The 114,001-nt window shown below is 34.7% G+C and carries 110 protein-coding genes, 1 other RNA gene and 2 other annotated features; of the genes, 24 read left to right on the top strand and 87 right to left on the bottom strand.

Annotated features, from left to right (window positions below; all coding sequences use genetic code 11):
- Positions 1–183: 183 nt before the first annotated feature.
- From ACWG42_RS04025 to ACWG42_RS03975, 11 genes are all read right to left on the bottom strand, one after another.
- Positions 184–1,191 (bottom strand): aldose epimerase family protein, encoded by a 1,008-nt coding sequence (locus ACWG42_RS04025; RefSeq protein WP_455790228.1) that lies wholly within the window; start codon positions 1,189–1,191, stop codon positions 184–186.
- Positions 1,192–1,295: 104 nt separating this feature from the next.
- Positions 1,296–1,988, bottom strand: a complete 693-nt coding sequence (locus ACWG42_RS04020) for a D-lyxose/D-mannose family sugar isomerase (RefSeq protein ID WP_455790227.1) — start codon at positions 1,986–1,988, stop codon at positions 1,296–1,298.
- A gap of 30 nt (positions 1,989–2,018) precedes the next feature.
- Positions 2,019–3,503: a xylulokinase gene (gene xylB / locus ACWG42_RS04015; RefSeq protein WP_455790226.1), complete on the bottom strand. Its 1,485-nt coding sequence runs from the start codon at positions 3,501–3,503 to the stop codon at positions 2,019–2,021.
- A 2-nt stretch (positions 3,504–3,505) separates the two neighbouring features.
- On the bottom strand, positions 3,506–4,990 hold the full coding sequence (locus ACWG42_RS04010) for an L-fucose/L-arabinose isomerase family protein (protein WP_455790225.1): 1,485 nt from the start codon (positions 4,988–4,990) through the stop codon (positions 3,506–3,508).
- Between the two features lie 25 nt (positions 4,991–5,015).
- On the bottom strand, positions 5,016–5,792 hold the full coding sequence (locus ACWG42_RS04005; protein ID WP_455790224.1) for an SDR family NAD(P)-dependent oxidoreductase: 777 nt from the start codon (positions 5,790–5,792) through the stop codon (positions 5,016–5,018).
- Positions 5,793–5,927: 135 nt separating this feature from the next.
- Complete coding sequence (locus ACWG42_RS04000) at positions 5,928–6,794, bottom strand: ketose-bisphosphate aldolase (protein ID WP_455790223.1); 867 nt, start codon at positions 6,792–6,794, stop codon at positions 5,928–5,930.
- 4 nt (positions 6,795–6,798) lie between these two features.
- Entirely contained in the window at positions 6,799–7,845 is a 1,047-nt protein-coding gene (locus ACWG42_RS03995; protein ID WP_455790222.1) for a zinc-dependent alcohol dehydrogenase, read from the bottom strand.
- Between the two features lie 28 nt (positions 7,846–7,873).
- The gene (locus ACWG42_RS03990; protein ID WP_455790221.1) at positions 7,874–8,704 is read right to left on the bottom strand and encodes a PTS system mannose/fructose/sorbose family transporter subunit IID; all 831 of its coding nucleotides are present in this window, start codon (positions 8,702–8,704) and stop codon (positions 7,874–7,876) included.
- Position 8,705: 1 nt separating this feature from the next.
- Positions 8,706–9,458: a PTS mannose/fructose/sorbose/N-acetylgalactosamine transporter subunit IIC gene (locus ACWG42_RS03985; RefSeq protein ID WP_455790220.1), complete on the bottom strand. Its 753-nt coding sequence runs from the start codon at positions 9,456–9,458 to the stop codon at positions 8,706–8,708.
- A gap of 13 nt (positions 9,459–9,471) precedes the next feature.
- Positions 9,472–9,948 carry a PTS sugar transporter subunit IIB gene (locus tag ACWG42_RS03980; protein WP_455790219.1) on the bottom strand — a complete coding sequence of 159 codons (477 nt, stop codon included), beginning with the start codon at positions 9,946–9,948 and terminating at the stop codon, positions 9,472–9,474.
- A 15-nt stretch (positions 9,949–9,963) separates the two neighbouring features.
- A complete protein-coding gene (locus ACWG42_RS03975) occupies positions 9,964–10,377 on the bottom strand; it encodes a PTS sugar transporter subunit IIA (protein ID WP_455790218.1) in 414 nt (137 codons plus the stop codon).
- 388 nt (positions 10,378–10,765) lie between these two features.
- On the opposite strand from ACWG42_RS03975, the gene ACWG42_RS03970 reads away from it, so the two are divergent.
- On the top strand, positions 10,766–11,923 hold the full coding sequence (locus ACWG42_RS03970; RefSeq protein WP_455790217.1) for an ROK family protein: 1,158 nt from the start codon (positions 10,766–10,768) through the stop codon (positions 11,921–11,923).
- A 34-nt stretch (positions 11,924–11,957) separates the two neighbouring features.
- On the opposite strand, the gene ACWG42_RS03965 is transcribed toward ACWG42_RS03970, so the two are convergent.
- The gene (locus ACWG42_RS03965) at positions 11,958–14,270 is read right to left on the bottom strand and encodes an ABC transporter ATP-binding protein/permease (protein ID WP_455790216.1); all 2,313 of its coding nucleotides are present in this window, start codon (positions 14,268–14,270) and stop codon (positions 11,958–11,960) included.
- Positions 14,271–14,451: 181 nt separating this feature from the next.
- Between ACWG42_RS03965 and ACWG42_RS03960 the strand changes: the two genes are divergently transcribed.
- Positions 14,452–15,225: an EFR1 family ferrodoxin gene (locus tag ACWG42_RS03960; protein WP_455790215.1), complete on the top strand. Its 774-nt coding sequence runs from the start codon at positions 14,452–14,454 to the stop codon at positions 15,223–15,225.
- 36 nt (positions 15,226–15,261) lie between these two features.
- Positions 15,262–15,505: a binding site (T-box leader), on the top strand.
- A 162-nt stretch (positions 15,506–15,667) separates the two neighbouring features.
- Positions 15,668–16,954 (top strand): O-acetylhomoserine aminocarboxypropyltransferase/cysteine synthase family protein, encoded by a 1,287-nt coding sequence (locus ACWG42_RS03955; RefSeq protein WP_455790214.1) that lies wholly within the window; start codon positions 15,668–15,670, stop codon positions 16,952–16,954.
- Positions 16,955–16,994: 40 nt separating this feature from the next.
- Here ACWG42_RS03955 and ACWG42_RS03950 read toward each other — a convergent pair whose 3' ends face one another.
- The 10 genes from ACWG42_RS03950 to ACWG42_RS03905 all read right to left on the bottom strand — a co-directional run bounded on the left by ACWG42_RS03950 (position 16,995) and on the right by ACWG42_RS03905 (position 27,476).
- The gene (locus tag ACWG42_RS03950) at positions 16,995–17,768 is read right to left on the bottom strand and encodes an ABC transporter permease (protein WP_455790213.1); all 774 of its coding nucleotides are present in this window, start codon (positions 17,766–17,768) and stop codon (positions 16,995–16,997) included.
- Position 17,769: 1 nt separating this feature from the next.
- Positions 17,770–18,702 (bottom strand): ATP-binding cassette domain-containing protein, encoded by a 933-nt coding sequence (locus ACWG42_RS03945; RefSeq protein ID WP_455790212.1) that lies wholly within the window; start codon positions 18,700–18,702, stop codon positions 17,770–17,772.
- A 65-nt stretch (positions 18,703–18,767) separates the two neighbouring features.
- Complete coding sequence (locus ACWG42_RS03940) at positions 18,768–19,415, bottom strand: TetR/AcrR family transcriptional regulator (RefSeq protein WP_455790211.1); 648 nt, start codon at positions 19,413–19,415, stop codon at positions 18,768–18,770.
- Positions 19,416–19,516: 101 nt separating this feature from the next.
- Positions 19,517–21,157: an alpha,alpha-phosphotrehalase gene (gene treC / locus ACWG42_RS03935; protein WP_455790210.1), complete on the bottom strand. Its 1,641-nt coding sequence runs from the start codon at positions 21,155–21,157 to the stop codon at positions 19,517–19,519.
- Positions 21,158–21,173: 16 nt separating this feature from the next.
- Positions 21,174–23,081, bottom strand: a complete 1,908-nt coding sequence (treP, locus tag ACWG42_RS03930) for a PTS system trehalose-specific EIIBC component (protein WP_455790209.1) — start codon at positions 23,079–23,081, stop codon at positions 21,174–21,176.
- A gap of 138 nt (positions 23,082–23,219) precedes the next feature.
- A complete protein-coding gene (locus ACWG42_RS03925) occupies positions 23,220–24,173 on the bottom strand; it encodes an Rpn family recombination-promoting nuclease/putative transposase (RefSeq protein WP_455790208.1) in 954 nt (317 codons plus the stop codon).
- A 124-nt stretch (positions 24,174–24,297) separates the two neighbouring features.
- Positions 24,298–25,008: a trehalose operon repressor gene (treR, locus tag ACWG42_RS03920; RefSeq protein ID WP_455790207.1), complete on the bottom strand. Its 711-nt coding sequence runs from the start codon at positions 25,006–25,008 to the stop codon at positions 24,298–24,300.
- A complete protein-coding gene (locus tag ACWG42_RS03915) occupies positions 24,998–25,996 on the bottom strand; it encodes an alpha/beta hydrolase (protein WP_455790206.1) in 999 nt (332 codons plus the stop codon). Before ACWG42_RS03915 ends, treR begins: the two co-directional genes overlap by 11 nt.
- A gap of 110 nt (positions 25,997–26,106) precedes the next feature.
- Positions 26,107–26,310 carry a DUF378 domain-containing protein gene (locus tag ACWG42_RS03910; protein ID WP_455790205.1) on the bottom strand — a complete coding sequence of 68 codons (204 nt, stop codon included), beginning with the start codon at positions 26,308–26,310 and terminating at the stop codon, positions 26,107–26,109.
- Between the two features lie 53 nt (positions 26,311–26,363).
- Positions 26,364–27,476 carry a helix-turn-helix transcriptional regulator gene (locus ACWG42_RS03905; protein WP_455790204.1) on the bottom strand — a complete coding sequence of 371 codons (1,113 nt, stop codon included), beginning with the start codon at positions 27,474–27,476 and terminating at the stop codon, positions 26,364–26,366.
- A gap of 189 nt (positions 27,477–27,665) precedes the next feature.
- Here ACWG42_RS03905 and ACWG42_RS03900 point away from each other — a divergent pair, with 189 nt between their 5' ends.
- Positions 27,666–28,088: a DUF3788 domain-containing protein gene (locus tag ACWG42_RS03900; protein WP_455790203.1), complete on the top strand. Its 423-nt coding sequence runs from the start codon at positions 27,666–27,668 to the stop codon at positions 28,086–28,088.
- Between the two features lie 95 nt (positions 28,089–28,183).
- Here ACWG42_RS03900 and ACWG42_RS03895 read toward each other — a convergent pair whose 3' ends face one another.
- From ACWG42_RS03895 to ACWG42_RS03825, 15 genes are all read right to left on the bottom strand, one after another.
- A complete protein-coding gene (locus ACWG42_RS03895; RefSeq protein ID WP_455790202.1) occupies positions 28,184–30,574 on the bottom strand; it encodes a YhgE/Pip family protein in 2,391 nt (796 codons plus the stop codon).
- A gap of 123 nt (positions 30,575–30,697) precedes the next feature.
- Positions 30,698–31,102: an arsenate reductase ArsC gene (locus tag ACWG42_RS03890; protein ID WP_455790201.1), complete on the bottom strand. Its 405-nt coding sequence runs from the start codon at positions 31,100–31,102 to the stop codon at positions 30,698–30,700.
- Entirely contained in the window at positions 31,103–31,435 is a 333-nt protein-coding gene (locus ACWG42_RS03885; protein WP_455790200.1) for a thioredoxin family protein, read from the bottom strand. It abuts the gene before it with no gap.
- 18 nt (positions 31,436–31,453) lie between these two features.
- Positions 31,454–32,416: a permease gene (locus ACWG42_RS03880; protein WP_455790233.1), complete on the bottom strand. Its 963-nt coding sequence runs from the start codon at positions 32,414–32,416 to the stop codon at positions 31,454–31,456.
- Between the two features lie 122 nt (positions 32,417–32,538).
- Entirely contained in the window at positions 32,539–32,847 is a 309-nt protein-coding gene (locus tag ACWG42_RS03875) for an ArsR/SmtB family transcription factor (protein WP_455790199.1), read from the bottom strand.
- A 60-nt stretch (positions 32,848–32,907) separates the two neighbouring features.
- Positions 32,908–35,376 carry an excinuclease ABC subunit UvrA gene (uvrA, locus tag ACWG42_RS03870; protein ID WP_455790198.1) on the bottom strand — a complete coding sequence of 823 codons (2,469 nt, stop codon included), beginning with the start codon at positions 35,374–35,376 and terminating at the stop codon, positions 32,908–32,910.
- A 36-nt stretch (positions 35,377–35,412) separates the two neighbouring features.
- Entirely contained in the window at positions 35,413–35,802 is a 390-nt protein-coding gene (locus ACWG42_RS03865) for a nuclear transport factor 2 family protein (protein WP_455790197.1), read from the bottom strand.
- A 92-nt stretch (positions 35,803–35,894) separates the two neighbouring features.
- Positions 35,895–36,491 (bottom strand): SAP domain-containing protein, encoded by a 597-nt coding sequence (locus ACWG42_RS03860; RefSeq protein ID WP_455790196.1) that lies wholly within the window; start codon positions 36,489–36,491, stop codon positions 35,895–35,897.
- An 88-nt stretch (positions 36,492–36,579) separates the two neighbouring features.
- Entirely contained in the window at positions 36,580–36,771 is a 192-nt protein-coding gene (locus ACWG42_RS03855; RefSeq protein WP_455790195.1) for a hypothetical protein, read from the bottom strand.
- Positions 36,764–36,955 carry a hypothetical protein gene (locus ACWG42_RS03850; RefSeq protein ID WP_455790194.1) on the bottom strand — a complete coding sequence of 64 codons (192 nt, stop codon included), beginning with the start codon at positions 36,953–36,955 and terminating at the stop codon, positions 36,764–36,766. Before ACWG42_RS03850 ends, ACWG42_RS03855 begins: the two co-directional genes overlap by 8 nt.
- An 8-nt stretch (positions 36,956–36,963) precedes the next feature.
- Entirely contained in the window at positions 36,964–37,422 is a 459-nt protein-coding gene (locus ACWG42_RS03845) for a hypothetical protein (protein ID WP_455790193.1), read from the bottom strand.
- Between the two features lie 2 nt (positions 37,423–37,424).
- Positions 37,425–37,634: a helix-turn-helix transcriptional regulator gene (locus tag ACWG42_RS03840; protein ID WP_455790192.1), complete on the bottom strand. Its 210-nt coding sequence runs from the start codon at positions 37,632–37,634 to the stop codon at positions 37,425–37,427.
- Positions 37,635–37,741: 107 nt separating this feature from the next.
- On the bottom strand, positions 37,742–38,371 hold the full coding sequence (locus tag ACWG42_RS03835) for a sugar O-acetyltransferase (RefSeq protein WP_455790191.1): 630 nt from the start codon (positions 38,369–38,371) through the stop codon (positions 37,742–37,744).
- Entirely contained in the window at positions 38,368–40,563 is a 2,196-nt protein-coding gene (locus ACWG42_RS03830) for an alpha-galactosidase (RefSeq protein WP_455790190.1), read from the bottom strand. Before ACWG42_RS03830 ends, ACWG42_RS03835 begins: the two co-directional genes overlap by 4 nt.
- A gap of 10 nt (positions 40,564–40,573) precedes the next feature.
- Positions 40,574–43,555 (bottom strand): glycoside hydrolase family 2 TIM barrel-domain containing protein, encoded by a 2,982-nt coding sequence (locus tag ACWG42_RS03825; protein ID WP_455790189.1) that lies wholly within the window; start codon positions 43,553–43,555, stop codon positions 40,574–40,576.
- A 280-nt stretch (positions 43,556–43,835) separates the two neighbouring features.
- Here ACWG42_RS03825 and ACWG42_RS03820 point away from each other — a divergent pair, with 280 nt between their 5' ends.
- The 4 genes from ACWG42_RS03820 (at position 43,836) to ACWG42_RS03805 (ending at position 48,164) form a co-directional block, all read left to right on the top strand.
- Complete coding sequence (locus ACWG42_RS03820; protein ID WP_455790188.1) at positions 43,836–44,948, top strand: ABC transporter ATP-binding protein; 1,113 nt, start codon at positions 43,836–43,838, stop codon at positions 44,946–44,948.
- 95 nt (positions 44,949–45,043) lie between these two features.
- On the top strand, positions 45,044–46,336 hold the full coding sequence (locus tag ACWG42_RS03815) for an ABC transporter substrate-binding protein (protein ID WP_455790187.1): 1,293 nt from the start codon (positions 45,044–45,046) through the stop codon (positions 46,334–46,336).
- A gap of 81 nt (positions 46,337–46,417) precedes the next feature.
- A complete protein-coding gene (locus ACWG42_RS03810) occupies positions 46,418–47,335 on the top strand; it encodes a carbohydrate ABC transporter permease (RefSeq protein WP_455790186.1) in 918 nt (305 codons plus the stop codon).
- Complete coding sequence (locus tag ACWG42_RS03805) at positions 47,325–48,164, top strand: carbohydrate ABC transporter permease (RefSeq protein ID WP_455790185.1); 840 nt, start codon at positions 47,325–47,327, stop codon at positions 48,162–48,164. Before ACWG42_RS03810 ends, ACWG42_RS03805 begins: the two co-directional genes overlap by 11 nt.
- Before the next feature lie 57 nt (positions 48,165–48,221).
- Here ACWG42_RS03805 and ACWG42_RS03800 read toward each other — a convergent pair whose 3' ends face one another.
- The 6 genes from ACWG42_RS03800 to ACWG42_RS03775 form a co-directional block, all read right to left on the bottom strand.
- On the bottom strand, positions 48,222–50,033 hold the full coding sequence (locus ACWG42_RS03800) for a cache domain-containing sensor histidine kinase (protein ID WP_455790184.1): 1,812 nt from the start codon (positions 50,031–50,033) through the stop codon (positions 48,222–48,224).
- Positions 50,014–51,516: a response regulator transcription factor gene (locus tag ACWG42_RS03795; RefSeq protein ID WP_455790183.1), complete on the bottom strand. Its 1,503-nt coding sequence runs from the start codon at positions 51,514–51,516 to the stop codon at positions 50,014–50,016. Before ACWG42_RS03795 ends, ACWG42_RS03800 begins: the two co-directional genes overlap by 20 nt.
- Before the next feature lie 142 nt (positions 51,517–51,658).
- Positions 51,659–52,465 (bottom strand): GNAT family N-acetyltransferase, encoded by an 807-nt coding sequence (locus tag ACWG42_RS03790; protein ID WP_455790182.1) that lies wholly within the window; start codon positions 52,463–52,465, stop codon positions 51,659–51,661.
- Positions 52,466–52,576: 111 nt separating this feature from the next.
- A complete protein-coding gene (locus ACWG42_RS03785) occupies positions 52,577–53,674 on the bottom strand; it encodes a DUF4825 domain-containing protein (protein ID WP_455790181.1) in 1,098 nt (365 codons plus the stop codon).
- A complete protein-coding gene (locus tag ACWG42_RS03780; RefSeq protein ID WP_455790180.1) occupies positions 53,649–54,131 on the bottom strand; it encodes an RNA polymerase sigma factor in 483 nt (160 codons plus the stop codon). The genes ACWG42_RS03785 and ACWG42_RS03780 overlap by 26 nt, the downstream gene beginning before the upstream one ends.
- A 257-nt stretch (positions 54,132–54,388) precedes the next feature.
- Positions 54,389–55,435 (bottom strand): hypothetical protein, encoded by a 1,047-nt coding sequence (locus ACWG42_RS03775; protein ID WP_455790179.1) that lies wholly within the window; start codon positions 55,433–55,435, stop codon positions 54,389–54,391.
- A gap of 372 nt (positions 55,436–55,807) precedes the next feature.
- Between ACWG42_RS03775 and ACWG42_RS03770 the strand changes: the two genes are divergently transcribed.
- Positions 55,808–56,707: a metallophosphoesterase gene (locus ACWG42_RS03770; protein WP_455790178.1), complete on the top strand. Its 900-nt coding sequence runs from the start codon at positions 55,808–55,810 to the stop codon at positions 56,705–56,707.
- A 15-nt stretch (positions 56,708–56,722) separates the two neighbouring features.
- On the opposite strand, the gene ACWG42_RS03765 is transcribed toward ACWG42_RS03770, so the two are convergent.
- From ACWG42_RS03765 to gap, 22 genes are all read right to left on the bottom strand, one after another.
- The gene (locus tag ACWG42_RS03765) at positions 56,723–57,907 is read right to left on the bottom strand and encodes a hypothetical protein (protein WP_455790177.1); all 1,185 of its coding nucleotides are present in this window, start codon (positions 57,905–57,907) and stop codon (positions 56,723–56,725) included.
- Between the two features lie 228 nt (positions 57,908–58,135).
- Positions 58,136–59,728 carry a diguanylate cyclase gene (locus tag ACWG42_RS03760; RefSeq protein WP_455790176.1) on the bottom strand — a complete coding sequence of 531 codons (1,593 nt, stop codon included), beginning with the start codon at positions 59,726–59,728 and terminating at the stop codon, positions 58,136–58,138.
- 13 nt (positions 59,729–59,741) lie between these two features.
- Positions 59,742–61,313, bottom strand: coding sequence for a tetratricopeptide repeat-containing diguanylate cyclase (locus ACWG42_RS03755; RefSeq protein WP_455790175.1), 1,572 nt, complete (start codon positions 61,311–61,313; stop codon positions 59,742–59,744).
- A 417-nt stretch (positions 61,314–61,730) separates the two neighbouring features.
- A complete protein-coding gene (locus ACWG42_RS03750) occupies positions 61,731–62,630 on the bottom strand; it encodes an NAD-dependent epimerase/dehydratase family protein (protein WP_455790174.1) in 900 nt (299 codons plus the stop codon).
- A 305-nt stretch (positions 62,631–62,935) separates the two neighbouring features.
- Positions 62,936–63,317: a transfer-messenger RNA gene (gene ssrA, locus ACWG42_RS03745) on the bottom strand.
- Between the two features lie 53 nt (positions 63,318–63,370).
- Complete coding sequence (gene smpB / locus ACWG42_RS03740; RefSeq protein ID WP_455790173.1) at positions 63,371–63,826, bottom strand: SsrA-binding protein SmpB; 456 nt, start codon at positions 63,824–63,826, stop codon at positions 63,371–63,373.
- 14 nt (positions 63,827–63,840) lie between these two features.
- Complete coding sequence (locus tag ACWG42_RS03735; protein ID WP_455790172.1) at positions 63,841–64,992, bottom strand: CapA family protein; 1,152 nt, start codon at positions 64,990–64,992, stop codon at positions 63,841–63,843.
- Between the two features lie 16 nt (positions 64,993–65,008).
- Positions 65,009–67,126: a ribonuclease R gene (gene rnr / locus ACWG42_RS03730; RefSeq protein ID WP_455790171.1), complete on the bottom strand. Its 2,118-nt coding sequence runs from the start codon at positions 67,124–67,126 to the stop codon at positions 65,009–65,011.
- Positions 67,127–67,196: 70 nt separating this feature from the next.
- On the bottom strand, positions 67,197–67,424 hold the full coding sequence (gene secG / locus ACWG42_RS03725) for a preprotein translocase subunit SecG (protein WP_455790170.1): 228 nt from the start codon (positions 67,422–67,424) through the stop codon (positions 67,197–67,199).
- Between the two features lie 86 nt (positions 67,425–67,510).
- Positions 67,511–68,881 carry an MATE family efflux transporter gene (locus tag ACWG42_RS03720; RefSeq protein WP_455790169.1) on the bottom strand — a complete coding sequence of 457 codons (1,371 nt, stop codon included), beginning with the start codon at positions 68,879–68,881 and terminating at the stop codon, positions 67,511–67,513.
- Positions 68,882–69,049: 168 nt separating this feature from the next.
- A complete protein-coding gene (eno, locus tag ACWG42_RS03715; RefSeq protein ID WP_455790168.1) occupies positions 69,050–70,348 on the bottom strand; it encodes a phosphopyruvate hydratase in 1,299 nt (432 codons plus the stop codon).
- 102 nt (positions 70,349–70,450) lie between these two features.
- On the bottom strand, positions 70,451–71,209 hold the full coding sequence (locus ACWG42_RS03710; RefSeq protein ID WP_455790167.1) for an HAD-IIA family hydrolase: 759 nt from the start codon (positions 71,207–71,209) through the stop codon (positions 70,451–70,453).
- Positions 71,210–71,271: 62 nt separating this feature from the next.
- Positions 71,272–71,457 carry a hypothetical protein gene (locus ACWG42_RS03705; protein ID WP_455790166.1) on the bottom strand — a complete coding sequence of 62 codons (186 nt, stop codon included), beginning with the start codon at positions 71,455–71,457 and terminating at the stop codon, positions 71,272–71,274.
- A 91-nt stretch (positions 71,458–71,548) separates the two neighbouring features.
- A complete protein-coding gene (nusG, locus tag ACWG42_RS03700; protein ID WP_455790165.1) occupies positions 71,549–72,100 on the bottom strand; it encodes a transcription termination/antitermination protein NusG in 552 nt (183 codons plus the stop codon).
- Positions 72,101–72,110: 10 nt separating this feature from the next.
- Positions 72,111–72,287 carry a preprotein translocase subunit SecE gene (gene secE, locus ACWG42_RS03695; RefSeq protein WP_455790164.1) on the bottom strand — a complete coding sequence of 59 codons (177 nt, stop codon included), beginning with the start codon at positions 72,285–72,287 and terminating at the stop codon, positions 72,111–72,113.
- A gap of 12 nt (positions 72,288–72,299) precedes the next feature.
- Positions 72,300–72,449, bottom strand: a complete 150-nt coding sequence (rpmG, locus tag ACWG42_RS03690) for a 50S ribosomal protein L33 (RefSeq protein ID WP_455790163.1) — start codon at positions 72,447–72,449, stop codon at positions 72,300–72,302.
- A 64-nt stretch (positions 72,450–72,513) separates the two neighbouring features.
- The gene (locus tag ACWG42_RS03685) at positions 72,514–73,089 is read right to left on the bottom strand and encodes a sigma-70 family RNA polymerase sigma factor (RefSeq protein WP_455790162.1); all 576 of its coding nucleotides are present in this window, start codon (positions 73,087–73,089) and stop codon (positions 72,514–72,516) included.
- Between the two features lie 27 nt (positions 73,090–73,116).
- Complete coding sequence (rlmB, locus tag ACWG42_RS03680; RefSeq protein WP_455790161.1) at positions 73,117–73,842, bottom strand: 23S rRNA (guanosine(2251)-2'-O)-methyltransferase RlmB; 726 nt, start codon at positions 73,840–73,842, stop codon at positions 73,117–73,119.
- Positions 73,839–74,225: a Mini-ribonuclease 3 gene (locus ACWG42_RS03675; RefSeq protein ID WP_455790160.1), complete on the bottom strand. Its 387-nt coding sequence runs from the start codon at positions 74,223–74,225 to the stop codon at positions 73,839–73,841. The genes rlmB and ACWG42_RS03675 overlap by 4 nt, the downstream gene beginning before the upstream one ends.
- A complete protein-coding gene (cysS, locus tag ACWG42_RS03670; RefSeq protein ID WP_455790159.1) occupies positions 74,225–75,559 on the bottom strand; it encodes a cysteine--tRNA ligase in 1,335 nt (444 codons plus the stop codon). Before cysS ends, ACWG42_RS03675 begins: the two co-directional genes overlap by 1 nt.
- 34 nt (positions 75,560–75,593) lie before the next feature.
- Positions 75,594–75,798: a binding site (T-box leader), on the bottom strand.
- A gap of 48 nt (positions 75,799–75,846) precedes the next feature.
- Positions 75,847–76,023, bottom strand: a complete 177-nt coding sequence (locus tag ACWG42_RS03665; protein ID WP_455790158.1) for a hypothetical protein — start codon at positions 76,021–76,023, stop codon at positions 75,847–75,849.
- Between the two features lie 104 nt (positions 76,024–76,127).
- A complete protein-coding gene (gene gap, locus ACWG42_RS03660) occupies positions 76,128–77,141 on the bottom strand; it encodes a type I glyceraldehyde-3-phosphate dehydrogenase (protein ID WP_455790231.1) in 1,014 nt (337 codons plus the stop codon).
- Positions 77,142–77,403: 262 nt separating this feature from the next.
- On the opposite strand from gap, the gene ACWG42_RS03655 reads away from it, so the two are divergent.
- The 4 genes from ACWG42_RS03655 (at position 77,404) to ACWG42_RS03640 (ending at position 79,612) form a co-directional block, all read left to right on the top strand.
- Complete coding sequence (locus ACWG42_RS03655; protein WP_455790157.1) at positions 77,404–77,973, top strand: ATP-dependent Clp protease proteolytic subunit; 570 nt, start codon at positions 77,404–77,406, stop codon at positions 77,971–77,973.
- Between the two features lie 84 nt (positions 77,974–78,057).
- On the top strand, positions 78,058–78,966 hold the full coding sequence (locus ACWG42_RS03650) for a helix-turn-helix transcriptional regulator (RefSeq protein ID WP_455790156.1): 909 nt from the start codon (positions 78,058–78,060) through the stop codon (positions 78,964–78,966).
- 52 nt (positions 78,967–79,018) lie between these two features.
- Positions 79,019–79,276, top strand: coding sequence for a DUF3795 domain-containing protein (locus ACWG42_RS03645; protein ID WP_455790155.1), 258 nt, complete (start codon positions 79,019–79,021; stop codon positions 79,274–79,276).
- A gap of 12 nt (positions 79,277–79,288) precedes the next feature.
- The gene (locus ACWG42_RS03640; protein ID WP_455790154.1) at positions 79,289–79,612 is read left to right on the top strand and encodes a TfoX/Sxy family protein; all 324 of its coding nucleotides are present in this window, start codon (positions 79,289–79,291) and stop codon (positions 79,610–79,612) included.
- A 103-nt stretch (positions 79,613–79,715) separates the two neighbouring features.
- On the opposite strand, the gene ACWG42_RS03635 is transcribed toward ACWG42_RS03640, so the two are convergent.
- The 4 genes from ACWG42_RS03635 to agaV all read right to left on the bottom strand — a co-directional run bounded on the left by ACWG42_RS03635 (position 79,716) and on the right by agaV (position 82,832).
- The gene (locus tag ACWG42_RS03635; protein WP_455790153.1) at positions 79,716–80,390 is read right to left on the bottom strand and encodes a hypothetical protein; all 675 of its coding nucleotides are present in this window, start codon (positions 80,388–80,390) and stop codon (positions 79,716–79,718) included.
- Positions 80,391–80,499: 109 nt separating this feature from the next.
- Entirely contained in the window at positions 80,500–81,501 is a 1,002-nt protein-coding gene (locus tag ACWG42_RS03630; protein WP_455790152.1) for a PTS system mannose/fructose/sorbose family transporter subunit IID, read from the bottom strand.
- Complete coding sequence (locus ACWG42_RS03625) at positions 81,491–82,312, bottom strand: PTS mannose/fructose/sorbose/N-acetylgalactosamine transporter subunit IIC (protein WP_455790151.1); 822 nt, start codon at positions 82,310–82,312, stop codon at positions 81,491–81,493. Before ACWG42_RS03625 ends, ACWG42_RS03630 begins: the two co-directional genes overlap by 11 nt.
- Positions 82,313–82,355: 43 nt before the next feature.
- Entirely contained in the window at positions 82,356–82,832 is a 477-nt protein-coding gene (agaV, locus tag ACWG42_RS03620; RefSeq protein WP_455790150.1) for a PTS N-acetylgalactosamine transporter subunit IIB, read from the bottom strand.
- Between the two features lie 413 nt (positions 82,833–83,245).
- Between agaV and ACWG42_RS03615 the strand changes: the two genes are divergently transcribed.
- The gene (locus ACWG42_RS03615; protein ID WP_455790149.1) at positions 83,246–84,418 is read left to right on the top strand and encodes an AraC family transcriptional regulator; all 1,173 of its coding nucleotides are present in this window, start codon (positions 83,246–83,248) and stop codon (positions 84,416–84,418) included.
- Between the two features lie 35 nt (positions 84,419–84,453).
- On the opposite strand, the gene agaF is transcribed toward ACWG42_RS03615, so the two are convergent.
- Both agaF and ACWG42_RS03605 read right to left on the bottom strand, forming a co-directional pair.
- Positions 84,454–84,882, bottom strand: coding sequence for a PTS galactosamine/N-acetylgalactosamine transporter subunit IIA (gene agaF, locus ACWG42_RS03610; protein WP_455790148.1), 429 nt, complete (start codon positions 84,880–84,882; stop codon positions 84,454–84,456).
- Positions 84,883–84,898: 16 nt separating this feature from the next.
- Complete coding sequence (locus ACWG42_RS03605) at positions 84,899–86,077, bottom strand: SIS domain-containing protein (RefSeq protein ID WP_455790147.1); 1,179 nt, start codon at positions 86,075–86,077, stop codon at positions 84,899–84,901.
- A gap of 194 nt (positions 86,078–86,271) precedes the next feature.
- On the opposite strand from ACWG42_RS03605, the gene ACWG42_RS03600 reads away from it, so the two are divergent.
- Positions 86,272–86,847 (top strand): hypothetical protein, encoded by a 576-nt coding sequence (locus ACWG42_RS03600; RefSeq protein WP_455790146.1) that lies wholly within the window; start codon positions 86,272–86,274, stop codon positions 86,845–86,847.
- A 132-nt stretch (positions 86,848–86,979) separates the two neighbouring features.
- Here ACWG42_RS03600 and ACWG42_RS03595 read toward each other — a convergent pair whose 3' ends face one another.
- The 12 genes from ACWG42_RS03595 to uvrA (ACWG42_RS03540) form a co-directional block, all read right to left on the bottom strand.
- The gene (locus ACWG42_RS03595) at positions 86,980–88,557 is read right to left on the bottom strand and encodes a tetratricopeptide repeat-containing diguanylate cyclase (protein WP_455790145.1); all 1,578 of its coding nucleotides are present in this window, start codon (positions 88,555–88,557) and stop codon (positions 86,980–86,982) included.
- 165 nt (positions 88,558–88,722) lie between these two features.
- Positions 88,723–89,637: a GNAT family N-acetyltransferase gene (locus tag ACWG42_RS03590; protein ID WP_455790144.1), complete on the bottom strand. Its 915-nt coding sequence runs from the start codon at positions 89,635–89,637 to the stop codon at positions 88,723–88,725.
- Positions 89,638–89,641: 4 nt separating this feature from the next.
- Positions 89,642–89,968, bottom strand: a complete 327-nt coding sequence (locus ACWG42_RS03585) for a DUF2101 family protein (protein WP_455790229.1) — start codon at positions 89,966–89,968, stop codon at positions 89,642–89,644.
- A gap of 21 nt (positions 89,969–89,989) precedes the next feature.
- Complete coding sequence (locus ACWG42_RS03580) at positions 89,990–90,277, bottom strand: helix-turn-helix domain-containing protein (RefSeq protein ID WP_455790143.1); 288 nt, start codon at positions 90,275–90,277, stop codon at positions 89,990–89,992.
- 51 nt (positions 90,278–90,328) lie between these two features.
- Positions 90,329–90,865, bottom strand: coding sequence for a thermonuclease (locus ACWG42_RS03575; RefSeq protein ID WP_455790142.1), 537 nt, complete (start codon positions 90,863–90,865; stop codon positions 90,329–90,331).
- Between the two features lie 38 nt (positions 90,866–90,903).
- Positions 90,904–91,842 carry a DNA-binding protein WhiA gene (gene whiA, locus ACWG42_RS03570; RefSeq protein ID WP_455790141.1) on the bottom strand — a complete coding sequence of 313 codons (939 nt, stop codon included), beginning with the start codon at positions 91,840–91,842 and terminating at the stop codon, positions 90,904–90,906.
- Between the two features lie 15 nt (positions 91,843–91,857).
- Positions 91,858–92,793: a gluconeogenesis factor YvcK family protein gene (locus ACWG42_RS03565; RefSeq protein ID WP_455790140.1), complete on the bottom strand. Its 936-nt coding sequence runs from the start codon at positions 92,791–92,793 to the stop codon at positions 91,858–91,860.
- Between the two features lie 7 nt (positions 92,794–92,800).
- Positions 92,801–93,655, bottom strand: coding sequence for an RNase adapter RapZ (gene rapZ, locus ACWG42_RS03560; protein WP_455790139.1), 855 nt, complete (start codon positions 93,653–93,655; stop codon positions 92,801–92,803).
- 231 nt (positions 93,656–93,886) lie between these two features.
- Positions 93,887–94,810, bottom strand: coding sequence for a thioredoxin-disulfide reductase (gene trxB, locus ACWG42_RS03555; RefSeq protein ID WP_455790138.1), 924 nt, complete (start codon positions 94,808–94,810; stop codon positions 93,887–93,889).
- Positions 94,789–96,261, bottom strand: coding sequence for a prolipoprotein diacylglyceryl transferase (gene lgt, locus ACWG42_RS03550; protein ID WP_455790137.1), 1,473 nt, complete (start codon positions 96,259–96,261; stop codon positions 94,789–94,791). Before lgt ends, trxB begins: the two co-directional genes overlap by 22 nt.
- A gap of 15 nt (positions 96,262–96,276) precedes the next feature.
- Positions 96,277–97,218: an HPr(Ser) kinase/phosphatase gene (hprK, locus tag ACWG42_RS03545; RefSeq protein WP_455790136.1), complete on the bottom strand. Its 942-nt coding sequence runs from the start codon at positions 97,216–97,218 to the stop codon at positions 96,277–96,279.
- 4 nt (positions 97,219–97,222) lie between these two features.
- A complete protein-coding gene (gene uvrA / locus ACWG42_RS03540) occupies positions 97,223–100,045 on the bottom strand; it encodes an excinuclease ABC subunit UvrA (protein WP_455790135.1) in 2,823 nt (940 codons plus the stop codon).
- 218 nt (positions 100,046–100,263) lie between these two features.
- On the opposite strand from uvrA (ACWG42_RS03540), the gene ACWG42_RS03535 reads away from it, so the two are divergent.
- The 9 genes from ACWG42_RS03535 (at position 100,264) to ACWG42_RS03495 (ending at position 108,391) form a co-directional block, all read left to right on the top strand.
- Entirely contained in the window at positions 100,264–100,767 is a 504-nt protein-coding gene (locus ACWG42_RS03535; protein ID WP_455790134.1) for a PTS sugar transporter subunit IIB, read from the top strand.
- Between the two features lie 91 nt (positions 100,768–100,858).
- On the top strand, positions 100,859–103,585 hold the full coding sequence (locus ACWG42_RS03530) for a sigma 54-interacting transcriptional regulator (RefSeq protein ID WP_455790133.1): 2,727 nt from the start codon (positions 100,859–100,861) through the stop codon (positions 103,583–103,585).
- Positions 103,586–103,602: 17 nt separating this feature from the next.
- Complete coding sequence (gene agaB / locus ACWG42_RS03525) at positions 103,603–104,127, top strand: PTS galactosamine transporter subunit IIB (protein WP_455790132.1); 525 nt, start codon at positions 103,603–103,605, stop codon at positions 104,125–104,127.
- Positions 104,128–104,149: 22 nt separating this feature from the next.
- On the top strand, positions 104,150–104,953 hold the full coding sequence (gene agaC / locus ACWG42_RS03520; RefSeq protein ID WP_455790131.1) for a PTS galactosamine transporter subunit IIC: 804 nt from the start codon (positions 104,150–104,152) through the stop codon (positions 104,951–104,953).
- Positions 104,940–105,737, top strand: coding sequence for a PTS galactosamine transporter subunit IID (gene agaD / locus ACWG42_RS03515; protein WP_455790130.1), 798 nt, complete (start codon positions 104,940–104,942; stop codon positions 105,735–105,737). Before agaC ends, agaD begins: the two co-directional genes overlap by 14 nt.
- 100 nt (positions 105,738–105,837) lie before the next feature.
- Complete coding sequence (locus ACWG42_RS03510; protein WP_455790129.1) at positions 105,838–106,542, top strand: 6-phosphogluconolactonase; 705 nt, start codon at positions 105,838–105,840, stop codon at positions 106,540–106,542.
- A 95-nt stretch (positions 106,543–106,637) separates the two neighbouring features.
- Positions 106,638–107,075, top strand: a complete 438-nt coding sequence (locus ACWG42_RS03505) for a hypothetical protein (RefSeq protein ID WP_455790128.1) — start codon at positions 106,638–106,640, stop codon at positions 107,073–107,075.
- Positions 107,076–107,136: 61 nt separating this feature from the next.
- The gene (locus tag ACWG42_RS03500) at positions 107,137–107,628 is read left to right on the top strand and encodes a sigma-70 family RNA polymerase sigma factor (RefSeq protein ID WP_455790127.1); all 492 of its coding nucleotides are present in this window, start codon (positions 107,137–107,139) and stop codon (positions 107,626–107,628) included.
- Positions 107,621–108,391, top strand: a complete 771-nt coding sequence (locus ACWG42_RS03495) for an anti-sigma-I factor RsgI family protein (RefSeq protein ID WP_455790126.1) — start codon at positions 107,621–107,623, stop codon at positions 108,389–108,391. The genes ACWG42_RS03500 and ACWG42_RS03495 overlap by 8 nt, the downstream gene beginning before the upstream one ends.
- 79 nt (positions 108,392–108,470) lie before the next feature.
- Here the strand turns inward: ACWG42_RS03495 and ACWG42_RS03490 are convergent, their stop codons facing one another.
- The 4 genes from ACWG42_RS03490 to ACWG42_RS03475 form a co-directional block, all read right to left on the bottom strand.
- The gene (locus ACWG42_RS03490) at positions 108,471–109,325 is read right to left on the bottom strand and encodes a DegV family protein (RefSeq protein WP_455790125.1); all 855 of its coding nucleotides are present in this window, start codon (positions 109,323–109,325) and stop codon (positions 108,471–108,473) included.
- Between the two features lie 77 nt (positions 109,326–109,402).
- Positions 109,403–110,260: a DegV family protein gene (locus tag ACWG42_RS03485; protein ID WP_455790124.1), complete on the bottom strand. Its 858-nt coding sequence runs from the start codon at positions 110,258–110,260 to the stop codon at positions 109,403–109,405.
- 159 nt (positions 110,261–110,419) lie between these two features.
- Positions 110,420–112,537, bottom strand: coding sequence for a type I pullulanase (gene pulA / locus ACWG42_RS03480; RefSeq protein WP_455790123.1), 2,118 nt, complete (start codon positions 112,535–112,537; stop codon positions 110,420–110,422).
- Between the two features lie 242 nt (positions 112,538–112,779).
- Positions 112,780–113,526, bottom strand: coding sequence for a helix-turn-helix domain-containing protein (locus ACWG42_RS03475; RefSeq protein ID WP_455790122.1), 747 nt, complete (start codon positions 113,524–113,526; stop codon positions 112,780–112,782).
- Between the last annotated feature and the right edge of the window lie 475 nt (positions 113,527–114,001).

Raw genomic sequence — 114,001 nt, 5'->3', positions numbered from 1 at the left:
GCCTAGGGCTTCCTCCGGTATCTTCCTCACGGCTAGACCCTTGCCTTTAGCTAGTGGTTGGCAACTACAGACCTCCACAGTGGACTTTCACCACCTAGAAATATGCCATGCGTGGCACACATACAAAAGCAATCCTATTTATTTCCATAGGATTGCTTTATTTATGTTTTTTGAAAGGGTTTATTATAAAAAGCGGTATGTTGTTTTTGTTTCGAATAATTGATCTTTTCTCAAAATCGTCTCAGGATTTTCCTGTAAGTTAATCGCATCAGGTAGAAATGTTGTTTCTAAACAAACAGCACAATGTCCTTCGTATATATTACCACCTTTACCTAATTGACCTGGTTGATAGTTTGGAACGTAGAAATGAAAACCTGGTAAATCAGACTCAACTATCAATTGGTGTCCACTCAGTTGATCTAGTAATGCTACGGCCTTCTTATCATTGCTTCCAAAACGCATATAATGATCATAACCACCAATCATTTTAATTTGTTCATTTTGCATATTGTTGATATCTTGTCCTATCACTCTACCATTTCTAAAATCGAATGGTGTTCCTTCTACATCAGACAATTTCCCAGTAGCAAGACAATAACAATCACTCTCTCCATATAAAGAAGCTTCACTCTTTATAATTTGATGCTCGACAGATCCTTTTCCCGCTCCTTGTAACGCAAAATAGGAATGATTAGTAAAGTTAATAATTGTATCTGCATCACTGATTGCTTCATATTCAATTTCTAAATCATTCTCTATCAAACGCATGCTTACACGTAAATTCAACTTACCCGGAAATCCCTCTTCCATATCTTTACTTGTGTAATAAAAATGTATTGTCTCATCATCAATTTCAGCTTTAAACACACGAGTATGGAATCCTGTAGGTCCTCCATGTAAGGAATTCATATTATCATTCACATTCAAGTTATAGTCGTTACCATTTAATGAAAACTTTCCATTTCGAATACGATTTGCACATCTTCCAATCATAGCACCAAAGAAATTCTTGTCCTTTTGATATTCTTCCAATGTATCGTAACCTAATACTACATCTTCTTTGGTATCATTATAAATTACTGAAGTAATGATACACCCTAAATTCAACACACGAACAGTTAATTGTTCACTTTGGAGAGTATATTCATATACCTCCGTATTATCTTTATCAAATTGTCTACTCGTAATCATACATTCACCTCTTGTTCTGTCCATTATATGTAATAGGACCTTACCTTATTTATTGGAATTATAACTGTAGATATATTACATGAATACTCTATTCCTTCGAAGGACTACTCCCAATTCACATGGTTTTTGTAATCTGCAAAAATTAAATAGCTAGCTTCACAATCTTCTTCTACACTTGGTATGCGATCTTTTGCTTCATAAAAACGATTATCTACCATGTCATCATTAGTAGTAGATACCTCAAATAGCATAACATCTCCTGTACCAGGAACACCTTGCCATTGATGATATTGTCCTGGAAAAAGCGTCACGCTCTGCCCTGGTTTTAAAACAACTTTTCCACCAGCTTCCACCTTTATCGTTTTCGCATCTACACTAACAAGTACATCTGTATCATCAAAAGAACCATCTTCTTTTGAATTGTACATTGTGATTTCCAAATCTCCTCCACCTCGATTGATAATATCTTCTATCTTTTTAAAGTGAAAATGAAATGGTAGAAACTGCCCATCTCTTACAAAAAGCAATTTTTCACAATAAGGTTTTGGATAGGTCTTATGGTCATGAAAATTTCCATTGCGAAAGGTAAATATGGTTAAACCAATATGATCGAAGTCATTACTACCAAAATCCGTGATATCCCACCCCAACATATTATCTACAATTTCTTTTTCTTCTTCTGTTACATTCTTCCAATCCTCAATCCCATAGGTCGCAAAAGGAGGAAGTGGCATATTAAACTTTTTTGTTGCGTCTAGTGTATATTGTATAATTTCATTCATTTCTGATCTTTTCATATCGTTCTCCTCGTTCTAACTGCTTATATTTTATTCAACAGAGCATTGCTGTTGAAGAGTTTGAAATACTACCTTTAATGCTGGATACATTTCTTTGAAATTTTGATAACGTTTTTCATAAATCTCTGCACGTTGATCTGGTTCTATAACACCCTTGATTTTAATAAGCTTTTTACAAGCCTCTTCCACATCCTTAAAGCATCCACATCCTACAGCTGCTAAGATTGCTGCACCATACCCTGGCCCCTCTTCTACTACAAGCTCTTCAATTTGAATATTTAATACATTAGCAACGATTGTTTTCCAAAGTAAGCTCTTTGCCCCACCACCGCATATCTTAGAACCATCTATTTGAATGTTGAGTTTCTTAGCCACTTCAAATGAATCTCTTATCGCAAATGCAACTCCTTCAAAAACAGCTTGGGTCATTTCTTCTCTTGTTGTATCCATAGAAAGATTGATAAACGCACCACGTGCTGATGCATCATTATGAGGAGAACGTTCTCCCATTAAGTATGGTAAGAAGTATACATGATTGTTTCCATCTTCCTTAAAATTTTCTTGTTCTTTTTCAAAGTCAGTCGTTTTCAAAATATCTTCCATCCACCATTTATTACAAGATGCAGCTGAAAGCATACATCCCATCAAATGATAATATCCATTTGCATGTGCAAAAGAATGTAGAGCGTTATGCTCGTCCACTCTATATGAATTTGAAGAAATGAAGATAGTCCCGCTTGTTCCAAGGGATATGTTACAAGACCCCTCACCTATGGTCCCTGTCCCAATTGCTGCAGCAGCATTATCCCCAGCCCCTGCAATAACTTTTACGTCTTCACTAAGCCCAAGTTCCTTAGCAACAGCTGGAAGAATAGTTCCCGTAACTTCATAGCTTTCATAAATATCAGGGAGTTGTCCAATATGCAAATCACAAACATCCATCATTTCTTTTGACCAACATTTATGTTCTACATCGAAAAACAAAGTTCCACTTGCATCAGATACATCTGTACTGAATACGCCTGTAAAACGATACGCTATATAATCCTTTGGCAACATGATTTTTGAAATCCTTCTAAATAATTCTGGTTCGTGTTTTTTCATCCATAAAAGTTTCGGTGCAGTGAAGCCAGCAAAAGCAATATTACCACAGTATTTGGATAGTTTTTCTTTTCCAATCACTTCATTAAGATACTTGCTTTCCTCTTCACTGCGTCCATCATTCCAAAGGATTGCTGGACGAAGGATATTATCATCCTCGTCCAATGTTACTAATCCATGCATTTGTCCTCCAAAACTGATCCCATATACCTTTGTTTTATCGACTTTTTCTAAAATTTCTTTACATCCATCAATAACTGCATTCCACCAATCTTGTGGTTCCTGCTGTGACCAACCTGGTTGTGGAAAGTATAAAGGATACTCACGTGAAGTACTTGCTACAATGGCTCCTAATTCATCCATGCATACAAGTTTCACGCTTGATGTACCCAAATCAATACCAATATACAACATATTTATCGAAATGGATTTTCTGAAGGATATAGCATGCTAGCAGGTTGATTAAACGCAATTTCATCGGTATCTACACCAATATATTTAAACACTTCATAAAGTGCTTTTCCAAAATGACCAAATGCAACTGCACCATGATGAGGATAATTCTTTTCAATTAATACATGTCGATAGAATCTACCCATTTCAGGAATTGCAAATACACCAATAGAACCAAATGATCTGCTTGCTACAGGCAATACTTCTCCCTGTGCAATATAAGCACGTAATGTATTGTCAGCCGTACTTTGTAAACGATAGAATGTAATATCTCCTGGTACAATATCACCCTCTAGTGTTCCTTGTGTAACTTCAATTGGAAGTGCACGAGCCATAATCATTTGATAGTTAATGGAACAAGAAACTAGCTTGCTAGAGCAAGTGTTCCCACAATGAAATCCCATAAATGTATCACGATGTTGATATGCAAATTTATGCTCTATGCTTTCTTTAAACATATCCTCTGGTACAGAGTTATTAATATCCAACAATGTTACTGCATCTTGTGATACACAAGAGCCTATAAACTCACTCAATGCTCCATAGATATCAACTTCACAACTCACTGGAATACCACGTCCAGTAAGCCTAGAATTTATATAACAAGGCACGAATCCAAATTGCGTTTGAAAGGCCGGCCAGCATTTTCCAGCAATCGCTACATATTCACGATAACCTTTATGGTCTTCTATCCAATCTAATAATGTTACTTCATATTGTGCTAATTTAGGTAAGATGTTTTTCTTTGCACTGTTTACGCCTACTTCCTTTTCCATATCCGCGATAACTTCTGGAATGCGAGGGTCTCCTGCGTGTTTTTGGAAAGCTTCATACAAATCTAATTCAGAATTTTCTTCGATTTCAACGCCTAGATTATATAGTTGCTTAATAGGCGCATTGCATGCTAAGAAGTTTAAAGGACGAGGTCCGAAACTTATGATTTTTAATTTTGATAAACCTACAACTGCACGAGCAATCGGTAGAAAATCATGAATCATATTTGCACATTCCTTCGCACTACCCACTGGATACTCTGGAATGTATGCTCGCACATTGCGAAGTGCCAGATTATAGCTAGCATTCAACATACCACAATATGCATCTCCTCTACCTTCTTTTAAATTGTTCTGTGTTTCTTCTGCCGCAGCTACAAACATTTTTGGTCCATCAAAATGCTTTGCCAATAAAGTCTCAGAAATTTCTGGCCCGAAATTCCCTAAATATACACACAAAGCATTACAACCTGCCTGTTTTATATCTTCAAGTGCCTGTACCATGTGAATTTCACTTTCCACAATACATACTGGACACTCATATATTTCATGTTCGTTATACATCTCTTTATATGTTTTCACTAACGCTTCTCTACGTGTAATCGCTAATGATTCTGGAAAACAATCACGACTTACCGCAACGATTCCAATTTTTATTTCAGGCATATTTCCCATACCTAATATCCTCCTCTATAGTTTTTTAGTCCATCCACTCTCCACCAGACAATACAATGGATTGTCCAGTTAAATACGATGAACGATCAGACAACAAAAACAATGCCGCCTCTGTAATATCTTTCATATTAGATAAACGTCGCATTGGATTGCTACTTCTGAAATAATCCAGCACTTCATCTTCTCTAATATTTCTTTTTCTCGCATAACCTGCTGCAGTATCATTCCATATATCAGTATCCACTGCTCCAGGACAAATACAATTTAAACGGATTCCCTGATCCGCAAACTCTCTCGCAATCGATTGAGTTAAACCCTGTACACCAAATTTACTGGCACAGTACACACTCTGCCAAGCACTTGCTTTCTTTCCAGACAAGGAAGAAATGTTGATGATATTTCCTTCTCTTCGTTTCATCATTTCTTCAATGGCAACTTGACAACAAATAAACGTTCCTTTTAAATTTGTATCTATAACCGCATCATAATCTTTTATGCTCATTTCTAAAAAAGGCATAATTATCGATATACCTGCAGAATTCACCCATGCATTAATATATCCAAACTTTTCTACTACCTCTTTTGTCGCTTTACGAACTTGGTTCTCATCGCATACATCCACTTTATAGAAAATAGCTTCTCCACCAACACTGCGAATCTCTTCTAGTGTTTGTTTGGCCTTTACTTCATCTCTACCAAATATTGCGATGCGTGCTTTCTTTGCTGCAAACTCTTTTGCAATAGCAGCTCCAATCCCTCTTGTACCACCTGTTACAACACAACATATCTTGTTTAATTCCATAATGTTTCCTTTCCCTTCTCAAGATGAAGAAAGGATAGAATGTTTACTTTCTATCCTTTTCATCAATATGGAAGTACCTGGAATAGTAAGTGAACTACATATTCAATGTTTTGTAACTCCATTCTTTATTTCATGTTAATATAAATCAGATTTTCCTGAAGAGTTAAATAAACGCATTTTATGACGTACTACTTTTTTTGCCTCTTCCATAGGTGTTTTAAACATTTTGAATGGCTCTAAAATTTCTGGATTATCGTTCATAACTTTACGAAGGTCATTTGCGAATACCACTTTCATATCAGATGAGATATTGATTTTACCAATTCCATGTTTTGTAGCCTCATGAATTTCTTCATCTGGATTGGATGAACCACCATGTAACACTAAAGGAATATTTGTCTTTGCTTTAATTTCTTTCAATAATTCAATTTTCAATTCAGGCTTGAAGTTTTTTGGATAGATACCATGAGAAGTACCAATCGCGATTGCTAAAGAATCTACTCCTGTATCTTTGATAAATTGTGCTGCTTGTTCAGGAGTCGTGTAAATAACTTCTGATACAGAACCAGCTTCGAAGCTTCCTTCGATTGCTCCAATTGTTCCGATTTCTGCTTCTACAGAAACACCTGCGTCATGAGCAACTGCAACAACTTCTTTTGTAACAGCCACATTTTCATCATAAGGATAATGTGAACCATCAATCATAACAGAAGTAAATCCACATTTAATCGCACGAATTACTTGATGGATATCTGCTCCATGATCTAAGTGAATAACAACAGGTACTTTCGCATTTTTTGCCATTTCGCGACAGTATACAACGAAATCATCTCCCAAGAAATCTAATTCATCAGGATGGATTTCTAAGATAACTGGTGATTTCTCCTCTTCTGCTGTTTCTAATACAAGACGTAGGATTTCTCCACTTCCAATATTGAAAGCTCCGATAGAAAATTTATTCTCATAAGCGACTGCTAGCAATTCTTTCATTGTCATTAACATATTGTTATTCCTCCTCTAATAGAACACTGACACGATATCGTCCAGGTTCACTTGCGTGTGCAAATGCTTCATCAATTTTTGATAATGGATATGTACATTCCACTAAAGCTTGTGTATCAATCAAACCAAATTCTAATAATTGTGCTGCTAGATAGAAGTTATCGATATACGCTTCAAAGGCACCAATTAATTTCAATCTACGATAATGAATATCATTTCCATTCACTGTTAATTCAGGAGCAGGATATCCTGCAGAGAAGAACATAATTTCTCCGTCTTTTTCTTTCACAAGATCGAAGGCCTGTTCTGCAGCTGCTTTTGCACCAACACCAAGGATTACAGTATCAACACGATCCACACCGATGATACTTTCTATTTGTGGCTTAATATCTCCTTTAGAAGGATTGACGACATCAAATCCTAAAGATTTAGCCTTTGCAATTTTATTCTCCATCAATTCTGAAATAATGACCTTCGCTCCATGTAGACGAGCTACTTGAGCATTGATAACACCCATTGTACCAGCACCAATAATCAGCACTGTTTTTCCTAATCGATGTTCTACTCGTTCATGAGCACTTAATACTGTTGCAAGAGGTTCGATGAATCCAGCAGCAGATGGATCTAAGTTTTTGCCTGTTTTTACTAGAAATTTTGCTTTTCGAATGGCATGTGTTGCAAATCCAAAATCACCTTTGACGCCAGGTATTACTTGGAAGGTATTACGTTCCACACAAAGATCCGTACGTCCAATTTTGCAATACTTACAATCTCCACAATATGCATAACAATAGCTAACACGATCTCCAACTTTGAATTCTTTTACATCATCTGCAACAGCTTCAACGATACCACTGCTCTCGTGACCACCAGCCATAGGATACCCTTGATGCTCACGAAGTCCCAACCATTGTTGATAATCTGTTGTACAGATATTACATGCTTGTTGTTTAACGAGCACTTCTCCGCTTTCTAGTTCCCTTAATTGCATTTCTCTTACTTCTGCATGGTGTGCTTTTGTAAGCACACCATATTTTACTGTTTTATTCATTTCCCTAATTTCCTTTCTTAGATATATTTTAGAATAAACCTATGAATGAACCACCAATTGAAATAATCAAAATGATAATTGTGATGATAGCAAAGTTCTGATTCTTTCTATTCAACCACCAATAGATGCCAAATACAGCTACAAGTGGAAGTAACCCCGGAATAATGCTATCTAATACATTCTGTAACACGAATGGATCTGTCTGTGAACTGATGACAAATTTCACTGGCGTAGATAATTTTACATAAGAAGATGATAATGCTCCCATCATAAATAATCCGATTGTACTTGCGGCCATAATCAGTTCGTTGATTCTTCCTGATTTCAAGATAGAACGGATTGATTCTTTCCCTGCTTTGTAACCAAAGACAGATAATTTACATCCTACAATGATTTGAATAATAGGTAATAACAATAATACGAAGCATCCAATTGGACTACCACTTACAGATAATGTAGCAGCTAATCCAAAGATAATTGGTTTTAAAGTAGCCCAGTCAATAGAGTCTCCAATACCAGCCATAGGTCCCATTAAGCCAGTTTTCATACCAGTAATTGCATCGTCACTAATATCTTCACCATTTGCTCGTTGTTGTTCCATTGCAATTGTAATACCGTTAATTACACTTCCATATACTGCTTCTGTATTAAAGAATACAAGATGTCTTTGCAATGCTTCTGCTAAGTCGTCTTTATCTGGATATAATTTCTTTAAGATTGGAATCATCGCTGTACAGAACCCTAAAGATTGTAAACGTTCGTAGGAAATCCCCATTTCTGCAATGATATAATACGTTAACCATTCTCTGCGAACTTCCTTTTCAGTTATGACTACTTCATTTTTTACAATTTCACTCATATTAGACACCTCCATTTTCTTTTTTATTTCTAGATGTATAGTATGTAATCAATAAGACAGCGCAAATTCCGAATACTGCTGCCCCAAACACTGGAATCTTACCGAATTGAACCATAAAGTAACCAATGAAGAACCAAGGTAATAATTGTTTCTTACCAATAACGAAGATGGTAAGCGCAAATCCTAATGCTGGAAGGATTCCTCCGGCTACTGCGAAACCATTTGTCAACCAAGCTGGAATCATTGCCATAAATTCATTTACTGCGTCTGCACCATACATGATTGCTAAGAATGGTATAGGGAAACGCATGAAGAAACTTAATATTGTTGGATAAACAACTGCAGCAAGTTTAATTTTCTTTGTATCTCCTGCTTCTGCATATCGATCTGCCATATGTACAAATACAACATTGACTGTTTTACGCAACTGATCTACGAATACTCCCATAATTCCTACTGGAACTGCAATTGCGATTGCAAGTTCTGAACTTAAACCTGTTTGTACCGCAATTGGAATTGCAATTAAACCAGCTAAGCAGTCATCTGCAGGTAAATTAGAACCTGCTGCAACTAACCCAATATATAGCAACTGAATAGCAGCCCCAATTTTAATAGCTGCAGTGACATCTCCCAACATTAAACCGATAGGTAACGCGACGAATAAAGGCTGACGAATTGCATGTGTAATTGCATATCCAATATCTGTTTTCATAATCCACCAGTATAAACCGGCAAATATAGCTACTCCTGTCATTTTTCATTTCCTCCTATTTAAATTTGTCAAAACTTACTTTACTTTCTTCTGGTGTTACTTGGAAGTAGATGCTAATTCCTTGTTTTGTGATTTCTCTTAAATCATCCATTTCAGCATCACTTACCGTAATTCCAGTAACGATTTGTTTACGTCCTTTTCCTCCACCCAATCCACCGATTTGCACTTCTGGAAATTTAATTCCCTTTGTCATTAAATTCTTTAAAGTAGCAACCTTCTTTAACAATACAAGTATGTTCCCTGTTTCTAATGCTCCCTCTTCCATTTTTTGAATGAATTGATCCTCTGTATATACATGTACCTCTACTCCCGGAGGACTCGCCATCGTATATATATCAACCATGAAATCATCATTTACCAAGTCATCATCAATTATGATAATGTCAGTAGCACGAACGATGTTGTTCCACTTTGTAATTACTTGTCCATGAATCAAACGATAATCTAGTCTTACTAGTTTTACAGCGTTCATAAGAGATCTCCTTTCTTATCTTTTAGAAATTCTTTCATTTACATTAACAATACTGTCTTTACCAACTTGTGTTAGATATTCAACAACATGTTCCCAATTCTCGTTAGAGCGATACATTTCTGCTTCTAATAAAATTGGTAAATTCGTTCCTGTCAAAACGTGATATCCTCTTTTCGCAAATAATGCACTCACATTTGACGGTGTACCTCCAAAAAGATCTGTCAAAATCAGTGAACTTTTGGGAATGTCTTTTAATTCTTCAGCTACTACGCTAGCCAATTCTTCAGGTGATTCTTCTGGGAGTAATGAAATTGATCTCACATGTTTCATTTTTCCCATCAACATTTCCGCACTTTTCACCATTTCCTCTCCCATGTGTCCATGTGTGATCGTTACGATCCATGGTGTTCCACAGGATACATCCTGCATATAGTTCAACTCCTCTCTGCTGATTGTAATCTCTTTTAAAGATGTCTATGACATTTCTAACACCGTCGTGCTAGAGATCATCATAGCTGCTGTTGAATACAGCTGTAAATCAAAGTTACAAGGATCCAGATTCGGTCTACGTTTGTTCGTTTCCCGAACTAACTTATTACAATTCTAATTATAAGCAAATTTTAAGCGTTGTCAATAACTTTTTTGTAAACGATTACAATTTTTTTATTTTTCTGTTTTATGCACTATAATACATTGTAATTATCGCATTTTTGTAGCATTCTATAATTTTTGTGATATAATATAGAATATTGTGAAAGGCAAATAAAACTAGTTTGTTCGCGATTTGAACAAACATCACAAAGGGGGTATTTAATAAATGCCGATAAATAACACGTTAGTTCGACAGATGAATGAACATACGATACTTGAGTTAATTATCCAACATACAGAAATATCACGGGCAGATTTATCAAAGTTAAGTGGACTTACAAAATCTACAATTACAGAGATTACAAAAAGACTTTTAGAAAATGCTTTAATTGTAGAAACAAGGAGTGGTGATAGTTCTACGCTAGGTGGTCGTAAACCAATCTTTCTTAGGTTAAACCCCTATCACGCCGCAGTTATAAGTATTGATTTGGAATGTGAATCCTTATATGCAATTGCGACATTGTTAAATGGGACTATTATTAAGAGCTATAACAAATCTGTTACTATTTCAAAAGATAACGTACAAGAAGAAATACGAAAAGCAGTGGATACACTAACACAGCAAATTCCATTTACTGTAGAGGGTGTGTGCTCTATGACTATCGCAATTCATGGTATCGTAAGAACTGATCAAATTGTTTTTACACCAAACTATGATATCTTTGAAATCGATTTAATGAATTTAGTAGAAAATGAATATGATTTTCCAGTCTATTTTTCAAATGAAGCAAATCTTTCAGCCCTTGCGGAGTTCAGTCATTCTTTGAATTATGAACACAAAACATTAGCTAGTTTAAGTATTCATAAAGGCGTTGGTGCTGGTATCATATTTGATAATCAAATTTATGAAGGAACACATGGCTTTGGTGGTGAATTTGGACATAATATTCTATATCCTAATGGACTTCCCTGTTCTTGTGGAAATCGCGGGTGTATTGAAAAGTACTGTTCTGTAGATTCCTTGATTCATGAATATGAAATTGCTATTGATAAGCGTGGTCTTACCTTAAACGATCTTTCAAAAGCATATTATGCGAATGATAAACATGCGACCAAAGTTCTTACAAAGTATTGTGCAAATTTATCCATAGTTATTAACAACATTTATACATCCATTGATCCTGATGTAGTGATTTTAAATGGTCCTGTATTCTTTGAATTCCCTCATATCATACATATTATAAAAAGTAATCTATGTGAACGCATAGCGAACAGTATTGATATACAAATGTCAACATTAAAAGACCAATCGATTGTATTGGGTGGTGCAGTAAACAGCATTCTTAATTATTTGGATATCGCAAGCTTTCACCTATTATATTAAAAAGACAAAACCACATGGCTTTGTCTTTCTTTTTTTATTCTGTTCTAAGAGCTGTAACTGGATCTTTTTTCGATGCGATTTTAGAAGGTATAAATCCTCCAATCAAAGTCAATGTCATACTGATTAAAATCAAGACAACTCCATGCATTGGATTTAATTGTGCAACATTTGCTAACCCTGACATTTCTTCAATCACAATATTTGCAGGAATCGTTAACAATTGTGCAATCAAGATTCCTAATAGACCACTACACAATCCTACAATCAATGTTTCCGCATTAAACACTCGAGATATATCACGTTTTCTAGCACCCAAAGCACGTAATACACCAATTTCTTTAGTACGTTCTAATACAGATATATACGTAATAATACCAATCATAATACTAGATACAATCAAGGAAATTGCAGAGAATGCTACAAGAACAATCGTAATCGCGTTCATGATGTCCCCAGATAAAGAAGAAATCATTTCTGCCATGTCGGTATACAATACAGATTCATCTTTTGTTTTCCCTTCATTGTAATCATCTAAATAAGCTAAGATTTCATCTTTTGATGCAAAATCTTTAGGATAGATATACACAGCTGCTGGTACAGAATCTGCTCCTAAATAAGCCAATGTATTTTCTTTCGTATTGGTAGCCCCTTCTCCTGTTTCAAAAGGCTGCCCCGTTAACATATTATAATCTTTTTCTTCTTGCATTTTTACAATCTTAGAATCTTTATTCTTTTCAATTACCAGATTTGTTAATGCACTTGTATAACCGACACCACTTCCAGAAGTGATTAGTTCTTTATCTTCTTTTCCACGTAGGATTGCACTTACTTTTACAGTGATAGCATTCTCTTTCTTATACAACGATTCATAATCTTGATCAATGGTAAAGAATTGTCCTTTATCCACATAATAATCATCATTGGAAACAATCTTTAATTCTTTATTTAAGATATCTTCAAAACTGATGTTATCATCCACTTTAAAACCTAAAGAAGTTAATGTTTCTTCACTGATACGATTTTGAGAATCTACCATTAACACTAGACCTGGTTTTGTAGTATCTACTTTTCCTGCAAGTACATCATAATTTGCTAGGATGGTATTGTTATCTTCATTTCCATCTGGTAAAGACTGCCAAGCATGCATTCTATCTCTAGTATTTACAGTAGCATACGTTCCATCACTCTTCTGTGCCACGACATTAAAGCCTGTTGATTTCATATAAGAAATACCACCAACTAGTGTTTTATCAATCTTTTCCACATACTCAATATAATCCTTTGTAATATCGTTGGTATGTAACATCGCTGTTGACATATCTTCCATAGGAGTCACAACTTTTTTATCGGTATATTTAGGTAGATACTTTTCATTGTCTCCCATATGATATTGCATCATTGTTTCAGGGTCCATTTCCATAGATTGCTCAGAAACACTGATTGGCATTTGTGAGAGTGAATCTCGTTCAAATGTATCAATTTGCATTTGAAATCCATTTGATAATGACATGATCAACGCAATCCCAATAATCCCTATACTAGAGGCAAAAGCAGTTAATAAGGTTCTTCCCTTTTTTGTCTTAATATTATTAAAAGATAAACTTAAAGCAGTTATATAATTCATTGCTGTTTTCTTAATATGGATTTCATTCTCCACTTGTTTATCTTCAGTTAAGGGATTTGAATCGCTCATGATTTCCCCATCTTTTATCTCTACGATACGATTTGCATATTCTTTTGCTAAATCAGGATTATGCGTAACCATAATTACTAATTTTTCTGAAGCAATTTCTTTGATCAATTCCATAATAGAAACACTTGTTACAGAGTCCAATGCTCCTGTTGGTTCGTCCGCAAGAATAATTTCAGGATCATTTACTAATGCACGTGCTATTGCCACACGTTGCATTTGTCCTCCAGATAACTGGTTCGGTTTCTTATATGCTTGATCCTTTAGACCTACTCGATCCAAAGCTTCTAACGCTTTCTTTTTACGTTCTCCATGAGAATACCCACTTAACGTCATACTCATCTCTACGTTTGTTAAAACATTGATGTGTCCAATCAAATTATAGGATTGAAAAATAAACCCAACGCAATTGTTACGATAGGCATCCCAATCTTTATCCTTGTAATCCTTTGTTGATACATTATCGATAATTAGATTCCCACTTGTATAATGATCCAATCCACCAATAAGATTCAATAATGTAGTTTTTCCACATCCACTAGCACCAAGAATTGCGACAAATTCCTTCTTACGAAATTGAAGATTAATTCCTTTTAAAGCATCTACTTTTGTATTTCCTGCTATATATGTCTTCTTAATATCTACTAACTTCAACATGTTCTATTACCTCCATTGCTTTTTCAAACTATGCAAAAAAGTTATGCTCATCATACACCTGACCATAGGAAAAGTCTACCATTTACCCTAGTGATAACACGATTTAACATAATGTTAATATTTCCATATAGATTCTTATCATCCTATTTTAGTATAATAAAGATATAAGGATGGTACATATATGATAGGTATATATTTTAGTGGAACGGGTAATTCAAAATATTGTTTAGATAATTTTTTAAAAGTTTGTAATCCACAGTCCAATGCATACGCAATAGAAGAACCACAGTGTATAAACGAAATACAAAAGCATGAGGAAATAGTGTTTGCTTATCCTGTGCAATATAGTAATATACCAAAGATTGTAAAAGACTTCATTGTTGCGCATAAAGAACTTTGGAGTGGTAAAACAGTTTTTGTTATTGCGACTATGGGATTGTTCAGTGGAGATGGTGCAGGTATTTTGGCACGTCTTTTAAAATCCTATGGCGCGAATATTTCAGGGGGACTACATGTGTTGATGCCAGATAGCATCAGTGATGAAAAGGTATTAAAGCATTCCTATGCGAAAAACAAAGAACGTATTGCACAAGCACTTGTAAAGGTTGAAAAGGCTGCGCTACTATATAAAGAAGGAACCCCTACAAGAGAAGGATTACATATAGGTTCACATATAGCAGGACTATTGGGCCAACGTTTATACTTCTATCATAAAACAAAACATTATCGTTCAAATTTGAAAATAGATATAGAGTACTGTACAGGTTGTGGTACTTGCGTAAAGCTATGTCCAATGAAGAACCTCTCCTTATCACAGCATAAAGCACTTGCTAGTTCTTCATGTACCATGTGTTATCGTTGCATTAGTCAATGTCCCAATAAGGCAATCACATTACTAGGAAAGCGTGTAATTGAACAGTATCATATAAAGCATTACGTTGAAGAAAAGTGTTGACAATTTCCAAATATTTCTATATCATATAATCAATACAAAAATACTAGGAAAAGAAGAGTAAAAGAAAGAACGCTTTACGAGAGAGTCCATGTTGGTGAAATTGGATAAAGTTACTACCTCTTTGAACATGATCTTGGAGTAGCTTATGTGAGCCATTGGTTAGCATATGTCGTGATCGCACGTTACAGCGATAGAGTATGATTGTACTCGAAGAGGTTTATATCGTAAGATATAGATGAACCAAGGTGGTAACACGTAAGCTCAAGCTTTCGTCCTTATGGATGGAAGCTTTTTTTGTAAGAAAGAGAGGATTCGTATATGGGATATCATATTCGCAGTTTGTTAGATTATAGTATCGCACGGTGTATTGATCGAATGTGTATGTACCATAACGTAACATACAAACAAGATTTTATAGAAAAAGAAAGATGAGGAAAATCCAATGACAAAAGCAAATAAAAACTACAAATTTGAAACACTACAACTACATGTGGGACAAGAACAACCAGATCCAGCTACAGGAGCACGTGCTGTCCCTATTTATCAAACTGCTTCTTATGTATTTGACAATTGTGAACAAGCTGCACAACGCTTTGCGTTAAATGATGCGGGAAATATTTATGGGCGTTTAACAAATTCAACACAGGATGTATTTGAAAAACGTATTGCGGCTTTAGAAGGTGGTGCAGCTGCATTAGGAGTCGCTTCTGGTGCTGCGGCTATTACGTATACGTTTATGACACTAGCACACCAGGGGGATCATATCGTTTCTGCGAAAACAATTTATGGTGGTACGTATAATTTATTAGCTCATACCTTAAAAGATTTTGGTATTGAAACTACCTTTGTAGATCCAAATGTAGAAGGTTCCTTCGCACAAGCTATACAAGAAAATACCAAAGCAATCTTTCTTGAAACAATAGGAAATCCAAATGCAACTCTTATCGATATTGATGAAGTTGCTCGTATTGCACATGAAAACAACATTCCATTAATTGTCGATAACACATTTGCGACACCTTATCTATATCGTCCTATTGAACATGGTGCAGACATTGTCGTTCATTCTGCCACAAAATTTATTGGAGGTCATGGAACTGCATTAGGTGGTGTTATCATTGATAGTGGTAAATTCGATTGGAATGCGAGTGGTAAATTTGAAAAGCTTACGAAAGCAGACCCTAGCTATCATGGCGTACGTTTTGCTAGTGATTGTGCACCACTCGGTTTTATATTGAAAGCACGCGCTATCTTATTACGCGATACTGGGGCTTCCATAGCTCCTCTCCATGCATTTTTATTCCTTCAAGGATTAGAAACATTATCTTTACGAGTAGAGCGTCATGTGGAAAATGCATTAAAGGTAGTTGCATTCTTAGAGGCACATCCTCATGTGGAAAGTGTCAACCATCCATCTCTAAAACAACATCCACATCATGCTTTATATGAAACTCACTTCCCAAATGGTGGAGCTTCTATCTTTACCTTCAATATTAAAGGTGGTGCGAAAGAAGCACAAGCTTTCATTGATAAATTAGAAGTGTTCTCACTACTTGCGAATGTTGCGGATGTAAAATCCCTTGTGATTCATCCAGCAAGCACTACCCATGCACAATTAAACGAAGTGGAGCTACAAGAGCAAAACATACAACCAAATACTATACGTTTATCTATCGGTACAGAGCATATTGATGATATTCTAGAAGATTTAGCACAAGCATTAGCATAGAAATAAAGTCTCATTTCACAATTTAGAAATGAGACTTTTCTTATGCCATAATCTTTCTTTTAAACAAGCGAATGGATAGTATATAAAAGAATATCCCCAATACAATACACCAAACAATCGCCACTATAACCGTTTGTACATCCAATGCAGTCCCTAAGGATAAAGAGCGTATAGTATCGATGATAGGAGTCATTGGTTGATGTTCAGCAAATATACGTAATAGTTTAGGCATTGTATCCACTGGTACAAATCCTGAACTTATATACGGCAATACAATTGCAAATACAGCAAAGGCTCCTGCTCCTTCTGCACTTTTCGCTAAGATGCCAAAATAGATCGACAACCAAGAAATCATCACGATATACAATAATAGAACTACGAAGATCAATGCCCATCCCATAATATCTGCACTTGGACGAAATCCAACAACGAATGCGACAATGATAACCAATATTGTACTCATGGTACTACGTAAGATTGATTCTATTGCATGTCCCATTAATATGGAGGATTTACAAATAGGCATCGTACAGAAGCGATCCACAATTCCTTTATGCACATCATTGCTTACACTAATAGAAGTATTAGAAACGCCTTGTCCAATACACTGTATCAAGATACCTGGTACAATGTAGTTCACATAAGATCCATTCCCTACGTCCATTGCACCTCCAAACACATAAGAAAACAACAACATCATCAAAACTGGAATTAATACACTTGTTACGATAGTATCTGTGTTGCGAAATGAAATCCGTAAACATCGTATTGTCATTGTCTTTGTATCTTTATATAACTTTATCGCATTCTCCATATTAAGAAGCCTCTCTTTCATTAATGAGTGTTAAAAACACATCTTCCAAAGATGGTTTTTTCTGGATGAACTCTTGTATCACGATTCTATTTGCATCCATGATATTTAAAATCTTAGATAAATGTGAAATGGAGCCATCGCTAATAATCGTCATAGAAAGTTCATCATGATTACATGTACATGGGAAGTCCTCTAGTAAAGACATGCTTAGATCTAAATCTTGTACACTATGAAATCTAAATTCTATAACGCCCTGTGGAAGTAATTGTTTTAATTCATCTGGTGTTCCCTGCACTATAATACGGCCATCATGTAAAATCGCAATTCGATCTGCTAATAGTTCTGCTTCTTCTAAATATTGGGTGGTAAGGAAAATGGTTACTCCATTCGCATTTAACTCTCGAATGATTTCCCACATCGCATGGCGACTTTGTGGGTCAAGACCTGTTGTTGGTTCATCTAAGAAAATAATAGAGGGCTCGTTAATTAAACTCATTGCGATATCTAGTTTTCTTCTCATACCTCCAGAATAAGTAGCTACTAGACGATCTTTTGCTTTCACTAAATCAAAATACCTCAGTAGTTCATTTGCCCTATCCTTAGGATCTTTTATATGGTGTAATCGACCCATAATTATTAGATTCTCCATGCCCGTTAGAGATTCATCTACTGCCGCATACTGCCCTGTTAAACTAATCATGGAATGAATTTTATTAGGATGATGAAGAACATCTATTCCTTGCATGAATACACTCCCTGCATCTGCCTTTAAAAGTGTCGTTAATATCTTAATCGTCGTTGTCTTTCCTGCGCCATTAGAGCCTAACAAGGAGTAAATCATTCCTTTTTCAACTTCTATATTTACATCTTTGAGTACTTTAATATCTTTAAATGCTTTCTTTAAACCCTTTACAACAATTGCTTTGTTATTCATATGTTCTCCTTTCATACATTCAGTATGTATGTATATTTCTAAAAAAATAAAATTGCATCGCAATCTTATTCTTTATATATCTGCTCAACCATGTCTTTCATACGCGATAAAAGCTCATCGTCAAAAACAGGCGCTCCTAAGTGTTCCATTAGTTCTTTCACAAAATAGAATTTATTGAGAAACTCTTCTTGTGTACATGGATAAAGGAATGGCACAAACCACATGTTTGTAATAAACGTAAATAGTTCTGAGAGTTGTTTTGCATATGGACTCTTTTGAATAGAACCATCTTCCATACCTTCCCTAAAAAGTTCTTCAAACCATGGAGTAATCATCGTTTGATTTGTTTCTATAAAATTCGCTAGTATTTTAGGATTCTTTGCTATCGATTCCCCCATTAGGTTCACCTTGCTAAGATCTGAATTACTGTCTTGTAAGCTCAGTATTTTCTTAATCTTCTCAAGTCCGTTTAAATTCTTTTCTTTCTTCACAAGTTCAAATGGATTGTTTTCAAAAAACAGCTTATCACTAAGTGCATCCCAGACTTCTTCTTTGGATTTAAAATGATGATAAAAGGCTCCACGTGTTAACCCACCAAGTTGATCCACGATATCTAAAATAGATGTCTGTTCGTATCCTTTTTCCAAAAACAGTTTTAAAGAAGCATCTAGAATTCTTTGTACGGTTTCTTCTGGATATTTATTACGTGGCATACAACGCCTCCCATTACATACACTGTGTATGTAAATATAATATAACATGTGAATATAGTGTTGTCAATATAGAAAACCTGCATCAGACGACGCAGGTAGTATTATTTTTTATAGAATACGATGGATTCATAAGGGTTTAATATCATCGTACTTTGATATTCACGTTTTGGATAGTTGCTTAATAGACACGTATAGTTTCCTTCCGTTAGTTCTATCGTCGTATTTGTTCCATAGAAATTATTCACAACGATAAGTTCTTCATCTTTCCATATACGTTTATAAGCAAATACTTGCTCATGTTCTTCTAATAGTGGTTCAAAGCTTCCTTGTGAAATAATATCGTATTGTTTCCGTAATTGAATAAGCTTACGATAATGTTGTAGCACAGAATCCTCATCATTCTTGCTATTTTCCACATTGATGTCTTGATAATTATGAATAATTGAAATCCATGGTTCTTGTTGACTGAAACCAGCATTCCTACTCGCATTCCACTGCATAGGGGTACGGCTATTATCACGAGAACGCTCTTGAAGAATATGGTATATATCGTCTTCTTTCATACCTTCTTGTTTCAAAATACCGTAATAGTTAATAGATTCCACATCTTTATACTGTTTGATATCAGTAAAATATGCATTGCTCATTCCAATTTCTTCTCCTTGATAAATATAAGGAGTTCCTCTTAAACAATGAATGGTAGTCGCTAACATCTTAGCGGACTCTTTTGGATAGTTCTTATCATCTCCAAAACGAGACAGTGCTCTAGGTTGATCATGATTGCACCAGAATAATGCATTCCATGCTTGTTCCTTTTGCATTTCTAATTGCCATGTTTGGAACAAATCTTTTAATTCCTTAAAGTCAAAGGGTTTCAAAGCCCATTTTTGTTTATCTTTGTAATCCACTTTTAGATGATGAAAGTTAAACACCATGGAAAGTTCATGCGCTTTTTTTCCTGCGTATTTCACACAGTTTTCTAATGAAGTAGAAGACATTTCTCCTACCGTTATAATACGTTCATCTTTTCCAAAAGTTCGCTCATTGATTTCTTTTAAATATTCATGAACATGTGTTCCATCAGTATAAAAACGTCTTCCATCACCTTCATAATCATCTTGTAATACATCTGGTTTACTTATCAAATTGATAACATCAAAACGAAATCCATAGACCCCTTTTTCTGTCCAAAACTTTAAAATCTCACAAAGTTCATTACGTACTTCTGGATTATCCCAGTTTAAATCTGCTTGTGTTTTATCAAATAAATGAAGATAGTATTCATCGAAATCTTTCACATATTCCCAAGCATTTCCACCAAACTTACTTACCCAATTGGTTGGCGCATCTCCATTTTCTTTCCCTTTTCGAAAGATATAGTAATCTTTATATTTTTTTTCACCACGCATCGCTTTTTGAAACCAAACATGCTTTGTAGAAGTATGATTGAATACCATATCTAACATGATATCGATATGATGCTTCTTAGCTTCTTTGATTAGATTTTCAAATATTTCCATTGTCCCAAAGCGAGGATCAATGGCACGATAATCAGCCACATCATAGCCATTATCATTTTGTGGAGATACAAAGAAGGGAGTCATCCATATATAATCAACACCAAGATATTCCAAGTAATCTAGCTTTTCTATGATGCCTTGTAAATCTCCTAATCCATCTCCATCACTATCATAAAAGGATTTTGGATATATTTGATATACTACTTTATTTTCAAAGTTCATAATTTCTCTCCTACCCTTATATATTAAGGATTCCCGTTTCCTTTGCACGTACCTTTTGATTTGCCTTTTGTACTTCTACTTTTTCCCCGCTTGTAAATATCACAGGTGAAACAAGGGATTTTCCTTTTTCTTTGATAAACGTTATATCTACCTTTGCGATACAATCGCCTTGTCGTACACGATCACCTACTTGTACATAAGATTCAAAACCTTTGCCTTCTAATTCCACGGTATCCATTCCAATATGAAGTAAGATTTCTTTCCCATCATTTGTACGTAATCCATACGCATGTTTACTAGGAAAACAAAGGATAATTTCACCACTCATTGGTGCAACTATGTCTCCTTCTTCTAGTTCTATCGCAAATCCATCTCCCATTGCTCGTGAAGAAAATGCTTTATCTTCAACTTGATCTAATGTTAACAGTGTTCCACTCATTGGAGATATTAGTTCTTCATGTATTGCGTTTATTTCATCTGCATCTACAAGTTCAATTCCTGTAAGTTCTTCTTGTGATAATTTTTTCTTTCCAATCACATACGTAATAAGGAAAGGAATTACAATCGCTATACACATTGCTATCGCAAACATAAGCATATATTGCGTCTTGATAGAAAGTATTCCTGGAATTCCACCAACACCGATTGTTTCAGCCATAACACCCATACCAACGGAGAAGGTTGCCGCACATGCAGAACCAATCATACCTGCTATAAATGGAAACATATATTTTAAGTTTACCCCAAACATGGCTGGTTCTGTTACTCCTAGATAACAGGAAATACATGCCGGAATTGATATTTGTTGCGCTTTTTCATTTTTACGTTGTAATACGATCATTGCCAGAACCGCAGAACCTTGCGCAATATTGGATAATGCAATCATTGGCCATAAGATAGTTCCATTGAATTCACTCACCAACTGTAAATCGATTGCATTACTCATATGGTGAAGCCCAGTGATAACAAGTGGTGCATATAAGAAACCAAACAATGTCGCAAATAACCAACCAAATGCAGAAGTTAAGCCACCATAAACAACACTTGAAATTGCATTTCCTATTGTCCATCCAATAGGACCTACAATGGTATGTGCAATTAAAACTGCAGGAATCAGTGAACAAAATGGCACAACAATCATGGATATATAATCTGGGGATATTCTTCTGAAGAATTTTTCAAGATATACAAGTACAAAACCAGCCATCATTGCAGGGATTACTTGTGCTTGATATCCAATCATTTGTACACTCGCAAACCCAAAGTTCCATACAGGTATATCTGCAGTTGCTGTAGTTGCTACATAGTATGCATTTAATAATTGTGGAGACACCAACGTAATTCCAAGTATGATTCCAAGGATTTGTGTGGTACCCATTTTCTTAGTAATGGACCAAACAATCCCTACTGGTAAGAACTGGAATACAGCTTCTCCAATCAACCATAAGAAGGAGTCAACACCTGCCCAAAATTGTGATATCTCAACTAAAGTCTTTGACCCATCTTCAAACATTTTGATAGAATCAATAATATTTCGAAAGCCTAATATCAAACCTCCACAAATAAGAGCAGGAATCAATGGTGCGAAGATTTCGCCAAGGTTCCCCATAATTCTTTGCAAACGTGTTTGATTCGTTTTCGCTGCTTTCTTGATATCTTCTTTACTTACTCCAGACAAACCGCTTACCAGCATAAATTCATTGTAGAATTCTTGCACATCATTTCCTATAATAACTTGAAACTGTCCTGATTGCGTAAAGGTTCCCTTTGCAGACTTTAAAGATTCGATTTTCTTAACATCTGCTTTTGCTTCATCTACCAAAACAAATCGAACACGTGTGACACAGTGAGAAACTGCGTTAATGTTTTCTTTTCCACCAACGTATGTGAGTAATTCTTTTGCGTCATTTGTATATTTGCTCATATGACATCCTCCTAATTCATCTTGTACGTACAAGTTCTTTATGCCCTAATCATAAACCTGTACGTACATGTTGTCAACACTTATTTTATATGAATTTAAAAAAGGTATGAAATTGTAGTCTCACACCTTTGTTCTATATCACTCTTTACTCTTTAACTCTTTTAAGGTTTCACACAAAAACAATTCATCAATGATATGTTCTAGTTGTTCTTGTGTCATGGTTGAAAGCCATTCAGTTTCATCACTCCCAAACTTTTGTCTTATAAATTTTGAGATTATATGGAGACGTTCTTCCTCTTTGCCTTTACGAGAACCTATTTCAATTCCTTTTTCAATTCCCTTTTTCATACCCTGCTCTAGAGCTATTTGAGTTCTTTCTTCTAATTGGTTCTCCGCTCTCATTTCTCCCATTTCAATTGCCATTGCAATGGACCAAAGATCTTCATCATCCTGCATGTGTTGATATTTTTCCATGATTGCTCTCACCAACCTTTCCTCTGACTTCAGTATATCACGATTTCTATTATTTTTAAACAGATAGCAAAGCTGTTCAAATCCACTCATATGTAAGGCTCCCTTTTCTTTCGCGATACGATTGATTACTGGCAAATGAATGAAAATACTTTTTATGAGGGAATCTCCACCCATAGGATATCCACCTTTATTCATTAACTCATATTCATTAATTAAATCTTCATTACACGGGGCTATTGCATCTACAAATACGATTTGATATACATGTTTTAACTTTTTGTAATTATCCCCTTTCCTCAACTGGTTTGATAACATCCTAGTCAAATACAATTGAAATCGTTTATTATCTATCGATCCAATATAAGTTGTCTGCATTTCAATATCATATTCGTTATCTTGTTCATCCTTAACATGAACATCTAAAACAACTCCTTTTTTACCAATAATCTTCGCATCCAAAATAGGATTTGAAACTTTGCTTTCTTTGGGATGAATGCCTGTGAGTTCTTCGATGATAGAATGTCGAATGAATATTGAAGTCTCATCATCTGCGCTTAACGCATACTTAAAAAATACATCATTACAAAAATTTACTTCTTTGCTTCTTGTGATCATCATTATGATTCCTCCTTGGAAAGGGTATACCCCTTCCATAGGTATATACGAAATAAATTTCAAAAATCCTAAAATTTTTATGTATTTACATAATTAATTTAAAAATGCAGTCCGTAGACTACATTTACTAACTATCTCTTCTTGCGAAATCGATAAATTGAAACTTATCTGGTCTATGTCTAGATTCCGTATATTGAAATAACGTAGCATCTTCCAAATAGGTAAATGATTTTACTGATACAACCATTTCATACTGTTTCATATCCAATAACTCTTTATCTTTTTGTGTTGCATTCTGTACTGTAATTTCTTTTTTCGCAAAACTAATCTTCAAACCAAGGGTGTGCTCTATGTAATCGTAAAGTGAATCTTGTGCTATTTCTTTTGTTAATCCTGGGATAATTTGAGCATTTAAATGGTCAATATCACGAATGATGCGTTCACCATCAAATTTACGAATACGCTCAATCTTCCAAACTTTACCTTCTTCCATCATGAGTTCCCATTTCAAATCTTTATCTGCATCTACACTCTCAAACACAGATACAATGGTTTCAATAACTCCCCCCATACTTTGAGCAAGTTCTTTAAAACTAGTCACTCCAGACACTGGAAAACTAAAACGACTATTATCCAACACAACAGAGCCTTTCCCTTTTGCCTTAGAGATATAACCGTTTTGCGCCAAAAGGTTCAATGCTTTACGTATGGTATCACGTGATGCGTCGTGAATCTTCATCAATTCATTTTCACTTGGTAATAAATCCCCAGCTTTTACTTTCTGTTCTTCTATCATGGTTAAAAGTTTTCCATATATAGTATGATATTTACTCTCCATGTTTCTTTCCTCCTATATCATCTTTCCATTGATTTGCAAAGTACTTTAAACTGTGATCTGCTTGTGGAAATACTCCTAGCTTATCTAAAAATGCATGATTTACACCCGCATAACAAACCAACTCTATATCGTGTTTCTCTTTGAATTTTTGATAAAACTTTTCTTGGGATACACGTAGATAATCAAATTCTGCAACGCATAAACGAATGGGAGGCAATCCCTTTAGTGTTTCAAGCAATATGGGAGAAGCAAGTGTATTTGTGCTATCACTTCCTTGTAAGTAACATACTTGAAACATCTTCTCGCAATCTTTTAATGATGTAACGCAAGCATCAATATAAGGGTTACTCTTTTTTCCATAATAAGCAAACTCCCATGTATATTCTTTCTCTATGCGTTGATCTACGACCGGATAATACAGCATTAGAAATGATAGAATTGATGATTGTGCAGCATCCAACTGAGCAACTCCCAGTGCAATATTTGCCCCTGCACTATCCCCAGCTAACGCGATATGATTTTTATCTATGTTATATTGCTCAGCGTGTTCATAAAGATAGCGAGTTACTTCAAAACATTGATGAATTGCGTAAGGAAATGGATATTCTGGAGCCAACCCATAATCGAGGGATATTACACATGAGGAACTTAACTCTGCCAACCTTTTACATGGATGTTCTACAGCATCTAAACTTCCCGCACAAAACCCTCCGCCATGTAAATAACAAATACAAGGGAGTGCACCTTTTGCTCCTTTTGAACGATATATTCGAACATTCATTTCTAAAATCTGAATACTTTCAACATTCACATCCTTTGAGATATCTATATTGGGATATCCATTATTCACTCTTTGCGCACCAATATCATACCCCTGAACGTATGGACCCACATTTTCCTTTTTTTGAGATCGGTGATCTTGATATTTTTTTAATTCTTCTTCCACATGAACATCATCTAAAATATTCCCACAAACTATATAGCTCATCATGATCTCCTACCTTATATAACATGATTATAACCTGTACGTACAGAATTGTAAAGGTAAGCTAAAAAAAGAAAAGAGTACCTAAGTACCCTTAACTTAACAACATTCTCTTAATATTTCGTATCGTTCAATCTTGGAAAGAATGTGAGCATCCATAGACCACTGATACCAACCAATACATATACAATTCTTGTCAACATGGTATCTACACCAAATAGCATGGTCACAAGGTTAATATCGAATAAGCCAATGAGACCCCAGTTTAATGCTCCTACGATTCCTATAATCAACGCGATATAATTCAGAATTTTCATATTGATTCCTCCTTATAAAATAGTATGAGCAGACTTATAAACTTTATGCATTCCTATTTAAATAAGGTACCACTTTGTAAAATAGACCAAGATGCTTCTTCATTCTTTGTAGTAAACGTAATATTGAATATTGCTTGTGTACTATCAAATACGATACTTCCTGTACCGCTATTTCCATACCCATCATCCTTGAAATCAAATGTCATTGTATTAGCGTTGATGCTACCTTCAATACCATCCAAAGATGCCACATTTTCTGAATTAGATGGATCATAACTTTGTAGAGTAAATACTGCTTTGTTGTTGTCTACACTTTTGATGTGTAAGGTGGAATTGTTCCCACTCCATTGCCCTACTACGATATATGATGAAGCTTCATCCGTAGTATCAGAATCATCGCTACCCTCTTCTTCTTCATTAGGTCCTTCTTTACTATCACTTGTAATTGAGCCTCTTGTGAAGACATCACCTTTCTGAATGGAACAACCTATGGTTCCCTGTACTTTTAAGGAATTAGCACTCAGGACTTTAAATGTAATTACATCTGCAGAATGACTTGTCAGAGTCATTCTATTCTCATCCATAGTCCACGTTCCCTCTTTAGTAGAATCCGCACTGCAATCGTTATACTTCATTTGATAGGTTCCATCACTCTTCAAAAGAATACTTGAACTACTATCTTCGTAAATCTTTTCGCTTGTAAATGTACCTGCTATTTCATTCATAGTATAGCTGTTCTTTTTCACAAATGAATATTCATCTCCATATTGCCAATACAAATAGCCACCAGCACCAATCAATCCGACCAATAACAAAAGGATCACTAGAAGTGGCCAATTCCTTTTCTTTTCCACCGTCTTATGGTCTACATTCTTGGTTTTATATTTCGTTTTCTTTTTCGTCTTACGCTTTATTTTTCCCTTCTTTGAAGGAGTACTTTTTTCCTTTGTAGAAGATGATTTTTTATCATCCTCATATCCATTAGAAAGCTCATCCAATGAGATATCAAATAAAGAGGCAAGTTCACGAAGTTGTTGAGCGGAGGGTTCCTTAACCCCATTTTCCCAATTCAAAATTTCTTGTTCACTTACTTTCATAAACTTCGCAATACGCAAAGCACTAATATCATACTCTTCACGCAAAGTTCTTAAATTTATCTTATTCATAGGAATACCTCCTCCTAGATATCTTTTATCTTACACGCATATATCCTATTGTCTAGAGAACTCAAGAAATGTTTTGTTAATCTTAATGAAATCGTCACAAAGATGACAGATAAGACATAATTTTTAAATATGACATAGCGTTGTCATGTACTTTCCTATATACTTTATGTATAAGGATTGGTGATGTATATGGCACGTTGGGATAAGATGAATCGAATGGATGAGCCTTATGAAGAAGATATTAGAAATTTTGTAAGAAATGAAGTATGGGAAATCTTTTATAATTATATAACCCAAACTTATGCATATAAGCCTGTTTTTGAATACAGTAATTGTGTGTGGCCTGGATGGAATGTGAAATTTAAAAAGGGTGGAAAGAATTTATGCACTGTATATCCTTTTGAAGGTTATCTTTGGGTTCTTGTAGTAGTTGGTCAAAAGGAAAAGGAACGCTTTGAAAAAGAACTTCCTACCATGAGCAAATACCTTCAAAACTTATACCATGATACACAAGAAGGCATGGGACAGCGTTGGTTAAGAATTGAATTAGAAGATAAAGAGAGAATAGATGATATAAAGCAATGTATACGTATCAAAAGTGGACAGAAATAATACCTACAACAAACATAGCTTCTACTAAAAACGATCAAATACAAAGGTACTAGGTCGTTTTTATGTTTTGAATTATGGTTTATAAAATTGATATGTTAATGAAATTGTGCCAATTTTGTTTTTTCAAATGCTTCTTCACTTATAGATACTTTCCATTTATAGAATAAGATAGATAAAGAAGAGAACACAAGTATCATTCCAGTAAAGATGAGTATATCACTAGTAATACTTCCTCCTAATGCAAGGGTATGGCGTAAGGCATCTACACTATAGGTGAATGGCATAAATGGGTGAATCGTATGATAGAAACTACTAGATGTTTCTATCGGATACGTTCCTGCTGCACCACCTAATTGAAACACCATGAAAATCAATACGAGGAAAGCTCCAATTTTTCCACAGGTGATATTGAAGAATACAATCAATGACATAAACGCTGCGGATATCAAACATGAGACAAGAAATGTTTTACATGTTTGTAATGGAGATAATCCATTCATCAATACAAGTGCACTGACCATAAGGATTGCCATGATAGTAGATATCACATACATAACGGATGCTTTACTCAGCCACAACTTCCAACCTGATTTTGTTTGAACATTGTTTTTTAGTAAAGGATACATTAAAGTAAATGCCATACATGCAACATACAATCCGACAGACATCATATAAGGTGCCATTGCTTTTCCATTGGTTTCTACTTTAGAGATTTCTTCATGTTCTACTTCCACTGGTTGAGCGAGCATCTCTTTTGTTTGTTCACTGCTTGTGATATTACTTTTATCTGCGCCATCTTGTAAAGAAATACTTAACTGATTACTTCCATCTTTAACTTGTGTCAAACCTTGTGATAAAGATTGAGAACCATTTGCTAATTGGAATGCACCAGAAGCGATTTTACTAGATCCATCATACAATTGATTAGTTCCACTTGATAATGTTGGATTTGCTTTTATAAGAGATAGAGATCCTGTATATAAGGAGCTAGAACCATCCGCAAGTTGTTGTACACCTTGTACTAAGGTTGGCATTTGTTTATTCAGTTGTGCAGTTCCCTCTTCTAGTGATAATGCCCCACTTGATAAATTTGAAGAGTTAGCACTCAATGTATCTGCGCCTTGCGAAAGCTTTGTGACTCCTTGTGTATAATTTAAAACACTTTGTTTTAGTCCTGTGTTGGTATTCATACCTTGATCAAGTAAGGCTAAGCCTTGATCCAATTGTTTCATGCCTGATAACAAAGGAACAGAGATTGTCTGATGAACTTGTTGAAGTGCGTTAGATTGTAGTGTTAGGGTATCTTTATCTTTTGATAATAAAGCAGTATTCACCTGTAATAGTGCAATCATTTGTTTTTCTGTATCACTGGCTGTGCCATCAACCACCTTCTGATTTAAACTGGCAAGCATTGTATCATTCTTTGTTTTAATACCTTCATGACTTGTAAGTAATTGAGCAAATAACACTTTGTTTTCATCACTTAGTTGATACGCCAATGTATCCGATAAACCTTGCATACCATTCAGTAATTGTTCGCTACCTACTTTGCTTTGTGAAATACCTTTAGATACTTCGTTAACACCATTATTTAATGCAGTGCTATTAGAAGTTACTTGATGCAATCCTAGCGTTAATGCATCAACTCCTGTTGTATAAGTATCAACACCCTTACGCAAGGAACTACTTCCATCGTTTAACTTTGTAACACCTTGGCTTAATGGTACACTATTTCCTTTCAGTGTTTGTAGTCCTTCATCCAATTGTTTGCTTCCATCACTCAATTGTTCAACACCTTTCGTATAGATCTCAACGCCTTCCTTTAATGTTTTAGAACCATCTTCAAATTGCAAGGTGCTACTTGCAAGAGTTCTTAGATTTTCTTTGATTGTATCATTCCCTGCAATTGTTTGTGTAACACCTTCTTCTAGTTTTACAGAACCATTGCTTGCTTCTTGCAATCCGTTACTTAGCGTTTTAACCTGAGAAAATAACGTATCTGCGTATGTTTTTGTAATTGTTTTACTAATGTTTTCCTGAATGGTACGTATCGCTGTTTCATCCATCTTAGAAGCGATATAATTAGTACCAGGGTTAGTCGCATACTCCAGAACCATCTTTTCAGGATTTTGATTTAATAGAGTTGTTGCGTTATAGGAGAACTTCTCTGGAATGGTGATGACCATATAATAAGTACCATCCTCTAATCCCTTTTTGGCAACGCCTTCTTTTACAAATTGGAAATCCATTGAACGATTATCTTTTAGATTCTCACATAATGCTTTTCCTACATGAAGCTTTGAGCCATTATATTCCACTTCCTTGTCTTTATCGACGACGGCAACTGGCATTTGATCTGCGTTTCCATACGGATCCCACATAGAACCTAAGAATACTCCTGCGTACACCATTGGTATGATCGTGATTGCTATGAGTACAACCTTAATCCATGTGCTTTGAAGTATACTTTTCCACTCTTTCTTCATTTTAATCCTTCCTTTTCTTTATTGTTCTGCAAATATACACTCACAGAATACACAAATTATATTCAGAAAGGGTAGGCTGTCAACCCGAGTTTTATACACATGGGATAGATTGTCAAAAAAAAACTAGATTTTTTCTAGTTTCTTTTTTAAATACATTATCTTTTCTCTTATTTCTTTCATAACTATTTTGAATTCTTCATCGGACTTACCACTTGGATCTTCTAGTCCCCAATCTTCTCTATGGCTGCATGGAAGATTTGGACAATGTACATTGCATCCCATAGTAATGACGATATCAATAGTAGGTAAATCTTGAATTAACTTAGAATATTGTGTCTTTTCCATATCGATTTGGTAGATTTCTTTCATTAAACGTTGCGCATCTTGATTGATTTGTGGTTTCACTTCTGTTCCTGCTGAATAACTTTCAAACACATCAGAAGCGAGTTGTTTACCAAATGCTTCCGCAATTTGGCTACGACAAGAATTATGCACACATACAAATGCCACTTTTAACTTCTCTTGCATTTAATACCCTGCCTTCTTCAATAATTCTTTCGCTTCTTCTTTGGTAAGTACTTTTCCATAACTAACCACTTTTTTATTTAACACAAGTGCTGGAGTTGTCATAACGCCATAACGAGCAATCTCTGCGAAGTCCGTAATATGTTGAATAGGTATTGATAATCCCATTTCCTGGATAGCTTCTTGTACAGATTTTTCTAAAGCATTACATTTGGCACATCCAGAACCTAACACCAAAACACCTTCCTGTGTGACACTTTTCCCTTCTTGTTCGAAGTCACAATTTCCATTGCAACAACATGCTTTACTTTCTACTTTTTTATTGAATAATTTCATTCTTATTTCCTCCTTTATTTACACTAAGAATGTATGAAATACATTAAACAGATACCCGATGATGATAATACCAATCGTACAGATACTTACAAATAAGATAAGCAACTTAGGTTTTAATGCCTTCTTTAACATAATTATAGATGGTAAAGAAAGAGTTGTAACTGCCATCATAAACGCAAGGATTGTCCCAAGTTGTGCACCTTTAGCAAGCAATGCTTCTGCCACTGGTATGGTACCAAAGATATCCGCATACATTGGAACACCTGCAAGTGTCGCAAGTATCACTCCAAATGGATTATTTCCACCTAAGATACTCTCTATCCAATGTTGTGGTATCCAGTTATGAATAACTGCCCCAATGGCCACACCTACCAATATATATGGAAATACTTTTTTAAATGTTTCTATTACTTGTTGTTTTGCGTACTCTATACGTTCTCGATAGGACAAAGATAAATAATCCATTTCAACATGTTCTGCATTTCGAATAAACTCTTCTACTTCGTTCTCTAGATGCAGTTTTTCAATGAGGGTACCACCTACCACTGCCAAAATCAATCCAATAAGCACATAAGCAAAGGCAACCTTACCACCAAAAATACTCATTAACAATACAAGACTTCCCAAGTCTACCATAGGTGACGATATCAAGAAAGAAAACGTAACACCAAGAGGCAGTCCTGCACTTGTAAACCCAATAAATAAGGGAATGGAAGAACATGAACAAAAGGGAGTAACTGTCCCAAGGAGTGCGGATATAATATTTGCCCAAATCCCTTTGAATCGACCTAATATTTTCTTACTTCTTTCAGGTGGAAAGTAGCTTTGAATATAGGATATCATAAATATTAGAAAGCATAAAAGCACGGTAATTTTTATTACGTCATATAAGAAGAAATGCAAACTTCCGCCAAGGGGAGATGTCAAATCAAACCCTATTGCGGAAAGTATATTTCCAATTCCATCTTGTAACCACTTCATCCCAAGTATTTGTTCTTGAAAAAAGGTCACAACTTCTTGTACTACATTCACTACACTTCCTCCTTTATCATATCAACTTTTTTTGATGTGTTCTTGTTTTTAAAAGCCATCGAAAGGATGACTTATTTACAACATTGTTGTTTCATAATTGTATTTGGGGTCGTTCTCACAAGCAAACGCTCTTGCGCTAACTTGCGACCATCTTCACAAAGGCTATAGTGTGTCCACTTTCCTTCCTGACGAGGTTTTACGATACCAGATTCACAAAGTATTTTCATATGATAAGAAAGCGCGGATTGAGAAATATTCATATCTTCCATCAATACGCATGCACACTTCTCTCCACTTTTTAACAGCTCTAAAATTGCGAGTCTTTTTTCATCGCAAAAAGCTTTGAAGATTTTCACATCTTGTGCATAAGTTTCATTCATAAGAACACCTCACATCAAAATTATTTGATATGTATAGTATACGTATGAATTTGTTTTTTGTCAACGCATATCCTCCATCCATTGTTTCATAAACATCCCAGTATAAGAATGTTCACACTTCATAAGGTCTTGTACACTTCCTTGCGCAACAATCTCCCCTCCATGTATGCCCCCTTCTTTTCCTAAATCAATAATCCAGTCAGCTTGTGTAATCATTTGTAAATTATGTTCTACCACAATGACACTATTTCCCTCTTTCACAAGACGTACTAATACTTTCATAAAATGCTCGATATCCTTAGGATGTAATCCGGTTGTTGGCTCATCGATTAAATATAGGGTATGCTTCTTCTTTTTATTCAACAACTCTTTCGCAAGTTGTAATCGTTGTACTTCTCCACCAGAAAGTGTAGTCAAAGATTGACCCAATGTTAAATACCCCAAACCAACATCCATCAACAAATCTAGGATATGTGCAATTTTTTTATGTGCATTGAAATGCTGTAAGGCATCTTCAACAGACATCGTAAGGATATCGATGATATTTTTCTGTTTCAATTGTATAGATAACACCTGTGATTGAAAACGTTGTCCATGACAACTTGGACATTGTACTTCAATATCTTCAAAAAATAACATATTACTAATGACATAACCTAATCCCTCACAAGTCTCACAACGTCCTCCCTTGACATTAAAGGAAAAATCTTTTGCCTGTAAGTTCTTCTTTTTTGCTTCTTCACTAGTTCCATAAAGTTCACGAATATGTGTATATAATCCTGTATAAGTCGCAATATTACTACGCCTAGTTCGTAAGATTTCATTTTGATGAATCGATATCACTTCATCAATTGCCTCCTTCCCAATCAAAGCATCACACCCCGTTGGATATTGGAAAGAAGACGCTAGAACTTGAAGGATTAAGGAGGATTTTCCTGATCCAGAAACACCTGTTACACAAGTAAACACACCCAAAGGAATCTTTACATCGATGTTTTTTAAGTTATGTAAATATGCATTTTTTATTTCCAAATACCCTTTTGCTTTAAGAGGTTCCATCGTATAGGCAGGCTTTTGTTTTATATACTGCGTTAGACTTGAATGTTCACAATGCATAATCTCATCCCATGTCCCGCTAATAACGATTTCTCCACCATGAAGCCCCGCACCAGGTCCTAATTCTACTATATGATCTGCTTCTTTTATAATATCAATATCGTGTTCAATCACTAACAAAGTATTTCCTCGATCACGCAATTCCTTTAAAACTTGAAGAATTCCTTGTGTATCTTTTGTATGCAACCCTATTGTAGGTTCATCTAGGATATACAACATACCTGTCATTTCACTATCTAAACTTGCCGCAAGCTTCAAGCGTTGGGCCTCTCCCCCTGATAAAGTCATCGCCATACGATCAAGACAAAGATACTGTAAACCAATGCGAATTAATCGCTTTATTTTTGTTTGTATATCTTGGATATATGCTTCTACAATAAGGTACTTATCTTCTTCTAAGTGTTTCGTTAATTGTTGTATCCAATCCAATAGCTCTTCCAATGTTAGCTTTGTTAATTGTGGTAAGCGTGTATTCATAATAAGAACCGCACCACTTTCTTGTGCCAATCTTTCTCCATGACAAATAGGACATACATCATTAATAAAGTATGTCTTCATTTGTTCGCTCAATCCCTTGGTGGATACTCTTCGCATAAGTATAGGAACCACACCCTCAAATCTACCCTGTGCTACTTGTTTGGGAAGCTTACTTTGAGGAAACATTTCTACTACTTCCTTGCAATCTACACCATACAATAAAATTGTTTTCTGTTGAATCGTATATTCTTTTATAGGACAATGCGTTGGTTTAGGAAGCTTGAAATGATCCAATGCTTTATAGAATATTTCTATTTGATATTCCCCATAACGTTTTTCCCAATAGGTAATCGCACCTTCTTCCAAAGATTTATTTTCATCAATTACCACATCTTCACGAATTGATAAAGTAGTCCCCATTCCTTTACAACTTGGACATGCCCCTTCTCTTGTATTATATGAAAAGTGAGTACGTGTGAAAGCTGGTATTCGAGATTTACAATGAGGACAATATAGAAACACATCAAAATCAGTTCCATTCTTTACCACTTCTTCTTTACACTGAGAAGGATCAAAAAGTTCATCACATATAGGACAGTTCCTCTCTCCAAGCTTTTCATAAATCATCCTTAGATCAGTATAAATATTCGTAATTGTCCCTAAAGAAGATCTAGGATTTTTATGATATGTATTCTGCGTAATGATAATGGAGGGAGATACACATTTCATTGTTTCTACCTTTGGTTTATGAATTCCCTGAAAGTTCATCGCTTCTAAATATTGACGTTGACATTCATTATAAATAACATCTCTTGCTAATGTTGATTTCCCTGAACCAGATACTCCTGTAAATACAATGAGTTTATGTTTTGGTAGTTCTAGCGAAATATGTTTTAAATTTCCTTCATATGCATCAATCATTTTCATATTCAACATGCAAATCCCTCCTTATCTAAGATGAAAAAAGGACAATTATACGTCCTTAATCTTTGTTCCTATATGTTTATCCAGTCTCCATTTTGGAGGAATTCCATCTTCTCCCCAATATTCATCAATGGATTGAATGAGTCCATTATTGCTCATAATAAAGAAAGAGGTCACATGAAAAGACATTGTATTATCTTTTGTATAAACATGAGTAACCGTAATCACTTGACGTTCCAAACACTGCATACGCTCAATTTTGCCAGCCCATTTATTTGGATATTCACAATTAGCACAAATATATTCTTCCATTGTAAAATGCTCATTGGTATTATGCCAATTCACATAAGCATCATCTTCGAAATACAATCTCATAGATTCTCCATCTTGTGCAAGTGTATCTTTCCAGTAATTTTCAATCATTAGTTCATAATTCATATACGTATTCTCCCATTCTATATATGACTCTTCTCCAAGAAGCCTGTATAAATATCCTCTCTACAAGCTTACGCTTTTTGTAATTACATCGTCTAAATTTCTTTGTATTGTTTCATAAGCTCTGGGGTATATATCTTTTCTTGATCACTTTCTCTAACTTGTTTCCATACCTTAGCGGCAGTTTTTAACTTATTAGGAAGTGTTGCATTTTGGGGATCTTCACAAAATGCCTTAACAAACTTGTTCCATTGACAAGAAGAAGTATCATACCTGGCATAATTACTCTTTCCAGTGTAAACATCAATCAAATCTTGTACTGTAAACTCTACATTTTTTTCGGCACGCACCTTCTTTAACGCAGCTGCCATATCTGCCGTAAAACGAAAATTCTTAACCCCAAGAACTTCACCAAAGAATTCTCGATATTGAGTGCGCATCGCAAACCCACTTTCCAACAATCTTGTTTCCAGTGTTAATTCTACATCCTGCTTCTTCACAGCTGTTTTCTTCATTGGCTTTATGATGGTTCCCTTATAGTATTCTTCTATGCGATGATTCAAATCTATTTTTCCTCCAGATGTATCAATACCCTTTGTTTTACAAATATCTTTTAATTCACTTAAATACCAATAATACTTAATGAATTCTTCATAGGATTTGATTTCATCAAAAACGGGTCTTTTTCCCATACACTCACCTTCATATCAACTATCCTAAGTATAGCACAATTTAGTCCAGAAAAAAATGCAGATATGTGTTCTGCATTCTTCTTATATTTTATTTTTTCCAAGGCTTTACTTTTTGTAAATGGAAGCGACTTCTTAAAATACCCACCAGAATTAAAGAAAAGCCAGCCCCCATTAGAAAGCATTCTAGCCGTTCATCAAGATAGCCCTTTGATAACAATACAAGCAAATTCACTAGAAAACCTGTCGCCATTATTTTATCAAATTTAGATGTTTTATTCATGGTTTTTCATCACCTTTCTTGTGCGTCTTAAACACGCATACAAATAAGAAGTAATCACGATCAACACAAGTGTCGCAATACCCAATAATCGTGTTACTGTATCCCATTCAAAATACATAGAAGCAAATAACACGATCGCAAGAATTCCTACTATACAGGAACAAACATAGGAGTATTTCTTCATCTCGTCACCTACATTTTCTTAGAATAATAAACTCTAAATAAGGCAGATACAATCAACAACAGCATCACAACAGCAACCAGTGTATAGAATACAATAATGTTGAAGTATCCAGCGATGATTGCCATAAATATAAGAAACATTGCTATCGATTGAATCAGAGGGTATCCACATTTCGCATTGATCATTTGCATACGTTCATCATGCTCTTTATTGTATAACAAACGTATTTTACGTTCATCCTTCAATGTTCTCGTTAAGGAGAAAATATCTACTATAGATTTTACAAACATCACCAAAATCAAACCACTTTGAAACCCTAAGATAAAACCTTCATTGAAATGAGCATTGGGATCTTTATCTATTTTTATAAACATCATTACTTCAACTACAACTAGTACGGTTGCGATACATAACATTAAACATGCTACCCATCTTCTTCTCTCTAGTTTTCTTTTATAATCTTCCATGTTTAGTCCTCCTGTTCAATATCAGAAAAATCAAATACTTCTTCAATCGATAATTCAAAAAAATGTGCAATTTTATACGCCAATACCAAAGAAGCTGTATATTTCCCTACTTCAATAGATGTTATAGTTTGGCGTGTAGTTCCTACTTCTAAAGCCAAATCCTCTTGTGAGAGTTTGTGTTGCTTTCTAAGTTCTTTTATTTTCGTATTCATTTCATCACCTACACATACTGCAAAGTATGCTTTGCAAATAAAGTATAGTATACTTTGCATTTTATGTCAAGTTAGCTTTGCAAAAAAAATGATAGAAAGTTCTTCTATCATTTATATGCCCATTGTGGACTTGCGGCTACTTCTTTGTCTTTAAAATACATTTTATCATCTTGAGAAGTGATTGGACGAATCACTCTACATGGAGAACCATAAGCAACTACACCTTCTGGAATATCATGCGTGACTACACTACCTGCCCCTATGACACTTCCTTTTCCAATACGTACACCAGGTAAGATAACACTATTACTTCCTACCCAAACATCATCTTCGATATACACGGAAGAAGAAAACTGTATTCCTTTCTTACGTAAAGAAGGTGCGATTGGATGTCCTGTTGTAGTAATGCAAACATTAGGCGCAAACATTACATAATTTCCAATGTATACATCTACATCATCCACAATCACAAGATTAAAGTTGGAATAAAAATAATCCTTAATGTGAATACGATTTCCATACGCACATTTGAATGGAGGTTCTATCCAACAACCTTTCCCACTCTCTTTTAATAGTTTTCCCAACAGTTCTTTTCGTTGGGGAACTTCACTAGGTCGGGTCGCATTATAATCATACAACAATTCTTGACATTGTAGCCGTTGATCTTCTAAATGTTGTTTGCCATCTCCATAATCAGTATACAAATATCCTTGTTCCATGATATCTTCTATTTTCATGATCGTTCCACCTTCCTTAAGTGAATGATTTTACTATAGAAATCTAATGGTACATACGCTATGCTACTTCCGGCATACATCAATTGGTCTCCATAATACTGCTTCTTTGTATGAACATCTTCATATACTGCATCTTCTTCAAGACCGATCCAACGAACGATATCATATGCTGCGTTGGGTTTTGATAACATTTTAACATATAGCAGAAGTGCTTCTTTCCCATCTTCACTCACAACGTTCATTGCCATATACTCTTTTTCAAAAGGATTCGATATACGATATAAGTTTCCAAACTGTATACAATTACGAATTTCTTTATATTCTTCTACTTGTTTCTTTATGTCTTCAATTTCTGATGAAGATAATTTTAGTAAATCAAGTTCATATCCTAGATTACCAAACATCGCAACATTACCTCTTGTCGCCAATGGCGTCATTCGACCAACTTGTTCATTCGGAGATGCTGAGACATGAGATCCCATCGTAATTAGGGGATACATAAAGGATGTCGTATATTGAATATGGCTTCGACATATCGCATCCGTATTATCACTTGTCCACGTTTGAGGCATATAGTATAACATACCTGGATCAAAACGACCGCCACCACTTGAACAACTTTCAAATAGTATATTAGGATAGCGAGAAACCAAACGTTCCATCAAGTCATACAGACCTAAAATGTAACGATGTGCTAATTCTTTTTGTTGATTCACTGGCAATGCTTCACTATACCAATCACAAATATGTCGGTTCATATCCCATTTCACATAAGCGATATTCGCACTATCAAACACTTTACATAATGCATCAAATACATAATTACGTACATCTTCACGGCTCATATCCAAAACCAATTGATCACGACCAAATGTATGATTGCGACTTGGAGCTTGTATACAATACTTTGGATGACTTCGATAGAGATCACTATCAACACTTACCATTTCTGGTTCTACCCAGATACCAAACAACAAGCCCATATCATTAATTTCTTTTGCAAGCGCACCTAATCCATGTGGTATTTTCTTTTCATCACAAATCCAATCTCCTAATGAGGTTGTATCACTATTCCTATTTTTGAACCATCCATCATCTAGCACAAACAATTCAATGCCACAACTCGCTGCTTTCTTCGCAAGTGCCAACAAGCTCTTTTCATTAAAATCAAAATATGTCGCTTCCCAATTGTTTATTAAAATTGGACGTGGCTTATGTTTCAATGTACCACGGCACACATTATCCCGATACACCCTATGCAATATCTTAGAAATTCCATTCATTCCTTGATCACTATAGGCAAGTATCACCTCAGGTGTTTGAAAAGAATCTCCTGCAGTTAACAACCATGTAAAATCAAATGGATGTAACCCCATATTGACCCTTGTTGTATGCAAAACATCTTGCTCTATATTAATTTGAAAATTTCCACTATATACAAAATGCAAAGCGTAGATCTCGCCATGATGTTCATTCGCGTGTTCTTGGGCTAAGGCCACAAATGGCGCATGATGAGGAGAACTTGCTCCTCTTGTACTTTCTATGACTGTTCGATCATGAGAGAGCTTTCTACGTTCATAATTTCTCTCATTATTATGTGAACCATATAAACTAACCACCTCAAGATCATCTCTTCGTAAATCCACATTCATACTCAATGCTCGCAATAAAGAAATGGAATTGGTTCCTTTATTTATGAACTGTGTGCTTCTTGTAAATATATCTTTTTCTTCAAACACATGGTATTGTAACACCACTTCTAATTGAAGTACTGTATCATACATTATGATTTCTAATGTTTCTACTTCCCCTTTTTTATCTTCATATACATGAGGAAGTTGATGGAGAGGTTTTCTTCCTTGATAAATTTCATGACGCATATAGCGAAGATCACTCATACGACAACCATTTTCATCTTCTATTTGATATGCGCAACTACGGAAATCTCCATTTCCATATTGTGGATATTCTTGAGGTAGAGTGTCCAATGAAAATGCACGTTTTCCAAACGTTGGATTGGGAGAGAACCCACGATCTCTATGGAGTATCTCTTGACTATTTTCTTTAAAATGAGTTCGTTTTCCCCAATATACATGCGCTAGGTAACCATCTTCCTTGAGTTGCATACGATATGCGCTATGCTTAGTTAATAAATGAAATATCTTTTGATCTTCTTGATAATATATAGCCATAAGGTACCTCCTAAATGAGTTTTATAACGAATGAAAACTCATGATCCTCTTGCCCTGATATATGATATGGAGGTAACACAGGTGCTCCCCAACTATCATCTCCACCAACTCCCATTTGTGCTTTCATAATTTTCACATGTGTAGAAGTCATAGATGGTAATTCATTTGCGTGCATAGCATTTTCAATATCCATCGTTGTATATGGAAGTGCACTAAATTCAAAATCTGAATCGCTTTGAAATTGAACACCATGTCCTTCTTGATTTAAAACACGTAGCCATCTTACTTTGGTGTGATTCCCACACTCTTGTGGCAACAAATAAGGTGTCATGTGTTCTTGAACAGAACATGAATATACCCCAATTTTTGCGCCTTGGTTACGATCACAATAATTTTCTTGAGGTCCTGCACCATAATACTGTGTTTCCATCAGTTCCTTTTTCAAACGGAATCCCATACCATAAAGAGGCATATCTGGTAAACCTTCTTTTCCTTCGTAGCGATAACTTACATGAATACTCGCATCTTTTCTTACTTGATACGTTACATATACATTGGTTTTAGGTTCTGTTGGTAACTCATGAATATAGGTAAAGATGGCATGCTCCACATCAGCAGAAATCATTTGGCATTTAGAGAACATGTGTGCGCCTGCCCACATCGAAGATGTGAATGGTAATCCATTTCCACGATCATTATCACTCATAGCTCGCCAAAATATAGGTTTAACAAAACGATCAATGTGTTCACGTTGATTTTTACATAAAGATACCATTCCAATAGTCATAGAAAACATTACATACAAATCTTTACAGTATACGCCAATATTTCCATCTCCAACAACAACACGTCGCTCACTCTCTTCTTCCTCATACTGTTTTTCGATTGTATACGCTTGTTGAGCATAGGCAACTTCATATCCTTTTGTTTCCCAAAGGGTATCTTCACGCAATCGGATAGATACATTTCTTGTATAGTTTCCAGATTCTTCAACGTTATTGTAAGCATACTCTAAAGTCACACATTCCTGTGGTTCAACTTGTACTTGAATATGTTGTTCCTGTAGGATTTCATCTTCTTTCATCAAGGAAATGCATACTTCATAAGCATCTAAATTTTCAAACAAATTCTTATTTGTGATATGAATTTGATGATCCTCTATTTGAATATCAAAATTTTGATATAGATATTTTACTTCATATGCTTTTGGAGATATTTTGCGATTCGCAAATATAATGCCATCTCCACAAAACTCATAGTCACTTTGTCGATCATCAAAATCTCCACCATAAGCTAATGTATGATCTGGTTTGTACAGCGCTTGATCAATATAATCCCATATAAATCCACCTTGATACATCGGATATCGTTCCAATGCGGTGTATTCATCCATTCCACCTAAGGAATTCCCCATCGCATGCATATACTCACAACTGATGTATGGTTTTTTAGGATTTTTTAATAAGTATTCTTCAATTTCTTTTGCTTTGGCATACATTCTACTTTCCATATCACTAATATGATCAAAGGCACGATTGTGGAAAACACCTTCATAATGTACGAGTCGTGTCGGATCTTTACGACGGAAGTAATTTCCCATTTCTTCTATTACAGTTCCAGCATAGGATTCATTTCCACAAGACCAAATAAGAATAGATGGATGATTCTTATCACGCTGCAACATACTTCGAGCACGATCCAAACAAGCTTCTAACCATTCTTTATGATCTCCTGGTACATTCCAAGATGGTTCTACTTTTCCTAATTTTTGCCAAGATCCATGGCTTTCTAAATTCGTTTCATCCATTACATAAATTCCATACTCATCGCATAAAGAATACCATTCACTTTGATTTGGATAATGAGAAGTTCGTACTGCGTTTAAGTTGAACTGCTTCATAAATTTTATATCAAACAACATATCTTCATAAGATATGCATCTTCCTTTGTCCGCACTAAATTCGTGACGATTAACGCCTTTAAATATAATACGTTTCCCATTGATACACATGATTCCATTGATCAATTCAAAACGACGTATACCAACACGTTGTTTATTTACTTCAACCAATGTTCCATCCATTAAATAACACTCAATGATAAGATCATACAAATAAGGACACTCCGCACTCCATAGATGTGGCTTTGATACAGGAATGGAAATATGCATAATCGAATGCGCATCCATATTCTCACAATACAGTTCTTTCTTTTCCCCGTCTACTACAATGACACGAACATAGCCTTCTTGTTTGTTTACCATCTTCATTTCTATATTTATATCAGCGGCATCATAAGTATCATTTACATCTGTTTTGACAAAGATATCATCTACATGTAGCTTTGAAACCGCAATGAGTTCTACTTTACGAAAGATTCCTGAAAAACGCCAAAAATCTTGATCCTCTAACCAACTTGCACTACTTCTTTTATAAACTTCCACAGCTAATTTATTCCCTTGTTCTTTCACAACGTTGGTGATATCAAATTCAGAAGGTGTAAAGCTATCTTCACTATATCCAACAAATTCACCGTTCACCCAAACAAAGAAGGCACATTCTACACCATGAAAACAAAGACGTAAATCTTTTTCTTTGAACGATTCATCAATATCAAAAAATCGTACATAACTCCCTACCGGATTATACTCTTTTGAAACATGTGGCGGTCGTAAATCCTCTTGTCCATCCCATGGATAAATTGTATTTGTATAGTGTGGACGATCATACCCTTGTAATTGTATGTGGCCAGGAACTTCTATTGTTTTGAAATTTGTACAATCAACCTCTTCTTTATAAAAATCTTTTATGCGTTCCTCTGGACACTGTGCATAAGAAAATAACCATGTGCCATTTAAAGTTTGATGAAAACTAGATTCTTCTGTACGCATATCTTCATGATCTTTATAGCTTATATGATCACTGTGCGCAGGTAAGCGATGAAGCTGAAAAATCTCTGGATTTTCTAATACATCATATAGTTCTATATTCATATGTTCTCTCCTAGCCTTTGTCTATTTCCACAAAGTTCACTTGTACTACTTTGCTTCTATTCTACCATTTAAAGCAGATAGAGCGCTTGTATTATTTTAGGTATGACTAAGACAATTTTAAGATACTTTAGAATGGAATTGGTAAATTTTTAAGATTCTAAAAAGATTTAACTAGCATCCAGAAATTGCATTGACAGCGCTTTCAAGCATTGGTATTATCGCATTGTAAACAGCGGGCAATGTCCCATAAGACATGCCTACATGGAAAGGAGGATGGAAGATGGCAGGCATCGTATTATCCAATGTATCAAAAGTATATGACGGAAATGTCAAAGTCATTGAAAATCTGAATCTAGAAATTAAAGATAAGGAATTTATGGTTCTGGTTGGTCCTAGTGGTTGTGGAAAGAGTACCACTCTTCGTATGATAGCAGGATTGGAAAGCATCAGTGGAGGTGAATTAACCATTGGTGATAAAGTAATGAACAATGTCGCACCAAAAGATCGTGATATCGCAATGGTATTTCAAACCTATGCATTATATCCTCATATGAATGTATATAAAAACATGGCATTCGGTCTTCAACAAAGAAAGATTGATAAAGAGGTGATTGATCAAAAGGTAATGGAGGCCGCAAAGATTTTGGATTTGGAACCTTACCTAAAACGCAAACCAAAAGCTTTATCAGGAGGTCAACGTCAACGTGTTGCCTTAGGGCGTGCGATGGTAAGAGATCCAGAAGTATTCTTACTGGATGAGCCACTTAGCAACCTTGACGCAAAACTTAGAACAGAGATGCGTTCACAAATATCAAAGCTTCATCAACGATTACAAACTACCTTCGTATATGTAACACATGATCAAACAGAAGCAATGACTATGGCAGATCGTATTGTGGTTATGAAGGATGGTGTTATTCAACAAATCGATACACCTCAAAACCTTTACGCAAAACCAAACAATATGTTTGTCGCTAGTTTCATTGGTTCCCCTCAAATGAATATGTTTGAGTGCACTATAAAAAAAGAAAAAGATGAGTACTTAGTAAATTTTGAAGGAAGTCGATTTATAATCCCTTCTGGATTGATTACCATGAGCAACTTTGAACAATACGTTGGTAAGAAAGTCTACTTAGGTGTACGACCAGAAGACTTACATGTGGAAGAAACAATCAAAGAGACTTATCCAGATTCACAGTTTGAAATAGAAGTGGATTTAGTAGAAATGCTAGGTGCTGAAATGAACTTATATTTCAATAAATATAATCGAACCAATATCTTAAGAACCCCAGCAAGAGTAAAGATTAATACGGGTGATACCTTAAGTGTAGGAATTGATAAGAATAAGATTCATTTGTTTGATATGGACAGTGAAAAAGCTATTTTAAGATAAATAGTTTGATATAATAGGAAGGTGATATATAACAATACAAGGAATGAAGTAAGGGAATGAAAAACTCATAACAATACAATAGAAAGGAGATTTGTATGAGATTAAAAAAATTATGTGCTGGACTTCTATGTGCTGGTATGGCATTGACCATGACCGCTTGTGGTGGAAGTGATGAGCCAAAAGAAGCAAAGACTGACAAGATTACGATTTGGGCATGGGATGATACCTTCAACATCAAGGCAGCCAAAGACGCTGCAGATCTTTATAAGAAAGACAATGCGGATTTAGAAGTAGAAATCGTTACCATGGCACAAGATGACATTATTCAAAAATTGAATACGAGCTTATCTTCAGGAAAAACTGATGGTTTACCAAATATCGTTTTAATTGAAGACTATCGTATCCAAAACTATTTAACTGCATATCCAGAAGAATTCTCTGAATTAACAGACATCGTGAAAAAAGAGGATTTCATGGATTACAAATTTGCGGTAAATAGTATTGATGATAAGATTTATGGATTACCATTTGATAGTGGTGTAGCTGGTTTATTCTATCGTTTAGACTATATCGAACAAGCAGGATATACTGCAAAAGATATGGAAAACATCACTTGGGATGAATATATTGAAATAGGAAAAGCAGTGAAAGAAAAAACAGGTCATGCGATGTTAACTCTTGATCCAAGTGATTTAGGACAAATTCGTATGATGTTACAATCTGCAGGTTCATGGTATGTTAAAGAAGATGGTGAAACTGTTGATATCGAAAACAATGAAGCTTTAAAATCAGCAATTACAGTATACAAAAAATTAATCGATTCTGGTATCGTTGAACAAGTTGCGGATTGGGATTCTTTCGTAGGTGCTTTCCAAAAAGGAAATGTTGCGAGTGTTCCTACAGGATGCTGGATTGGTAGCTCAATTATGAAAACTGCAGATCAATCAGGTAAATGGGGTATTGCGCCTCTTCCAAGATTGGCTGATGTAAAATCCTCTGTTAACGCATCAAGCATCGGTGGTGGTGGATGGTATGTCTTAAAGAACGTTGCTGGTGCAGATACTGCAAAAGACTTCTTATCTAAGACATTCGCTACAAGCAAAGACTTAATGAACACATTAGCAAAAGACATCAACTTAGTAAGTACGTATATTCCTGCTGCTGAAACTGAAAACTATAAAGCAGAAAGTGAATTCTTCTCAAATCAGAAAATCTTTGAAAACTTCTCTGCATGGTCTGAAATGATTCCAAGTGTAAACTATGGACTTCACACATATGCAATTGAAGATATTCTAACAGAATCTGTACAAGCCGTAGTAAATGGTGCAGATATAGATTCTTCATTAAAAACTGCTCAGCAGAATGCTGAAGGCGCTATCGTTAAATAACAAAAGCTTTTAAGCAAATAGATGGTCGTTTTCCGCTAAAGTAGAAAGCGACCATTCATTTTGAAAGGAGAATGGGTTTATATGAAGCAAATGTTAATGAAAGTAGTGAGTAAATCCAATGCTCGTCTTAGTAGAAAAGAAAATCGAGTGGGATGGATGTTTGTGACATTATCTACCATTCTTATCTCAGTTCTTGTATTTCTACCAATGATACAAGCATTTATCACCTCACTACAATCAGGATTCTCCAACAATATGAAATTTGTTGGATTTGATAACTACCTAAGGCTTTTTAATGATACAACCTTTATAAAAGCCGCAACGAATACAGTATTATATTTGGTCATTCAGGTACCTATTATGATTTTATTTTCACTCGTCATTTCAGTTGCCTTAAATGATAAGAAATTAAAAGGCAAGGGGTTCTTTCGTACAGCGGTATTCCTACCATGTATCACTTCCCTTGTAGCCTACTCCATTATTATGAAAGGGATGTTCTCCGTAGATGGAAGTATCAATCAAATCTTGATGAATCTCCATCTTATACAAGAGCCTATCATGTGGCTAACGGATCCTTTCTGGGCAAAAGTACTTATTATTATTGCGATTACATGGAGATGGACAGGATACAATATGATCTTTTATTTATCAGGTCTACAAAATATCGACCCTTCTATTTATGAAGCTGCCGATATCGATGGAGCTAGTGCAGTTACCAAGTTCTTTAAAATCACAGTTCCTATGTTAAAACCAATCATTCTATTTACTACCATTACATCTACTATTGGTACCCTCCAGCTCTTTGATGAAGTTGTGAACATCACAGGTGGAGGACCAGCAAATGCAACCTTAACACTATCTCAGTATATCTATAACCTGAGTTTCAAATACTCACCAAACTTCGGATATGCTGCAGCTGTATCCTTTGTAATTGTAATCGCCATTGTAATCTTATCTATGATTCAGATGAAAGTAGGAGGCGACAAACATGAAAAATAAACTCCCTATAGGACGTATTGTAAAATATGTACTTCTAAGCTTGTTGTCTGCCATATCTTTATTCCCATTTTTATGGATGATTATTGGTATGACAAATTCTACATTAGACATCACAAGCGGTGTCATGAGTTTTGGTTCTGAATTTGTGAACAATATGAAAGCATTGTTCTCCTCTGATCTAGACTTTGGAAGAGCCTTCCTCAACTCTTCTATTATCGCCATTATCACCACACTTCTCGCCTTATTGATTTGTAGTGCGGCTGGTTATGGGTTTGAAATTTATCGAACCAAAGCAAGAGATCGTCTCTTCAACTTTCTTCTCTTATCTATGATGGTTCCCTTCGCAGCACTCATGATTCCACTGTTTAGAATGTTCTCTTCTCTCTCCTCTACTCCGTTTCAATTTATGGGAATCGACACATTCTTCTCAATTATCATACCCACTGTTTCTACTGCATTTTTGATTTTCTTCTTCCGACAGAATGTAAAATCCTTTCCAAAAGATATGGTAGAAGCAGCAAGAATCGATGGTGTTAGTGAAGTTGGTATTTTCTTTAAAATCTTTATGCCAACCATCAAGAACACGTATGCAGCGGCCGCAATCATTACCTTTATGAATAGTCTGAATAACTACTTATGGCCTTTGATTACCATTCAGACTCCAGAGAACAGAACACTCCCACTTGTTCTATCTGCGATGGGTGCATCTTACACCCCTAACTATGGTATGATTATGTGCGGTATTGTACTAGCAACGATTCCAACGGCAATCATATTCTTCGTGATGCAGAAACAATTCGTAGAAGGAATGATTGGTTCTGTTAAATAAACATAGTATCCAAAAAAGCTGTCAGATCGACAGCTTTTTTCATGAAGTAATAATCGTTCATATGTCTTGTGTTTGTTCCATTACAGGTAATGTAATCGTAACGATAGTACCCTTTTGCCAAGCACTCGATATGTTGACACCGTAATCTTTTCCATACAACAATTTAATACGAGCATCTACATTTTGAATCCCAATACCACTGAATCGGCGATCCTTATCTTTGACCTGTAGGAGTTCATCCACTTGGGTTACACCCATTCCACATCCATTATCAATGATCTCGATCACCAATTGATGGCGTAATATTTTCGCATATACATCAATAACACCACTTGTACTATCATCAAATGCATGAATGAAGGAGTTCTCAATAAATGGTTGAATCAACATCTTAGGTACATAGTACTGTTTCGCATCCACATCAATAAACAAGCGGTGCTTGATATGATCACCATATCGTGTTTGTTGAATTTTTATATAGTTCTCCACATTGTGAATCTCTTCTTCTAATGTAATACTTTCTTTTTGATTTCCTATGGTCATCCTCAACAACTGTATGAAGGCATCGATGGTTGCGGTTGCTTTTTCTTTATCGCCCTTCCACACAAGAAACTTGATAGAAGTAAGCGTGTTATAGATAAAATGAGGATTGATTTGCATCTGTAATGCATGGATATCACTCAAACGTTTTTCTTCTTCTATTCGCATGAGTTCATCGACATAACTATTCAATCCATCCAGCATATAGTTATAGGTCTCTTCTAACTCACGAACTTGCCCGCTTCCTTTCACATCAATGTGATTGGAAAAGTCGCCTTTTGTAATAAACTGCATCTTATCACTGATGAGATGAATCGGGTTCATTGCTTTCTTAATAAACAAGAACACCAGTATCACCATGATTGCGACAATGAATAAACACATATAAAATACAGTAGATATACGATTCACTTTGCCTACAAATTGTGATTCATTGATGACGCTTATGATACGCAATCCATTAAAATACATATCCTTTGCCAATAAGGTGTACTTCTCTTCGTTCTCTACATTACGAATCAAAGTTTCTTTATTTTCAATTAGTTTGTTTGCCTGGGCATGATAGTTCTTCAACTGTGTCCCGTTTTGTTTCGTTATATTGGATGAGAGCACCATATTTTGTTCATCTATGATATAAAGATTATTATTTGCTTCATCAATCAACGAATCATAAATACTAGAGAAATCACTTTGCTTAATCATAACATCTGCCATTCCAAGCACATTACGGTTATCATCATAAATTATTTTTATCACATGGATAACACCCGTATCTTTTAAATTACTAGTAAAGCCATCTTTATCATATTGATAGATTACTTCTTTTCCATATGCAATTGCATTCTTTACAAGTTCACTATTTAATATCGTTTCGTATGGATCCACCATACCCGCATTGTTTTGAAAATATGTTTTTCCATTCTTTCCAACCAACAATAAATTACTAGAAAGGTCCGTACCTATCATACTTGTATTTTTTAAGCTCTTCGTAAGACGATATACTACTTCCGCCTCACTTTGTGGAGTCATTGGCTCATCACTCATATAATTTTTTACATCCGTTGACGTTCCACATATGCCTAGTATTTCCATAACATCTTCATGTAGGAAATAATATTCATTACTAATTTGCGAAATGATTTTATTATTTGCATGGCTATATGTTTCCACATAAACCTCATCCGATATGTATACCAATATCATACTGATGGCAATACTTACCGTTACCATAGCTAGTACAACTATGGAAATAATCTTAAAAAACAGCGAGTTGTGGGAAATCCACTGTTTCAAACGATTCTTACAGCCTTTAGTGTTTTCGATATTCACTTGGTGTCATCCCTTTATATTTCTTAAAGACTTTACAGAAATAACTATGATCGGAATATCCCACTTTTATTCCAATATCAGATATTGGCAAGTCTTGTTCTTTTAAGAATGCTGCCGCATGATCAATACGAATTTCATTAAGGTATTCAATGAACGTCTTCTCCGTGCGATTACTAAAATAGCTAGATAAATACTGATAACTAAAATTAAACTTCTGTGCTAAATCATTTAGCGTCAAAGCTTCATCGTAATGATCGTATACATACTTCATCATACGATTGATCGTTGCTTGATTAGATTCCAGTTCATAATTTGTAATGATGATTTGAAAATCATCATAGATTTGCTTTAATTCCTTCTGAAAATCCTCCATATATGGTGCCGATTCTAGTTTACTTAAACAATCTAGTTTGAAATAACGAATACTCTTTTCATTGAAATCACGTTCTTCTAAAACAGATATGAAGTTGTATAATTTATTACATGCAAATGTTTTGATTTCAAATTCATCACTACGTGCTTGTAATGCGTTCATTACATAGGCATAAAAAATATCCATGGCTTCACTAAGGTGTAAAGAGGACAATAATCCAGCGAACGTTCGATTATCAAAACGCTCCAACTCCCCATCTTTCGCAATTTGCATATTTAAAGATACCAAATTTTGATTCTTCAAGTAAAAACGATTCTTTAATGCTGGAACAATTTGCTTATGATAAAGTTCACGGATGTCTTCTATGCAATAGAAAGGTTCACTTAAAAAACAAAGCTCTTTTCCACTCAATTCTTTGCGTATGTTTTGATGAAGAGAAGCAACTTCCTCTTGCGCATATGAATAAATACATAGTAAGACTTCTTCATTTACCAACATAGAACAAGCATGTGTATTTGGTATTTGTTCAAGTTGTACTTGGAAAAAATTTCGTATTTCTTTTTTATCGGGATGAAAGGCAATGTTGGTCGCCACAAGAATATAATTGTTATCGTGAAAAAAACTTTGGATATCTTCTTTAGGGAGTTCATCGACATATCCCAAAATATATTGGGTTAAGGGTCCATTAATTTGATCAAACTGTGCATTATGCAATACCATTCCATTAATTTGTGAGGCAGCATTCTTCAATGCTTGCAGAATACTTTCAGGGCTTAGGGTAGGCTTTAAAATATAATCCACAGCTCCATATTGGAATGTATTTCGTACATAATCAAACTCACTATAACTACTCAAAATAATCACGCGAATATCTGGATACTTTTCTCGTATAATTTTGGTTAACTCCATCCCATCCATCTTTGGCATCACGATATCACTTACCACGATATCTGGATGAAACTCTTCTATTTTTGTTAGAGCATCTTCTCCATTGGATGCTTCTGCGACAATTTTAAAGCCTTCGTTTTCCCAATTCATCATATAAGAAATTCCTTGGCGAATAATAAATTCATCATCTACAATCAGTACTTTACAAAATCTTTCTTCCATTCATTTGCCCTCTTCTATATGTTTCCTTGTAGTACATAAAGTAATGTTATATCTCCCAATATCATAGCATGCATAGTTCCCTATAAGCAAATATTTCCTCTGATTTTATAAAGAAAAAAAGCGATTTTCTCGCTTTCTAAAGTTATCTTTCAATAAGAGTTGATGTTCCTTTGGAAAGATCACCATTTAACCATTCCCATTCTTCTGATAACACGATTTTACCATTGCTATCTATTGTAGGTGTGCTGTGACAGCTTCCGATTCGCACTTCATTTTGTAGATTTACATGTTGATAATGGAAATCAATATGTCCTTCTTCATCGACCGTACCAACCATTGTACCATATTGTATATGACCACCTTGATACTCTGCCCAAAATAAAGTACCTTTTTGATGATATGTAAATATACTTTGTTCATCTACTTCTCCATTTTCAGCATTTGTAATAGGAACAAATACTTTCCCATCATAGTTAAATTTTAGAGTTGTCTGATGTAGATATTTCCGCATAATTTCATAGACAAGTATTTTCTCATTTGCTAGTTCATGAAAACAGTGTTCTAGACTTTGATATCCATTCTTTTCATATAGGAAACATGCAGGAAGAGAGGAGTCAAGGAAAGCTTCCTCATAATGTTGAGCAATCTGATGCTCCATTTCATTCATAATGAAAGTTCCATAACCATTGCGTTGATGATTAGATGCAATATATAATCGATGAATATGATTATCTTGGAATGTTCCTGTACCAATAAGTTCATCATTTACTTTTACATAATACACAGTTCCAGATTGGATATCTTTTTCGATATTCTTTCGAGAATGCAAATCAAGAAAAAAATCAACAACTTCCTTTGTATAGTATTTTGGATACGTGTTACGAATAGATTCTTGCGTTAGTTCAACAATTTCTTCTAATTCTGATAGACTGGCCTGTAATAACTCCATAAATCTCACCTCTTACAGAAAATTTTAGCATACTTTGCATTTGCTTTCTATAGAAAAAGGCTCTTATGTTTCACAGGAGCCTTACTTATCAATATGTTGATGTTCTAATCATTAAAGCCTTTCCTCGATAGCCTCTTTCTGCTCACTTAGAAGTTGAATCTTCTTTTTTAAATCTAATAGTTCTTTTTCACTCAGATCTTTGTTTTCAAGTTTCACGGTAAGGGAAGAAAGTTCTCTAAGTGTTATTTCGTATTCCTCAAGTATTGCTACGTGTTCTTTTTTTAGTAACGCTTCATAATCTACGAATTCTTTACCTACCTTATAATCAATGACCATCTTTTGTAATTCTTTTAAATTTTTAGGCTTCACTGAGTTCTCAATCGTAAATTTATTACTACCTACTATAATCGTCATTTTGTTACAATTATCAATACTTGCTAGTACTAGATTTGCTACACTTTTCATAGCCTCAAAATCATAATAGGAAGCTTCTTCATCAAATGTCAAAGTCATAGAATATGGTTCTTTATCGGTATCTAACTTTAATCCGTAACCAGTATTGATAATATCTGAATATGCAATAGATATTAGTTTTTGCACTCCTGAAACATCTCCGACATAAGGTACTCTATTTTTGAATAAATCATATACCATACGATTATAGACATTTCCATCTTTATCAAATACAAAATCTCCCAACAACAAATATCCTTCTATGTCATCGATATTTATTTCTATTGGCTGTACATCATTATTTTTATGAAAAACAGATGGTAAAACTTGTTGATAACTGACAAATTGTTCATCCCCTTCACTTACCAATTTCATATCAAAAATACGATCTTTCGTGGATATAGGATACACATAAGCAGTGATTGTCTTGTTCTTTAATTGGATATCAGATATGGTGAGATCCGTTGTTCTACTCCCAATCACAAACGATTTTACTAGAACTCCACATATACATAGTACAATTGTCAAAAATACTGCAAGAATAATTTTATTCGTATTGCGCTTCTTTATCTTCTTCAAAAATTTAATCTCCTCCTGTTGTTCATATGGCAAAGGTTTTTTCATTTCATTATAAAGTGCTTTACAAGATTCACAGCCTTCCAAATGCTCTTTTATACAAGCGTTACTTTCTTCACTTGTACAATTATCAATATAGTTTGGTAACAAATCTTTAATTATAGTACAAGGTATCTTCATCTTTCATTGCCTCCTTAATTTTTGTTTTTCCTCTATAGAACGTTACTCTTGCCCAATTCTCGTTCTTTTCTATGATTTCTCCGATTTGTGCAAATGATAAATTCGCACTCAATCTTAAATACATAACTTCTCGATAAGGCTCATCTAAATCATGTATAAATTTTAAAGTTCCTACTGCATCCCAATCAACTTGTGGCTGTTCGATATCTTCATTAAGTTCGAGATGTTGTTTCTGTTGAAAATGATTTAGCAATAGGCGATTTGCAATACCACACAGCCACGTATTGATTTTACAGGTGCCATCATATGCGTCTAATTTTGATAAAGCCACAAGAAAGGTGTCTTGTGTTAAATCTTCTGCGACTGATCTATCATGGCATTTCTTCAAGAGAAAACCATAAACGACCTTCACATATTGCTCATAAATCTGTGAGTAATCCTCTTTTGTATAGATCATGATTTCCTCCCTTCATCAATGTATATGAAATATTGCGCTTTCGTTACAAAACTTATTGTTTATTTAAAATTATTTTCTTAATTTTCTTTTCACTATCATATCACGTCTGTCATTCTCCTACAATTATGTGTTAAAAATACAACTAAATATGAAAAATAGTATCACAACTTATGTAATTGATCACTGTAACTTTATAAATCATAAAAACGACCAAGTTTCATTTTTCTTAGTCGTTTACTCTCATTTCAAAATATTTTTTAATTCTTTTTTAAATGCGTTAATTCAGTATCAAGCCAGGTTTTAACTTCATCTTTAATTTCCAATATCGAATCATCCAATGGAATGGTGATTCCTCTACATCCTCCATCACAGTGGCCAATAGGTCTTTTTCTTCCACAACCATATCCTCTTTCAATTTGCTCTTGTAACACCGGAGAAAACGTTTTTATTGTTTCCTCATATTCTTGTGTCTTTGTAGATTTTACATTTATATGATATCCATTATTAAGGGAAGCATTAATTCCCCATACATCCTTACGTTTAAAGCAATATTTGACATAAATATGGAATCCTTTTACTTCAACAATACAACTCATTCCATTGTCTACAAAATGATGATGTAGTAACAACACAAATTCTTTTGCTTCACTAGATAAAGGCTCTATTGAATCTTCAACAATTGATAATACATCCGTTGTATCCTTCTTTAAAACTCTGTAATCACATCGTAAGAAAACATCTTGATTTATGAGCGTTCTATGCTCTATCTCTGCTATTGACATAGCTTTCATTCCTAATAGCATGCTTGGCGAATCTGGATAAGATATACGTATGCTTTCGATCTCAGATATATTTAGTTTCTTTTGATTTATATCAATGCCAGAAAAAACCAAACCACATGCATTTAAAAACTGTAGAACTTCCATTTGTTTTAAAGGAGAAATTTTCTGTTGAAAAACGTTACACTCACAAATTAAACAGTACGCATGATTATCAAACCTTCCTAGATATGCAAAATTCATCAACAATGTGCTTACATTATGAAGAAAGGGATAATATACGGATAGCGTTGTTCTATTTTCATATTCATGCGCTATTTTTTTGCAAGTATCATATTGATTTCCATCTTTGTATAAAGTTTCATAAAGTCGAACCAAAAAGGAACGAAATGCAAGAATTCCTTCTTGTATATTGTCTTCTTCAAAGTCACTTATATATTCAGAACTGATTGCATACTTTTCCTGCCTTACAGGAACTAGCGTTTCCTTTAAATAATTAGATACATCAGAAAGTGTTTTTCTCATTCAGTGTTCTCCTTTGTCTATAAATTATAAAAGGATTATGATACATCTACATGAACTTGCAATTTCATCATACCTTTATATAATTGAATTCAACTTATAATAGGCTAAAAAACTATTTAGCTTTTTGGATCTTATCTTGTCTCTTGCATTAGCAAGTACCAAAAATTATTGCATACTAATAATATACAATATAATTCTAGAAAGATAAATAAATTATGTCACTAAAAAAGACATGTTAAATCAAACTAAGCATAACTTTCGTGTATGAAATTATTTACAGTCCGTTTAAGTATTAACATAAAGTAAAAATTCACTGCTTTTTGATTTATGTAAACTATGATAGCATTATAATATAAGAAAAGGGGGATCATTATGAAAAATAAACGACTCTCATTGAAACATTTTATAATTTATAGCTTAATTTTCATTGCCGTTATTAGTCTTTATTCGCTTTCTACTATATATGCTTCAAAGAACTTTATAGAAGTTACAACATATGAGTATCCAAGTGATAAAATTTCAAAAGAAGTTAATTTAATCATAATATCTGATGCTCACGCTCACGAATTTGGAAGCAATAATATAGAACTCATCGATAAAGTCAAAAATGAAAAACCGGATGCTATATTACTCGATGGAGATATCATCAATTTTTATGAGAAGTCAACAGACTACTTATCCGGGTTAGTTTCTTCTTTAAAAGACATTGCTCCCGTATATTATACAATCGGAAATCATGAAGAATTTTATATGGCAAACAATCAGGTAAGCATTGAATCAGTAGTTGAGGCAGCTGGTGGTATTTATCTTGATCAAGAATATGAAGATATTGTAATCAATGAACAAAAGATAAGATTAGGTGGTTTGTATGATTATGCTTATAACAATTTACAAGTACCGATTGAACAATACCACGAAAAAGGAAGTTATTTATTCCTGAAAGATTACGTTGACACGGATAGCTTTACCTTACTTATGAGTCATCGTCCTGAAAGTTTTATCAATGAAGAAAAGGATGCTCGTTGGCCAATCGATTTGGTTATTAGTGGGCATGAGCATGGCGGTCAAATTCGTTTACCGCTTGTTGGAGGGTTTTACTCTACACACCTTGGTTTATTCTCAGAGTTTTTAGATAGTTACCATAATATTAATGGTATTACTATCCTTGTCTCAAGGGGATTAGGGACGCACGAGTCATCAGTTCCTCCAAGAATGTATAATATACCTGAAATAGTAAAACTCAAAATAACAAAAAAAACGTTGTCCTTTTAAGAGGATGACGTTTTACTATTTTGGATAATTTGATATTCTGAATCCATTGATCTTTGAATCGTTTTCATAATACATTAATACTTCAACTTGTGATGATGTTCCAGTTTTAATTCTGAATGCAGTCATGAGATCACCTTGTTTATTGATATGAACTTCTTTCGTTTGAAAATTCTCTTTTAATTGCTTAAAGTCCTCGATTGTTGATGACTTATCAAATCCTCCAGCAAAGCCAAAGTTCTCACATTTAGCTATATCGATAGAAACACTTACTACATAGCATTCTCCTAGCAATGAAGGTTTGTCATTTGGATTCCTTATTTCTACATTGATGATTTGATCTTCTTTTTGTAAATCAATGAATAACGCTTCGTCAGCTCCATCTGCAACAAATTCTTCATCGCCCACTGGAGACCATCCATTTTTTATTAAATGAGATGCTTTATCAGGCAGATTGTATACTACACCATCCAGCATATACATATTTCCATTAAACTCGTTAGATAGTTGATTAAGTTGTGGCTGATTATCATCAATCATAGCAAAATTCAAACCCATTTTTGCTTTTTCGTACAGTAATGATGCTTCACTCAATATCCCTTTATCGTTCAAGGTAAAAATAATCATTTGATTCTTATCGTACTTATAAAACATTTTTTCTGGTTCATCCTCATAACTCCATATATCATCAGGTTGACCATAAGCTTTTAAGATAGCATCTTTATCTGAAGAAGATAGTACAATATCCTTTGGAAATTCTACTTTATTATCTTTATATAAATCTTCATTTATTATAAGAGAGGAAACATAATACTTATCCATTGTTAGTGGAAACACTTCTGTGGCCTCTATCGCGACATTTACTTTTAACCCATTCTTTTCAAATTCTGAATGTTCAATAGGTACAAATTCAAAGGTATCATCCCCTATTTCATTTTTACTTATCCACCCTGACTCTATAAATTCAGACAAGTTTGTTGGAACTTGTAATACTTCATTATCAATTTTAACAGCAAAAGAATATAAATTCTCAAAGTTATCAGTCGAATTGTTATCTTCACTTTTTACTGCGGTAATATTCTTTTTACTGGTGTCAATATACATCAAATAACTTTTATCATGTGGTAGTAAAGTCTTAAAACAAAAAAGAAGAAAAGCACAAAATAGTACACCTATTATGATATATTTCTTTTTGTCTTTCATTATAATCACCCTTAATCATTTTAGCATATTTACTAGTTTTATAATAGACATTTCATTTCCTACATCTTGTGAAATCAATTATGACAAAATAAGCTTTTTAATCAAACTTCTTTGTTAAATAAAACATAAATTAGTGCATATTTGTACCTCGCCTGTATATTTATACGTTGCCATTTTCAGCAACACCGAATGCTTAGGAATGACATACTAACCTATTGATAATAAGTATCAGCTGCTTTGTCCTGTCATATCATGATAGGAATAGCAATTGCGACCACTTTCTTTTGCTTGATAAAGAGCTTTATCTGCAGATTCAAGAAGTGATTTGATCATTTCTTTATCAGTAATTCGTGCATTGCTGCATCCGATAGAAAGGCTCAGTAATGATGAACAGCGAGATTTTTCATGGGGAATAGCTCGTTTATGTAACTCAGCTTGAACATTCATGATATAGTCAATTATTTCTTCGTCTTTGTAATTTTTAAACATAACCAAAAACTCATCACCACCATAACGACTCGCATAAATACCTTCACGTTCATAAAACTTTAAAACATCTGCAACACTTTTAAGCGCTTCATCGCCCTTTAAGTGACCATAAAAGTCATTGTATTCTTTGAAATAATCAACATCAAGAATTACAAAGCCTATAAAAACATTTTTATCTATCACAATGTTTGCTTGCATCTTTGACATATGCCATCGATTATATAACTGAGTCAATTCATCTATATGACTAAGATTTTCTAATTGCTTATTTTCTTTACGTATAGTTTTGATTTCTAACATCGCTTTCGATAAGCTAATTTTAGATAAGCCATTCTCTACATGTATCGTATTGTTTACCTCTATTAGCTTTTCATTTGCTTCGAAATATTCCTTATATGCTTGGATACATTCTTCTTGTGTTCCATAACATTCATAAAATTTGACTTTTCGTTTCTTGTATTGGTAGTAATCGCCTATACTTTTTTGTGTACAATTTGCCTCTAACAAAGATAAATAATATTGTGCATATTCTTTACAATCTATTTTTAGAATATGATCGAAAACTTCAAAATATACACTAACAACAAATGGTTCATGATTGAATTCACAGAGACCATCTTCTATCAATTGCTTCGCAATCGTTATACTTCTCTCTCTATTGCCACTAACAGCATAATGTCCACACCATGAACTTTTTAATTGTAAATAACTATATTGATTATCTATATGTATCTCTAACGCTTTCTTAAGAGTAACAGCAGACATCTTATAATTATTCATTGCCTGATATGCTTCTGCAGCATTACATAAAAAACTTATCGTTGTCCCATATACATCTTTTGTAATATGCTCTTTAATAGTTGTATAAGCTTTGTTGAAGTAATATAAAGCAGCTTCATTGTCACAACGACGGCGGAAACAAAGTCCTAGGTTGTTGTAAACTTTACTTTCTGTGATAGGTTCGTTAAGTTCTTTTGCAAGATCAAGTCCTTTTAAATAATGATGTAAAGCTGAATGTTCATCGAATAAATCTTGAAAATATAGCCCCGCCAAATTATGAAAAACCATAGATAAATCACGATAATTATACTCGTCACAAAGAGATTGGGTTCGAAGTAAATAAACGTAAGCTTGTTTGTAATCACCGCGAGCTAAGAAAGAATCAAATAAGTATAAATTTGCAAAATTGATACCATATGTATCGTGTTTTTGTTCAGCAATCTCTAACAGTTGATTGCATAAAGCTTCAAGTTTTATGATATCTTGAAAACGTTCAACTAAAATAGATTTCATTAATGTTTCTATATGTTCATTTGATTTTTCTACTTCCATTTGGGTCCCTCACTTATTGTTTTGCTGACTGTTTTGAGAATGTATTTCGCCCTTGAATTTTTGAGCAATACAATGCTTGATCTGCTAGCTCAAAGACTTCTTTGATGCTTATTTTTTTGGCTTCATTGCAATATCCAATGGATAGTGTTAATTGATCGGCACACTTTGATGTTCGATGAGGAATATGTTTTTCATAGAGTTCATTGCGAATAGAAGCAATGTAATTTTCTATTTCTTGATCTTTGCAATTAATACATAAACAAACAAATTCATCTCCTCCAAAGCGGCATGGATAAAAACCATTTAATTTATATTTATTGAGCAAATCACCAACTGTTCGTAAGGCAACATCTCCATCTATATGACCATATGTATCATTGTATTCTTTTAAGCAATCTACATCAATCATAATAAAGCCTAATGTTTCATAGTTTTCTTTTTCAAAATCGCTCATAAGCTGATCCAAATAATGTCTTGTAAATACCTTCGTTAGTTCATCCACATTTACTTGTTGCGCTAGCGTAGTTTTTTCATATTCCAATTGTTCCTTTTGTTTCATCGCATTTGAAAATCGTATGGCATCTTTTAGTCCATTTGTAATTGTTTGATTTCGGATTGTCTCTAAGGCTTGTGTATGAATCGCATAACGTTTGTATGCATCCGTTAAAATCTCCTCATCATGTTCAAAGGCAATACAAAATTTCAAACGTTGAGTTTCAATCTCTTGTTGTTGTTCAAACGCACATGTCATTGCATACTTTGTAGATAAAGATAAAAATTTTTGCGCATAATCTTGATTCTTAATTTGAATCATACAATTTAATAAAGCAGAAAAAATATCAAATGCATCATATTGATTTTTACTTAGTTCTTCTTCTTTTAATAGGATATAATCAGCCCATTTTAGTGCTTTGTCATATTCCTTTTGTTCAATGTAGTATTGGCACCAATTTTGACTTCGAAAGATATCATATTGATCGGTTCCCGTTGTAACTTTTTCACATTCTAAGATATATTGTTTGGCTTCCTCTGTATTTTTCAACAGAATAGAAATTGTTGCTAAATTATTTAACACAATGCCAAGAGTTGTCGATGGGTTTTTCTCTTTTTGTAGCAATTCATATGCTTCTTTGTAGAAGTCTAAAGCCTGTTGATAGCCTTTATGTTGTTGGAATGTATATCCAATATTATTTAAAATTGATGCTTCTGTAGATACATCATGAAGAGAGTGACTGAATGTGAGAGCTTCAATATAGTGTTCTAGCGAGCTTTGACTATCTGAAATGGAATTATAATAAAATCCTAGCAGACTATAAATACGTGGCAATAAATCAGTAAATTCAAATTTTACAGAAAGGTCTCGTGCTTTTTTCAAATATTTGATACTTTTTTCGTTGTCACTAACTTCAATATAATAGTCTCCTAAATAAGTATAGGCAAAAGCTTCTACATAGCCATTCTTTTCCGCAAGTCCCCATTGCAAAAGAGTAAAACATAACTCTTTTTCTAATTTAGAATCCCTATAACGGACACGAACAACTTCATTCATTAACTCATTTATATGCTCTGGTGTAAAGTATTTCATGTCACTGACCACCTTTTTTATCGATATGTGAGTAGGAATATTGCTAAAACAATTATATAGCATCATGGTACCTTTTGCAAATTTATCACAGATGGAGATAGTTAATCTAAAGTGAAAAGTTAAGTTCCACTTGTAAATGGTGAAAGTTGAAATTAGTCTTACTGTAACTTCCAGTTGAACCTTCTCTTACCGCGTTATAATGGAGTTAATACCTATTCCCTTATTGAGAAAGGATGATGACTCATGTGTAATAAAAAAACTCATTTATACTTTAATGATCGTCAAAATGTTGAAAAGGTATTTTGAATTGCCTAAAAGAGGTTTCAAAATACCATTAGCATTACAATTGTGTTAGTAATATCGAACGGATGTCCATACAGTGATCGTATTCTGTTGGATTTTTATGAACTCATGATTTTAAATAATATTTTTATCAATATATTCTAAAAATGATTTTTTATTAACTTCGTTCATATGATTCTTATACCAATCAAAAGCTTCTTCCAATCCTTCATACAATGGTTTTGCAGTTCCCATCAATGCAGTCTGCCTTGATACATCGAGATGATATTCATAGTCATAAAAGCTAAAATAATTCCTTTGGTCAATCTCATTATAAACTTCGACAAATGCTACAGACTTTCCTACAATTTGATAGCAAAGTTCAACCCATTCACGAACTGAAATGACTTCATTGTTACCTACATTAAATATATGTATTTCTGGTCGTTTTATTAAAATAATATCTATGAACTTACATAAATCATATATATGAAAGAATTGCAATTTCATTTTTCCATCTTTAGGTAAATAAAATTTTCTATTTTGCATTGCACAATCAAAAACAAAAGATTCTCTATAAACATTATTCATTTGACCATATAAATAAGGAGGACGAATACTATATGCATTAGGATTTCTTTTCATAAGTATCTTTTCTGCATCAATTTTATCTGTTCCGTATTTCCCCCAAACTTTATTTACACCCAATTTAGAATCCTCTTTGATTGGTTGTTTGGAAGACTCAGGGTATACAGCACTTGAACTAATCAAAATGTAATCATCATAGCTTTCTATAGCATCAAGCAAGAGCTCAACTTCTTTACCCGTATATGCAGTATCAATAATCATATCAAAATGAATACCACGGAGTAGGTCACCAATGTCGTACCTATCTGCTTTAATAAGGTTTACTCCTTTTGATTGCTCTTTTGTATTTCTATTAAGTACATATACATCAAAGCCCTTTTTTACATAGTACTCTGCAATATATCTACTTACGAATACAGTTCCACCTGTAATCAATATTTTTTTCATCGTTATTCTCCTCATGATATACAACTCTGTTTAAATATTCCATAAATTAAAATAACAAACAAGGTTTTCCACAATGATTGATTCCTGTGATGACCTTAATATATGGAGTACCAATTACTTCATAACCCTTTTGAATCAGTGGTATCTTTTATATATCTAACCTAATAATAGGATATACTTTTATTCCAGCAAAATCAATATTTTATATTTTACCAAAATAAAGATATGCTTTGATGTTTGAAATAAAAAAAACAGCATTTTGAATTTCCCAAAAATAGGATTCAAAATACCGTCAGTATTCCATTTGGTGGAGGTGAGGAGAGTCGAACTCCTGTCCAGAAACAGTCCCACGTATAGATGTCTACAGTTTAGTTCATGACATATTTTCATTAGGTAACCATGAACAGCTCCTAATGAGGTGCCTGATTAGATTTTCATGAAGTACCCCTCAGACATAAGTACTTCCTTATCCTTTGTGTCTTAAGCGCTCACGTTCCTATCAAAGGAGAAAGGGAAGCGTGGCGGCTGCGAACCTATTGTTGGTTATTAAGCAGCAAAAGCCATCCTCTGGTTTCCACCAAAGATGTTAGCTAATTTAGTTTTTCCGTTTAAATTTATTTGGTTATTACGTAACCATTCGACTGCAATCTATACCAAACTTATCCCTGTCGAAACCATGACACCCCCGGTTCTAGGAACATTATGTAGTTTACCACAAAGTGTGATAAACTACAATGATTTTAATAGCGGTTCTTCATCGCTTTTTCGATTTCACGTTTTGCGTCTTTTTCTTTTTGTACATTACGTTTATCGTGTAAATCTTTACCTTTTGCTAACGCTATTTCTAGTTTTGCTAAACCTTTTTCAAGGAAAATAGAAGTTGGAATAATTGTATAACCTTTTAGTTTTACTTTCTGTTCTAACTTCAATATTTCACTTTTATGCAACAACAACTTTCGAATACGTGTTTCATCATGATTGAATCGATTTCCATATTCATACGCAAGAATGTGCATTTCTTTAACATATGCCTCATTTCCTGTGAAACTTATATATGCATCTTTTAGTTGTACATGCCCCTGTCGAAGGGATTTGATCTCTGTCCCCTTCAATTCAATCCCTGCAATAAATCGATCTTCCAAAAAATATTCATGCGAAGCTTTTCGATTTGAGGCAATTATTTTTTTTCCACTCATACATACCTCTCTTGTTAATAGACGATTTCTACTTTGTCATTCATAATTTCATTCACACGATTGATAAAGTATTCTCGTGTTACGTCTTGTCCATAATTGGTTGTCAACATATGGCTTGCGGCTAATTCGTTTGTGTAATCTTTTAGTACATAGGTTCTATAGTATTCCATTTGTCCTCGAATATAGGTAATGGTAGGAAGGAATTGTACATCTTTGATCGTTGTTTCCTTCTTTGTTTTATTATATTCAATTTTCCAACGCGCCATACCACCTAGCATATTATCCGCATTATCTTGGGCTGATAAGAAATTTCCCAGGGAATAAATGACCAATGTTTTATTACCATTTTTACCTGTTACATAATCCATAGGTTGAATCACATGAGGATGTTCTCCAATGATAACATCAACACCTAAATCACTCAAGAACTGTGCTAGGTCTTGTTGTTCCTCATTTGGAGTAAATGCGTATTCACTACCCCAATGCATACTTACTACCATGACGTCACTCACCTTTTTTAAGCGTTCTACGTCATGTTTAATCTTATCCTTGTCAATGAGGTCTACTAAGTAGTCTTTGCCCTCAGGAAGGCTATATCCATTCAATCCATATGTATACCCAAGGATTCCAAATTTCACGCCCTTCTTCTCAATAACTTGTAATTTTTCACTATCTTCTTTTGATGCGTGACTTCCCGTAACACTCATATCCGGAAAATGATTCTTTATATAATTCAATTGATTTAGGATTCCTTGTTCACCTGCATCCATAGAATGATTAGAACTAGCTGCTATCCAGTTAAATCCAGCACTATCAACAGCATCTAGAATCTCATACGGGCTATTAAAGGATGGATAAGAACTCAGTCCAAGTTCACTTCCTCCACACATCGTCTCTTGATTAATATAAGAAATATCCGCATCTTGTGTTAGATAGTTTGTATGTTCATAGATATCTTTGAAATCGTATTTTCCATCTCCAATACTATTGTACATATAAATCGAATTATGGATAAGATTATCTCCAACAGCACTGAAACTAACTTCTACGATATCATCCTTCTCTACCGTTTTTTCTGGTTCTTTCTTAGGTTCTTCTTCATTTAAGTTTCCACTGCATCCACATAAAAGAACCAAAACCATTCCTACACCCAATAATTTTCTCATACTTCTACCTCACAATTTATCGTTTTTTGTTTTTTGTTTTCTTCACAACCAACTCAAAATCAATTTCTCGTTTAAAGCGACTTGCGCCAACACATTGTACAATTACTTTTTGTCCCATGTGATAAACTTTCGCGCTATGTTCTCCAATCAAAGATTTACTCGCATCATCATAATGATAGTAATCATCTTGCATCGTTGAAATATGTACAAGTCCTTCTACTGTATTATCAAGTTCTACAAACATTCCAAACTTTGTAATCCCACTAATAACACCTTCAAAAACTTTCCCAACACGCTCTTCCATATATTCTGCTTTTTTCATATCATCTACTTCGCGTTCTGCGTCAACTGCATTACGCTCTCTTGTACTAGATTGATCTGCTGCAGATTCACACCATGTTTCATCAAAGCTCATTTTATCCACATCATGTAGTTCTTCAAAGACATATTTACGCAACATTCGATGAACCACTAAATCTGGATAACGCCGTATTGGAGAAGTAAAATGCAAATAATTTTTAAGCGCTAATCCAAAGTGTCCGATACAACGATTATCATAACGTGCTTTTTGCATACTTCTCAACATAAAGGTAGATAGTACACTGTAGTTCTCTTGCCCTCTTGCTTCATTTAGTAAGCTTTGTAGTTGTGCAGGGTATACATTTTGGATTCCACCTTGAAAGTTATACCCAAGGGATTTCGCAATACGTGCAAATTCACGAATTTTCTTAGGTTCAGGTGCTTCATGAATTCGATACATGCTAGGTACTTCTAACCAACGAGTATGCATTGCCACGGTTTCATTTGCCGCAATCATAAAATCTTCAATGATACGCTCTGCTTCGCCTCGCTCACGCAATACAATATCTTTTACTTTTCCATTATCATCCACTAGGATACGTGCTTCTTTTGTATCAAAGTCAATGGCACCAAGCTTTTCTCTACGTTTACGTATAATGCCAGATAATACTTTCATATCAATACACATCTTTAATAAATGTGGATATTTTGTTTTTACCTTTTCATCTCCAGCCAATATTTTATTGACATTGGTGTAGGTCATTCTTTCATCGGATTTAATGATAGAAGGATAAATCTTATAATTATGTACTTCTCCCTTTCGATCGATTTCCATCATACATGTTTCGCTCAATCGTTCTACTTTCGGATTCAAAGAACAAATACCATTACATAAAGCATGAGGCAACATAGGCACTACACGATCCACAACATATACAGAAGTACCTCTTGCATATGCTTCTTTATCGATCGCACTTCCTTCTGTTACATAGTGTGAAACATCTGCGATATGTACATACAAACGATACCCATCTTCTATCTTTTCAATCGATATGGCATCATCTAAGTCTTTTGCGTCTTCTCCATCAATTGTAATTGTTAATAGATTACGTAAGTCTTGTCGTTTCTCACACTCTTCTTTACTGATTTTCTCTGGAATCTTTTTAACTTCTGCCATTACTTCATCACTAAATTCCGGATTGATATCCTTCTCTAATAGAATAGATAAAATATCGATACCTGGATCGTACTTATATCCAATTTCTTTTTCAATATGACATTTTAAAACCTGTCCATATCCATCAATCGCAAGAAGAATCTTAGAATCATTTACCAAACGAAACTCATCATAATTGGTAATTTTGAATTTTCGATTGTTCATATAGTTGTCAGGTAAAAAGTAGCGAGATCCCTCTTTTATTTTTACGGTACCGACCACATGTTTTACTTTGTGTTCAAGGACTTCTAAAACTTCCCCTTCTACAGAGCCATCGTTGTTCGTCCATGTTTTCGCATATACTACATCGCCTTCCATACCCAATCCTAAATTGTCTCGATTGATATAGAAGCTTGTATCTTTGGTTTCCACAAACCCAAAACCCTTTGGATTGATACGCAAGTTTCCACTCACATACCCTAACTGTTCGCTTAGATAATAGTGCTCACGATGATCTCTTGCAAGTACTCTTTCTGCTTCTAAGCTATTTAATTCTTTCATTAAATTTGTGAAGGACGTGCTATCTTCCATATCTAATGCTCTAGAAAACTTCGCTGCATCCATTCCCTTATAACTGTTATCTTTTACAAGGGCAATAATTTTTTCTTTTATATTCATAGGTAGCCCTCCTTTATTTTGTATTCCACTACTTATTATAACATTAAAAAAAGACCTTAAACGGTCTTTATTATATAATACGCAAGATTATAACAAGAGCGAAGAATGCAATACCTAAAACTAAGGTAAGATTGGACAATATTTTCTCTGCCCCGCGTTCTTTTACATTGGCAAATAAGTTCAACCCTTCACCAGCACCAAACGCACTACCTAATCCATCTGATTTTCCGCTTTGTAATAAGGAAAGTATGATCAATACGACCGCTATTAACATTAATAAAATTTCAAATATGCTCATATTATCCTCCTTCCTGCTAAACGCTACGTTAGTATTATAGCAAACACTTCACAAAAATACAAACGTTTTTAATTTTTTAGGAAATCTTAGGCATTTGCCTGTTCTTCCTCACGGTGTAATGGCAGTATCGTTTTTTTCTTTACAACCTTTAACATCCACAAACTAGCTGCACAACAAATACCTTCCGTAATTGGGAATGCCCACCATAGCACATCTAATCCAAACATACTGGCAAATATATAAGCCATTGGTATCAACAATACCATCTGACGTAATAAGGTAATCATCAATGATTTGATACCATGGTCCACCGCTTGAAATACCGAACATAAAACAAGTGATATTCCTGCAAATACAAAGGAAATACTAATGATTCTTAAAGATGGAATTCCAATGTTAAGCATCTCTTCTTTTGCGTCAAATAGATACAATAATTGTTCTGGAATCCACTGGAATATGATAGAACCCGCTATCATAATGACACAAGAAATCAACAATGAAAAATGAATTGCCTCTAAGATACGTTCTTTTTTACGTGCTCCATAATTATAGGAAATGATTGGAATCAAGGCATTGTTCATCCCTGATACCGCCATAAATACGAATTGTTGTAGTTTGAAATAGATACTGAATACGGATACTGCAAGTGCTGAGAATGTAGCAAGAATCATATTCATGAATACCGTCATAAAGCTCATAATAGACTGCATAAGAATCGCAGGGATTGCGATTACATAAATCTTCTTTACCAAAGGAAGCTGTAAATGAAATTTACTCAAGCGCAAATCGATTTCTTTTACTTTATGCTTAGTAATCATAATTCCTAGTACCATGGCAACCATTTGTCCAATGACTGTCGCAATCGCTGCCCCACTCACTCCCATTTTTGGAATCCCAAAATATCCAAAGATGAAGATTGGATCTAGTATGATGTTTGTGAGTGCTCCCACACCTTGAATAATCATATTATAAATTGTATTTCCAGTCGATTGCATAATACGCTCATACGTAATCTGTACAAATACTCCTACAGAGAAAATCGTACAAATACGCATATAAGATATTCCCATTTCTAAGATTGCGGCGTCTTGGGTAAACAAGCGCAAAAACATCTCTGAGAAAAAGATTCCAAGGATTGCAAAGACTGCCCCGTTTAATAGCGATAATAATATCCCATGCAAAGCAACTTGTGCTGCCTGGTCTTTTTCTTTCTGCCCAAGATATCTGGATAACAATGCATTGATACCAACACCTGTACCACAAGCAACAGCTACCAATATCATTTGAATTGGATAACATAGAGACACGGCTGCCAATGCATCTTCTGAAACTCTTGCGACGAACATACTATCGACAATGTTATATAATGCTTGTACTAGCATAGATACCATAATAGGTAACGACATTGTCATGATGAGTTTTTTCATCTGCATACTTCCCATTTTGTTTTCTTTCATAATTTATACCTCCTAAATTTTTCCACAGAAAAAAGGAACCCGGGAGTTCCTCTCTACACTTCGATAGTTTCTTATGTTGTTATGCAAAGCGAGGTACTACATGATATGGGTCATCATGTACGCACTTATATTGTATACAATAATGAAAGAAAGTGCAAGTCCTCTTTTTTAGTGCTTATAAATATTATAAAATGCAGATTTGCCTGGGAATACAGCTACATCACCAAGTTCTTCTTCAATTCGTAACAATTGGTTGTATTTCGCAATACGATCTGTTCTTGACATAGAACCTGTTTTGATTTGACCAGCATTGAATGCCACTGCGATATCCGCGATTGTAGTATCTTCAGTTTCACCACTACGATGAGATACGACTGCAGTATAACCATGTTTCTTTGCCAATTCCATCGCATCGAAAGTTTCACTTAAAGTACCGATTTGGTTTACTTTAATCAAGATTGAGTTAGCGATGTCTTTATCGATTCCTTCCTGTAAAATTTCAGGATTTGTAACGAATAAATCATCACCCACTAACTGAATTTTCTTTCCAAGGTGTTCGGTTAATTTCTTCCAACCATCCCAATCTCTTTCACCTAATCCATCTTCAATAGAAATAATTGGATATTTCTCTACTAATTCATCATACCATGCGATCATTTCATCCGTAGTTTTTGATCCTTGCCCGGATTTCTTTAGATCGTACATTTTGCTTTCTGTATTATAGAATTCACTTGCCGCAACATCCATTGCGATGCAAATATCATCTCCTGCTTTATACCCTGCAGCTTCGATTGCTTCCATGATGCATTTTAAAGGAGCTTCGTTGTCTTCTAAATTTGGCGCAAATCCACCTTCATCTCCAACAGCCGTTACTTGACCTTTATCTTTCAATACTTTCTTCAAAGCATGGAAAACTTCCGCACCCATTTGAATTGCCTCGCGAATACTTTTTGCCCCAACTGGCATGATCATAAATTCTTGGAAATCTACAGATGAATCCGCATGACTTCCTCCATTTAATACATTCATCATTGGAACTGGTAATGTTTTCGCATGAATCCCACCTAAGTAGCGATATAATGGCATTTCAAAGTATGCCGCAGCTGCGTGTGCTACTGCTAAAGAAATACCTAAAATTGCATTGGCTCCATATTTTGATTTATCTTTGGTACCATCTGCTTCAATCAAAGCTTTATCAATACCCGCTTGATCGCATACATCCATACCTAATACAACATCAATTAAAACGTTGTTAACATTTTCAACCGCTTGTAAAACACCTTTTCCACCATAACGAGACTTATCTCCATCTCTTAGTTCTAAGGCTTCACGTTCACCAGTAGAAGCACCACTTGGCACCATAGCGCGTCCCATAATACCGGATGCAGTTTCTACTTCAACTTCTATTGTTGGATTCCCTCTAGAATCCAAAATCTCTCTTGCATGTACATCTGTAATCATTGACATAAATACGTCCTCCTTATATCTTGCTTACGTGCTCAGTATAACACACCCACAAAGGTAGTAAAAGAAATACGCTCAAAGTACATAATTCCACATGTTCATGCGTTATTTGATAAGTTCTCTTAAGTTATCAATCGTATGTGTAGGTTGTATTTGTAAACGTTCAATATCTTCTCTACTGTGCACTCCGCTCGTTACAAAAATAGTTTGTACATCATTGTCTACTCCTAACAAAATATCTGTCTCTAAATTGTCACCCAACAATATACAGTCTTCTTTTTTTAAATCAAAATAAGACAACGCTTCTTCTAATATTGGCGCATATGGTTTTCCAATCCTAGGACTTTCTTTTCCAATCGCATATTCAAACATCGCAACAATAGAACCATTCCCCATATGAAAACCGCCAGGTTGTGCTAACAAACGATCGTTATTTGTTCCAATCAGTTGTGCACCTTGTGTTAAATAATGCAATGCCTTAGAATATTTTTCATAAGTACCTGTTGTATCTAACCCTACAAAAACAAAATCTACATTCTCTTCCGTGATTTGAAAGCCACTATCTAGTAATGCTTCTCTTAATCCATCTTGTCCAATATAGTATGCGTTTCTTCCTTCATATCTCGATGCACAATAGCGAGCAGCTGCCATACTAGATGTAAAGAAATGTTCTTCTTTGATTCCTGTGAATCCCATTTTCTCCATATGTTCTACATTTTGACGTTTTGTTCGCTTTGCGTTATTTGTTAAAAATACAAAATGTTCCCCTTTTTCAAGTAATGCATCAATAAATTCTTTTGCCCCTTCGATGATTTCTGTACCCCTGTACATAGTACCATCTAAATCAATTAAATATGTTTTCATAAATGTCCCTACTTTCTTTACCCTTTTATCATAGTAGAAAGGGAACATTTGTCAAGTATCTCTTATCTAGATCTTGTCTTTTTCTTCTTAGGATTTACTAACAACAATCCTATTAAAACGAGTGCTACTGGCCAATAGTTTGCGACTACGTAGTTGAAGCTCATAGCGATTTGCTCAATATCAAAATTTGGCTTGATAAGCAAAATCACGCCAGTAATCATAATAATGAGACCCGCTCTTTCTTTCATAACATCACTTCCTGTGTTCATTATAGTATTTGTACTTGCATAATTTTGTCACTTCATGCGAAAAAAAAGAATCTTATCTCTAAGATTCTAATTAGAATTCAACTTTTTCTAATTCAGCATAACTAATTTCTGTTGGTGTTTCACGTCCGAATAGGATTGTAAGTACAACTGCAGTTTGTGTATCATCATGTAATTCTTCTACACTACCTTCTACATTCGCAAATGCACCACTTAAAATACGTACACGATCTCCAACTTCATAATTAATCTGTACTTTACGTTCGCTCATTCCTAAACGACGTAAAATGCTTTCCATTTCTTCATCCGCAACAGGGAATGGTTTTGCACCACCACCAGATGAACCGATAAACCCAGTAACTCCTGGAGTATTACGCACGATATACCATGCTTCATCTGTCATCATCATTTCTACGAATAAATATCCACTGAACAAGTTTGTAGTCTTTTCAACTTCTTTCCCGTTCTTATACTCTATTTCTTTTTCTTCTGCGACAACAATACGAAACAACTTGTCTTGCAAGCCCATTGTTTCAACACGACGCATTAAGTTTTCTTTTACACGATTTTCATGTCCTGCATAGGTATTAACTACATACCATTCTTTTTGAATTTCCTGGTCCATATAATACCTCCTATATTCCGATTACTTTCAAGAATGCTGATGTCACAAACTGACATAAATAGAAGAATACACCAAGAAAGAACACAAACAGGAATACTGTCATACTATCTCTTGCTAAATCTTTTCCCTTAGGCCATTGGATCTTTTTTGTTTCACTAATAATTCCACTGATACTAAACCATTTCATATGTGATCCTCCTTATTTCGTCTCTTTATGGATGGTGTGCTTACCACATTTCTTGCAAAATTTGTTTAATTCAATACGCTGTGTATGCGTTTTTTTGTTTTTTGTTGTTGTATAATTTCGAGAAAGGCATTCTGTGCATGTCAAAATTACTTTATCGCCCATAAAAAAAACACCTCTTTCTTGCCTATTAACTTTATCATAAAGTCATGATTTCGTCAATTCATCATTATTTTCTTTTTTGTTTTCTGATTTTACGTAGTGTGTTATCTACTTTCTTTGTATTGATTTGTAACTGTTGTGATATCTGCACATACGTATACCCTTGCATACGTAAATCAAAAATACGCTTTTCCATAGGCGATAATTTTCTCTTCGCTTTAAGGATACGATCACATACAGTCGCTGGAATTTCAGTTGTTTGAGACTCCATTATATCCAAATATGTATACTGTTCATAAATATCACGAACTTGCATATCCAATGATAACGTGAAACGTTCACACGCACTCTTGTAAGTGAAACGTTCACGATAGTCATCAATCATTGCATTTCGAAATACATCTGCATAATAACAAAAGAAAGCCACGTCACAATCCACACGATAATTATCCACAGCTTGTAAGAGTTTTATACGTGCCAATTGCATCAAATCATCGTAACAGATTTTTCGATCCATATTCTTTTTATAACGCTTGATGGTAGCCTTTGCGAAACCTTCATACTTTTCAAGTAAAAGGCGCAACGCTATTTCATCATTTGAATGTATTAAATATATGAGTTCATAATCATTCTCATAGTGCATAATATCCTCCCATTATGGGAGTAAGTACTATAACGGATTTCTTTGTGAATGAATTTGATATAAAAGAATCGCACAAGCAACAGAAGCATTTAAGGAAGAAACACTTCCCTCCATTGGTAATCTTACACAGAAGTCACAGTTCTTTTTTACCAAAGAACTAATACCAAAGCCTTCACTACCAACAACTAACACCAAAGGCATATCATAACGTCCCTGACGATAATCCACAGAATTATCAAAATCAGCACCCGCAATCCAATACCCTTGCTTCTTTAGATACTTCAAAGATTGCGCAAGATTGGTTACCATCGCAACTTTAACTGTATCAATAGCACCCGTAGAAACCTTAGCGACAGTAGGAGTCAACTTCACATTGCGATGTTTTCCGATGATTACACCATCCACTCCAACACAATCACAAGTTCTAAGAATAGCCCCAAGATTATGAGGATCTTCTAAACCATCCAACATAACCAACAAAGGTGTTTTTCCTTTTGGAATATCCGCAAGAATATCTTCTATTTCATATGTTTTATAATCCTCTATTTTTGCCGCAATTCCTTGATGATTACTCGCCTGTAATAGTTGATCCATCTTCTTTCGTCCCATTTTTTTCAAAGGAATATTGTGTTTTTTGATTTCTAGTTCAAACTCCGCATCATTCATATGTTCAAACATAACGATTTCATATATCTTCTTATCATCGGATAAGAGTTGTTTCACAACATTTTTACCATATACATACTGTGTCATTGTAATTCTCCTATAGTTTGAATGGCTAACCATAATTCTTGTAGACGCTCTTCCTGTTTCATCAGATAAAGATATCCAAATAAAGACTCTAGTCCTGTTGCCTTACGATAAGTTAATACATCTGCATTTTTAGCTTTGCTTTTGGGATTTGTATTTCTCCCTCTTAAAACAATGGACCATTCTTCTTCTGTGAAAAAGTTTTGATTCTGTAGTGTCTCTAGGAAATAAGCCTGTGCTTTTGCGCTAACCCATCCTTCACTTTTCTTCTGTAGTATTTTAGATTGTTGATACCCCATGGAAAGCAGTTTTTCACGTACAAACAGTGACATGACCGCATCCCCTATGTATGCTAGAGAAGTTCCATTATACTCTCTAACATTCATTAAAGGATTCCTCTTTCAATCAATTGTGCACGATATTCATCTGCATGTTCAAAATCTTTTTCCTTAACTGCAGCTTTCCATTTTTTGTGCAAGTCTTTATCTTCTTCGCTCATTTCAAGACGAATATTCTCAATTCCAAGCACATCCAACATCTTTTCTACTGCACATACTTGTGAAGATAGTACTTTGACATCTACTTCACGTTGACGAATGGTTTGATTCAATACTTTCACTGCGTCAAACAATGCCGCAAATGCATTTGGTGTATTCAAATCATCCTGCATAGCTTCTATAAAAGGAGCAAATACATCGTTATCCATGGTTGTCCCTATCGTTTCATCTTCAAGAGATAGCTTTACATAGGCTTGTTTCAATGATGTTTGTATTTTATTTAACTCTGTACGAGCTGTATCAATACCTTCTTCATTGATATTTAAAGGACTACGATAATGTGTAGATAACATTAACCAACGAAGAACATTCCCTCCGATTTTCGCAATCATATCTTTTGCCCAGATTACATTTCCTAAGGACTTTGACATCTTTTCACCATCAATATTAACCATTCCATTATGAATCCAATAATTAGCGATAGGAGTCTTAAAAGCTGCACGTGATTGCGCAATTTCATTTTCATGATGTGGGAATTTTAAATCCATTCCACCACCATGAATATCAATTAAAGGCTCTTTGAATTCTTGATTGATCATAACTACACATTCAGTATGCCAACCAGGACGCCCTACAGACCAAGGAGAATCCCATTTGATTCCATCTTCTGTACGTTTCCACAAAGTAAAATCCAAAGGATTTTCTTTTTTACTATTTTCATCAATTCTCGCACCAACAATCAAATCATCAACTTGTTGATTGGATAAATTCCCATATTGTTCAACGCTACCCACACGAAAATAAACATCACCATCTACAGCATATGCATTTCCTTGTTTTACTAACAACGCTATAAAGTCAATGATGGCATCCATAGTTTCTGTAACCTTAGGTACAGAATCAGGCATCATCGCATGTAAACCTAAACGATCGTCATTGTATGCATTGATAAACTTTTCCGTTATAACTGATTCACTTACTCCACACTCTTTCGCAACTTTGATAATTTTATCATCAACATCGGTGTAGTTTGAAACCATTTTTACGTTGTAACCAATCGCCTGAAAGGTTCTTTTCAGAGTATCGAATACAACGATTGGCCGGGCATTCCCCACATGTGGATAATTATATACGGTTGGTCCACATACATACATCCTTACTTCATTCTCATGAATTGGTTTAAATTCTTCTAATTTTTGTTCCATACTATTAAATATTCTCATGTTCATATCTCCTTTAGAAATAAAAAAAGCAGTTCATAGAGACGCTTATACGCGCGGTTCCACTCTATTTGAAACATGCTTCCACTTTTCTTACGTTAACGCCGTTCATACGTATCTTCTACATTTTCGAAGGATCCCTCAAAGGTGCATTCTTTATACTACACATTTTCTGCTTCCACCATTCAGAAATCGCTGTTATGTGTTGATCTATAAATACTATTCCTCATCAAAGGTTTATCGTGTATTCAGTATAACAAGTCTTTCCATATATTTCAATAAAAAGCCTTCTATTTCTGTTTCTCTTCTTTTTCCTTTTTTAATTCATTACTAATATCCATAAATTGAGCAAGCAAATCTTCACTTAATCCAGATTCTTTTAAATCATTGATGTATGCAGCATCTAAATCATCCACATCTTTTAATCCGTTTGTTTCTCCAGGAATCAATCTTGTCTTTACTGCCATAGAAATCACCTCTTCTTTATATTTTATGATGAAGTTGCTAAAAAATCAAACAAAAAAGCCGGAATTTATATCCGACTTCTTTATGTAACCATATAGTTCTAGAATTAAGCTAATTCAGAGAAGTATTTGATTGTTCTAACCATCTGGCTAGTGTAAGAGTTTTCGTTATCATACCAAGAAACAACCTGAACTTGAGTGTTTCCATCAGCCATTTCGATAGCCATAGTTTGAGTAGCATCGAATAATGAACCATATTTGATTCCGATAACATCGCTAGAAACGATTTCATCAGTTGTGTAACCGAATGATTCGTTAGAAGCAGCTTTCATAGCAGCGTTGATTTCGTCAACTGTAACTTTTCCTTTAACAACAGCAACTAAGATTGTAGTTGATCCTGTAGGAGTTGGAACACGTTGAGCAGAACCGATTAATTTTCCTTTTAATTCAGGAATAACTAGACCGATAGCTTTTGCAGCACCAGTAGAGTTAGGAACGATGTTTACAGCTGCAGCACGTGCACGACGTAAATCACCTTTTCTCTGAGGTCCATCAAGAGTCATCTGATCTCCTGTGTAAGCATGAACTGTTGTCATGATACCACTTTGGATAGCAGATAAATCATTCAATGCTTTCGCCATAGGAGCTAAGCAGTTTGTTGTACAAGAAGCAGCAGAGATAACTGTGTCTTCAGCTTTTAATACATCATGGTTTGTGTTGAATACGATAGTTGGAAGGTCGTTTCCTGCAGGAGCAGAAATAACAACTTTACGAGCACCAGCTTCAACGTGAGCGCTAGCTTTTTCTTTTGTTAAGTAGAAACCTGTACATTCTAGTACAACGTCTACCCCTAATTTACCCCAAGGTAAGTTTTTAGCATCAGCTTCTGCATAGATTTTAATTTCTTTTCCATCTACAGTGATTGAATCTTCACTTGCAGTTACTGTATCAGCTAAAGCATAACGTCCCTGTGCTGAATCATATTTTAATAAGTGAGCAAGCATCTTAGGAGAAGTTAAGTCGTTGATTGCAACTACTTCGTATCCTTCAGCTCCGAACATTTGTCTGAATGCAAGACGTCCAATACGTCCGAATCCATTAATAGCAACTTTTACTGTCATCTTCAAAGTCCTCCTTTTTAACATCTCTATTATACGTACTATACATCCAATTGTCAATTGACAATCTTTTCACTTGTGCACTTTTTTTGTACTTTTTACGCAATCTTCACAATTCCTAAAAATCCTTTAAAATAAGGCTTTTCAGAAAGAATGCTTTCCCTGAGTAATGTAAACGATTACAAGCGCTATGACAGTTTTGCCACCCCTTCCAGTATTAAATTTCATACTTCGAGCATACTGTGTATAGACTGGAGTTGATACCATGGTGATTGTACCAACCATCATAGAAAAAAATGCAAGCAGTGAACGAGTTTATGATTTATATTCATGTCTGTTAAAGGAAAGAATTATTATTTTAACTGGAGAAATTGATGACAATATGTCGTCCTCAATATGTGCCCAACTGTTATATTTGTCCAGCATTAGCAATGATCCCATTCAAATGTATATCAATTCCCCTGGGGGAAGTGTCAGTGCAGGTTTAGCCATTTATGATATTATGAACTATATCAAATGTGAGGTGTCTACCATTTGCATGGGTATTTGCGCAAGTATGGCAGCGGTGCTATTAAGCGCTGGTACAAGTGGAAAACGCTGCGCCCTATCGAATAGTGAAATTATGATCCATCAGCCGTTAGGAGGCATGCAAGGGCAAGCCAAGGACATGGAGATAGCGGCACAACACATGCAACTTGTAAAACAAAGACTTTATTCCATTCTTAGTAATCACACCAAACAAAATAAAGAAACCATTATGAAAGATTGTGATCGTGACTACTATATGAACGCAAACGAAGCCAAATCTTATGGAATTATTGATGCCATTATTTAAAAAGGAAACTTATGTTCCTTTTTTTTATGAATTTCTGACCTAAATATGATACTCTTATAGTAATAGATCTCAAAGGGGAATCGTATGAAAATAGAACGTTTACTTGCTATGATTATAATCTTACTACAAAACAAAAAAGTAACTGCTAGTTATCTAGCGGAACGTTTTCAAGTGTCCAAACGAACCATTTATCGAGATGTAACAGATCTAACACTTGCAGGCATTCCCATCATCACCAATACCGGAAGTGATGGTGGTATTATGATTAGTGAGGATTATAAAATAGATAAAACACTCTTTACTAAAAAGGAACTAGAAGCGATATGTAGTGGTCTTTTATGTTTGGATAGTATTTCCACAGATAATCGATATCAAAATGTTATTTCAAAATTTGCCTCAACAACAGAAAACATGTACATCGCAAACCATATCATGATAGATTTATCTTCCCACTATAAAGATAAACTGTCCATAAACATTAAGAAACTACATCAAGCAATTGAAGATTCTAACGTTATCGCCTTTCAATATCATAATGCAAATGGTGAAAGTCTTCGTTATGTTGAACCCTATATTATAGTCTTTCAATGGTCAAGCTGGTATGTGTTAGGTTTTGAATCTTGTAAAGATACGTGTAAATTGTTCAAACTATCTAGAATGACGAATCTTTCTATCACCTCTCAATGCTTTTCATTAAGAGAAATCCCAAGTGAAAGCCTTGATTTTCATCATTATTTTACAGATGAAATACACGCAGAAGTCTTATTTGACGCAAGTGTTCGCTATCGCTTGATCGATGAATATGGAAATAATAGCTTTCAAGAACTAGATAATGGCTCTCTTCTCTTTACCTTTCCATTCACCAATGAAGAATATCTTCTAGAATGGATATTAAGCTTCGCAGATAAAGCAGAACTCATACAACCAGTTAACCTTCGTAAAGTAATAAAAGAAAGAGCACATAAACTTTTACTTAAATATGAAGAACACTGACACACAGGTGTCAGTAAGCCTATGTTATTCTTTAAGAAAAGGAGGATGGCATATGATAGAATCAAGATGTGGTAGTACATGTAGTACATGTACATACAAAGAACAAACGGGTTGTCTTGGATGTGTAAACATAAAACAACCATTTTGGGGTGAATGTCCATTGAAGTCTTGTTGCGAGACAAAAGGACACGATCATTGTGGTTTGTGTGAAGAGTTTCCTTGTGCATTGTTGACGCAATTTTCATACGATGAAAAACAAGGAGATCAAGGGAAACGAATTGCAAATTGTAAGTTATGGTTAGATTTATAAGGAGGAATTAATGTGGCAACAACAATAGATTATATAGAATATGTATGTGAACAAATACAAGGAGTAGGTGAACTTCGCTACCGTAAAATGTTCGGTGAATATATGGTATATATTAATGATAAACCTATTTTATTGGTATGTGATAACACTGTATTCGTAAAAAAGCTTCCATGTATTGAAGAACTTATGAAAAAAGCAGAAACTGGACTTCCTTATACAGGGGCAAAGGAACATTACATACTAGATATCGATAATCGTGATTTCGCAAAACAAATCATTGAAATAATAGAACCTGTTACTCCCCTACCAAAACCAAGAACAAAAAAGAAGAAATAGTATACATTACAAATACATTCCACTCATGCAAAGAAAGCATTAAAAAACTGTCATGAAATTTTCATATTCTTGACAGTTTTTTACTCTATATATCATAAATATCTTAATACTTAGGAATGTCCAAACCAAGTTCATTTGAAAGTTCGTTTACATGTTTTTTTGCAGGGTTCACATATACAGCACTTTTATGGAAACAAGATATACTGTTATAGAAATACGTTCTCGCTTCTTCTTTATCTCCCAAAGTTAGGTATTGTTCACCTATGAGATATACCATAACACCCAATGCAAAACCAGAATGCTTCTTACTGTTAATTTCCGCATCAAGTACATCAATATAATCCGTTCTATGATTGATCATGACTTCAAACGCCTGCTCATTATATGCAAGAAAAGAAGGTTCCCCTAATTCTTGTATTTTATTTAATAGTTTTTCACTATATTCACGATCACCTTTTAATAAGAAGTAGTGATAGTACATTTCAAGGAAACTTTTTTGTTGTTCAAAGTTAAATTCCTTTTCAAGTGTGGCATCTAATTCCTTTTTAAAATTTTTCTCGTTACCCAAGTTTGAATATGCACGTAATCTATAAAGTGTACATACATAATCACCCATAAATCTTTGTGTCATTTTCTGTTTACTTAATTGAATCACTTTAGAATTCTCATTGTTATTAATTGCTTTTGTGATTTTATTTACACAAAATCCTTTTACAATATAGTACATTAAAATACAAACAATCAGTATGCCAAATATAATAATAGTAAAAATATTCATATGTTTTCCTCGTTTATTTTTCTAAAAAAGACCATAGAGAATCCCTATGGTCTTTATCCATTGTACATGTCCATGTACAAAGTAGGATGAGAGAGCTTTTTGCGAAACATTATTCTGGCATTGTTACTTTAATACCATCTTTTGATAACTGATCAACAACGTTCTGAATTGCTTTAAGAGCGTCATCACCTGTTTTTGGAGCTGGAGCAGGTTCTGGATAAGAATACCATTCAACAAGTGGTGTATATCCACCATTGATAGTTTTTCCATCTTGATCCATTGCTTTAGAGTCACCAGCGAAGATTCCGAATGCACATCCTACGATTCCTGTGATAAGGATTAAGATGATACATTTGATTGGAGACCAACCTTTTTTGATTAATGAGTAAAGTCCGATTGTAATCATTAATGGAATCAATTTAGGTAAGATACCATTTAATAATCCTTGGATGTTGATTGCAGGTTCACCAACGTAGATACGTAATGAAGTTGAACCATAAGTAGCGATCAAACCACCTACAACGAAGATACCTAAGATAGAAGCAGCACGTGTGAATTCTTTCGCGTTGCTTGTAAGCATAGTTACAGCTTTTGTACCTAAGTTATAAGACCAGTGCATTAACCACCAACGAACTACGAATTGAACAGCATTGAAGATAACTAGGAATAATACAGCACCAATGATGCTACCATCCATTGCTAAGTTAGCTGTTAAACCAGCAGTAATAGGAACTAATGTTAACCAGAACAATGCATCACCGATTCCACCTAATGGACCAGCTGCAGAGATACGTACGGAACGAATTGTGTCAGTATCTGCTTTGTTTTGTTCAAGAGATAATACAATACCCATAACGAATGTTACTAAGAAAGGGTGAGTATTCAAGAAATCAAGGTTGTGAGCCATAGAAGCTTTTAAGTCTTCTTGGTTTGTATGGATTTTCTTTAATCCTGGTAAGATACCCCATAACCAACCACAAGCTTGCATTCTTTCATAGTTGAATGATGCTTGTAAGAAACAAGACATCCATACCATTTTGTTTAATGTACCTTTATCCAACTGTGGAGCAGGTGTTAAATCTTGATAATTCTTAGGAATATTATATGCCATCAGTAACACCTCCTACATTTGAACCAGCATTTGATTTGATTTTTGTGTTAATTTGATAGTCGTACAATGCGATTGCAACACCAACAAATGCACAAAGTAATAAAGTTGCTCCAGAAATAGCTGCTAAGTTATTGCAGATGACTGCCATAGTGAAACCTGCAAGCAAGAATCCCCACATTTCGCCAGACATCATAACTTTCATAAGAATAGCAAATCCGACGAACTTCATAGCTCCACCGGCAGCGTCTAATCCAGCCATTACCCAAGAGTATTGGAATGATAAATCTTTTAATGCCATACCTAATTCAGAACCACCATATAGACCAGCAACAGCTAATGCTCCAAATAGAACACCTAAAACTCCCATTTCCATGAAGTTAATGTTACGGATTCCAGTTGCGTTAGCAGTTTCAGCATAAGCATCAGCTTTTGCCATCATACCAGACATAATTGTGAATGTTAATGTAACTGCATACTGTCCGAATACTGCGAAAGGAATCGCAAGACCCATTGCAGCACCTACACCGTCTGCTGTAGCTTCCATTCCCAAAGAGATTGCGAATACGGTTGCCATGATACCACCAAGAATTGCGTTAGGTGGCTGTGCTCCTCCGATTGGCATAGAACCAATTTGAATTAACTGATAAGCACCACCAACTACGATACCAAGTTCTGGTTTACCTAAGATTGCTCCAATGATTGGACACAATACGATTGGTTGATATAAAGATTCTAAGAAACTAAATTGATCAATACCCATAATAAAGGCAACAATGAAGACCAATAAAGCCTGAATAATACTTACTTCCATGTTGTTTCTCCTTTCAAATTTGTAAAATTGAATTTGTTAATTATTATTTAAATAATTTATCAGTACTTTCGGTAGCTGTGTCTGGAACACGTTTGATTTCCAGTTCAACCCCTAAGTCCTGAAGTTTTTTGAAACATGCAACATCAGCATCATCCACTGCAACAGTAGTAGCAACTTGACGTTTTCCTTCTGCCATGTGCATGTTACCAATATTGAGTTTCTTAATTGGAACTCCACCTTCAACTAATTTTAGTACATCTTGTGGGTTCTCACAAATGATTGCAATTTTCTGAGCTGGACTAGCTTTATCGATAATTGCGCAAGTTTTTTCAATCGTGAAGAATCTTGTTTGTGCATATGCAGGTGCAGCCATGTTCATTAATCCCTGACGGAATTCATCATGTGCTACGCTGTCATTTGCTACGAGCAGTAAGTTTGCACCTACGACTCCACACCATTGTGTAGCGACCTGTCCATGAATTAGACGGTTGTCGATACGTGTTAATACAATGTTTGGCATTTTGCTCTCTCCTTTCTACCAAATTAAACGTGAACTAATTTACTTGATCCTGATGAGGTGGACCGAGTAAGTAAACCCTTTCAGTTCACCTTGATTCTATGCTAAAAAACGGAAGAATTCTTTACACTTTTTATTGTCTTATTTGCACTTTTTAACAACTTTTTGCACTTTTGACCCATAATTTGTACAAATTTGCATTTTTCTACATACAAGCTACAAAAAATTACATATATATGTGAATTGTGTGATGATTTTTGTAAAAAGCTCTTTTTTTATTCATTCTTCACATTAATGTAAATGCTTTCATAGAAAATGCGTTTTTTCATCGTTTTCACATCAATATAAATACATATCTTTTTGCTTTATACTAGCAAGCAAATTTGATATACTAGAGTGGAAGAGGTGATCAACCGATGTTTAATAAAACAACAAGCTTTATTTTTAATAAATACGGAGAAATTGTAAATGAAATAAATCGTCGACAATCTTTAAAATTAAACCATTCCGTTCTTAAGTTGAAAGACAAATCCTTTGATACCTTTTATTCCTACAACACAGATATTTATGTGAAAGTATTATCTGGTATTGTGATGCTTGTCGTTAGCGAAGATGAAGATGCTAAGAACTACGAACGATTTGTCATTCATCGTTTCATTAAAATTAAAAAGAATGTTCGATTCAATTTCTTATGTATTTCTTCAAATGCAAAAGTTGAAATCGAAACGGACTTTAAATCAAAGAAAAGTACTCACGAAACATATCAAGACATACCAATCGTATATGACCCTATAATTTCTTCTATTAATATTAAAGAAATTCTTGGATACTATTATCAAGTACGAAATGCGAATTATACCTTCCCTGGTGAAAAACATGAGTTTTGGGAACTTACCTTCATCGATAATGGTGAATTAGAAACCACAGTTGATGATGAAACGTATAAGTTAGATGAAATGGATTTGATTCTTTATGCACCAGGTCAGTATCACACACAAAAAACTGGTGATTCAAAATCTTGTTCCTATTTAACCATTTTATTTGAAATGGATGTGCCGGAACCATTCTTATTAACCAACCGTGTATATCATGCACATCGTGATATCCATACAGCACTTAACAATTTTATTAAAATCAGCAGTAATGAGATGTTATACGATAGTGAATTAATGTTATGTTATCTAAAAGAAATGATTATCAAAATTTTACAGTACGATTTCTTAACAAGTTCCCCTATCGCATCTACTCCAATGCAACAACGATTTGAAAGCGAATTATTAAATGAAATTATCATTTATATTAATGAACACGTGTATGAGCAGTTAACAATTGAAGAAATATGCATGAAATTCTTAATTTCTAGATCAAGTCTTCAAACCTTGTTCAAAAACAATCTAGCCGTTGCGCCAAAGCAATATATCAGTGATTTAAAGCTTAGTAAGAGTAAATTATTAATCAAAGAAAGTATTTATACAATTAGTGAAATATCTAGTATGTTAGGATTTACATCGATTCACTACTTCTCTCGTAAATTCAAACAACAATACGGGATTACTCCTACAGATTACGCAAAAACAATCTACAACTAAAAAAGGTGTCCACTCGACACCTTTTCATTTGCTTATTAAATACCGTCTTCAGGAATTTCCTGTACTACAGGTACAAATTCATAACGAACAACTTGATCTTTACCAGTGTTCATAGCCATTTCAGTAAGAGCTGGCAACTCTTCGATGAATTTACGAGCCATATTAACTTCGATCATCATTGGAAGGTTTGTTCCTGCTAATACTTCTACGTTTCCTTTAGGATAACCAATTGTAACTGCAGTTTTAAATGGAGAACCTCCACCTAAGTCAGAAAGAACTAAAATTCCTTCACAGTCTTTCAATTGATCAAACGCTTTGTTTAATTCTCTTTCTAAATCTTCAACAGAATATTCTTGTAAGAAGTCTACTGCTACATAATTTTCAGGTTCTCCTGCAATTAATTGAAGTGAGCTTGTTAATCCTGTTGCAAAATTACCGTGTCCTGTTACGATTAATCCAATCATTTTTTATTTCCTCCTATTATTTTTTTGTATATGGGTGTAAAATAACACCTTTTACTACACGATTTACTTCTCCTGTTGGACATGGATTGTCTGGAGTTAGATCATATGCTAATGATTTGAACAATGCGATGATCTGTGCAGCAATAATGTAGTTGAATCCTAAGAATGCATTATTGTGTTCATTATCTAATTCAAATGCGAATGAGTAATCTACTAAACTAGCGATTTCAGCATCTTTTTTGTTCATGATAGCAACAAGTTTGTTTCCTTTACGCTGAGCACTCATTTCTTTGATTAAATCGACTTCATATTGGCGAGTATATGCATCATCACTAACATACACAACAGTTAATGTTTCATCGTTGATGATAGATTTTGGTCCATGACGGAATCCCATAGGAGTATCGAACATAGTTGCTACTTGACCAGCAGTAAGTTCCAACATTTTCAATTGGCTTTCCTGTGCAATACCTTTTAAGCAGTTTGCTCCAAGATAAACAATACGATTGAAATCATAAGTATCAACGATATTCTTTAATGTAGACCATTCATTAGCCAATGCTTTTTCACTTGCATTGATAACATCGTTCATTTCAGCTTTTACGCTATCTAATTCATCTAATGAGAAGCATAATAAAGTAGCTAACATCATATTTGAGAAACTAGAAGTCATCGCAAAACTTTGATCATGCGTTTCTGGAGTTAAATTGATTGCGTATGCATTATCTCTTTTTTCTGCAGCTTTTGATAAAGCACCTTCTGCATTACAAGTGATGAATAAGTGGAATAAGTTTTTACCACATACCTCATCCGCAACATCTACTGCACCAACAGATTCTGGAGAGTTTCCACTACGTCCATAAGATACTAATAATGTTGGTTTTGTTTGTGATAAATAGTTTTCTGGAGTTGCTACAATATCTGTAGTAGCATATGATTTAGTCTTAAAGTTTGTTCTTTTAGAAACATATGTATAAATTGCATTTCCTACGAATTCACTAGTACCAGCACCAGTTAAGATAATATCGTAATCATCATGCTTCGTTACATTTTCAATAAATGCTTTTAATTCTTCTTTGTGATCTTCAACCTGCTTGATTGTTTTTGCCCAAGTTGAAGGCTGTTGATTGATCTCAGTTGCTGTGAATACACCCTTTAGTGTTTCCCATTCATTTTTTTCTTTTCCGAATACCATGTTTTATCGCTCCTTTTCTGGATTTGGTAGTGAAATCCTTTACATTACGTCCTCATTATATAATAGTGTTTGTAAAAAAACAACGGATGTAATTCAATGTTGTTAATTTGTGCAAAATGTTTGCTAATTTAATATCCTGTTTTAGTAGACGAAAAATATAATACCATATATAATGTTACCTAGAGGTGAATGAGATGAAAAATAAAAATGTCAATAAAAAGAAGACAAAGAAAAATGCTGCTGAAGAATTAGCGGGTATTCATATATACAAAGATGATCATAATCGATATGTATATTATGATATTTTTAGTAAATGTGGCTATGTTATCAATAATGTACAATCTTATAAAGTTTTAGCAAATCGTTTCATGTTTGGTCTTGTTTCTGGGGTATTAGTAGCAACGTTTGATTTGGGACAGTACACTATCTGGCTTTCCTTAGGATTAGGTATTGCGATTTATCTTTTTATGGAATATAAATTCCGTTCCTATTTAAAAAGACAGACGATGTTGATGAATTTCCAACCTAAACAACGTCCTCCTAGAGTATTAACTGCTGCAGGTGATGAAACAAAACGTATCTATTTAAAAATTGCGTTATATTTTGCTTTCGCAATACTTATTATTATCATGGCGTTTATGGAACAAAAATATGATTTGTGGATTAAGATTGCATGTGTTCTAGTTGGAATAGGTGCTGGAGCTCTTGCGATATTCAATATCTACGCATTATCTTATAAAAAGAAAAACAATATTGAAGATTATAAATAAGCTAGATGCAGATAACCCTGCATCTTTTTTTCGCTCATTTTCCATAACAATCTTTTTGCTTAACATCATTTAGTAAACATAGAAAATGGTTAGAATTCTCATAAAGAGCTTCCTAACCATTATAAACTACTATTAACTTTGAAACACACGATAACCATTTCTACCTTGTTGTTTACAATCATATAAAGCTTTGTCTGCATTATAGAACATAGATTCGAAATTTGCTTTTCCATTTTTTGTGCAAACCCCGATACTGAAGGTAATATGATCCTCACTTGTGGTTGTAATGATAATCTTTTTAGCACGCTCCACTAATGATTTTGCTAAATCGTGTATTACGTTGATAGAAGGATAATCATAATAGAACACGATAAATTCATCTCCACCAAAACGCCCTACCAAAATGTTGTCATCTTCTATACTTTGTAATACCTTGGCAACTCGCAACAGTACATCGTCTCCAATTTTATGTCCAAACACATCATTTACATTTTTGAAATGATCCACATCAATTACAAACATCGCATGTTTTTGATAGTCCTCACTAAGATTAAGAAGTTCAACCCCTTTCTTTTTAAGACCGCCTTTATTATAGACATTTGTAAAAGGATCAAGTTCTAGATTTTTTTCTAGTTGTTCATTTTTATGCAACACCAGTTGACGTTCATCTTTTATTCTTTCCAAATCTAAACGAAGTACCATACTTTGCGTATACGTTTTTTGTAACAAGTGAAACGCTAATGAACTTTGTTTGAAATAGTCATCACAATAGATTGAGAAGTCTTCATCATCTAAATGGCGATAGGTATAATAGTAATCCATTTTAATTTCTGCGTAATCATAAGAGAATGAAGTGATTTCACAATTTTCATTTAATACATCCATGATACTCATCAGATGTTTACAATACGTACGATGCTTTAAAGCGACACATACCTTTAACACACGCAATAAGGTGCGGAAATGATAAATGTATTCATCATATTTTTTTACATTTTCTAATACTCGATCATACAGTTCATAAATATCTGATGTTTCTTCTTGTTGTGCTTTAATTTCAATTTCATTACATAAATGTAAATTTTCTCTTACACAATACTCGATATCTGTATATTCGAATGGTATTTGATACCATTTTTCAGATTCCTCATATTGTCCAAGACAACCATAACATTCCATAATATTAATAATAATAACAGATTTTGATCTTGGATCATCCCTATTCTCTTTGAGATAAAAATCATAAGCTTGTAGTAAATAGGATACTGCAGGTTCAAATTCATTTAGCCATACGAACACATTCCCTATATTATTGGCAATGATAGCGGCAAACTGAAAATCTGGATTTTTCTCCGCAATCTGTAGGGATTTTATGTAATATCCTAAACACTCATAGTAGTTAGCTCTTTCAGACTCAATGATTCCCATTGTATTATAACAACGTAGCACATAATACATAGCATCATATTTTAGAAACTTATCTATCAAATCTAAAGATACTTTTTCACATATATCAAACCTATGGGCATCAAAATCATGATTTAGTAAATTATATTCATAGATAAATTTTGCTAGTTCATCTTTTTCTTTTGTCGCATATTCTAGCAGTTGTTCATTGAGTTTATCGAATTCTTCAAGCATCCCATTGGCATAAGATTCATCGATTTTCTCAATTAATGCTTGAATCCTTTCATTTGGATGTATTTCCATACCCTCACTCCTAACGTTATCTATATAGTATCACAAATTAATCTCTTTTTCACACCGAAAATATTTACAACCAAGGATTCTCACCTTTTGTAGTATATTTCATTTATATTTGTACTATTTCTAATCTTTTCTTCACCTAATAAAAACAGAGGTTATCTTCCTCTGTTAATAATATTCATGACACCATAATGGTTTCTTTAATATTTCAAATGCTTCTTGTACATTTTTAACCTTTACATTATACAGCTTATTGAACAGCGCATAATTATTAATACGTGCCATCAAATATGGTTGTTTTTTAGGAATTGCTAATGGAAATATTCGTTCTAATCTCTCACATGAAGATACCATGACAGTAATTTCTTTTTCCACACCCATCGCTCTCTTCAACAAACGCTTTAACACAGACGAATTCATATAGATTGCTTCTTGTACAACCACATCATTCTTTTTTACTTGATATATGATATACCCTAATAGTTCATTATGCTCACCACGATACACCAATACATGTTTCTGTTTTAATTCTAGTTCTTTAAGTAATGTTTCATAATATTTGATATCTCTAGCATAGTAGCCATCAAAACGCACAATGAACTGTCGATATGCTTCTAATAGTTCTTTTGCCTCACAGTCTTCACTCACACGTTGTGTTGTCACTTTATGTAAGCTCTCTCTTGTAAGTGTGTATCCTTTTCTATAATACACTACATCAAAACCAAAATGATCATATACCTTTGGGTTGAACGCCTTAATCAATGTGATAAGGCAGTTATGACTGGCTTCATCTAGTATGGATTGCATAAGAGTGCGCATATGACCACGTCTACGATAATCTGGAAGTGTAGAAGCGCCAAGAATATAACTAGCCTTTAATTGCTTTCCATGAAATTGGAAAACATGATAGTTCATTTGAAGACTACTAACAATCTTTCCATCTTGTTCTTTTACAATCCCTACTCCTTGATCAAAGATTTCATCAAAATAAAACTTTAAATAGGTTTCATTCTGTGTTGGATAGGATAGTTTCCATAAGTCGAACACTTCATTTTTCTCATTCACTAGAGTTTCCCGAATCATATCATCACCTATTATCTTCTGATTCTGTATATTCTACATCAATTACATCATCATTCGGTTTCTGGTTTCCATAACTTTCGTATGTTGTATCACGGAACACTCTTGTCGTATCTTCATCATATTCATTCATGCGTTTCATGAATTTACGTCTGATATATAATATATATAGAGTCAACGCAATCACAATAATTAAAACAATCGGCAAAATAATTGGCAATAAAGAAATTACCAAGAATATTATGAAACACACTACAAGTAAATATATAATTGTTTCCATATGCGTTACCTCACTTTCCTTTTCATTATAATATAAATTTAATGGATTGTGAATGAAAAGAGGGAAGTTCCCTCTTTACCTGATGAGTTCATCAGCACTGATACCCAATGCCTTGGCTATCAAATCCATGACTCGTAACGTCACATTTCGTTGACCACGTTCAATCTCCGAAATATAATTTTGATTCAGCCCACATAGAAACCCTAGCTGATCCTGCGTTAAATGACGTTGTTTACGATACCATCGGACATTACATCCGAAACGAGCCTCGATACGCAGTTGTGTTTTGTCGTAATGATCTGCTTTTGTATTCAACTCCTTTTTTAAGGCAGATTGGGTATCTATTGCGATATTCTTCGCCATAGTTATCCCACGATCCTTTCTTGGTTGTATTGTATCATATCACATCTGTTTTTACATTTCTTTTTTTCTACTTTTTTCAACTTTTTTACGATGTTTCCAAAACATATACGCAGCCATAAAAAACCAAATCAAAAAAACAGCACCTAAATATAGAGGAGCGACGATAGCATAACCATGATCTGTTTTTATATCCGTTGATTTTGCTAAAGTTTGTGTTGTTTGATAGGCAGCTTCCAATCGTTTTTCATAGGTATATTCGGGATTTTTGATCATTGGATAGGCATACGATTTTTTCATAAGTTCTTCTTGAACAAGCGTATCATCTGCGAAAAGATAGACTGGCAATGTTTCTTCAATCTTACTGGAAGGATCTATTTCCATTTTCAGCTCTTTTGCATTCTCTATGATTTCACATGTTTCTTTCCATCCTTTTTCATTTACAATCTTGGTGTTAAACAATGTGATATTTACATCTTCTTGTTCATGTTTTACAACTATTTTATCTTTTTCACAACTTACAAATTCCACTTTATAGGCAGTACTATGTATAAAAGGAAAAAGTGCAAGCATTAGAATGGCTCTTTTCATAACATCACCCTCTAACAGTTTGCACCTTTATTGAACTTCTATACTTTTCGATATTGATCCGCAAGTTCTTTAATCTTTGCGAATCGATGTTTCATTCCAGATTTTGAAATCGTTTCATCAAATTCATCTTCACAATACTCACATAGCTCTACTAGACTTGCTTCTGGATATTCTTTTCTAGCCATTGCCGCATGTTGAAGCTTAACTGGCAAGGTATCTAGACTACGATAGTTTTCAATCCATTCAATATCTTCTAATTGTCGTTTTCCCGCACTAATGCTTTTCATTTCATTTGCCAATTCACAGTTATCAAGTCTTGTTAAAGAATTCATAAAATCTCTTTGTATACGACTATCTTCAAACGTAAATACGGCATCACTTGCCCCTACACAACGCAAGAAGTCACTGATTTTATCACTTGCCTTAATATACACAACCTCTTGATTGCGGCGTTTGATATGTTTTGCTGGCAACTCAAATCGATGCATTAGTTTTTCAATAAATACAGCCAAATCCAAATTGCTCGTGCTAATTTCCAAATGATAATTCGACTTACTAGGCGAATTTACAGACCCGCCTGATAAAAAGGCTCCTGCAAGATAAGCTCTCGCACAACAATCCTTACGAACCATCTTTGCACTTGGATGAGCTTGTAATCCTTTCTCATTAAAGATTTCAAGATCCTTCAAAATATCCATAGCTTTTGTAGTCACACGAATTACATAAACATTATTTTTCTTCAGTTTCATCTTTTTAATTACTGATAACTGAGTTTCCACATTGTATAATTCTTTTACATATTTGAATACACGTTTTGCGGTTGTCGCATTTTCGGTCTTCATGGTGATATGCATTCCCTCAGAAGTAAAATTCAAAGTGGAGCACATCTGAATGATTGCAGTAAGTTCTGCTTTCATACAACATGGCTTTAAATCATTTCCCGCTATCTGTGCTTTTACATCTGTTGTAAATGACATCTTTATCCATCCTAACTATTTTATTAACTCTATTAATACATCGCGTATTTTATTGGAATCATGACGAATCAAGTCTTCCTCAAAGCTTAAAACATCACGTTCTAATATTTGGTAGTGATGTTCTTTTTCACAAATTCGTACAGGCACACTTCCCATACCTTCATATTTCTTCAACAATTCCTCACTTGCACGATTATTATGAGTAATTACGATATCCACTGCGTCTGGAAATGCATGCTTTTCTAAAGCACGTACATGATCTTCCAACGTAAAGTTGTCCGTTTCTCCAGGTTGTGTCATCGCATTACAAAAATATATTTTCTTTACAGGATTCTTTTTCAATTGTTGTACAATTCCATCCACAATCACATTTGGTAAAATACTTGTATATAAACTTCCAATCCCATACACTATGACATCTGCCTCATGAATTGCTTGTAAAGCCTCTTGTGTAGGCGCTACTTTCTCTTGATAGAATACTTTATCAATGCGGTTATTAAAATCTGGAATGTTACTTTCTCCACGCACAATGGTACCATCTTCCATAACTGCATACAACGTCAGTACTTCTAATGAAGAGGGGATAATATCACCCTTTACATTTAAAAACTTTGAGAAGGTAGAAATTGCTTCCATAAAACTTCCCGTTGTTTGCGTAAGCGCAGTTAAAATAAGATTTCCAAGATTATGTCCACCTACATCACTTTCTTCTCCATCGAAACGGAAATTCATCAAAGATGTAAATATGGTCTCTTCTGGAGCCATCGCACACATTACATTACGAATATCACCCATGGCAGGAATATGAAACTGACGTCGTATCCTTCCGGTACTACCACCGTCATCCGCAACCGTTACAATCGCAGAAAGATTGATGTTTTCAATCTGTTTAAGTCCGCGAAGCATAACAGAAAGACCAGTCCCGCCTCCAATTACTACTACGTTTTTCATATATTGTTTAGCCTACTTTCTTATCACGATGTGACTTATAACAATTGTACTGATCATGATAGTGAGAATATAGCCAATTCGTCAAAGACACACTTCTATGATGTCCTCCCGTACAGCCAATTCCTACCGTCAAATGGTTCTTCTTTTCATTCTTATATTGAATAAATACATAATCTAAAAAGCTCTTCATATGACGTATAAACTCTTTTGTTTGATCAAAGCTTAAAACATAATCATAAACAGGAGCGTCATCTCCCGTCAATTCTCTTAGTTCTTCTATATAGTATGGATTTGGAAGAAATCTGACATCGAATACTAAATCCACATCCATGGGAACCCCATGCTTAAAACCAAAAGATACAAAAGAAATAGAGAACACTGATTTACTATTTAAAGATAGTTTCTCCATCAATACATCTTTTAATTCAGACTGTCCCATCTTTGTTGTATCAATATGAAGTACAGCACGTTCATTCAACGCATTAAACATATCTCTTTCCACTTCGATTGCTTCTTCTAACGTGTTCGCTTTTGAGAACATCATCATTGGATGATGTCTTCTCGTAAATTTATAACGCAACAATAATTTTTCATTGCTTGCGTCTAAGAATACAACACGGACATTCACATCGATATTCTCAAAATATTGTAAAAATTTTGGATAATCAATGGCTGTGGTAGCTAACGCTATATTGCTGTATCTTGGATCTGGTTTTGTATTGATGATTTTCCCTAAGGATTCGATCAATTGTACAGGGAAATTATCGATACAGTGATACCCCATATCTTCCAGCACACCCATAGCAGTTGTCTTTCCAGCACCAGACATTCCTGTTATCAGTACTACATTTTGTTCGTTCATAGTTACCACCTCATAAATAGTTTACCACAGGCTAGCTTATTGTGCTAGTTCAAAGCGGATATGCGCCTTTATTTTCGTCTAAAACATAAACGCACAAATCCTATAATCAAAAAGAAAAAGCGATACAAAGTTAATCTCTACTCATAAGATACGACATAAACTAATACAAATAAAAACAGCACAAATTTACTCATGCTGTTTGTTTAACTTTGAATACACAAAATTTTGTTGTTACAGTTTCTTTATTTCATGAAATGCATGTTGTGCCGCAATTGCTCCATCGTTTGTCGCAGTTACCACTTGACGAAGTTTCTTTTCGATCACATCTCCTGCACCATAAATACCTTTTACTTGAGTTTCACAGTTCTCATCCACAAGAATATATCCACGCTCATCAAGTACTGGTAAACCTTCTAGAAAATGTGTTGCAGGATCTAGTCCGATATATGGGAAGATACCATTTGTCTCTAATGTTGTTTCTTCCCCTGTATCCACATTTTTAATGACCAAAGAAGTCACACGTTTTCCATCATCCACTACACGTAGCGGTACATGCTTCGTAATGACATTGATTTTTGGATTGTTTTCAATTGATTTTTGTACAATGCTATCTGCACGAAATTGATCTCTACGTATGATAATGTTTACTTTATTTGCAAATTGTGTTAGATAACCTGCTTCTTCTAATGCAGAGTTTCCCCCACCAATCACACATACTTCTTGATTGCGGAAAAAGGCTCCATCACAAACTGCACAATACGATACACCTCTACCAATGTTTTCTTCTTCTCCAGGAATATTCATCATTCGCTCTAATGTTCCTGTTGCGACAATGATTGCTTTTGCTTCGTATACCTGATCATCATCACAGATGATTTTTTTATACTCCGCACCATCTTCTACTTTGATAACATTTCCATAAATATACTCTGCGCCAAATGTCGTAGAATGTTCAAACATATCGCTCGCTAATTGTGCTCCATTGGTTCCAATAATTCCTGGCCAATTGCTAATTTCAGCCGTCTTAATAAGTTTTCCACCAGGCGCGCCTGCTTCTAACATGGCAGTAGATAATCCTGCACGACTACCATAAATCGCAGCGCTCATACCTGCTGGCCCAGCGCCTATAATAACTAAATCGTAACGTCGCTCCATTCTTGTTCCTCCTTTAGAATCGTAATCAATTCTTTCATATCCGTGATAAATGCACATGGTTTTTCCTTCATCATTTCATTTGCTCGATTATCTTCTAATATGAAGGCAACAGAATATGCTCCCATATTTTTACATGTCCGGATATCGCTAGGTGCATCACCTACATACACAATATCATCATGTGTTCTATGAAGCAATTCACATGCTTTCAATAAACCCTTAGGACTTGGTTTTGCTTTTTCCATATCCTCACTGCCAATTACCACATCAAAATATTGTTCTAAGTCGAATTTACGAAGTCCCATTCGTACGATTTCTTGAAGCTTGTTACTAACAATCGCAATATCATAATCATTCTCTTTTAAATACTGCAAGGTTTCTTTTACATGAGGAACTTCTTTTACATACTCATCATGAACTTTATGATTAAACTCTCGATAATATGCTATAAGTTCATCTACCAAACTAGCATCAAAGTAACGTGCGAATGATTGTTTCAAGGTTGGACCTAGAAAAGAATACAATTCTTCCTCACTTAATACATAGTCTGGTTTATATTTTTTAAATGTATGAACAAAAGACGCAAAGACTAAATCTTTGGTATCAACTAAGGTACCATCTAAATCAAATATCACAACTGGCTTGTTCTTACGAAATGGCCAATATTTCTTAAATAAAGAATTCCAAACTCCAAAAATACCAAGTACTCCTATAAACACGCCTACTAGGGAAATGATTTGCGCCATACGTAAGGAACCAATCATCAAAGAATCAGTTCTCATTCCCTCTACAATGAAACGCACCATTCCATACCACGTTAGATAAGCCCACGCTAAATCTCCACGTTTTTTTCTACCATACTTTTTATAGATAAAGGTAATAAGACAAAAACCAAGGATGTTTCCTACACTTTCATACAAGAACGTAGGTTGATGATATTCTCCATTAATGTACATGTTATCTCTAATAAAGGCAGGCCAATGTTTATAATAATCTGCACTTACAATACCACCGAATGCTTCTTGATTGACGAAATTTCCCCAACGTCCTATCGCTTGCGCAATCATTAAATTTGGAAAAATCACATCCGCAATACGCAACAAATCACAGCGGTGCTTTCTAAAATAAAAGAAACCAAAGATGCTCGCAGCTATAATTCCTCCATGAATGGCTAATCCACCCTCCCATGTAAAGAATATACGTATTGGATCTTGGAAATAAATCTCATTCCATTCAAATATAACATAATAGATACGTGCTCCAATAACACCAATTGGCAACATCATTAAGAAGAAGTTTTCAAATATTGCTTCGTTATATCCCCATTTTTTAAACTGACGTAACGACAGAAAGTAGGCAAGGAATGCACCTGTCAAAATAAAAATTGCGTACCAAGTAACATGTAAAGAACCAATCGTTAGTACAGTCTTCATATCTGGAAAAAAAGTCATGAATCATCCTCCTCGTTAAGCGTTCTTATTTTTTTCAATATAATCTAAAACTCGTTGTTCAAACTCTTTTGCGCTATCAAGTCCCATTTCACCCAATAAGAAATTGGTAACTGCAGACTCAATGATAACTGCCATAGAACGACCTTCTCGAACTGGAACGATAATTTTAGGTACATCAATACCTAAGATATTCTCATGTTTTTTCTCTTCAATCCCAACGCGATCATAATCTTGATTTGGTTGCCATGTTTCTAAGCGAACTTCAAAATCAATCTCTGTTTTAGGAAGAACAGAACTTACACCGAACATTCTAGAAACATTGATGATACCAATACCACGTATTTCCAACATTTCTCTTAATAGCTCTGGTGCTTTCCCAATAATTTTATTATGAATACGATAACAATCTACACGATCATCCGCAACTAATAAATGTCCTCTTTTAATTAATTCTAATGCAATTTCACTTTTCCCCATTCCACTTTCCCCAGTAATCAAAACACCCTTTCCATAAATGGATAATAGCCCTCCGTGAATACACTTGCTAGTAGCGAGTTGTTCATCAAGAAAACTTGCTATATTTACAATCAAACGTGTTGTAGAAGACTGTGAGGCAAAGATTGGAAAATTTTTACGTTTTGCACAACGTTTTAATATTGGAGGACATTCATGTCCTTTCGTAATAATAATTGCAGGTGTTTCTTCATCCGTAATAAAATCAAATGATTTGCGCTGTTTCGCGTCACTCATCGTTTGAATATACGCAATTTCTTTATCTCCTAAGATTACCAAACGTTTTGCTTGAGAGTTCTCAAAGAATCCCGCAAGCTCCAAACCAGGGCGATTGGTATCTGCCATTACGATTGGTCTTTCTAAGGACTTTAAATTCCCACTTATTTGTTCAAAATCAAAGTTGTCCATTAGTGTTTTAACTTTTACACTAGTTTGTTCTTCCATGTTGTTATCCTCTCTGCAATACTTTCTTTAGATATTGACCTGTATGGCTTCTTTCTACTTCGATGATTTCTTCTGGAGTACCACAAGCAATGATTTCTCCACCTTCATCTCCACCTTCAGGTCCTAAATCCACAATATAATCTGCGCATTTAATCACATCCAAGTTATGTTCAATAACAATGACTGTATCGCCATTATCCACGATGCGTTGTAATACTTCTAATAATTTTTTCACATCATGGGTATGTAATCCGGTTGTAGGTTCATCTAACACAAACAATGTTTTCCCAGTTGCCTTACGTTGTAATTCACTCGCCAACTTCACACGTTGTGCCTCTCCTCCAGATAGACTTGTTGCACTTTGTCCTAACTTAATATATCCTAAGCCAACATCCTTTAACGTTTGTAGCTTATGTTTAATTTTATGCACGTTTGTAAAGAATTCAATACCTTCTTCTACTGTCATTTCTAAAACATCATAGATGTTCTTTCCTTTATAGGTAACTTGTAGCGTTTCTTCGTTGTATCGTTTTCCACCACATTCTTCACATGGCACATATACATCTGGCAAAAAGTGCATAGAGATACGTAAGATTCCATCTCCCTGACAAGCTTCACATCGTCCTCCCTTAACGTTGAATGAGAATCTACCTTTCTCATAACCACGCATTTTAGAGTCTTGTGTTTGTGCATATAAATCACGAATATCATCAAACACACCTGTATATGTAGCAGGATTACTTCGTGGGGTTCTTCCTATTGGATCTTGTGAGATATCGATTAACTTATCGATATGTTGAACACCCTTAATAGTTTTATGTTTTCCAGGCTTGATTCTTACTCTGCCTAGTTCGTGCATTAGTCCTTTTGATAATACTTCATTGATCAACGATGACTTCCCACTGCCACTCACTCCTGTAACCACAGTGAAGCTTCCTAAAGGAAATTTCACACTTACATCCTTTAGATTATTTTCACTTGCACATACAACCTCAAGCTTCTTACGATTGCCTTTGCGACGTTTTTCTGGTATTTCGATTTTCATCTTTCCACTAAGGTATTGTCCTGTAATAGAATTAGGGTTCTCCATAACTTCTTTCGGTGTCCCCATCGCGACTACTTCTCCACCATGCACTCCAGCACCTGGTCCTATATCAATGATATAGTCAGACGCTAACATCGTATCTTCATCATGTTCTACAACAATTAAGGAGTTTCCTAAATCACGCATATCTTTCAAAGCACCAATCAAGCGATCATTGTCACGTTGATGTAACCCAATGCTAGGCTCATCCAACACATACAACACGCCACTCAAATGAGACCCGATTTGTGTTGCTAGACGAATACGTTGCGCTTCTCCTCCTGAAAGAGAACCAGCCAAACGATCCAATGTTAAATAACCTAATCCAACATTGAATAAGAAGCCAAGACGTTCTTTAATTTCTTTTACTACTAATTTCGCGATTCCTTCTTGTTGTGTAGTAAGTTTCAATTGCTCCATAAAAGCAACCGCTTGTTTGATAGACATCGTTGTCCACTCATAGATGTTTAAACCACCTACACGTACACTCAATGCTTGTTCATTCAATCTTTTTCCACCACATGTTGGACATGGAGCTTCTGCTAAGAACGTCGCATACCATTCTCTTGACATCGTACTCGTTGTTTCCATATAACGACGTTCAATCAACGTACATGCTCCTTCAATAAACTCCGTTTTCTTCATGACATTTCCACTTCTTGATTCCAACTTATAAGTAATTAAATCTTTTGAACCGAACAATACAATATCCAATTCTTCCTTTGTGAAATTCTTAATTGGTTTATCGATGCTAATTTCATAATAATCTAATAACGCCTTAAAGCGCTGCCATTCTAAATTCTCCGTGCCAGCGATATTTTTATAATAAATGATTCCACCTCTACGAATGGATTTGTTACGATCTGGAATCAAATAATCCACATCTACTTTTTGAGTGATTCCTAATCCTTTACAAACATCACATGATCCAAATGGAGCATTGAATGAAAATAAACGAGGTTCTAATTTAGGAATAGAGAATCCACAAAATTTACAAGAATAATTACTAGAGAATAAAATCTCTTCATCCTTATAGGATACGATGGCTAACCCATCACTCATTTTCAATGCAGTTTCTAATGAATCATGTAAACGAGAACGATCTTCTCCTTTTACAATACGATCAATTACTACATCTACATTGTGCTTCTTATTCTTCTCTAATGGTTCTACATCTTCTAGTAACTTCAGTTCACCATCTACACGTACACGGATATATCCATCTTTCTGCAACTTCTCAAACAAATCTTTATGTGTTCCCTTTTGTCCATGAGAAATTGGAGACATAATCATCAGTCTTGTTTTATCTTCAATCTCCATAACACGATCCACCATTTGTTTAATAGTTTGAGATGTGATAGGTTCATTGTGATTAGGACAATATGGTACCCCAATTCTAGCAAATAACAAACGCAAATAATCATAGATCTCCGTTACTGTTCCTACTGTGGAACGAGGATTATTACTCGTTGTTTTTTGATCAATGGAAATGGATGGAGAAAGTCCTTCGATGGAATCCACCTCAGGTTTTTCACTATTCCCAAGAAACTGTCTTGCGTATGCACTTAAAGATTCTACATACCGGCGTTGTCCTTCTGCATAAACGGTATCAAATGCCAAGGATGTCTTACCAGAACCAGATACCCCTGTCATAATAACGAATTTATCTCTAGGAATTTTAATGTCTATATTCTTAAGGTTATTCTCTCTTGCACCTTTAATATCTATAAAATCATGACTCATATTTATGACCTCCAAACTACCTTTACATTATACATTAGTATTCCCAAAATAACTAACTTTTCGCACAAGAATTGAGGATTTTTTTAGTTTCTCAATACTTCTTTCATCTTTCTAAGGCTTGTTCTATTACAAGCTATTCCTATACAAATGCTATCTTTTCATCATTCATTTTCATTTTATCGAAAAAAATAGTACAATATAGAAAACGAGGTAAGATTATGCAAGCAAAAATACGATTGACAAGAATTGATAATCGCTTAGTACATGGCCAAGTAGGACTTACATGGACAAACTCTTTGGACGTAGATACTATCGTTGTTATTAACGACTCTGCCGCAACTAGTTCTTTTGCGCAGAAACTTATGCAAAGTATCGCAAGAAATGCCAATGTTGCGATACGTTTTTATAGCGTTGCGGATTTTATTCATGTATTTCTTGAAAACGAGAGTAACCAAAAACTCTTTTTAGTAGTACAAACTCCTCATGAAATACGTTTGTTAATTGAACATGGAATCCCTGCTCATCACATCAATGTAGGAAATATGCACTATGAAAAAGGAAGAGTACCTTTTAATCGCAAAGTATATCTAACACAACAAGATATTGAAGACTTTAACTATATGATTGATCAAGGAGCGGAGCTCTTCTATCAGGATGTTCCTGGGGCAGTTGTAGAAAAAGTTGGAAAATTAGATTATGAAACGATGGCGAAGCGTAGATAAGCTTCGCTTTCTTTTATACACAGTAATTTGTAGGATTTATCTTTCAAAACAAGAAGAATAATGCTAATATAAAATTTAAGGAGTGATCGTAATGAAAGAACTCGTTATAAACGAATTAAAGAAACGTTGTAAAGAAAATATCATCAAGGAAAACCCTGTGTTTACCGCAAGTGAAATTGCGGATACCTTGCAGATTAGTCGCAATACCGTTTCCCAATATTTAAATGAAAAAGTAAAAGAAAAAGAAGTTGTTAAAATCAATTCAAGGCCAGTGTATTTCTATGATCGAAAAATGGTAGAAGAAAAGTTTGGTCAAGTAAAGGGAGATGGAGTCTTTGCATCTTTTCAAGAATTTGTAGAATCTTTTTGTGATTTACCAGAAGATTTTGAACTTCTTATCGGATACAACAATTCGCTTCATAATGTTGTAGAGCATTGCAAGGCTGCCATTACATATCCTGGTGGACTCCCTATTCTTATTCATGGTCCTACAGGAACTGGTAAAAGCATGATTGCCTCTTTGATGTATGAATATGCCTTGCATCAAAATATCATCGATACACAACGTAAATTTGTAAGTGTGAACTGTTCAGAATACGCCAATAACCCAGAACTTTTAACGGCCAATCTATTTGGTCATGTAAAAGGAGCCTATACAGGTGCAGACGATGATAACCCAGGACTTATATCCCTTGCGGATGGAGGCATCTTATTTTTAGATGAGGTGCATTGTTTAAAAGCTGAGTGTCAAGAAAAATTATTCTTCTTTATGGATAAGGGAATGTATCATAAAGTTGGAGACAATGAAAACTGGTTCCATTCCAAATGTCGACTTATTTTCGCGACAACAGAAGATCCACAAAACGTATTACTAAAAACATTGTTGCGTCGTATTCCCATTACAGTCACAATTCCTTCTTTAAAGGAACGCCCTTTGATAGAAAAACGAGAACTTATATATACAATTTTTACAAACGAAAGCAAACGACTAGGAAAAGAAATTTTCATTAGTAACCTTGCCTATCAATCGTTGATGGATTTTGAATTCCCTGGCAATATAGGAGCTATGAAAAATGCAATTAAAGCTGCTTGTGCGAATGCATTCTTAACCAATCGACAAGACAATGCTTTACGCATTGAGATCCCTCACCTTCCTGATTATATATTCTTACCAATGACCACGGTACAATTAAAATCATCAGGAACAATACAAGAAACAATGATCCCTATCTCCAAACTTAAAAGTACCATGAATTATGCTTCCCCTTTCTTGCATTTATACGATCGTCTTTTAGATCTATATGAAGAGTATTTATTGAAGGATAACCAATTTCACACTTTTCTAGAAAAAGCGAAAGAACATATACAAAGTTATATTGACTATATTATGTTCTCCAATCGTTATCGTCAAAATACCAACGAAGATTATTTATTAAAAATGCTAGATAAGATTTATTCCATTGTGATGAATAAATACTCACTTGCGGTTCCTAATAGTGAAATTAAAATATATTCACGTGTCCTAGTTGAATACTCTAAGCACGTAGTGGATGCGAAAGTATGGATATCTGAACACTACGAAATGGTAGAAGATATGAAAAATATCTTGAAAGAAAAAGTACCTCGCTCTAGTAGTATCGCCAATGAGGTAGTGGACAATGTGGAATTGAACTTGGATATTGAACTTGATGATTTGTTAATGTCCATTATTACAATTGCCTTTATTGGGTATGAACATGAAGAAAGTAATCCTGCTGTGGGTGTTATCTTATGCCATGGGTATTCTACCGCAAGTTGTATAGCGGATACCGTGAATCGTATGCTTGGACAATATATCTTTGATGGGATTGATATGGAAATTAACATCTCGATTGATAAAGTGGCACAACTCGCAGATGATTATTTGAAACGTAAAGACCCTATTCAAGAATTGATGTTCTTGGTAGATATGGGAAGCTTGGAAGAAATTTACAACTGTATCAAACCTATATCTAATTGTAATATTGGATTGATCAACAATGTATCTACAGCAATGGCTTTAGAAGTTGGAAACCTTTTAAAACAAGGGCAAAGCGCCATTGAAATATTAGAGGCTGTATCTTCGGGATATCAATTATCTACACACTACTTAGAAGGAAAGAGCAAAAAGAATGCTATTCTTACTGTATGTGCAACAGGGTTTGGGGCAGCACAAAAAATTAGTGAGTTACTAAAAAGCTCGCTTCCACACAAAATTGATTTAGAAATCATCCCTTATGATTATCAATCCTTAGTAGAAAATGGAACGAAGGATGCGATATTCAGCCGTTACAATGTTGATCTTTTAATCGGTACGTTGGATCCAAAAATCAATGATAAGAAATTCTTAGCCGTTGAAGATGTTATGATGAACGATGAAACTGGTGCTTTATGGCAGCTGATGAGCCTTTATCTCAATGGGGAGGACCTAGCAAGCTTTAATCAAAATATCTTAAAAACATTTACCCTATCGAATATTGTAAATCATTTAACGATTTTAAATGGTGAAAAAATCATTGATGATGTGGAAGAAATTGTAAAAGATTTAGAGTTTAATCTAAATGAAGAACTAGACTCTACTAGAAAGTTAGGATTATACGTGCATATCAGTTGTTTGATTGAGCGTTTGATTTTAAAACAAGGAATTAGTGAGGTAGAGGGTATGAATGAAGAATTAGAATCAAAGAAAGATGTCATTGAAAAGGTACGTGATGCATTTAGTGGCGCAGAAATGCGATATAGTGTCGAGATACCTGATGTGGAAGTTCTTTATGTTTTAAATTATTTCAATAAAAGCTGATAAACAAAGGAGAAAGCGTGCCACCGACAGAAGATGGCACACTTTTTGCTAGTAGAATGGTGATTGGAGGTGGAATAATGCCTAACATTATACTTACCAGAATCGACAATCGTCTGGTACATGGTCAGGTTGGAGTTGTTTGGACAAAGACAATCGGAGCCAATCTCATCGTTGTCGCTGACGACGTTGCTGCAAATGATAAGATGCAACAGTCATTGATGGGTGTGACCGCTAAATCTTCAGGAGTTGGAATTCGATTCTTTACGATCGAACAAACCGCTTCTATTATCGGAAACGCAGCACCTGAGCAGAAGATATTTATTGTCTGCCGCACACCGAAAGATGTACGACGCTTGGTCGAACTAGGTGTAGAACTACAAGATGTCAATGTCGGAAACATGCACTTCTCTGATGGTAAACATGCCATCACAAAGAAAGTATATGTAGATGATAATGACATGGAAGATTTGAAGTTCTTATCTTCAAAGGGAATCAACGTGTATGCACAAGATATCCCTGGTGAATCAAAAACTACAATCTAAACGAAAGAGGAGATGAAAGATTATGGAGATTACACTAATACAAGGAATCATGCTAACCATAATGACAATTATCGTTGGTCTTGACTTCTTCCTAGAAGCATTCTTTATTTTCCGTCCATTAATTGTTTCAACATTAACTGGACTTATTTTGGGAGATTTAACATTGGGTCTTAAAGTTGGTGCATTAATAGAGCTTGCCTTTGCAGGTCTTACACCAGCTGGTGGAACACAACCACCTAACCCTGTATTCGCTGGACTGATGGGAACAGTATTGGCTTATACAACAGGAAGCAGTCCTCAAACTGCATTGGGATTATGTTTACCATTCTCATTCTTGGGACAATATGTAATCCTATTCTATTACTCAGCATTCTCATTCTTTATGGGTAAAGCAGACAGATGTGCTGCACAAGCTGATGTAAAAGGAATTGCAAAAATCAACTTCGCAACAATGGCTATTATTTCATTAACTTATGGTGTACTAGCATTCTTATGTACGTATGTAGCACAACAACCTATGGCAGACTTCGTAAATAGTTTACCTGCAGTTATTACACATGGTCTTGAAGTAGCTGGTGGTATCTTACCTGCAGTTGGATTCGGTATGTTATTACGTGTTATGATGAAAGTAAAATATATTCCTTACTTCATCGCAGGATTCTTAATGGCTTGCTTCTGTGTAATGCCAAACTTATTGCCAGTTGCTTTATTAGGTTCTGTATTTGCGTTAATTGACTTCTTCGGGGCAAAACAACGTAAAGACGAAATTGAAGAAGCAGTAAAGAATAGCAGTAATGGAGGAGGTAGTTCACATGTCGGAATCTAAAAAACTAACAAAACGCGATATCACCATGCTTGGTGTTCGTTCTTCATTCTTACAAGCATCTTTCAACTATGAAAGAATGCAAGCTTGTGGATTTACATGGGCTATGTTACCTGCTTTACAAAAAGTTTATGGAGACGATAAAGAAGCATTATCTGGCGCAATGACAGATAACCTTGAGTTTATTAACACACATCCTAACCTTGTTGGTTTCTTAATGGGGCTTATGATGTCATTAGAAGAAGGTGGAGGAACACGTGATGCAATCAAAGGTTTAAAACTTGCATTATTTGGACCTATCGCTGGTATTGGAGATGCTATCTTCTGGTTTACTATATTACCAATTACAGCTGGTATTTCTTGTTCATTCGCATCACAAGGTTCTGTACTTGGACCAATTATCTTCTTCGGTGTTTATGTAGCTATTTGGATCTTACGTATCGTATGGACACGTTTAGGATATACATTAGGTACAAAATCTATCGATATGATTACAGAAAACTCAGATGCTATCGCAAACTCTGCAACTATCCTTGGTATCACAGTTATCGGTGCGTTGATTGCTTCTTATGTTAAAATTTCTTTATTACCTGTAATTAAGGTTGATGGAGGTATTGAAGTAGCTGTTCAAACAGAATTCTTCGATCGTATCTTCCCTAACTTATTACCAATGTGCGTAACTTTATTATTATTCTGGTTATTGAAGAAAAAACAAGCAAATCCAATTGTATTAATCGTAGGAATCCTTATCCTTTCTATCCTTGGTTCTTGGATTGGATTGTTATAAACCATCATTTATCAAATTGAAACGTGAATAAATAAACAGAAAGAAGGCAATGCATATGGACGATGCTGCCTTCTTTTATCACTAGAAAGAGGAACATACTATGCAGATTATACATAGCGACACCTATGAACAAATGTCAATACAAGGATGTGACCTATTACTAGATACCATCCAAAAGAAGAACGATGCAGTAATATGTCTAGCTACTGGCAGTACACCCAAAAGGATGTACGAACTTCTGGTACACAAGATCAATGAACAACGCATTGATTTAACAAATGTTACATTTGTTAAATTAGATGAATGGTATGGTTTAGAACCAGATCATCCTTCTACTTGCCATACCTTTATCAAACAGCACCTATTAGACAAACTCTATATGAAACCCAAATGCCTAATAGAGTTTACATCCAATGCAGTGGATGTAACACAAGAACTAATAAAAGTAGAAACCTATTTAAAAGAACATCCTATCGATGTCATGATTTTGGGATTAGGTATGAATGCCCATTTGGGATTAAACGAACCTAGTCAACAGTTAACTCTTGGTTGCCATCAAGTTATGCTTAACTCAAAAACGAAAACACATGATATGATCAAAGGAGAGCATGTGGAAAGTGGAATGACTATTGGAATGGACGGTATCTTTAAGTCCAAACAAGTGCTTATGCTCGTAAGTGGTTCATCAAAAGAAGATGCCTATAAAGACTTTATGAGTGGAACTATCACAACACAAGTTCCAGCTTCTATGCTATGGCTTCATACAAACTGTGTTTGTTTGGTTGATACGTCACAATTCGAATAATACTTAGAAAACTCAAAAATTTTTGAGTTTTTTTCTTTTTTTGAACGGCTTTACAAGTCGCAAACGTATATATAGTGAAAACAGGAGGAATTAACATGAAAAAGAAGAATAAAATATTTATTACATCGACATTGTCACTTTTAGGAACTGGTGCTATTTTACTAGGAGGTACACTTAACATTCAGGCAGAATCAACAATTCCTGCAAAGCAGTTATCCAATATTGCTAGCATCGTTAAATCTTTAAATACAACTGCTACAAATGAAATAAAACCCACAGTTGTAGAAGAAACAACACCAGTACAACCTACCATCTATTGTCCACAAGGACATGAAAACTGTGATGGTCAACATAGCACGCTATGTCCACAAGGACACGAAAACTGCGATGGGTTGCATAATGCTCTTTGTACACAAAATCACGAAAATTGCGATGGTACTCATGCCAGAAGAAACCAAGGAGCGGGAACACCAAATTGTAATGGTTCAGGTAGGCAACATGCAAATGGTAAACATCACGGGAATCGTAGTTGATAATTTAAGATTTCAATAAAAGAAATATGCTTTATAATATACTTATAGGAATGAGGGAACTATGAGAAGTGAAGAAGAATTGCGATTTGCAATAGACCAATATGGAGACATGGTAAAAAAAATATGCTTTATTCATATGAAACAGCAATGTGATGTGGATGATGTTTTTCAAAATGTCTTCTTAAAATATGCAAATGCATCTTCCTTCGAAAGCCGTGAACATGAAAAAGCATGGCTCATACGTGTCAGTATTAATGCATGTAAAGATAACCTACGTGTATGGTTTCGAAAGAATGTATCCTTACATAACGAAATGGAACTCTTTGATTATTGTAACCATACATTGCCCGATGCACAACATCCTGAAGTATTACAATCTGTGCTTAAACTTAAGAATCCTTATAAATCCGTTATCTATCTATACTATTATGAAGGTTACAACACATCAGAAATAGCAAAGATTTTAAAGCGAAAAGACAACACGATTCAAACTTGGCTTCGTCGATCTAGAGAACAATTAAAAGGAATGCTGGGAGGTGATGATTTTGCATGATAAACTCAAAGATTTAAATCAACTACATTGTAGTGAAGAAACAAAAAAAAGCACTCTACAATATGTGCTCAATCATCAACGACATACTACTCCAAGATACACCAAATCCATTCTCGCGAGCGCTGTTGTAGTTCTTATTTGTATGTTTTCCTTTTTCATTCCACACTTGAATCAGGAACCTAATACAAAAGAAGCAGTCGCTTTTGTTTCATTTGATATTAACCCAAGTCTTGAATTCCAGCTAGATACAACATATCAAGTGATTCAAGTAAAAGCATACAATCAAGATGCACAAAAGATTATAGATCGTATCGATTTGAAGAATAAATCTCTAGAAGATGCAGTTCGTTTATTATTAACCAATCCTTCATATGATGCCTATTTAAAAGATGGTATCTTAGAAGTTGGTGTATACAGCAAAAACAATGATGCGACAGAATTAGAAAATTTAGTACAAACCTATTTGCAATCCAACTTAAGTGAAGACAATTATCACTGCGCTCAGGTTGGTGAACAAACACATGAAGAAGCAAATAGGCATCACACATCCTTTGGAAAATATCGTGTTATTGAAATGATACAAAGCTATGATTCTAGTTATAGTCTTGAAGATCTAACAGCTATGTCAATGGCTCAGTTGTATACGATTTTAGAAACATATGATGCGTCCGCAGTACCATCCAACTGTCAAAACAGGTCGGATGAAAGCAAAGGTCAACCACACGAAAAGAACAACCAAAATAGACATAGACATGGAAAGTAGAGCCTTATTTCCATGTCTTTTTCATAAGAAAAGCGCAATCCTATTCACTGATTAAAATAGGTTTACACTTTATTGTAATTTATTCAGTGATCATTTTAAAGAATTGAATAGCTTGGCAACCTCTACCAGTATGCACTCCAACAACGCTCACTAATTTTATGATATCATGTTTTGCATTTGGAAAAGCCGCTTTCACTTTTTCCATATAGACATTGGCGCCTTTTTCATCATCTGCATGTGCAATTGTAATAGAATAAGTGTCATCCACACGTTGTTTCTTCATGATTTCGATGACTGTATCCATTGCTTTATGCATCGTACGCACCTTATCCACAACATCTATTTTTCCATTTGTTTCTTTGTTTATTTTTAAAATAGGTTTAATTTTTAAGAGACCACCAAGAGTTGCCGCTAGTGGAGTTAAACGCCCTCCTCTTTTTAAATGTTGTAAATCATCTGGCAACAACAAAGTATTCGTAGATTCTACCACTCTTTCTAATACCTCTTTTATTTGAGAAAGATCTTTTCCCTCTTCATATAGTTTCTTAGCTGTACGAATCATATATTCTTGTACAATTGCAGTTACATGACAATCCACATATTCAAATGGAATCCCTATCGTATCTGCACTTAGCTTCATCGCATTGATTGTACCACTCAATCCTGTGCAAATTGGTACAGCAAAGATCATCTCATAGCCATCTTCTTTTATTTTTGTAAACAATTCCTCAATCATGCCAAGGGATGGAAGTGATGTTGATAACATCTTCCCTTCTTGCATCAATTGATATATTTTATCTAGACTTAATTCTTCTAAATCTTGATAGTTTTTATGGTCATAGCTTACTTGTAATGGAACACTAAAGATGCCTGCCTGTTTCATTTCTTCTACGGTTTTTCCAGTACCGCTATCTGTCACAAAAGCAATTTTCATAATGAATTCCTCCCATTTTTTTTATTATACCTTATTTTCCAAAAAAAAGACATCAGCTTGCGCCGATATCTTTGATTTTATGCACCTTTTACTTTACGAATATATTGAATTCCTAGGCAACCTAATCCTGTATGTGCCGAGATAACTGCCCCAATCAAACCGAATGTCATATGTAATCCTGGGAATGTATCTTCCATTTGTTCTTTTAGCTTTTGCCCTTCGATTGGCGCTCCACTATGAAGAACAGTTAACATATAATCATCATTTAATCCAGCAGCCACAAATGTATCAATTGCTTTTTGTTGTGCTTTTGACATCGTACGTACTTTATCAAACACATCTACCTTACCTTCACTTGTTTTATTCAATTGTAAGATTGGTTTGATTTTTAATAGTCCACCTAATGCCGCAGCTAAAGGCGTTAAACGACCACCGCGTTTTAAATGTTGTAGATCATCTGGCACAATCAATGTATTACTAGAGGCAACACTCTCTTCAAGACGAGCTACGATTTCTGTTGCTTCCAATCCTTGATCAACAAGTGCTTTTGCACATGTTACTAAGTAAGCTTCTATGTTACATGTAGAATAACATTCTACCATATGAATTGGTAATTCACACTGTTTTGCTGTTGCCTGCATAATAGATGCTGTAGATGATAATCCAGAAGTTAATGTAACTGCGATTACTTCATCATAGCCATCTTTCTTAAGTTGCATAAACAATTCTTCCATAAGCCCCATTGGAGGCATAGAAGTTGTTGGCATAGCGCCATTGCGTAAAGATTCGTATATTTCTTCAACGGTAATATTAACACCGTCTAAATACATGTTATCGTTTATAATAATCTGTAAAGGTAAAAAGTAAATTCCTTTGTCGAGTGCTTCTTGTTTTGTGAAACCACTACCACTATCTGTGACCACTGCGATTTTCATAAGATTCGCTCCTTTTTCTAATATGCTATATGTAACATTTTACACGTAATTTGTATAACTATACACAAATTATCCTGTATCATTATAACAATTTCTGTTTGAATGTCAAACAACACTGATTATACATACTATAACCTTACATCCCAATACAACACTTAGCTATTGATATCTATGCAAAATCATTACACTATAAGGCTGTAGTTCCACTTTATCCATAAGGATATCTTCACTACCTCCATTATTGTACAACAAGGTATACGGTTTGTGTAAATCATAAAAATACTTTTGTTGGCTTGGATTGAAACAAATCAGCATATCATGTGTTTCATCTTGGATACGATATAGTAAAACAACACAATTGATATCTTCAAAGCTTACATATCGTTCCACTTCTTCTTTTGTCTCGTAACGCAAGCATGCATACTTCTTACGAATCGCAATTAAATCCTTCGTAGCTTCTACGATACTTTGGTATTGGTTACGACGTTCATAATCTACATGATTAATTTCATCACTATCTTCATAGGTGTTTGCTTTTCCATGTTTTGTTCTAGAGAATTCTTGTCCACAGTGAAGAAATGGAACACCCTGTGCTAGTAAACAAGCCGCATTTAACATCTTTTGTATTTGTATACGTTCCTCTTTACTAGTTTCTTTACAACACTCTTTTAATTTATCCCAAGATGTCATATTATCATGACATTCTACATAGTTAATCGCATTTCTTGGATGGGAGAACATTGGCCCCATACCCTCATACGTACAACTTGCGCTCAGGACGTTTTTCATGATATCCAATAAATAGGTATCCCCAGAACAATATCCCTTCACACTGGCTTCATTTGTAGCCGTACGCCCTTTCACCACATCCCGAAAACGATCAGAGAAATGTCCTACTTGAGGCATCCTTGCTTGATTATCAATACTTGCTCGCTCATCACTATCCAGAAAACTTGGCATATTCCATCCTTCTCCATACACCATAAAATCAGGATTGATATTTCTACATTCACGTACAACTGCATTCATTGTATCAATATCTAGAATACCCATCAAATCAAAACGCATTCCATCGATGTGATATGTCTTCGTCAAAAAGACACAAGTATCCACGATAAACTTAGAACACATCTTCCTCTTGGAATCCATATCATTTCCACAGAATGTTCCATTTGAAAAGTCTCCATGTTCATTCATTTGGAAATAATAATTTGGCACAACCTTCTCAAAAGATGAAGTTTCTTTATCATATACATGATTAAACACAACATCTAAGTTCACACGTATGCCCGCTTTATGACATTGTTCCACAAGTCCAACAAATTCAAATATTCGATCATACGGATGAAAAGGATCACTACTAAAGCTTCCTTCGAATGTACGATATTGTACAGGGTCATACCCCCAGTTATAATGTAACTTTGGATAAATTTCATCCACACTTCCAAAATCCAATACAGGCATCAATTGTACATGTGTTATCCCAAGTGATTTTAAATATGTAAAACCTGTTTGTTTTTCAATCGTATCTTCATTCTCTTCCACAAACCCTTGAAACTTTCCTCTTTGACTAACTCCACATCCTCTTTGCATTGTAAAATCGCGTACACTTGCTTCATAGATGATTGCATCGCATACACTCTTCATAGCGGGTAAAGACGCATCTTTTACACGAATCTTTCGTAGGTCAACAATCGCGGAACGCTTGGTATTTTCTGTAGAGGCTATTCCATAAGGATCAATACTTTCTTCCCATTTTCCATTCACTCTTACATGATATACATAGGTCGCATGTTCTAAGTCTTCCTTCACTTCAAATCGAAATACACCTTGTTCACTTCTTATCATTTCATATGTCTTAACTACACCATTTTTCAACACTTCTAATTTTACACGGAATGCAGTTGGTGCCCAAAGTGCAAAACTGGTGGATGAATGATTGTATGTATACCCTAAATCATTTCCATCATAATAATATGTTTCATCAAAAAGAGCAGTCTTCACAATACCACTATATTGCAATATTGTAGCCCGCGCATGTTGATGTACAACTTCATATTCATTTCCCATAACAATATCTGAGCGTAATTTTAACGTGTACTTATTGTAATTGTTTGGAGTCGTTTCAATCGATTGAATACTTAATTCCATAATATTTCCTACATCATCGCGCAAATAAAAACGGTTACTTGCTCCATCGTAACTTAATTTTGACATATAAACGATAATTTTATGATAATCGTCTAAATATGCTTCATAATATTCTCTTTGTCTCATAATCTAACCACCTTGTTACTATTATACCAAATTTTATGATGTTTCGCTTATTCATGCGTGTATTTTATACGTTTATGTAACATAATTTTGCATTTTGTGTATTATTTTTTCAATATGATTCCCTTTTTTTGTATCAATTATTTTAAAATCAATAGAAATAGTCGAAAAATATGAGTATAACATAAGCATACTCAACTTTCCGACCATTTTCTAATCATGCACATACCAATTTATTTAATAAACTACAAATGTTCTAAATAATTTCTAATCTTCCATCTTAATTTAACAAACAAACGATTGGTATACTCACTATTCTTCACAAGCAATTGATATGTTTCAATGGATGAAATCGCCACAACAAAACATATAAAACCTATCGCAATCAATAAGAAGGATAATGCATACCAAGGACCAATAACATCCATTTGAATATAATCCCTCACTACCATAACAATAGGTATAAACCCTATTACTAACAACATGGCGCCAAAGAAAGCCAACACAATCAATTTGCGATGATGTTGATTGTATTCAATTGTAAGTTCTTTTAAGAACTGTGCATCAAACAACAATACTTCTCTACGAAATACCTTGTACTTTTGTACATCTTTTAGCGCACCCATAATTAGTATCGCCACACCAATTGCGATTAAGACTGCCATAGATATAATTCTTAGATTTTCTTGATTTTGAAAAATCACATACGGAACTCCTGATAAGATCACGAATCCAGCACCATATGATATTAACCCATTCAAACGTTTTTCGCTGTCTATAAATGCATATGCCATTTCTTTACTTACATAATAACCATTCATAGAGCTCTCTGTTTGTTCATCGTTATCTTTTAATAAATAATCCATAGAGACTTCAAAAATATTCCCCAACATGAGTAACTTCTTAGTATCTGGAAACCCTTGACCACTCTCCCATTTGCTAACTGCTTGGCGTGAAGTGTGCAATTGCTGTGACAATGCCTCTTGTGACATTCCTTTTTTTTCTTAACTTATATAGTTTTTCATGAAATTTCATAAGACTAATCCTCTTCTTTCTTTACTTGACTATATGGTATCAAAATCTATTGTTAAATTCTGTATACAAACGAATGCATTTTGTCAAATTTGAGTTGCAAACACGCACAAAACCCTTTTTTCTTACCATTTACACCTTATATTCTAAATTTACATGAAGAGGATGTATGCTAAATCTTGGTATCATTATTTCATAAAAAAGATGTCCTGAAGGACATTCCGAAAGATTAAATTTCGCCTGTAGATATAGTATACTATCTATAGGTGATTTTTTTGATTAAAGACTCTTCTGTTTTCGCAAAAAAAGAGATTGCTTCTAAACATAATCATTGTGATTCTTATCGTCCTGGTGAGAGTCATATTTCCATTGCTCATATCTTTTTTGAAAACCTACATAAGCTTACTTACCACTTCCATCTTTTCCCTGACTTAA

Source organism: Amedibacillus sp. YH-ame10, from assembly GCF_053848885.1.
This window is presented reverse-complemented; position numbering and strand designations above follow the sequence as displayed.

Excerpts from the sequence above, each read along its gene's own strand:
- ACWG42_RS03810 (WP_455790186.1), top strand. The coding sequence starts at position 46,418 with ATGAAGCAAATGTTAATGAAAGTAGTGAGTAAATCCAATGCTCGTCTT.
- ACWG42_RS03900 (WP_455790203.1), top strand. The coding sequence starts at position 27,666 with ATGGCACGTTGGGATAAGATGAATCGAATGGATGAGCCTTATGAAGAA.
- ACWG42_RS03750 (WP_455790174.1), bottom strand. The coding sequence starts at position 62,630 with ATGAAAAAAATATTGATTACAGGTGGAACTGTATTCGTAAGTAGATAT.
- ACWG42_RS03735 (WP_455790172.1), bottom strand. The coding sequence starts at position 64,992 with ATGAGAAAATTATTGGGTGTAGGAATGGTTTTGGTTCTTTTATGTGGA.
- ACWG42_RS03825 (WP_455790189.1), bottom strand. The coding sequence starts at position 43,555 with ATGAATATAGAACTATATGATGTATTAGAAAATCCAGAGATTTTTCAG.
- rlmB (WP_455790161.1), bottom strand. The coding sequence starts at position 73,842 with ATGACACAGTATGTATATGGTAAAAATGTTGTGAAACAACTCTTATCC.
- rapZ (WP_455790139.1), bottom strand. The coding sequence starts at position 93,655 with ATGAACGAACAAAATGTAGTACTGATAACAGGAATGTCTGGTGCTGGA.
- ACWG42_RS03830 (WP_455790190.1), bottom strand. The coding sequence starts at position 40,563 with ATGGCTATATATTATCAAGAAGATCAAAAGATATTTCATTTATTAACT.
- secG (WP_455790170.1), bottom strand. The coding sequence starts at position 67,424 with ATGAGCATATTTGAAATTTTATTAATGTTAATAGCGGTCGTATTGATC.
- ACWG42_RS03605 (WP_455790147.1), bottom strand. The coding sequence starts at position 86,077 with ATGGTATTCGGAAAAGAAAAAAATGAATGGGAAACACTAAAGGGTGTA.
- ACWG42_RS03795 (WP_455790183.1), bottom strand. The coding sequence starts at position 51,516 with ATGGAAGAAAGATTTTGTAAAGTACTGATTGTAGATGATGAATTTATT.
- ACWG42_RS03475 (WP_455790122.1), bottom strand. The coding sequence starts at position 113,526 with ATGTCACAAGAGGCATTGTCACAGCAATTGCACACTTCACGCCAAGCA.
- ACWG42_RS03685 (WP_455790162.1), bottom strand. The coding sequence starts at position 73,089 with ATGCACTATGAGAATGATTATGAACTCATATATTTAATACATTCAAAT.
- rnr (WP_455790171.1), bottom strand. The coding sequence starts at position 67,126 with ATGAATATAAAAGAAAAAATTATTGCCCTTGTAAAAGATAACAGTTAT.
- whiA (WP_455790141.1), bottom strand. The coding sequence starts at position 91,842 with ATGTCATTTACAACAGATGTAAAAGCACAGATAGCGGGAAATGATTTA.
- ACWG42_RS03785 (WP_455790181.1), bottom strand. The coding sequence starts at position 53,674 with ATGAAGATACCTTGTACTATAATTAAAGATTTGTTACCAAACTATATT.
- ACWG42_RS03915 (WP_455790206.1), bottom strand. The coding sequence starts at position 25,996 with ATGAGCTATATAGTTTGTGGGAATATTTTAGATGATGTTCATGTGGAA.
- uvrA (WP_455790198.1), bottom strand. The coding sequence starts at position 35,376 with ATGTTGAATATGAAAATGATTGATGCATATGAAGGAAATTTAAAACAT.
- ACWG42_RS03820 (WP_455790188.1), top strand. The coding sequence starts at position 43,836 with ATGGCAGGCATCGTATTATCCAATGTATCAAAAGTATATGACGGAAAT.
- ACWG42_RS03490 (WP_455790125.1), bottom strand. The coding sequence starts at position 109,325 with ATGAAAATTGCTTTTGTGACAGATAGCGGTACTGGAAAAACCGTAGAA.
- ACWG42_RS03995 (WP_455790222.1), bottom strand. The coding sequence starts at position 7,845 with ATGAATAAAACAGTAAAATATGGTGTGCTTACAAAAGCACACCATGCA.
- ACWG42_RS03565 (WP_455790140.1), bottom strand. The coding sequence starts at position 92,793 with ATGAAAAACGTAGTAGTAATTGGAGGCGGGACTGGTCTTTCTGTTATG.
- ACWG42_RS03880 (WP_455790233.1), bottom strand. The coding sequence starts at position 32,416 with ATGAAGTGGTTACAAGATGGAATTGGAAATATACTTTCCGCAATAGGG.
- ACWG42_RS03950 (WP_455790213.1), bottom strand. The coding sequence starts at position 17,768 with ATGGAGAATGCGATAAAGTTATATAAAGATACAAAGACAATGACAATA.
- ACWG42_RS03645 (WP_455790155.1), top strand. The coding sequence starts at position 79,019 with ATGATAGAATCAAGATGTGGTAGTACATGTAGTACATGTACATACAAA.
- ACWG42_RS03940 (WP_455790211.1), bottom strand. The coding sequence starts at position 19,415 with ATGCCACGTAATAAATATCCAGAAGAAACCGTACAAAGAATTCTAGAT.
- ACWG42_RS03860 (WP_455790196.1), bottom strand. The coding sequence starts at position 36,491 with ATGGGAAAAAGACCCGTTTTTGATGAAATCAAATCCTATGAAGAATTC.
- ACWG42_RS03500 (WP_455790127.1), top strand. The coding sequence starts at position 107,137 with ATGAGAAGTGAAGAAGAATTGCGATTTGCAATAGACCAATATGGAGAC.
- ACWG42_RS03650 (WP_455790156.1), top strand. The coding sequence starts at position 78,058 with ATGAAAATAGAACGTTTACTTGCTATGATTATAATCTTACTACAAAAC.
- ACWG42_RS04025 (WP_455790228.1), bottom strand. The coding sequence starts at position 1,191 with ATGATTACGAGTAGACAATTTGATAAAGATAATACGGAGGTATATGAA.
- uvrA (WP_455790135.1), bottom strand. The coding sequence starts at position 100,045 with ATGAGTCATGATTTTATAGATATTAAAGGTGCAAGAGAGAATAACCTT.
- ACWG42_RS03815 (WP_455790187.1), top strand. The coding sequence starts at position 45,044 with ATGAGATTAAAAAAATTATGTGCTGGACTTCTATGTGCTGGTATGGCA.
- ACWG42_RS03765 (WP_455790177.1), bottom strand. The coding sequence starts at position 57,907 with ATGAAAGACAAAAAGAAATATATCATAATAGGTGTACTATTTTGTGCT.
- agaF (WP_455790148.1), bottom strand. The coding sequence starts at position 84,882 with ATGATTGGATTAATCGTAACAGGACACGGTAATTTTGCAACAGGATTA.
- ACWG42_RS03960 (WP_455790215.1), top strand. The coding sequence starts at position 14,452 with ATGATAGGTATATATTTTAGTGGAACGGGTAATTCAAAATATTGTTTA.
- ACWG42_RS03945 (WP_455790212.1), bottom strand. The coding sequence starts at position 18,702 with ATGAATAACAAAGCAATTGTTGTAAAGGGTTTAAAGAAAGCATTTAAA.
- ACWG42_RS03965 (WP_455790216.1), bottom strand. The coding sequence starts at position 14,270 with ATGTTGAAGTTAGTAGATATTAAGAAGACATATATAGCAGGAAATACA.
- ACWG42_RS04000 (WP_455790223.1), bottom strand. The coding sequence starts at position 6,794 with ATGTTAATGACAATGAAAGAATTGCTAGCAGTCGCTTATGAGAATAAA.
- xylB (WP_455790226.1), bottom strand. The coding sequence starts at position 3,503 with ATGTTGTATATTGGTATTGATTTGGGTACATCAAGCGTGAAACTTGTA.
- ACWG42_RS03625 (WP_455790151.1), bottom strand. The coding sequence starts at position 82,312 with ATGGAAGTAAGTATTATTCAGGCTTTATTGGTCTTCATTGTTGCCTTT.
- ACWG42_RS03890 (WP_455790201.1), bottom strand. The coding sequence starts at position 31,102 with ATGCAAGAGAAGTTAAAAGTGGCATTTGTATGTGTGCATAATTCTTGT.
- ACWG42_RS03855 (WP_455790195.1), bottom strand. The coding sequence starts at position 36,771 with ATGAATAAAACATCTAAATTTGATAAAATAATGGCGACAGGTTTTCTA.
- ACWG42_RS03485 (WP_455790124.1), bottom strand. The coding sequence starts at position 110,260 with ATGAAAATCGCAGTGGTCACAGATAGTGGTAGTGGTTTCACAAAACAA.
- ACWG42_RS03845 (WP_455790193.1), bottom strand. The coding sequence starts at position 37,422 with ATGGAAGATTATAAAAGAAAACTAGAGAGAAGAAGATGGGTAGCATGT.
- ACWG42_RS04005 (WP_455790224.1), bottom strand. The coding sequence starts at position 5,792 with ATGGAATTAAACAAGATATGTTGTGTTGTAACAGGTGGTACAAGAGGG.
- ACWG42_RS03905 (WP_455790204.1), bottom strand. The coding sequence starts at position 27,476 with ATGAATAAGATAAATTTAAGAACTTTGCGTGAAGAGTATGATATTAGT.
- ACWG42_RS03925 (WP_455790208.1), bottom strand. The coding sequence starts at position 24,173 with ATGATGATCACAAGAAGCAAAGAAGTAAATTTTTGTAATGATGTATTT.
- trxB (WP_455790138.1), bottom strand. The coding sequence starts at position 94,810 with ATGGAGCGACGTTACGATTTAGTTATTATAGGCGCTGGGCCAGCAGGT.
- ACWG42_RS04010 (WP_455790225.1), bottom strand. The coding sequence starts at position 4,990 with ATGGGAAATATGCCTGAAATAAAAATTGGAATCGTTGCGGTAAGTCGT.
- ACWG42_RS03985 (WP_455790220.1), bottom strand. The coding sequence starts at position 9,458 with ATGACAGGAGTAGCTATATTTGCCGGTTTATACTGGTGGATTATGAAA.
- ACWG42_RS03770 (WP_455790178.1), top strand. The coding sequence starts at position 55,808 with ATGAAAAATAAACGACTCTCATTGAAACATTTTATAATTTATAGCTTA.
- pulA (WP_455790123.1), bottom strand. The coding sequence starts at position 112,537 with ATGAGACAAAGAGAATATTATGAAGCATATTTAGACGATTATCATAAA.
- eno (WP_455790168.1), bottom strand. The coding sequence starts at position 70,348 with ATGTCAATGATTACAGATGTACATGCAAGAGAGATTTTGGATTCTAGA.
- ACWG42_RS03530 (WP_455790133.1), top strand. The coding sequence starts at position 100,859 with ATGAAAGAACTCGTTATAAACGAATTAAAGAAACGTTGTAAAGAAAAT.
- nusG (WP_455790165.1), bottom strand. The coding sequence starts at position 72,100 with ATGGACCAGGAAATTCAAAAAGAATGGTATGTAGTTAATACCTATGCA.
- ACWG42_RS03590 (WP_455790144.1), bottom strand. The coding sequence starts at position 89,637 with ATGATTCGGGAAACTCTAGTGAATGAGAAAAATGAAGTGTTCGACTTA.
- ACWG42_RS03805 (WP_455790185.1), top strand. The coding sequence starts at position 47,325 with ATGAAAAATAAACTCCCTATAGGACGTATTGTAAAATATGTACTTCTA.
- ACWG42_RS03990 (WP_455790221.1), bottom strand. The coding sequence starts at position 8,704 with ATGAGTGAAATTGTAAAAAATGAAGTAGTCATAACTGAAAAGGAAGTT.
- ACWG42_RS03970 (WP_455790217.1), top strand. The coding sequence starts at position 10,766 with ATGCCGATAAATAACACGTTAGTTCGACAGATGAATGAACATACGATA.
- ACWG42_RS03895 (WP_455790202.1), bottom strand. The coding sequence starts at position 30,574 with ATGAAGAAAGAGTGGAAAAGTATACTTCAAAGCACATGGATTAAGGTT.
- ACWG42_RS03720 (WP_455790169.1), bottom strand. The coding sequence starts at position 68,881 with ATGAAAGAAAACAAAATGGGAAGTATGCAGATGAAAAAACTCATCATG.
- ACWG42_RS03755 (WP_455790175.1), bottom strand. The coding sequence starts at position 61,313 with ATGAAATACTTTACACCAGAGCATATAAATGAGTTAATGAATGAAGTT.
- ACWG42_RS03910 (WP_455790205.1), bottom strand. The coding sequence starts at position 26,310 with ATGAAAATTCTGAATTATATCGCGTTGATTATAGGAATCGTAGGAGCA.
- gap (WP_455790231.1), bottom strand. The coding sequence starts at position 77,141 with ATGACAGTAAAAGTTGCTATTAATGGATTCGGACGTATTGGACGTCTT.
- ACWG42_RS03600 (WP_455790146.1), top strand. The coding sequence starts at position 86,272 with ATGAAAAATAAAAATGTCAATAAAAAGAAGACAAAGAAAAATGCTGCT.
- ACWG42_RS03790 (WP_455790182.1), bottom strand. The coding sequence starts at position 52,465 with ATGGAGTTATTACAGGCCAGTCTATCAGAATTAGAAGAAATTGTTGAA.
- secE (WP_455790164.1), bottom strand. The coding sequence starts at position 72,287 with ATGAAATGGTTTAGTATCAGTGGAATTATTAGTGAAACAAAAAAGATC.
- treP (WP_455790209.1), bottom strand. The coding sequence starts at position 23,081 with ATGAGCAAATATACAAATGACGCAAAAGAATTACTCACATACGTTGGT.
- treC (WP_455790210.1), bottom strand. The coding sequence starts at position 21,157 with ATGAACTTTGAAAATAAAGTAGTATATCAAATATATCCAAAATCCTTT.
- ACWG42_RS03850 (WP_455790194.1), bottom strand. The coding sequence starts at position 36,955 with ATGAAGAAATACTCCTATGTTTGTTCCTGTATAGTAGGAATTCTTGCG.
- lgt (WP_455790137.1), bottom strand. The coding sequence starts at position 96,261 with ATGACTTTTTTTCCAGATATGAAGACTGTACTAACGATTGGTTCTTTA.
- ACWG42_RS03835 (WP_455790191.1), bottom strand. The coding sequence starts at position 38,371 with ATGAAAATAGAAGATATCATGGAACAAGGATATTTGTATACTGATTAT.
- hprK (WP_455790136.1), bottom strand. The coding sequence starts at position 97,218 with ATGGAAGAACAAACTAGTGTAAAAGTTAAAACACTAATGGACAACTTT.
- ACWG42_RS03705 (WP_455790166.1), bottom strand. The coding sequence starts at position 71,457 with ATGAAAGAAAGAGCGGGTCTCATTATTATGATTACTGGCGTGATTTTG.
- treR (WP_455790207.1), bottom strand. The coding sequence starts at position 25,008 with ATGGAGAGTAAATATCATACTATATATGGAAAACTTTTAACCATGATA.
- ACWG42_RS03655 (WP_455790157.1), top strand. The coding sequence starts at position 77,404 with ATGGTGATTGTACCAACCATCATAGAAAAAAATGCAAGCAGTGAACGA.
- cysS (WP_455790159.1), bottom strand. The coding sequence starts at position 75,559 with ATGAGAATATTTAATAGTATGGAACAAAAATTAGAAGAATTTAAACCA.
- ACWG42_RS03630 (WP_455790152.1), bottom strand. The coding sequence starts at position 81,501 with ATGGCATATAATATTCCTAAGAATTATCAAGATTTAACACCTGCTCCA.
- ACWG42_RS03980 (WP_455790219.1), bottom strand. The coding sequence starts at position 9,948 with ATGAACGCTGTAAAACTAGTAAGACTAGATTATCGTTTGATTCATGGA.
- ACWG42_RS03510 (WP_455790129.1), top strand. The coding sequence starts at position 105,838 with ATGCAGATTATACATAGCGACACCTATGAACAAATGTCAATACAAGGA.
- ACWG42_RS03535 (WP_455790134.1), top strand. The coding sequence starts at position 100,264 with ATGCAAGCAAAAATACGATTGACAAGAATTGATAATCGCTTAGTACAT.
- ACWG42_RS03885 (WP_455790200.1), bottom strand. The coding sequence starts at position 31,435 with ATGAAATTATTCAATAAAAAAGTAGAAAGTAAAGCATGTTGTTGCAAT.
- ACWG42_RS03760 (WP_455790176.1), bottom strand. The coding sequence starts at position 59,728 with ATGGAAGTAGAAAAATCAAATGAACATATAGAAACATTAATGAAATCT.
- ACWG42_RS03865 (WP_455790197.1), bottom strand. The coding sequence starts at position 35,802 with ATGAATTATGAACTAATGATTGAAAATTACTGGAAAGATACACTTGCA.
- ACWG42_RS03665 (WP_455790158.1), bottom strand. The coding sequence starts at position 76,023 with ATGGCAGTAAAGACAAGATTGATTCCTGGAGAAACAAACGGATTAAAA.
- ACWG42_RS03580 (WP_455790143.1), bottom strand. The coding sequence starts at position 90,277 with ATGGCGAAGAATATCGCAATAGATACCCAATCTGCCTTAAAAAAGGAG.
- ACWG42_RS03955 (WP_455790214.1), top strand. The coding sequence starts at position 15,668 with ATGACAAAAGCAAATAAAAACTACAAATTTGAAACACTACAACTACAT.
- ACWG42_RS03840 (WP_455790192.1), bottom strand. The coding sequence starts at position 37,634 with ATGAATACGAAAATAAAAGAACTTAGAAAGCAACACAAACTCTCACAA.
- ACWG42_RS03595 (WP_455790145.1), bottom strand. The coding sequence starts at position 88,557 with ATGGAAATACATCCAAATGAAAGGATTCAAGCATTAATTGAGAAAATC.
- ACWG42_RS03575 (WP_455790142.1), bottom strand. The coding sequence starts at position 90,865 with ATGAAAAGAGCCATTCTAATGCTTGCACTTTTTCCTTTTATACATAGT.
- ACWG42_RS03675 (WP_455790160.1), bottom strand. The coding sequence starts at position 74,225 with ATGAATGTTAGAGAGTATAATGGAACTTCTCTAGCATACATAGGGGAT.
- agaD (WP_455790130.1), top strand. The coding sequence starts at position 104,940 with ATGTCGGAATCTAAAAAACTAACAAAACGCGATATCACCATGCTTGGT.
- ACWG42_RS03505 (WP_455790128.1), top strand. The coding sequence starts at position 106,638 with ATGAAAAAGAAGAATAAAATATTTATTACATCGACATTGTCACTTTTA.
- ACWG42_RS03975 (WP_455790218.1), bottom strand. The coding sequence starts at position 10,377 with ATGCAGGATGTATCCTGTGGAACACCATGGATCGTAACGATCACACAT.
- ACWG42_RS03615 (WP_455790149.1), top strand. The coding sequence starts at position 83,246 with ATGTTTAATAAAACAACAAGCTTTATTTTTAATAAATACGGAGAAATT.
- ACWG42_RS04020 (WP_455790227.1), bottom strand. The coding sequence starts at position 1,988 with ATGAAAAGATCAGAAATGAATGAAATTATACAATATACACTAGACGCA.
- smpB (WP_455790173.1), bottom strand. The coding sequence starts at position 63,826 with ATGAGTGGAAAAAAAATAATTGCCTCAAATCGAAAAGCTTCGCATGAA.
- rpmG (WP_455790163.1), bottom strand. The coding sequence starts at position 72,449 with ATGGGCGATAAAGTAATTTTGACATGCACAGAATGCCTTTCTCGAAAT.
- ACWG42_RS03635 (WP_455790153.1), bottom strand. The coding sequence starts at position 80,390 with ATGAATATTTTTACTATTATTATATTTGGCATACTGATTGTTTGTATT.
- ACWG42_RS03775 (WP_455790179.1), bottom strand. The coding sequence starts at position 55,435 with ATGAGAAAAACACTTTCTGATGTATCTAATTATTTAAAGGAAACGCTA.
- ACWG42_RS03710 (WP_455790167.1), bottom strand. The coding sequence starts at position 71,209 with ATGAAAACATATTTAATTGATTTAGATGGTACTATGTACAGGGGTACA.
- agaV (WP_455790150.1), bottom strand. The coding sequence starts at position 82,832 with ATGCCAAACATTGTATTAACACGTATCGACAACCGTCTAATTCATGGA.
- agaC (WP_455790131.1), top strand. The coding sequence starts at position 104,150 with ATGGAGATTACACTAATACAAGGAATCATGCTAACCATAATGACAATT.
- ACWG42_RS03780 (WP_455790180.1), bottom strand. The coding sequence starts at position 54,131 with ATGATCTATACAAAAGAGGATTACTCACAGATTTATGAGCAATATGTG.
- ACWG42_RS03875 (WP_455790199.1), bottom strand. The coding sequence starts at position 32,847 with ATGAATGAAACTTATGCACAAGATGTGAAAATCTTCAAAGCTTTTTGC.